We start from the raw sequence: 111,293 nt of genomic DNA on the forward strand, positions 1-111,293 counted from the left end.
GCGGCAGCATCGCGGGCCCCATGGCGTTGAGGGTGCCCTGATCGAGGTCCCGGGTGAGAAAGAGCGCCAAGGCCGCAAGAGCGATCAGCAGGATGCCGCCCGCCATGCCCTGCGGGGCGCGAACCGCGCCACGGCGTCCGGCCATGCCGGAGCCTTCATGAGAAACTGACATATTTGACCTCCCGACGGGCGCTTAACGCGCCCTCCCTGTTCCGCGTGAGTTGTGCCCAAGGCCGAGCCCTGGATCAAGCTTCAGAGGTCGAAGAAAACAAGTTTTCTGAACGGTTTCGCCGGCTTTTCCCGAACGGGCCCCGTGGAACGAAGCCGGATGAAGATCCTTATACGGCACAAGCACCTCATTGAACGCATGGGTGGGACGACTTGATCGGCCCCGTCATGTTGTCTAGATGATTGCCCTTATAGCCAGGCCGGGCCCCTCTGGTCGCTCATACTTTGGGCGGCGATGTCGGACTGGATGAACCAGGGTGGCCTGGATTCGTTCAAGAAGACGGAAGCGCCCGCATCTGAGCCCGAGACCGGTCCAGCCGGTCGCCCTGGTGCGGGACAATCGTCTCCTCGATCGAATCGCATGCGCTGCTCTTCAACCGACAATGAGGCAACGCATGTTCGAACTCTCACAGTATTTCTCCCCCGAGATAGTCGCCTTCCTGATGGTGATCGGCATCGACCTGGCCCTGGCCGGCGACAATGCCATCGTCATCGGCCTTGCGGCGGCGGGCCTTCCGAAGGAGCAGCGCAACAAGGCCATCCTGCTCGGCGTTATCGCCGCCACCGTCCTGCGCATCGTCTTCGCCCTCGTGACGACGCAGCTTCTCCAGATCGTCGGGCTGCTCCTGGCCGGCGGCATCCTGCTGCTGTGGGTCTGCTGGAAGATGTGGCGCGAGCTGCGCACCAGCCACGCGGAGGAAGAGGCCGCGGAAGAGGCTCTGGAAGGGGTCGACATCAACAAGGACGGGACCATCGCCGGCGGCGCGCCGCGCAAGACCTTCGCCCAGGCGGCCTGGCAGATCGTGATCGCCGACGTCTCCATGTCCCTCGACAACGTGCTCGCGGTGGCGGGAGCGGCGCGCGAGCATCCCTACATCCTGGCCTTCGGCCTGCTCCTCTCCATCGCCCTCATGGGCGTTGCGGCCTCCTACATCGCCCGCCTGCTCCAGCGCTATCGCTGGATCGCCTATGTGGGTCTGGCGATCATTCTCTACGTGGCCCTCAAGATGATCTACGAAGGCTTCCACGAGATCTATCCGTACGTGAACGGCGTGGCCGGTTAAGAAACTCCGGACTCGACCTTCGTTACGATTGACGGCGGAGATGCGGGAGGGCAGAGAGCATGTCGCTCATGCCCTCCTCTCTCCGCCCTTTCTTTTCCCAGGCAGGCCTTCGATACGGCGCGCGCGCCGCATTGCCCGCCTTCCCCGGCTTCATCATGTTCGCCGCCGCCTTCGGCACGGCCGCGGCTCAGAAAGGGCTGTCCCTCGCCGAAGCGATGGGCCTCAGCGCCTTCGTGTATGCGGGCGCCTCCCAGATGGTCGGCCTCGAGGTCTGGCAGAAGGCCTGGACGCCCACGACCATTCTCACCATCATGACCGTCACCGCCATCGTGAATTCGCGCATGATCCTGCTCGGCGCGACGGTCCAGCCCTGGCTGCGCCACGAGCCCGTTGCCCGCAACGCGCTCAATCTCTTCCTCATCACGGAAGCCGGCTGGCTCGTCGGCATGCGCTATTACAATGGCGGCGGGCGCGACGTCGGCGTGCTTCTCGGCGCTGCGCTCATCCTCTGGATCGTATGGCAGCTCGCAACGATCGTCGGCTTCTTCGCCGGGGCGCTCGTGCCCGAACCGAGGATGGTCGGGCTCGACTTCGTGATGCCGATTTTCTTCAGCGTCATGCTCGTCCCCCTCTGGAAGGGCGCGCGTCCCGCCCTCCCCTGGCTGGTGGCGGGCGCGGTGTCGTTCATGACCCATTCCCTCCTGCCCGGCTACGGCTACATCGTCACCGGCGCCCTCGCCGGCGTCGTCGCGGGGATGCTGATCGAATGAGCGGGTTCAGCGCCTTCGTCGCGAGTCCCTGGGGCTCGGTTCTCGCCATCGCGGGCATGGCGCTCGTCACGTTTCTGTGCCGCATCGCCGGCGTCGTGCTGATGAGCCGCGTGCGGATCACGCCGCGGGTCGAGCGCGGACTTCGCGCGCTGCCGGGCTCCATCATCATCGCGACGATCCTGCCGGCGGCCCTCGACAACGGATGGCCCGCGCTCGTTGCCTTAAGCGCCGCCGTCGCCGTGATGGCGACGACGCGCATCGACCTTCTCAGCCTCGCCGCAGGCCTAGGCACCCTTTCCGTCATCAGGGCTTTTCTGTGAGCTCCTGAGCCGGGTGCGAATGCGATACATCAACCCGTCGCGAATGTTGCGATAGGCATCGAGCACGTGGTCGCGCGAGCCCTGCGTGATCGCGGGATCCGGCGTCGGCCAGTACTCCACGTCCGCAGCGATGGTGCGCGTCAGTTCGAGCGCGGCGTGATGGGCTTCCGGCGAGAGCGAGATGATGAGGTCGAAATTGAGCCCCTCCCATTCCTCCAGTTCACCCAACGTGCGCGGTCTGTGCTTGGATGCGTCGATGCCGATTTCAGCGAGGGTGGAGACCATGAAGCCATCGGTCTCGCCTTTGCGCACGCCAGCGGACTGCACATAGATGGACCGGCCGAAATAGTGCCGCGCAATCGCCTCGGCCATGGGAGAGCGAACAGCGTTCATCGCGCAGACGAACAGAACCGAATGGATCCGCTTCTGGGGCGTTTCCTCCACGCGTCAGCCCTTCCAGTGAAGCGCGAAGATCAGCGTGAACAGACGGCGTGCGGTGTCGAAATCCACGTCGAGTTTTCCGTTGAGCCGCTGTCGCAGCAGCTCCGCGGCCTCGTTGTGAAGGCCTCGGCGTCCCATGTCGATGGCCTCGATCTGCGCGGGCGATGCGGAGCGAATGGCCTGATAATAGCTCTCGCAGATCATCTCGTAATCGCGAATGACCCGGCGAAACGGCGTCAGCGACAGATGGTGGGACACGAGATGCGCGCCGGCCTGCGCCGAGACCTCGAGGCAGAGCTTCTTCTCGATCAGGGAGATGCGCAGCACATAGGGGCCGCCGTCGTAGTTCGGCAGCGCGAATGAATTCTCTTCGAGAATGTCATAGATGGCGATGGCCCGCTCATGCTCCTGGTCGGGATTGCCGCGGCCGATGGATGCCTCGTCGAGGGTGACCGCCACGAGGCGGCACCTCTCCTTCGTTGTGCTCGACATCCCCCCTCCGCAGGCCTCACAGGTTCAGGCGGATCGCCACGGACCGGGCGTGCCCCTCCAGCCCCTCTGCGCGCCCGAGAGCGATGGCTGCTGGGCCGAGCGCGCGCAAGGCAGCGGGATCGCATTTCAGGATCGAGGATCGCTTCATGAAGTCAAGCACCCCGAGACCGGAGGAGAACCGTGCGGAGCGCGCCGTGGGAAGAACATGGTTGGGGCCGCCCACATAATCGCCGATGGCTTCGGGCGTATAGCTGCCGAGGAAGATCGAGCCCGCGTTGCGCACGCGCCCTGCCAGCTCCTCCGCATTCCCGGTTTCGATTTCCAGATGCTCGGGCGCGAGGCGGTCGACGAGCGGGATCGCGTTCTCGAGGTTGTCGATGAGGATGATGGCTCCGTAATCGCGCCAGCTCGCACCGGCGATCTCCGCCTTCGGCAGGGTCCGGAGCTGATGCTCGACCGCCCGCTCGACGGCGTCGGCCAGGGAGGGGCTGTCCGTCATGAGGATCGATTGCGCGGCGGGATCGTGCTCGGCCTGAGCCAGCAGGTCGGCGGCGACCCAATCGGGATTGGCCTGCCCGTCCGCGAGAATGAGCACCTCGGAGGGCCCCGCGATCATGTCGATGCCGACCTGGCCGAACACGCGGCGCTTGGCGGCGGCCACATAAGCGTTGCCGGGCCCGACGATCTTCGCGACGGGCGTCACGGTTTCCGTGCCGTAGGCCAGCGCTGCGATCGCCTGCGCGCCCCCGATGCGGAACACCTCGTCCACGCCGGCCAGACGGGCCGCCGCCAGCACGAGCGGATTCGTCTCGCCGCGCGGAGTCGGCACCACCATGACGATCCGGGGAACGCCCGCGACCTTCGCGGGCACGGCATTCATCAGGACGGAGGACGGATAGCTCGCGCGGCCGCCCGGCACGTAAAGGCCGACGGACTCGATCGCGGTCCAGCGCCAGCCGAGCGTGACGCCGAGGGCGTCGGTCGTCTGGGAATCCTGAGGGCGCTGGGTGCGGTGAAAGACTTCGATCCGCTCCTTCGCGAGGGCGAGCGCCTCGAGGGTTTCCGGTGAGCACTGGCTCTCGGCCGCGTCGATCTCCTCGTCGGAAACCCGCAGCGTCTCCGGCTGCAGCGCCAGACCGTCGAAACGAAAGGTATAGTCGATGAGCGCCTCGTCACCCTGGGCGACCACGTCCTCGATGATGGCGCGGACCGCCTGGTCCACGTCCTCGGACACCTCGCGCTTGGCCGAAAGCAGGGCCGCGAAATCCTTCGGGAACGACGCGTCCCGCGTATTGAGCCGCAGAGCCATTACAGGCGCTCCGCCTGTGTCAGTTCTTCGTGCTGGGGGCGGCTTTCGGCGGACCAAACCGGACCGATGTCTTTCATCTGCATTTCGATGCACTCCAGGTCCACCTGGATGGCCCCACCGTCGGCAAAGATCAAGGTGGCTGTGCCGGAAGGAGCGTCCCGTTCCTCGAACGCAATCGCAAGAAGGTTAAGAACGGCGTCCTTGTTGGACTGGTCGATCCCGCGCACGCGGACCGCCTTCACATGCTCGAAATGCATGCAGGTCAGCCGACGCTGGGGCGTATCGGCCTCCCAATCGTAGCGGCGCGTCTGAATCGCGAACCGACGCTCCTTGGGCAGATAGACGATATCACCCACCCGCAGCAGCGAATCCTGCAGGTGAGCCGAGATGACGGCCAGATCTTCCGGGTCGAACGCAACGAGTCTCAGGAGGTCCATGGCTCTAAACCTATGTTGAACTTTGATGTTTAGGTAGAGAGCCCCTGCCCTCCGCGCAACCTGTGGTCTGCTGCAATCATTCGGGCTTTCCCCACGGGAGGCGCGCCTGCCCCGTCGAATGGCGGGTCTGATCCTGGATCAGGTGCGGGAGCGGCTATGATGGGAGTGCGGCAATGAGGTGAGAGGCTGAGGCCCCGACACCCTCCCTGTCATCCCCGGCCTTGGGCCGGGGATCCCCGTCTTTATGGCGCGGCGGTTCTCATGACGTGGATGGCCCGGACAGGCCCGGCCATGACGAAGGAGCATGGCGGAAGGAGCGCCAGGACGAAGCAGAGCTGTCAAAGAGCGCAGGGCATGGAGGATCGGCCCCGGGGCTGGTCGGCACCGAGGGGGAGCAGTCGAGGGGTCGCGCGAGGAGCGGTCCGGCTCGATGGAGAATGGTGATGGCTGGGGAACCCGACGGCTCCTCGCGCACGGTTCTTTTAGGCGGACTGTCGACGCAGGCTCCGGGATGCCGTTGGCGAGCGCGCCTGCCGTTGCGCCCTGCGACGCGCCGGAGCAGGCGGGCGGCTGTGCATGCCCGGACCCCTGGGCCGAGCCAGGGCCTCCCGTCAGCTCAGGCTGCGTGGCCTGGAGCGCGGGACCGTGTCCCGGCTCCACAACCTGCGACGCCTCGCGAGCGCGCCCCTCGGTGAGCCGGGACAGGTCACGATATAGCTTAGCTTGCCGAGCCTGTCAAGAACAAAAGTGGAACATGCCACCTCATCCCCATGCGACCACCCTCCCCGTCATCCCCGGCCTTGAGCCGGGGATCCACGTCTTTACGCCGTGGCGGGTCCCAAGACGGGGATGGCCGGGACAAGCCCGGGGATGACGAGAAGAAGACCCAAACGACGGAACGGCCCTAGCGAGAGAAGCCTCAGCCTCGCAGACGCTCGATCTCGGCTCCGCACCGGGCGAGCTTAGCTTCGAGGGCCTCGAAGCCGCGGTCAAGGTGGTAGACCCGGTTGATGGTGGTCTCGCCCTCGGCCACGAGACCAGCGATCACCAGGGACACGGAGGCGCGAAGGTCCGTCGCCATCACAGGGGCCCCCTTCAGGCCCGGGACGCCGTCCACATAGGCGCTGTCGCCGTCGAGACGGATGCGGGCGCCCAGGCGGGCCAGCTCCTGCACATGCATGAATCGGTTCTCGAAAATCGTCTCGCGGATGCGCGACGTGCCGTTGGCGCGGGTCATGAGGGCCATGAACTGGGCCTGCAGGTCCGTCGGGAAGCCGGGGAAGGGATCGGTCGTCACATCCACGGCCTGGATGCCGTTGCCGTTGCGGCGGATGCGGATGCCGCTGTGGGTCGAGGACACCTCGACCCCGGCCTGGCCGAGCACATCGAGGGCAGCCTGGAGATATTCGGGGCGGGTGTTGTCCAGCACGAGGTCGCCCCCGGTCATGGCGACGGCCATGGCATAAGTGCCGGTCTCGATGCGGTCGGGCATCACGTCGTGGGACGCTCCATGGAGGCTGGATACGCCCTCGATCACGATCTCGGAGGTCCCCGCCCCCGTGATCTTGGCGCCCATCTTGACGAGGCAGTCGGCGAGATCCACCACCTCGGGCTCGCGGGCGGCATTGCGGATCACGGTGGTGCCCTTGGCGAGCGTCGCCGCCATCAGGGCCACGTGCGTGCCGCCCACCGTCACCTTCGGGAAAACGATCTCGGCGCCATGGAGGCCCTTGGGCGCGCTGGCGACCACATAGCCGGCCTCGATCTCGATAGCGGCGCCGAGCTTGGCAAGGGCCATGATGAGCAGGTCCACCGGACGGGTGCCGATGGCGCAGCCGCCGGGCATGGAGACCTTGGCATGGCCGAAGCGGGCGACCAGCGGCGCGATGACCCAGAAGCTGGCCCGCATGGTGGAGACCAGCTCGTAGGGCGCGCAGGTGTCGATGATGGTCTTGGCACTCAGGCGGATGGTCTGGCCGGTCTCGGTGGATTGGCCGGGCCGGCGGCCGGCGATGGAATGATCCACGCCGAAATTGCTCAGGATCCGCAGGAGCGAGGAAATATCCGCGAGCCGCGGCACGTTGCCGAGCTCCAGCGTATCCCCCGTGAGAAGGCTCGCGATCATGAGAGGCAGGGCCGCATTCTTGGCGCCGGAGATCGGAATCAACCCGTTGAGAGGCGCGCCGCCCCGGATGCGAATGCGATCCATGAAATCTTATCCCCTTTTGAACTGATGTATGCCCACGCTATGCGCGTCTGGCACAATATAGGCTAGTCGGACGGCTTGTCGCGCTCGTCCGCAATATTGGTACGCCCCGCCTCGTCCGGGGCGGCTTTGGCGGCCTGCTGGCGGCCGCGCGCCTGCGCCTTACGTTTCCTCAGGTTTTCCTTCAAAGCCGCCTTGAGCCGTTCGGCTTTGTCTTGCGATTTTCCGTCAGTCATGGTTCACGCGACCCATCGTCGCCTTGTCCAATAAAGGCTTCGCAAGCGGCCCTCAACCGCAATATCGAAGTTCGACCTTTGACCAGGATCAATGCCATCTGGCATAATACCCGCGCACAATCCCCGGGCATTGCGTTGCCCACCCGGTGAGATGATGGATTACCAGACTTATTTTACGTCAGCCCTCGACCGCCTCCAGGCGGAGCGTCGCTATCGTGTCTTCGCGGAAATCGAGCGGCAGGCCGGCCGCTTTCCCCATGCCACCTGGCACAGCCCCGAGGGCCCGCGCCCCATCACGGTCTGGTGCTCGAATGATTATCTCGGCATGGGCCAGAACCGGGACGTGACCCGCGCGATGGTGGAGACGGCCTGGCGGCTGGGCACCGGGGCCGGCGGCACCCGCAACATTTCCGGCAACAGCCATCCGATCGTCGGGCTCGAGGCTGAGCTCGCCGACCTGCACGGCAAGGAAGCCGCCCTGGTCTTCACCTCGGGCTACGTCTCGAATCAGACCGGCATCTCGACCCTGGCCAAGCTGATTCCCGACTGCCTGATCCTGTCGGATGCCCTCAACCATAATTCCATGATCGAGGGCGTGCGCCAGTCGGGCTGCGACAAGGTGATTTTCCGCCATAACGATCTCGACCACCTGGAGGAGCTTCTCCAGGCCGCCGGCGACCGGCCGAAGCTGATCGTGTTCGAGAGCGTGTATTCCATGGATGGGGACATCTCCCCGATCCACGCCATCTGCGATCTGGCCGAGCGCTACAACGCCATGACCTATCTCGACGAGGTCCATGCGGTGGGCATGTACGGCCCCCGCGGCGGCGGCATCGCGGAACGCGACGGGGCGATGCACCGGGTCGACGTGATCGAGGGCACCCTCGGCAAGGCCTTCGGCGTGATGGGCGGCTATCTGACCGGCACGAAGGCCGTCATGGACGCCGTGCGCAGCTTCGCTCCGGGCTTCATCTTCACCACCGCCCTCCCCCCGGCCGTGGCGGCCGCGGCCACGGCCTCGATTCGGCATCTGAAGGCCTCCTCCAAGGAGCGGCAGATGCAGCAGCGTCAGGTGGCCCGCACGAAGCAGGTCCTCAGCGGCCTCGGCCTGCCGATCATGGACACTGTGACCCACATCGTGCCCGTCATGGTGGGGAAGGCGGAGGCCTGCAAGACCGCCTCGGATCGCCTGCTGGAAAAGCACGGGATCTACATTCAGCCGATCAACTATCCCACCGTGCCGCGCGGCACGGAACGCCTGCGCATCACGCCCGGACCTTTCCACACCGACGCCCATATCAACGCGCTGGGCGCCGCGCTCGTGGAAGTCTGGGGCGCCTTGAGACTCCCCCTCGGCGCAAAAGTGCAGGCGGCTGAATAAAAGATCGATTTCAATCTTGCACAGCGGGCCGCGCTGTGGCACTAAGCGGCCCTCTTCGTTGGCGCGCTGCCGTAGCTCAGTGGTAGAGCACTCCCTTGGTAAGGGAGAGGTCGAGAGTTCGATCCTCTCTGGCAGCACCATCGCCCTCTAAGACGTGAAGGTTCGAGCGCGGCTCACCTCACTCTCACAGGTTCGATGAGGAAGTTTTCGCCGCGACACTCATTCCCGTTTTGGAAATCTGAAACCAGAGCCGAGATCGCGCTGTGCGGGCTTCATCCGCCGCACGCGAAAGAGACGCATTATGGCCCGGCCCAGAAAGCGCCGACCGCGACTTCGAATTCACGCTCGGTGCTTCGGATTGTCCGCGCTCCCTCTTTCAGGTGAAGCCGCGCCCCACGTTTGCGTTCGGTGCTCCAGGGGAGCGGCTCGTCATTTCTTGGCGCAGATTGCCCGGGCGCGCATGCCGTTTTCGCTTTCGCCCACCGAGAAGCAATAGACGCTGTTCTCGTCCATCGCGAACTGGTCACCGCGATTGCAGGTGCCACCGATGGGGAACTCGTCATCGCCGCACTGGGCCGAGCACCGCCCTCCGGTCGCGCATTGCTGAACGAGAACGCGAAGGAGGGATCCGGGATTGCCGGGCTTTCCTTCAGGCCCCGCGGGACCGGGCGGTCCGGCCATTCCGATCGGCCCGGCCGGGCCCGGAGGACCTGCCTGTCCGTCTGCTCCTTGAGGCCCGGGAGGGCCGGGAGGGCCAACCGGCCCGGCAGGCCCAGGCGCTCCGGCCGCGCCGGTGTCTCCCTTGGGACCGGGCGTGCCCTGCGGGCCTTGCGGCCCCTGATGACCGGCGACTCCCTGTGGCCCCTGGGGGCCCGGCGGGCCGGGAGGACCGTCGGGTCCCGCAGGGCCAGAAGGCCCAACGGGCCCAGGCTGTCCGCCCGAGACGGATTGCCCCGGAGGCCCCTGCGGTCCTGGAGGCCCATCGGCTCCAGGCGGGCCGGGAGGACCGGCAGGTCCCTGGGGACCGGGCGCGCCCTGCTGGCCCGGAGGTCCGAGAGGTCCAGGAGGTCCAGCCACCGCAGGTTGCTCGATCGCGGCTTGTTGAGACGCAGCCCCGCTTGACGGCCCTTCAGGCCCCCGCTGACCGCAGAACCCGATCACGGCCTCCCGTCGTTCCTCGTCCGCCTGAAGAGTGACGATGCAGCTAGCCGGATGGTAGACTACCCGGAACGTGAAACGCCCGTTGGCATCGCTTTTCGTCTGATGCTCTTCATCGAGGATCACATTTGTCTGGCGCGGCTTGCTCAATCGCCCGACAACGCGCAATTCACCCGCCGTGATCATCGCCTGATCGACGATGATGTCGGCTATGGCCGGTCCCGCGCTCAAGGCGACCGCAGCCCCGACGAACAGGCGTTTGATCATCGACATTCCCTCCCGCCACGCATGGCTGAGCTTCGCTCCGGGAGTGCCCAAGCGTCAATTCCATGGCCGGGTGCAGCGGCGGTAACCCGCCTGTCTAGAGCATCGGACCCAAAAGTGGACTTGCACTTTTGGGATTGATCCGATGCTCCACCCTCTTGAAGAGCGCATCGTGAGACGTGGAAAACCGGGTCCACTTTTCCGCACGATGCGCTAACGACCTACTCGGACGGATGTGGAGCAGAGAGCTTCATGGTTTCTCCGTTCCATGGAAGAAGCTCCCCACGAGCAGAGCTCACAGAGAAGTACTCCCTGCGGGTTCGACGACCCGAGCGAAATCGCTGATGCCGACGAGTGCCTTTTCAAGCGAAGCCTGCCGCTCTCTTCGGTCGCATGAGAGGCAATGAACTCGGCTCCCTCCGGAAGTCTCTCTGCCCTTGGCCGCGCCGCGAGGATTTCTGCGGCATGATGTCCGGCAGGGGCCAACGGCGGGGCTGAACCCTTCTTAAATCTCTCGATCTAGGTTAAAGTTCTCACGTTCGGCAACAATGAAACAAAGGCCGAGCGCGCTTGGTGGGACAGGCACGATGTGCCTTCACGATGTTCCCGGTTGCTCCCGAGCGATGTGTATCACCCTGAGCCGCTCCTGTCCGGGAGCAGGCCTTCCTCTATCGGCCGAAGTCACGATGCCCTCCACTCTCACGATCACCAGTCCCGGCAGCATCTATGTCAGAGCCCTGCTCGGCGAAGAGAAATGGGGCACCAGCACTTTCACCTACAGCTTTCCAAGGTACGCCTCTTTCTATGAGCCGTCCTATGGCTATGGCGAGCCGTCCTACAATTTCGGAGCGTTCCTGAGCGCTCAGCAGACGGCGGCTCGCGCCGCGCTCAAGCTCTATGCCTCGGTTGCGAACCTGACCTTTCAGGAGATTGCGGAAACGGACTCCCAGCATGCGGACATTCGCTTTGCGCGCTCCGACGTCCCCAGCACGGCCTGGGCCTACTTTCCGACGCCGGCCGAGTCCGGCGGCGATGTCTGGTTGAACAATTCGAGCCGAACCTACGATGCCCCTCGGAAAGGCAACTACGCTTACGCGACCATCGTTCACGAGATCGGCCACGCCCTCGGCCTGGAGCACACCCATGAGGGCACCGCGATGCCCCTCAGCCGGGATTCGATGGAATACTCCATCATGAGCTATCGCTCCTACATCGGAGCCTCCCTGTCGTCCGGCTATACGAACGAGACCTGGGGCTACGCCCAATCGCTGATGATGTACGACATCGCGGCGATTCAGTACCTCTACGGCGCGAACTATTCGACCAACAGCGGCAACACGACATATCTCTGGACGCCGACCGGACGCGCGTATGTCAACGGCGTTCTCCAAACCACCGCCGGCAACAACCGGGTTTTCGAGACGGTCTGGGACGGCGGCGGGACCGATACCTACGATTTCAGGCAATATACGACCGGCCTCAAGATCGATCTCAATCCAGGAGCATGGACGGTCACGTCGAGCACGCAGCTTGCAAGGCTCAACTGGAGCGGCACGAAGCTCGCCGCCGGCAATATCGCCAATGCGCTCTTATACGGCAGCGACATGCGCTCCCTCGTCGAGAACGCGCTGGGCGGTTCAGGGAGCGACGTGATCAAGGGGAATGCCGCCGCCAACTCGCTGCAAGGCGGCCTCGGAAACGACCGGCTCTATGGCAGCCACGGCAACGATCGCCTGTATGGCGGCAGCGGAAACGACAAGCTCTACGGACAGGGCGGAAAAGATATCCTGAGCGGCAGCAGTGGCGCCGATACCTTTGTTTTCCTGTCTCTGAGCGATTCCTCAACGACTTCCAGGGATACGATCACCGACTTCAAGCGCGGGCAGGATCATATCGATCTGCGCGGGATCGACGCCAACACCAAGATCGCGGGCAATCAGGCCTTCACTTTCATCGGCAAATCCGCCTTCGCCGGCAAAGCCGGGCAGCTCAAGTTCGCCAGCGGCGTGCTGTCGGCTGACGTGAATGGCGACAAAGCCGCCGATTTCGCGGTGACCGTGACCGGCCGGACCATGATGTCCAAGGACGACTTCTATCTCTGACGCCAGATTGATCCGATGCTCTAGATTTTCAGCTCGGATCCATCGAGATAGATCTGAACGAGCCGTTCGCATCCCTCCCGGTCTTCGTCATCGAACCGGTTCGGATGTGGGCTGTCGAGATCGAGGACTCCGAGCACCAGACCATTCCTGATGAGCGGCACCACCAGTTCGGAGCGGGAGGCGCTGTCACAGGCGATGTGGCCCGGGAAGGCGTGGACATCCGGCACGACGACCGAGGCCCTGTGCTCCACGGCCGTCCCGCAGACTCCGCGCCCGACCGGGATGCGTACGCAGGCGACCTTGCCCTGGAAGGGCCCCAGGACCAGCTCCTCGCCGCGCATGAAGTAGAACCCCGCCCAGTTCAGGTCGGGCAAAAGCTCGTAAATCAGAGCGGACATATTGGCCGCGTTGGCGATGGCGTCCGGCTCGCCCTCCAGCAGGGCGGCGAGCTGCTGGGCAAGCGAAGCATAAAGATCACGCTTGCTGGCGGAGGAAGAGAGGGATTGAGCTTGGAACATGGGATTCACTTATGGGCCCCGTTTCCGCTTGTCCAGTCCATGTCCCCGCCGGGCATCTCGTGACGGCGGGAAGCTTCCGGAGGCCTGCGTCCAGGATCTCGAACCGGCTAGAGAACCGTCAGATCGATCGTCTCGAAGCCTTTGCTCGCCAGGCGCTGAGCGAGGATGCGCCGGTGGCAGGAGGCGGGATCGCGTTCGAAGCAGAGGAGGCAGATCGGCCTCGAGGCGGCCAGCGCCTCGAGTTCGTGGAAGGCCTTCTGGGCGTCTTCCGTCGCAAGGACTTCGTCGCAATAGATCCGGCGCATCAAGTCGCCGTCGCCTGCTCGCGCCGCCTGGCGGCCTTCCTTGGGCGTTCCGAGCTTGATGAAGTGCTCGTACCCGATGCCGTGCGTCGATAGCGCCTCGCGGAGAGCAGATTTCGAGAACCCGCGTTTCCGGGACAGCGCAACGGCGCGCACGTCCGCGAGCGTTTCGACGCCCGCGTCCTTCAGGGTGGTGAGGAAGCGGTCGACATCCGCTCCCTCATATCCAATGGTAAATACCTTCGGCTTTGCCATGCAGGAATTACATAGACGGCATCGGGTGTTGCGGCAAGTTGGGCTGGGTATAGGGCCTCAGGGCTTCCGGGGTGCGGAAGTCGCGCGGAACCTCGAAGTCGCGCGCGGCGCCGCGCGCTTGTTCGATCCCGCGCGGGAAACCGGTCCGATCCGAGTAATCCTGCATCGGCGGCAGAGGATGCGGGCTCTCGCGGCTCAGGGTCTGCGCGCAATAGACGTCGAGCGCCGTCACGCCGGCGACCGCCGCCATGGCGATGCCGACATTGCCCTTGTTCGGGTTGCGGCCCTCGAGCGCGGTCGCGAGCGTCGCGAGGTCGAGACCGTCTCCGGCAACGCGTCCCCAGATCCACGGCGTAGGGTCCTTCGAGGCGAGGATGCCCACGCCCGTCGCGATTTCCCGCAACCCATAGCCGGCGATCAGCCCCTCCTGCCCCTTCATGCCGAGCGCACGGGCCAGGGCGCGGGGCGCGACGACCTCCGCGATGCCGAGGGCGATCGAGAAGAGGCCGAGGCCGCGGGCGAGGGTATCGGTCGCGGTATCAGCATGACCGCGCCGACGGGTTCTTTCGGTTTCGTAGCGCATGACATCCACCTCTTAAGGCTTGAGAACGACCTTGACGCAGCCGTCCTGCTTGTCCCGGAAGATCTTGTACATCTCGGGCCCCTCTTCGAGGCCGACCGTGTGCGTGATCACGAAGGACGGATCGATCTGCCCGTCCTCGATGCGCCGCAGGAGATCGTCGGTCCAGCGGTTCACGTGGGTTTGGCCAGTGCGGATCGTAAGGCCCTTGTTCATGATCGCGCCGAAGGGGATCTTGTCGAGCAGGCCGCCGTAAACGCCTGGCACGGAGAGCGTTCCGGCCGGGCGGCAGACATAGGCCATCTCGCGCAGCACATGCGGGCGGTCCGTTTCCATCATCGTCGCCTGCTTCACGCGATCATACATGGCGTCGACCGTGCCGGCCGCATGGGCTTCCATGCCGACCGCGTCGATGCACTTTTCAGGCCCCTTACCATTGGTAAGCTCGTTGAGCCGCTCGATGACGCTCTCTTCGTCGAAATTGATGGTGATCGCGCCGCCGGCTTCCGCCATGGCGAGCCGCTCCGGAACGCGATCGATCACGATGACCTGCTTGGCTCCGAGCAGGATGGCGCTGCGGATCGCCATCTGCCCGACCGGGCCCGCGCCCCAGATCGCCACCGTGTCGGTCGGCTGGATGTCGCATTGCACCGCGGCCTGCCAGCCGGTGGGAAAGATATCGCTCAGGAAGAGCAGCTTTTCGTCGGGAATGCCGTCCGGCACCTTGATGTGCGTGGCGTCGGCGAACGGCACGCGCAGATATTCCGCCTGACCGCCCGCATAGCCGCCCGTCAGATGCGTGTAGCCGAACAAGCCCGCGGTCGCATGGCCGAACGCCTTCGCGGCGATGTGGCCGTTGCGGTTGGTGCGCTCGCATACCGAGAAATTGCCGCGTTTGCACTGATCGCATTCGCCGCAGATGATGGTGAAGGGGATTACGACGCGGTCGCCGACCTTCAGCTTGCCCTTCGCTTCCGAGCCCACTTCGACGACTTCGCCCATGGTCTCATGGCCCATGATGTCGCCGCTCTTCATGCCGGGCATGAAATGGTCGTAGAGGTGCAGATCGGAGCCGCAGATGGCACAGCTCGTGACCTTGATGATCGCGTCGCGCGGATGCTCGATTGCCGGATCCGGAACGGAGTCGCAGCGAATGTCCGTCGTGCCGTGCCAAACCAGGGCCCTCATCGATATCTCCTTCCAGCATGCCAATAAACGGCCAAGCTGCGCCGCATGGCCGCTTCGATACGGGAAAGACTTCTGGAGGAGCGTTGCGTTCCCTGACGGGTGGAATTTTCCCGACACTACCTCAAAAGGAGATGCGCGTCAGACATGCTGCGGCAGGCTGCGGATCAGGTCCGCGAGCGCCGGCTCCAGCACCTGCAGAGCCGCCTCCTCGACGTCGAACCATCGCGCGTCGCGCTGGCCCTTCTCGCGCCAGGATTTGAGCTGCTTCGAGACCTCGAGCGGGTACACGTTCACACGGCAGAGATCGAAATGGGCGGCGCGGCGCTTCCAGTAATCGTAGGAGCCCAGAGGCTCCTGCTTGATCTCGCCCTTCACGCCGGCTTCTTCCTCGGCCTCCCGGGCCGCCGCCTTGTAGGGCTTCTTGCCCTTCATCGGCCAGCCCTTCGGGATCAGCCAGCGCTTGGTTTCGCGGGATGTGACGAGGAGCACCTCGATCCGGCCGTCCTTGACGCGGAAAGGGAGCGCTGCGACCTGGCTGAGTTCTTCTTGTGGCGTCCGGGGCATTCGACGAGAGTCTGATTTTACGCGGTTAACATGTAACGTAGTTGATCTGAGCCGGCTAATAAAGGATCAATTTCACAGGCCCGGGACATCTCCTTCCACAAGAGCGTGTTGCCTCCTGCATTTTCACGAACCTTTATGAACCTGTGACAACAAACCGGCCGCCTTTTGGATCCTGAGGAACGCCTGAACGCCATGACGACCCACAGCCTGGACATGAGATTTGCCGCAGCCTGCGCCATTGCCCGCGAGGCGGGCGTGCTGGCCCGCAAACGATTCCTGGAGCGTCCGCGCTCCCAGCGCCCGGATTTCAAGGGCCCTCAGGACTTCCTGACCGCGACCGACGCGGAGGTCGAGGAACTGATCCGGCGGCGCCTGGGAGAGCTGTTTCCCGCCGATTCCTTCTTCGGCGAGGAGGGAGGCGGCTCGTTCGAGCGCGATGTGTGGGTCGTTGATCCCATCGACGGGACTGCCAATTTTGCCCGCGGCATCCCGCATTTCGCCATCTCGATCGCCTTCGTTCGCGACGGCCAGATCGAGATCGGCGTGATCTACGACGTCATGCACGCGGATCTCTACACCGCCCAGCGCGGGCGCGGCGCCATCCTCAACGGCGAGACGATCAAGGTGAGCGGTCTCACAGACATGCGCCAGGCGACGGTGGAGGCGGGCTGGTCCTCCCGCCTGCCGCCGGAGCCCTATGTGGACGTGGTTGCCAAGCTGAAAGCCAGCGGCGCGAATGTGCGCAGGGCGGGATCGGGCACGCTCGGCCTCGCCTACGTGGCGGACGGGCGGATCGACGCCTATTGCGAGCTCCACATCAATTCATGGGACGCCCTGGCCGGCCTTCTCATCATCGAAGAGGCAGGCGGCTGGACCAACAATTTCCTGGCCAAAGATGGCTTACGCAACGGAAATCCCGTCCTAGCCTGCACGCCAGAGCTGGCCGAGAGCCTCATGGTGGCGACTGGAATCGCGCAAGAACCCTGACGCGAGGACATTATTCTAAAGATTCATTTTCACATCGGCGGCAAGGCTCTTGACCGGACACGCCAATGAGGGGAGCTTAGCCGACCAATAAAAAACATGACAATAACCGTAAGGGAGGGAAACGATAATGAGTAAGAATTTCGCCGCCGCCACGATGCTGGCGGGCTCCATGACCGCTCTGTCCTTCTTCTCGGCCGGCGCGGCGCAGGCTCAGGGCGAGCTCGTGATGTATTGCGGCGTTCAGGAAGAATGGTGCCGCGCGATGACGAACGCGTTCGAGCGCGATACCGGCATCAAGGTTTCCATGACGCGCAAGAGCTCGGGCGAGATCTATGCGCAGATCAAGGCGGAATCCGCCAATCCCCGCGCCGATATCTGGTGGGGCGGCACGGGCGATCCGCACATGCAGGCCGCCGAGGAAGGCCTGACCGTCGAGTACAACTCACCGAAGATGGGCGAGCTGCAGGATTGGGCCGTGCGCCAGTGGGAGCAGTCCAAGCACCGCACCGTCGGCATCTATTCCGGCGCGCTCGGCTTCGGCTACAACACGGAGCTCGCCAAGGCCAACAACGTGCCCGAGCTGAAATGCTGGGCCGACCTGCTCAAGCCCGAGCTGAAGGACGAGGTTCAGGTCGCCGATCCGAATTCTTCCGGCACGGCCTATACGCTGCTGGCCACCATCATTCAGATCATGGGCGAGGACAAAGGCTTCGAGTACCTCAAGGCCCTGCACAAGAACATCAACCAGTACACGAAGTCGGGCGCCGCTCCCGCCAAGGCCATGGCGCAGGGCGAGACGACGGCCGGCATCGCCTTCATGCACGACATCGTGACGATGATCGTGGACAAGGCGCCGGTGAAGGTCGTCGCTCCCTGCGAGGGCACGGGCTACGAGATCGGCTCCATGTCGATCGTGAAGGGCGCCAAGAATCTCGACAGCGCCAAGAAGTTCTACGATTGGGCCCTCAGCGCGGATGCGCAGAAGCTCGGCGCAGAAGCCAAGTCCTATCAGGTGCCGTCCAACAAGAGCACGCCGGTTCCGCCTCAGGCTCCGAAGCTCAGCGACATCAAGCTGATCAACTTCGACTTCGCGAAGTACGGCTCCTCGGAAGAGCGCAAGCGCCTCCTGTCCAAGTGGGACAACGAGGTCAAGAATCTGCCCAAATAGGCTGTGTGAACCGTATCGGCGAAGCGCTGCTCTTCGCCGATACGTATTTCTCTATCGTATGGTTTTGATGCCGGGCTTCCACGGAAGCCCGCCTTTATTGTTACGCGAGAACTGATATGTCCCGGGCAACCCTTGGCTGGATCGTTTTGGGCTGGGTCGGCTTTGCCCTCCTGCCCTGGTACGGTTTCGACCGCTCAGCCGCACCGACCATGATCGATTATGTCGTCGGCGGCTCGGCCCTCGTTCATGGCCTCAAGGGATCCTGGTGGCTCCTGCCGATTCTGGCGCCGCTGCTGATGAGCCTGCGCCCTGCTTTTCTCCCCGCGCGGACCGACAACAGCACGTGGCTGATCGCCTCCGGCATCCTGGGGCTCGGGCTGATCGTACTCCAGGGCTTCACCATCGGCCTGCACGGATGGACGACAGACATCCTCAAGGCGCTCACGGCCAGCGCCGGACCGAGCCAGGCCGGCATGGGCTATGGCGCCACCCTCACCTGCGTCGCCTTTCTCATCCTCCTGTGCCACGGGCTTGCGGCGCGCGGATGGTGCCGAGGCGATGCCTTCGTCACCTCCTCCATCGGCGTCGTCATCGCGCTCATTCTCGTCTTCGTCTTCTTTCCCGTCGCGACGATCCTGGCGAGCGCATTCGCCGACAATAACGGCAACTTCGCTCCCCTCGAATTCCTGACCAAATTCATGGACCGGTCGATCTGGGGACTGGACTGCCTGTCGAGCGACCTGCGCTGCGGCGTGGCATGGAACACGCTGTTCCTCGGCCTGCTCGTCGCTTTCGGCACCACGGCCCTGGGCCTTGCCTTCGCGCTCATCGCAACGCGCACGGCCTTCCGCTACAAGAAGCTCCTGCGCGTGATGAGCGTCCTGCCCATCATCACGCCGCCCTTCGTGATCGGTCTCGCGCTGATCCTGATCTTCGGACGCTCCGGTGCCCTCTCCTCCGTTTTATGGGAGTGGTTCGGAATCCCGCGCTCGCGCTGGATCTACGGCCTTCCCGGCGTCTTCATCGCACAGCTTCTCGCCTTCACACCCATCGCCTTCCTCGTGCTCATCGGCGTGGTGCAGGGCATCAGCCCGACACTCGAAGAGGCCTCCCAGACCCTTCGCGCCAAAAGCTGGACGACCTTCCTGACGGTGACGCTGCCGCTGATGCGCCCAGGCTTGGCGAACGCCTTCCTTCTCGGGTTCGTGGAGAGCCTGGCCGATTTCGGAAACCCGCTCGTCCTCGGCGGCAATTTCGAGGTGCTCTCCACCAAGATCTTCTTCGCCGTCGTCGGCGCGCAACAGGATCAGGGGCGGGCCGCCGTGCTCTCGATCATCCTGCTCGCCTTCACCCTCGGCGCGTTCTGGCTGCAGCATGCGTGGCTCGGCAAGAAGGTCTACACCACGGTGACGGGCAAGGGCGATGCCGGAATTCCGCTGCCCTTGCCGCGACGGGTCGCCCTCGCATCCTATTTCACCGCCATTCCCTGGGCCCTGTTCACGGTTGCCGTCTACGTCATCATCCTGGTCGGCGCCTTCGTGCGCTCCATGGGCCGCGACTACACGCCGACCTTCGATCATTTCCTCACGGCCTTCCGCATCGAGCGGGCCGATTGGGGCCTCTACTTCTCCGGCTCGGCCTGGAACTCGTTCTTCGCCACGATCAAGGTCGCGGCCCTCTCCGCGCCGCTGACGGCGGCCATCGGCCTGCTGACCGCCTATCTGCTGACCCGCCAGCGCTTCTCGGGCCAGCGGGCTTTCGAGTTCGGCACCCTGCTCAGCTTCGCGATCCCCGGCACCGTGGTGGGCGTATCCTACATCCTCGCCTTCAACGTGCCTCCCATCGAAATCACCGGCACGGGCTTCGTGCTCGTGATGTGCTTCGTCTTCCGCAACATGCCGGTCGGCGTGCGCTCCGGAATCGCAACGCTCAGCCAGATCGACAAGAGCCTGGACGAAGCCTCCCTGACGCTCGGCGCCCGCTCGGCCACCACCATGCGGCGCGTGGTGCTGCCCCTGCTGCGCCCTGCCATCGTAGCCTCGCTGGTCTATTCCTTCGTTCGCGCGATGACCGCCGTCAGCGCCGTGATCTTCCTGGTGACGGCCGAATACAACATGGCCACGACCTACATCGTCGGCCGCGTCGAAGCGGGCGAGTTCGGCCTCGCCATCGCCTATTCCACCGTGCTCATCGTCGTCATGCTGTTCGCGATCCTCGCGATCCAGCTCGCCGTCGGCGAGCGGCGTCTCGGACGCCGCTCGCAGAGCACTTCAGCCAGCCCCGTTGCCGTCCAAGCGATTCCATGAACCAGATATCCTCCATCAGTTCCCCGTCCCGCTCCCCGGCATCCAAGAAGCAGGCGGCCTCGGTCGAGTTTCGCAATGTGACGAAGCGCTACGGAACCGTCACCGCCGTGGACAGCGTGTCCTTCACCATCGAACCGGGCCAGCTCGTAACGCTGCTCGGCCCTTCGGGCTGCGGGAAGACGACGACGCTGCGCATGATCGCGGGGCTCGAAATGGCGAGCGAAGGCCAGATCCTGATCGGCGGACGCGACGTGACGAACCTTTCCGCCGCCGATCGCGACGTGAGCATGGTGTTCCAGTCCTATGCGCTCTTCCCGCACATGTCGGTTCTGGAGAACGTGGCCTATGGGCCGACCGTGCAGGGCATCTCCAAGAAAGACGCTTACGAATTGGCGATGGAGAAGCTCGCGCTGATCGGCCTGAAAGGTCTCGAGAAGCGCGCGCCCTCCGAACTCTCCGGCGGCCAGCAGCAGCGTGTGGCCGTGGCGCGCGCGCTCGTGCTGGAGCCGCAGGTTCTACTGTTCGACGAACCCCTGTCGAACCTCGATGCCAAATTGCGCCGCCGCGTGCGCGAGGACATCCGCGAATTGCAGCAGAGCCTCAACCTCACCGTGGCCTATGTCACCCACGACCAGGAGGAAGCCCTCGCCGTCTCCGACCGCATCATCGTCATGTCGAACGCCCGGATCGCTCAGACGGGCACGCCGCGCGAACTCTACGAGGAGCCTGCGGATCTGTTCGTCGCCGACTTCATCGGCGACGCCAACATCATCTCCGGCGAGGTGGTCGACGGGTCGGAGGCGACGGCGAATGTGAGGATCGGCGGCGTGAACCTTCAGCTTCCCCGTCGCGGCGTGAACCAGGGCCCCGTGAAGCTCGCCATACGGCCCGATGCGATTGCGCTCGACGACAGCCCGACCATCGCCGGCACGATCATGGGAACTGTCAGGAAAGCGTCCTATCTCGGCACGCAGATGGAATACGAGGTGGAGAGCCCCGTCGGAAACCTGTTCGTCGTTCAATACGGCCGCAAGGATTCCATCCCGCCCGGCACGCCGGTCTCGATCTCCTTCACCCCAGAGCGGGGCATTGCAATCATTCCCGGAGCCTGAAACCTACACGTCGCCTTCGTCCGGGATGTTGAGGATCGTGCCGCAGGCCTTGCAGTGAACCGCATCCCTGTCATGCCGCTGCAATCCGCAGACGGGACAGGGATAGCGCACCTTGTTGGGCCGCAGGAGAACCTGCACGAGGCGCAGGAACAGCGTGACGCCGCAGATCATGATGATGACCGAGAGCAGGTGCCCCAAAGTGCCCGTGAGCGTGATGTCGCCGAATCCCGTCGTGGTGAGCGCCGCGATGGTGAAGTACAGCGCATCCACGTAATTGCCGATCTCACTGTTGGTCCAGCGCTGCGTCTCGTAGACGAACCCCGTCATGATGAAGATGAAGACGCCGAGATTGACGCTCGCGATGATCACTTCCTCGTTGCGTCGGAAGAAGGGGCTGTCGGCGCGCAGCCGCGCCAGGAGCTGATAGGTCCGCAACAGGCGCATGGTGCGCAGGATGCGCAGGAAGCCGACGCCCTCGCCGACCACAGGGGCAAGGAAGGAGACGATCGCCGCGACATCGGCGAAGGTGGTCGGATGAGCGAGGTCCCGCCATCGGTTCCGGCTGATGGCGATCCGGGCCAGAAAATCGGCCAGCACCCCTAACCCGATCACCACATCGACCCACTCCTCGAGCGGGTAGCGCGGCAGGAAGGATGTGATGACGATGAAAAGGATCGTCGTGACGTCGAAGAGAAGGAGGCCGTAGCGAAAGCGATGAGCTTCCGGAGCATCGCTTTCGTAAAGAAACCTGAGCCGCTCGACGAGCTTCCAGCGGGACTTTCCGCCGGCTTTTCGGGAGGACGCATGACTCATCGGACGATCGTGCTTTCTTTCAGAACAGGGACCCCGACACTATCTATATGGCAGACTTGCAATTCTAACAGGGTGTCATTCGAGCCGAAGCGGTTTACTGGTGCCCCATCGACCCATCCGAGATGAACGAATGCTCAAAGCTCTGATTTTCGACATGGATGGCACTCTGGTGCACAGCGATCCCGTCCATCTGCGCGCCTTCGCCGAGGTTCTCAGCTCTGAGGGCGTGACGATCGACGAGCATGTCTATCGCTCCACGATCATCGGCCGCACCAATGAAGCCATCTTCGCCTCTCTCCTCCCCCACCGGCCCGCCGAAGAGCACGTAGCCTTCGCCGATGAGAAGGAGGCGACCTTCCGCCGCCTGGCCCTCGACCTGAAGCCCCTGGATGGCCTCGTCGAACTCCTCGATTGGGCGGATGAGCGGGGGATCGGGGTTGCGCTCGTCACCAATGCCCCCCGGCTCAATGCGGAGCACATGCTGGACGTTCTGGGGGTCAAGGAACGTTTTCCCGTCCAGATCACCATCGATCAGGTGGAGCGTGGGAAACCCGACCCCCTGCCCTATCTGACCGCCCTGGAGCGGCTCGGCGTCCGCGCGGACGAGGCCATCGCCTTCGAGGATTCCCCATCCGGCATGAAGGCCGCCAAGGCTGCAGGGCTCTTCTCCTTCGGCGTGCTCACCGGCCTGACCGCGCAGGAAATGCGGGATGTGGGGGCGGACGCCGCCATCGAGGATTTTCACGCCTCCGCGCTATGGAACGTGCTCAACAGCAAAGCGGCGGCCTGAGCTGCGCCTCAGGCGGCATCCGGCTGGGAAGCGGCGCCCGCCGCTTCATCGAAGCGTCGGCGCGCCTTCAGAATCTGATCCCGGTTCTCGATGGCCCATGAGCCGAGGGCCCTCACAGTCTTGAGCAGGCTGCAACCCAGCTCTGTGAGCCGGTACTCCACCCGGGGCGGGATCGTGGGATAGACCGTGCGCGTGACGAGCCCGTCGCGCTCCAGACCGCGCAAGGTCAGGGTCAGCATCCGCTGCGAAATTCCACCGACGACGCGGCGTAACTCATTGAATCTCTTAGGGCCGCTCCCAAGCTGCACCACGACCTGGACGCTCCACTTGTCGCCGACGCGGGAGAGGATCTCCGTGACCGTATGACAATCGGTGGGCACATGGATGTGACTGGGTGACATGAAAGTGCCTCCTTGCACAAGGCCCACCAAGTTACCTAATGAGCCCTGGTTACGTAAGGGAACTTAAGGTCTGTTCCCGTCTGTTGCAAATTCAGGATTCAAGATGACGCTCAAGCTCCACACCATCGTGGCCAGCACGCGCCCCGGCCGCGTCGGCCCCGGCATCGCGCAATGGTTCAACGAGTTCGCCGCCCAGCATGGCAAGTTCGACCCTGTTCTGGTGGATCTGGCCGATTTCAACCTGCCCGTTTTCGACGAACCCGAGCATCCGCGCCTGAGGAACTATCACCATGCCCACACCAGGGCCTGGAGCGAGAGCGTGGCTTCCGCCGACGCCTTCGTCTTCGTGACGCCCGAATACAATTACGGGCCGCCGCCTTCGCTTCTGAACGCCCTCAACTACCTGGCGCTCGAATGGAACTACACGCCCGCGGGCTTCGTGAGCTATGGCGGCATTTCGGGCGGCATGCGCGCCGTGCAGGTCACCAAGCAGATCCTCACCACGTTCAAGATGATGCCGATCCCGGAAGGCGTGCCGATGCCGATGGTGTTCCAGAACCTGGAAAACGGGCAGTTGAAGCCCGCCGACATCTACAAGACCTCGGCCGCGACGATGCTGGACGAACTGCACAAATGGGCCGAAAGCCTCAAAGCCCTTCGCACGCAGCACAAGGCGTCGCTGCAGGTAAAGGCAAAGGCTGCGTAATCAACCGGTACGCGTTTCAAGCGTGGGAGCGCCGCTATTCATCATAGCGGTGCTCATTCCTTTGAGAGCCGTCTAACAGGAGTGGAGCACTCCCAACGCATGCCGGCATGCAACTTGTCAACATAATGATACTTTATTACAATGTCTGAATGGCGGCTAAACTGAAAGCCTACACGTTAGGAATCTCCCTCTTTCTCTCGGCGGTTGCCGTTCATGGCAAGGAGCGACAGCTTCTGGAGCCGGCGCAAATGCCCGCTGCGGTTGCGCACGCTCCAGGCTACAACCCTGGCATTCATTTGTGCTGGCTGGGCGCTTATTCGACGGACACGGATCCGAAGGGAACGAACATCAGAGCGGCTCCCAGTCGCCATGCTCCTGTTATCGGCACAATTCCGGGCGAGCGCGCAGAGGCTGGCACGAACATCGGCCCTGAGTTTCGGGTGATTGGCTCCGTCAAGGGCTGGCTCCTCATTATCAATGCCTTCTGGGCAGGCTATGACCTCGACGAGAAACAGCTCTTTGAAGGCCCTGGCTGGATCGCGGCAAGCCTCGCGCGCTTTGCACCAGAAGATCCGTGGCTTCGCTCTGCCCCAAAAGCCGATGCACCGACGGTTATGGAGTTGGTGTCAGCCCCAGACGCAGATTCCGCTTGGGGGCCGAGCGAGATCGTCATCAGGCGCATTTATAGCTGCAGTGGCTCCTTCATCGATGTGGATCTGGAAACGCCGGATGGACGTAAGGCGCGAGGTTGGGTGAGCGGCGCGTGCGCGAACCAAGTCACCACATGCAGCGGCGGAAAACCCTACATCGAAGAGCGTCAGGGAAAGCTCATCGAGGTCGAAGCGTCACATACCGCTCAATAAAGCGAGAGCAAAAAGGGAGAGGCAAGCCTCTCCCTTCGCATGCATTCTATCGCTCGATCTCAGAGCCGTCCGGACAGCGCATCCTCGAAGAGCTTGCGGGCGCTCTCCTTGGTGATCGGCACGGGATTGCCGCCAGCGGTGGGATCGTTGAGCGCCATCTCCGACATTTCGTCGAAGCGGGCGCTGTCGACCTTCAAGCCCTCCAGCGTATGCGGCACGCCGAGATCCTTGCGCAGCTGCAGCACCCAATCGAGGAAAGCCTGGAAGGACGGCTGAAGGCCGATATAGGCGGCCAGCCGCTCGATCCTCTTTTCGATGGCCTGGCGATTATAGATCAGCACGTAAGGCATGAAGACCGCGTTGGTCAGGCCGTGATGCGTATCGTAGAGAGCACCGGTCGGATGCGAGAGCGCGTGGATCGCGCCGAGCCCCTTCTGGAAAGCGGTGGCCCCCATGGCGGCGGCGGACATCATCTGCGCGCGGGCTTCGATGTCCTTGCCGTCCCGATAGGCGCGCGGCAGGTATTCCTTCACGAGGCGGATGCCCTCGACAGCGATGCCCTCGGCCATCGGGTGATAGCCCGGCGCGCAATAGGCTTCGATGCAATGGGCGAGCGCATCGAGGCCCGTCCCCGCCGTGATGTGAGGCGGCATGCCGATTGTCAGCTCCGGATCGCAGATCACGATCTTCGGCATCATGAGCGGGTGGAAGATCACCTTCTTGGTGTGGGTCGCCTCCTGAGTGATGACGCCTGCGCGTCCCACTTCCGATCCCGTTCCGGCCGTCGTCGGAACGGCGATGATCGGCAGGATCCCTTTCGGATCCGCGCGGGTCCACCAATCGCCGACATCCTCGAAATCCCACATGGGACGGGTCTGGCCCGCCATGAAGGCGATGACCTTGCCCGCATCGAGCGCCGAGCCGCCGCCGAAAGCAACGACGCCGTCGTGCCTGCCGGAGCGAAGAACCTCGATGCCCCTGTACACGTTCGTCTCGACCGGGTTCGGCTTGACGTCTGAGAAGATCGCAGCCCTCAGGCCTGCGGCGTTGAGCTGGTCAAGCGCAGCCTTCGTCATGGCTTGAGTCGCCAGGAACGGATCCGTGACGATGAGCGGCGCCTGCATGCCCACGGACTTGCAGGCCTCTGCCAGTTCCGAGATACGGCCTGCGCCGAAGCGGATTGCGGTGGGATAGTTCCAGTTGGAGCGCGGAGAAGTGGTCATGATGGCTTCGATCAGATCTGACGGAGGTGGTAGGATTTCGGACGGGTGAGCGACTCGTAGGCAAGGCGCGACAGGCTTGCGCCGCGGCCCGTATCCTTCACGCCGGTCCAGGCGAGAGCGGGATCGAGATAGTCGCAGCGGTTCATGAAGACGGTGCCGGTTTCGAGCTTCTCGCCGATGGCCTCTGCGGCCTCCACATCGGAGGTCCAGATGGCGGCGGAGAGGCCGTAAGGTGAATCGTTCATGAGGCGGATCGCCTCCTCGTCGCCGTTCACCTTCATGATGCCGACGGTGGGGCCGAAACTCTCCTCGCGCATGACGCTCATGCTGTGGTCGACGTTCGTCAGAACCTGGGGCGCGAGATAGGCGGTATTGCCGATATCCGCAGGGAAGTTCTTCGCGTCGATATGCGCCTTCGCGCCCTTCGCCACAGCTTCCACATTGTGCTCGCGCACGAGATCCGCGAAGCGCTTGTGCGCCATCGGGCCGAGCGTGGTCGCATCCTCCAGCGGGTTGCCGAGCACATACTTGTTCACCAGATCGACCGCGCCTTCAACGAAGCGATCATAGTGCCTCTCGTGCACGTAGATCCGCTCGATGCCGCAGCAGCATTGGCCCGAGTTGAAGAACGCACCGTCGACCAGGTTCTCGATGGCATGGTCGAGATTCGCATCCTCGCGCACATAGGCGGGATCCTTGCCGCCGAGTTCCAGGCCGAGCGACGTGAAGGTGCCCGCCGCCGCGCGCTCGATGGCGCGCCCGCCGGTCACCGAGCCCGTGAAGTTGCAATGATCCACGAGGCCGCCGCTCAAGATCCGGCTCGTCTGGTCGTGGCTGAGATGCATGTTCTGGAACAGGCCTTTCGGCATGCCCGCGCGATCCATCGCCATCTGGAAGCGCTCGCCCGCGAGCACCGTCTGGGACGCGTGCTTCAGAAGCACCGCGTTGCCGGCCATGAGCGCCGGCACGATGGTGTTGATGGCCGTGAGATAGGGATAATTCCACGGAGCGACGACCAGCACGAGACCGACCGGCTCGCGCTTGATCATGCGGCGGAAGCCCGGCTTCTCGTCATCGGCGGGAATATCCCGAAGGCTCTTCTCCGCGATGCGGATCATATGGCGCGCGCGCTCTTCGACGCCGCGGAACTCGCCGCCGTAGCGCACCGGGCGGCCCATCATCTGGGCGATCTCCGGCACGACCTCCTGGTTCATGGCGAGCAGCGCATCGAGAAACGCCGAGACTTTGCTCGCGCGCTCGGCCAGCGGCACGTGACGCCATGCTTTCTGCGCGTCGCGGGCAGCGGTGATCGCCGCGTCGATGGCCGCATCGGACATGATGGGGCGGCGGACCAGCTCGCGCCCATCGATCGGTGAAATGCAGACGATATCGGTCTCGGCCATCTGGCCGTCTCCTTCAGAATAGGCCCCCTCCCCTTTAGGGGAGGACAAGGCGCATGACGGCGATGAAAGTTTTACAGGATTCCTAGATGATTTCGAAGTAGCGGGCGAGCTGCCAGTCGGTAATGGCCTTTCGGGCCTCCCTCTCCTCCCATTCGCGCGTCGCCGCGTAATGATCGACGAAGGTGTCGCCGAAAAGCTGGCGCGCGGCCTGTGAATTCTTCAGCCTCTCAGCGGCCTCACCCAAGGAACGCGGCAGAGCGCGCTCCTTGGGGTGCTCCACCGCATAGGCGTTCCCTTCGATCGGCTCGCCCGGATCGACGCGGTTCTCGATGCCCCAGAGGCCGGAGCCGATGGCGGCGGCGAGGGCGATATAGGGGTTGATGTCCGCGGCGGCGACCCGGTACTCCACGCGCTGGGACTTCTCCGAGCCTGGGATGACGCGCAGCGCCGTGGTGCGGTTCTCCACGCCCCAGGCGGAATCGGTGGGCGCCCAGAAACCCGGAATGAGGCGGGTATAGCTGTTCACCGTCGACGCCACCATGGCGAGGATCTCGGGCATCAGCTTCTGCTGACCGCCCACATACCAGCGCATGATGTCCGACATGCCGTGCTTGCCGCCCGCATCGTAAAAGGCGCCCTTGCCCGTGCCGAGGTCGCGCAGGGACGAATGCAGATGGCCCGACTGACCGGGCCAGTCGCGGGACCATTTGGCCATGAAGGTGGCCATCCAGCCGCGGTGCTGCGCGAGGATCTTCGTGTAGGTCTTGAACAGGGCCGCCTTGTCGGCCGCGCGCAATGCGTCGTCCACACGGATCGCAGCTTCCAGAACGCCCGGACCGGTTTCCGTGTGCAGGCCCTCGATCTCGAAATCCATCCTGTTCGCGAGGTCGAGAAGCTCGTGATAGAAATCCGCGTGGACGCCGGAGCGCAGCACGGAATAGCCGAAGAAACCCGGCGTGATGTTCTTCAGATTGCGATAATCCTTTTCGCGGACGGAATGAGGCGTTTCCTCGAAGAGGAAGAACTCGAATTCGGCGGCGGCGGAGACGGAAAAGCCCATATCCTCTGCCTTCTTCAGCACCCGCCGCAGGACGCCACGCGGGCAGGCCGGCTCCGCGTATCCCTCGAACTCGGCCAGGAAGAACGGCAGGTCGTTCTCGAAGGGGATGAGGCGCATGGTCTCGGGCAGCACCCGCGCCGTCGCATCCGGGTAGGCCGTGTGCCAGCCGGTCAGGGTCGTGTTGTCGTAAAGTTGATCGTTGGAGTCCCAGCCGAGCACCACGTCGCAGAAGCCGAACCCTTTCTCGAGCGCGGATTCGAACTTGTCGCGGGCCATGTACTTGCCGCGCATGATGCCGTCGACATCGGTCAGGCCGATCTTCACGAAAGGCAAGTCGCGGCTGCGCACGTATTCCATGGCATCGGCGGCGTTCTTAACTCTGGGAGCGGTCATGCTCGAAACCCCATCGAGACGGATGAAGGGAGCGCACATCATGCGCGCTCCCGGACTGCAATCAATAGGACTTGTACTCGGCCTCGCCCTTGGAGACGGCGAACTCTTCTTCCGGCGAGAGGATGAGCTTGTGCCGCCCGTGGATCAGGAAGTATCCCATCATGACCGCGTAGTAGATCGCAACGCCCATGACCGCCGTGCGGAACGCCGCATCGGAAAACTGGAAGACGAGCGTCACGGCGGCGATGATCATGCAGATCACGGCGCCGGCGATACCGAACGGGCTCGAATACGGCCTGTGCAGATGCGGGAACTTCTTCTTGAGCACGATATAGGACATGCCCTGCATGAAGTAGGCCAGCATCGCGCCCGCCACCGCCATGTTGAGGAGCGTGCCGCCGATCAGGGCTCCGCCCGCATCCGCTCCCAGGGAGAACCAGATGATCATCATCACCAAGAGGCCGACGACCGCGCCCGTGATCAGGGCGATGTGCGGCGTCTTTCGTGCGCCATGGGTTACCGACAGGACGCTCGGAAAGTACCCTGCCCGCGAGAGCGAGTAGATCTGACGCCCGAAGGCGAAGATGATGGTGTGAAACGAGGCGATGAGGCCGATCACGGCGATCGCTGCGAGGATCTTCGCAATATCCGTCCCGAACAGGGTGCGGAACCCGTCGAGCAACGGCTCGCCCGACTTGCCGAGGCCCGCAGCGCCCGGCGCAATGCTCGTGTTCAGGAAGAGCACGAGGAACGCGGAGGCGATGAGGGTCAGGATGCCGGCGATGATGCCTTTCGGCATGTCGGCCTGCGGATCGTGCGACTCCTCGGCCGCGAGCGGCAGCTGCTCGATGGCGAGGAACAGCCAGACTGCGAACGGCAGCGAGGCCAGAATGCCGATGACGCCATGGGGGAGGAACGGACCGCCGCCGCTCGGCAGCTCAGCGCCGTCGGCTCCGATGTTCAGGGCCCAGCGCGAGAAGTCGATCTGGCCGGAGAGCAGGACCGACCCGTAAAAGAATGCCAGCACGGCGAGCGCCATCAGGGTGACGGTCACCGTCACTCTGAAGGACAGCTCGACGCCGACGATATTGAGCCCCACGAACAGGGCATAACAGAGGATCCAGTAGACCGGCTGGAAGGCGGGCGCCGTCTCGAAGATCGCCGAGAGGTACGAGCTGATGAAGAACACGATGACGGCCGGCGTCAGCACGAACTCGATGTTCTCCGCGATGCCCGTGATGTATCCCGCCCACGGCCCCATGGAGGTGCGCGCGAAGGAATAGGCGCCGCCCGTATGCGGCAGGGCCGGCGACATCTCCGCGATGGAGAAGGTCAGGCCCAGATACATGACGGCGATGATGATGGTGGCGAAGAACATGGAGCCGAAGCCGTTGGCGAGGCCCAGATTCCAGCCTGAGTAATGGCCTGAGATCACCGCCCCCACGCCGAGCGCCCAAAGCGACCACACGCGCGCATGGCGCTTGAGGCGCCGCGCCTCGAAATAGGTATCATCGACGGTGGTATAGGTGATGCCGGCGCTCTGCGCTCCGGCCGGTGGGGCGTGAACCCCGGAACTTCCCTGTCCGACTGACATAGACTCTTCCTCCACGAATAGTCTGCCTCTCGAACCATGGCGCCTCATGCGCCACGGCAGTCCGTTACAGCGTCCGCGCCCCCTCCCTCAAAAGCGGCGCAAGACGTTGAGCCCACGACGCCTGTCCGTCTTTCGTGCGGATCAGATCATTGCGGATTTCGATCATCAGCGGCGCGAGCCCTCGCCTCTCGGCATGGCGCTCGAGGGTGTGGAACACCCGGTCCGCTGGCGAATAGGGTTCGTTCATGCCCACGACGAGGGCCGGATCGCTGCGCAACCCAGCCTCGACGCTGCGCGCGAAGCGTTCGTCTCGGTTGAAGATGAGGCCGACATGCCATGGGCGCGAGACGCCCCGGTAAACCGGCGTGAACGAGTGAATGGTGACGATGCTGCTCGTCTGCCCTGCGGCGATGCGGGCTTCGACGAAGCGGCTCACCGTGCCATGGAACACGTCGTAGACTTCGCGGACGCGGTAGGCCCGTTCATCCGGATCGAAATTCAGGTTGCCGGGAATGGTCGTGCATTCGCTGAGCGTCGCGATGGAATCGGGCGCCGAGGGATCGCGGTTGAGATCAAGCACCAGGCGCGAGATGCCCGCATGGATCAGCGGCGCATCGAGCCGCTGGGACAGCAACTTCGCCACCCCGATGGCTCCGGGGTCCCAGGCGATATGGCTCTCGAGCTGCTCTGGGGTCAGGCCGAGCGTCCCATAACGGTCAGGAAGGTGCCTCGAAGCGTGCTCGCAGATGAGCAGGATCGGGGAGCGCCCCTGGGGATTCTCCACGAGAGCAACCGGATCCGCGACCGAAACGGCCGCCTTCTTGCCGGTTGTCATCCGACGCGCATGGACCATGCGGCCTCCGTTTGCCCTGCCGGGACAGGTTGGGACCCCTCTTTGAACGTTTAGTACGTTTCTTTCAGGTTTTTCTTGTCTGAAATTTTTGGTACAGCTTTGGCAGGCCGTCAAGGAGGGATTCGTAACATTCCATCATGAAAAGCGACAGCAGCGTCCCTCCCCTGAACCCTCCGAGCCTCGCCGAGCGCGTTCGCCTCGAGATGGATTCCTTTACGCTCAGCGAGAAGCGGGCAGCGCATTTGCTGCTGAGCCATTATCCCTTCGCCGGACTGGACACCGTGGCGGAGTTCGCCACCCGCGCCGGGATTTCCGCGCCGTCCGTCCTGCGATTCGTGAACCGGCTGGGGTTCGGTGGCTTTCCGGAGTTCCAGAAGCACCTGCGAGAGGAACTGGAGGCCCAGCTCCTCTCGCCTCTCGCCAAGGCCGGCCCCTCCGACAGGGCCCAGGGTGCCCCGGCGCTGGCCTCTTTCGCCGAGACCGTGATCGGCAATCTGCGGTCTACGGTGGAGAACATCGCTCCCGCCGAATTCGACGCGGTGGTGGAACTGTTGAGCGATGAGCGGCGCCCGACCCACTTCACGGGCGGGCGCTTCACAGGCGCATTGGCGCGCTATGCGGCGAGTCATTTCCGCATCGTGCGCAGCCATGTGGATTTCGTCGAAGGTCAGTCAGCGATCTGGCGCGACCGGATGATCGAGATCGGCAAGAAGGACGTGATCGTGGCCTTCGACATCCGCCGATACCAGGAGGATGTCACCGCCCTGTGCGAGACGGCCGCGAAGCAGGGCGCGACGGTCGTCCTGCTCACGGATCCCTGGCTCTCGCCGATCGCTCGCGTCGCCCGCCACGTGCTGCCGGCCCATATCGTGGCCCCATCCAACTGGGATTCGTCGGCGGGCCTGCTGCTCATCACGGAGGCGCTCGTGGCCGCCGTGACGAAGCGCCTCTGGAAAACCGCGAAGCCGCGGATGGAGGCGGTCGAGCGGCTGCGAAACGAGCGGCCCTGAATCAGTTCGGGATCAGACGCCTCTTCGCTGCAGCCAGCCGATCAGGACCGGCAGAATCAGCCCGATGCTGAGAAAGCGCACGAGATGGTGGACGCCCACGTAGAGCGGATCGAGGCCGAGAATGAGCGCGAGCACGGTCATGGCCTCCAAGCCGCCGGGCGCAAAGGCGACAAGGCTGTTGGCGAAGCTGACGTCCGCCGCCCAGGCCGCGAGCGCGGAGAAGATCACGGCAACGCCCATGCCGACGGAGAAGGAGCCTAATGCCGCGACGATCGCGCGCCTCAAGGTCGAACGCTGAATATGGCGGAAACGCTCCGCGATGAAGAGGCCGATCAGCACGAGACCGCCGGTTGCGATCTCGGGCGGAATGACGCCGGTGACGAGTTCGGTGCCGTGACTGGCCGAGCTGACGACCATCGAGCCCAGCAGGATCGGAGCGGCGACCTTCAGCCACTTGAAGACAAGACCGAGGGCAAGCCCGCCGAACAGGATGACTGCCAGACCGCCTGGGCTTTCGATGGGCATGCCCTGCCCGATCAGCGCATTCGTGTTGCCCCCTCCCCCGGTCACCACGACGATGCTCGGCAACAGTGCGATCAGCACGAACAGGCGCAGGTTCTGCACGATGGCGACGGAAGGCACATCCGCCTTGCGGTCCGCAGCGACGGCAAGCACCGTCGAGAGTGCGCCGGGCACGGAGGCCAACACGGCATCGGCCGTGCGCCAGCCCGAGACCCGCGTCAGCCAGAGCGTGGACATCCATGAGATGGCCGCGACGCCAAGGACCAGAAGCGCGAGACTGCCCGGATAGCGCCCCATGGCGGCGATGGCGGCTGGGGTGACCCCCGCGCCCATCGCGGCCCCCGAGATGAGCATCGCCGCATCGGAGAGCGCCCGCGGCATGGGGACGGAGTATCCCGACAAGCCCCACAGGGCCGCCGCGATGGCGGCGCCGGACAGCCATGCGGCCGGAACGCCGAGCCAGTAAAAGACAAGGCCGCCGAGACCGGCGATCAGGATCTGAGCGAGGTGAGCAAGAATGAGGGGCATATCGAGAATGAACGGAAGCCTTGAAAGGCCCGTGCGCTCAATGAAGCCCCCCGGCGCTCAGGTCAACCGCCGGATTCGCGGGCGTGGCATGCAAGAACGTGTGACGACAGGTCTTCGCCCTCAGGCGACGAGCTTCGGCAGGGCCGCGCCGATGCGGCTCACCGCCTCCTCCAGATCCTCAGCCTTCCGAAGATAGCAGAGGCGCAGGTATCCCTCGCCCGCATCGCCGAAGGCGTTTCCTGGAGCAAGGCCCACATTCGCCTCGTCGATGAGCCGGAAGGCGATGTCCTTGGAGTTCGTCGCACCCTTGATCTTGAGGAAGGCGTAGAAGGCGCCATTGGGGGGCGGCAGCTCGACGAGACCCGTCTCCGCGAGCCGGCTGACGATGTCGCGGCCCCGCTTGGCCCGCGCGATCTGGTCGGCGAGGAACGCTTCCCCCTGCTCGATGGCGGCAACGCCCGCGCGCTGGATGAAGGTCGGCGTGCCGGAAGTCTGGTACTGGACCAGGTTTTCGACCACCTGTCCCAACTCGGGCGGGGCCTCCAGCCAACCGAGGCGCCACCCGGTCATCGCCCAGTTCTTCGAAAAGGTCTGAACGAAAAGGATGCGGTCCTCCGGCGCCATTACGTCACGGAAGGAAGGCGCTCGCCCGTCAATGTCGAGCGCGGGATCATGGATGAAGCGACCGTAGATCTCATCCGCCACGATCCACAATCCGTGACGGCGCGCCATGTCGAGCACCGTGCGCAGGTCGTCATGGCTTGCCATCCAGCCGGTGGGATTGGACGGGGAGTTCAGGACGACGACGCGGGTGCGCGGTGTGATGGATCGCTCCAGCCGCTCGAAATCGAGGTGCCAGCCCTTCGCGTCGATGGTCATGGGGACAGGAACGGGACGGGCGCCGGCAACCGTGATGGCGCCCGCGAAATTCGGCCATGCGGGGGTCGGGATCAGCACCTCGTCACCCGTGCCGCACACCATGCGGAAAGCGATCTGCATGGCGGGCATGCCGCCGGACGTCACGAAGAAGCGCTCCGGGTCGAAGGCCCTGCGATAGACCTTTTCATGATACTGCGCGATGGCCTGGCGCAGCTCGGGGATGCCGCGCTGATATGTGTAAAAGGTCTCGCCGTCCCGCAGGGAACGGGACGCCGCATCGCAGATGAAGGCCGGCGTCGCGAGATCGCCTTCGCCGACCCAGAGTGGAATGATCCCGGGTCGCCCGCGCCCGTAGGAGAACACGTCCACGATGCCGCTGGTGGGAGCCTGCTGCGCTTCCGGCCGCAGGTTGAAGATCGAGGGAACCGAGACGGATGCGTTCATCTAAGACCGTTCCTTGCCAAACAGGTAACAGGGATACCTGTCCCCCCGCGGAAGGCAAGCCCTCGATTCACACTCATGACAAGAAGCGAAGGGTCCCATCGCGATCTTTGATGAATCAGAGAGTACGGCCGGTCTTCATCAGATCGCGGATTTCCGTGAGCAGCTTCACGTCGGCCGGGATTTCCGGCGGCTTGTCCGCCGTGCCGGTCTTGGCGTCCTCTGCGCGCTGCAGGCGATTCATGCCCTTGACGAGCAGGAACAGGATCCAGGCGATGATGATGAAATTGATGGCGACGGTGACGAAATTGCCCCAGGCGAGCACCGCGCCCTGGTTCTTGGCTTCGTTCAATGCCGTTGCGGTGACATTGCCGGACAGAGGCGTGAAATAGTTCGAGAAATCGAGTCCGCCGGTGACGGCCCCGACGATCGGCATGAAGATGTCGCCGACGAGGGAATCGACGATCTTGCTGAAGGCGGCACCGATGATGATGCCGATCGCCAGATCGACCACGTTGCCCCGCAAGGCAAATTGCTTGAACTCGTTCCACATGGCCGGACCCTCCTTTGGCTTTCCTGCCAAGGTCAGAAGGTGTCCGGCCATGCCAGGGCCGTCAAGACTCCCGAGCGGCCAGGAGATCCTGCAGGTTCAGGCGCTGGGTGACCATCTGAAGCTCTCCGTCCGCATTTCGCGGCCACTGATCCTCCGGGCGGTCCACATAAAGTTCGATGCCGTTGCCGTCCGGATCGCTCAGGTAAAGCGCCTCGCTCACACCATGATCGCTCGCTCCCTGGAGCGGAATGCCCGCCTCGGCCAGACGGTAGAGGGCGTCCGCCAAGGCGGCTCTCGTGGGATAGAGGATAGCCACGTGGTAAAGGCCGGTGGTCCCCGGAGGGGGCGGCGAGCCTCCCTCGCTCTCCCAGGTGTTCAGGCCAATATGGTGGTGGTAGCCGCCTGCCGAAACGAAGGCGGCCTGGGTGCCGTAGCGCTGGATCAGCTCGAAGCCGAGCACGCCGCAATAGAAGGCGAGCGAGCGCTCGAGATTTGCAACCTTCAGATGGACATGGCCGATTCGGACGCCCGGATGGATGGGGCGGGCAGTCCGAACTCCGGCTTTCTCATTCGACATAGGTTTGATCATGGCGACCTGCCTCAGACCGAACGAACGGATAACGCGGGGGCAGCCCTCACCGATCCGGACCTGAGCGCAAAGGCCCCATCCCCGAGCAGGGCCTGTGCGACAAGCGCCAGGATCCAGAACGCCAGGAATTCCCAGCCGCCGTTCGGGTTGGAGAAGAAGAAGCCGGCCGAACCATGCACCGTAACGATGGCCCCGACGAGGATCGGGATGAGGGCGAGCGCCACCCAACGGGCATGGAACCCGGCGATCAGGGCCAGGCCGCCGACGAGCTCGGCGAGGATGACCACATAGGCGAGGAGCCCTGGCAGACCGAGGCTCTGGAAGAACTGGACCGTTCCGGCCGGCGTGAAGACGACGATCTTGAGGCCTGCATGGGCCAGAAACAGAATGCCGAGGGTGACGCGCAGAACAAGCGCGGCATAGGGGGCGGTACGTGCGTCGATCATGAGGATCTCCTGGAATGCGATGATCCTCATATGAGCTCATTCCAGAGATCCGATAATACGTTGGACAGAATATCAATTCACACCAAGAGAGTGAGATCGCTACCTGCCTGCGCTGTCCTGCTAGTGGCGCTCGGCCCTTGACGAGGGTAAAGCTGATGGCAGCTTCCTCGTAAGGGTTCAAAGCATATGGTCGCCACCTGGGCGGTAGTTTTATCGGCGCTGGTTTATCTCTGCTTTCTGTTCACGGTCGCCTATTGGGGCGACAACGGAGGCAGGCGCTTCGTCCAGGGGCCCTACCGCTCCACCATCTCCGCGCTGGCTCTTGCCGTCTATTGCACCTCCTGGACCTTCTTCGGGTCCGTGGGGCTCGCAAGCCGCTCCGGGCTCGACTTCCTGGCGATCTATATCGGCCCCATCCTGGTGATCACCTTCGGGCACGCCCTCGTCGGGCGCGTGATCCGGGTGGCCAAGATGCAGAACATCTCCTCCATCGCCGACTTTGTGGCCGCCCGCTACGGCAAGAGCGAACGCGTCGCCGCCATCGTCAGCCTGATCGCGCTTGTCGGCTCCGTTCCCTATATCGCGCTTCAACTGAAGGCGGTCTCGGCCTCCCTCGACGTCTTCATCACCAAAGCCGACGGAATGCCGCCCCCGAACCTGCCCTTCATCGGGGATCTCGCGCTCATCGTCGCTCTCGTGCTCGCGGGCTTCGCCGTCGCCTTCGGCACACGCCACCCCGATGCGACGGAGCATCAGGACGGCCTCATCATGGCGATCTCGGTCGAGTCCATTGTGAAGCTCGTCGCGTTCCTGATCGTCGGCGGCTACGTGACTTTCGTGATGTTCGACGGCTATGCTGGGATCAAGGAGCGCCTCGTCTCTCTCGGCACGACGGACAGCCTGATGGAGAGAACCTCGGGCTTCGGCAGCTATATCACCCTCGTTCTTCTCTCGAGCTGCGCCGCCCTGCTGCTGCCGCGCCAATTCCATGTGACCGTGGTGGAGAACCATTCCATCCGGGACCTGAAGCGGGCCGCCTGGATGTTCCCGCTCTATCTCGTTCTCATCAATCTTTTCGTGATTCCGATCGCGCTGGCGGGCCTTGCGATGTTCCCGACGGACGGGATCGACCGCGACATGACCGTGCTGGCGCTGCCCCTCGCCGATCAGGCTGGCACGATCGCCGTTCTGACGTTCCTCGGCGGGTTCTCGGCGGCGACCGCCATGGTGATCGTGGATTCCGTGGCCGTGGCCGTGATGATCTCCAACCACCTCGTCATGCCCGTCGTCCTGCGCAGGCGCGCCTTCGCCGGGGTCGACCCGGGCGGTTTCGTCATCGCCGTGCGGCGTATCTCGATCGTGCTCGTCATCCTGCTGGGCTATGCCTATTACCGCGCATCCGGCGAGGCGGCGCTCGCGGCCATCGGCCTTCTGTCCTTCGCCGCCATCGCGCAGGTGGCCCCTGCCTTTCTCGGCGGCCTGATCTGGTCACGCGGCACGGCGCTCGGCGCGAGCGTGGGCCTGATCGTGGGATTTCTCACATGGCTCTACACGCTCCTGCTGCCGAGCCTCGTCTGGGACGGCGTGTTCTGGTCCGACGTAGTGGTTTCCGGGCCGTTCGGCATCGAGGCCCTGAAACCGACCGCCCTCTTCGGCGTGGATCTGCCCCAGCTCACCCATGGCGTCGTCTGGAGCCTGACGCTCAACATCCTCTGCTATATCGGGTTCTCGCTGTGGCGGCCCGTGACGGCGATGGAGCAGATTCAGGCGAATGTCTTCGTCGGCGAGCCGCATACCTCCGCGACACCGAGCTTCCGCCTCTTTCGCGCCAGCGTGACCGTCGACGAGTTGCGCGCGACGGTTTCACGCTATCTCGGCGAAGAGCGCACCACACGCTCCTTTGAAGGCTTCAGCCACAGCCGGGGCCAGACGCTCGAGCCGCGGGCAGAGGCCGACATCCATCTCCTGCGCTATGCGGAACACCTGCTGGCCTCCGCCATCGGCACGGCGTCCTCACGCCTGGCGCTGTCGCTTCTCCTGCGGCGCCGCACCGTCTCGACCGAGGCCGCGCTCAAGCTGCTCGATGATGCCTCCGCCGCGATCCAGCACAGCCGCGACCTTCTTCAGCATGCCCTCAACTACGCCAAGCAGGGCATCACGGTCATCGACCGAGACCTGCGGCTTCTGGCCTGGAACCAGGCCTTCATCGATCTTTACGATATGCCGCCCAACTTCGTTCAGGTCGGAATCGGCATGGAGCGGATCGTCCGCTACAACGCCGCGCGCGGCTCCTATGGCCCCGGCAAGATCGACGAACAGGTGGCTGCGCGCCTGCACTCGTTTCAGCATGACGTGGAACCCGTGCGCCTCAAGCTCTTTCCATCCGGAAAAGTCATCGAGATCCGCTCGAACCTCCTGCCGGACGGCGGGCATGTCACGACCTATACGGATGTCACCGAGGCGGTTCTCGCGGAGGAGGAAAGCCGTCGCGCCAACGAGACGCTCGAGCAGCGCGTGCGCGAGCGGACCGAGGAGCTGACGCGCCTCAACGAAGCCTTGCGCAGCGCGAAAGCGGAAGCCGACGAGGCGAATATTTCCAAGACGCGGTTCCTGGCCGCAGCCTCGCACGACATTCTGCAGCCGCTCAACGCGGCGCGCCTTTACGCGACTTCGCTCGTGGAGCGTGATCGCGAAGCCGGCGATGCCACGCTCGCCGAGAACATCGACGCGTCACTGGACGCCGTCGAGGAGATCCTCACCGCCATCCTCGACATTTCCCGTCTCGATACCGGCGCCATGAAGCCGCAATGGTCGAGCTTCCGCATGGACGAACTCTTCCGTCAGCTTCAGCGCGAATTCGACCCCATCGCGAAGGAAAAGGGCCTGACGCTCACCTTCGTGCCCCCCTCGCTCACCGTGCGCTCGGACCGGCGCCTGCTGCGCCGATTGCTGCAGAACCTCGTCTCCAACGCCATCAAGTACACGCCGACGGGCCGCGTCCTCGTCGGCGCAAGGCGGCATGGCACCCATCTCGTTCTGGAGGTTTGGGATACCGGCCTCGGCATTCCGCCCTCGAAACAGCGGATCGTCTTCCGCGAATTCCAGCGCCTCGATCAGGGAGCGAAAGCGGCGCGCGGCCTAGGACTCGGTCTCTCCATCGTGGAGCGCATCGGGCGAGTGCTCAAACATCCGATCACCCTCAAGTCGGAGGTGGGACGCGGATCGGTGTTCCGCGTCGAGGTCCCGGTCGTCGCGGCGCTGCCGGAGACCGTTGCGGCGCCCGAGCCTCCCAAGGCTCCGACGACCGTTCTTTCAGGCCTGCATGTTCTGGTGATCGACAACGAACCTGCCATCCTGGAAGGAATGCGGCTGCTGCTGTCGGGCTGGGGCTGCGACGTGTGGACGGCCTCGGACCTCGAAACGGCCCACAATGTCCTCCGGAGCAACAAGGCCCTGCCCGAAGTCATCATCGCGGATTACCATCTCGACGACACGGATGGCCTTGAACTCATCAAGGCCCTGCGCTGGAAAACGCAGGTCGACACGCCCGCCGTTCTCGTGACCGCGGACCGCACGCCGACCGTGCGCGACGCCGCCGCCGCCATGCATGTGCATGTGCTCAACAAGCCGCTGAAGCCCGCAGCCCTCCGCGCCTTGCTGACCCAATGGCGCGCCACCCGCGTAGCCGCGGAGTGACGCGACGAGCGAATGATCACGCGCCGAGCGCGTGATCGACGGCCGCGATCGCGTGGATCGTCGTGGTGTCGAAGAGCGGCACCGCGCTGTCCTCGTCAGAAACCAGCAGCATGATTTCGGTGCAGCCGAGAATGACCGCCTCCGCGCCGTTCTCGATCAGGCGCGCGATGACGGCACGATAGGCCTCCCGGGACCGGGGATCGATCCGGCCGAGCACGAGTTCCTTGTAGATGATGTCATGCACCACCTGCCGGTCGGCGGCGTCGGGAACGATCACGTCGAGATTGTGGAGGGATTGCAGGCGGCCCTTGTAGAAATCCTGCTCCATGGTGAAGGCCGTTCCGAGCAGACCGACGCGCCGGATGCCGGCTGCCTTGATCTTCTCCGCGGTGGGATCGGCGATATGCAGCAGCGGAATGCGCACGGACGACGTGATTGCGTCCGCGAGACGATGCATCGTGTTGGTGCACAACACGATGAAGTCCGCGCCCGCCCGCTCCAGGCGAAGAGCCGCATCCTTCATCGTCTCGGCGAGCCTGTCCCAGTCGCCGGCGTGCTGAAGCTGCTTGATCTCGTCGAAATCGACGGACAGCATGAGGCTGCGCGCCGAATGCACGCCGCCCAGGCGCCTCTGCACGTCCTCGTTGATGATGCGGTAATACTCGGCCGAGCTTTCCCAACTCATCCCGCCGATGAGCCCGATGGTCCTCTGCTGCATGAAGGCCTCAGGCGGTAGGCTTATAGGGAGCACGGCCACTGGCGAGGGCGTCATCGAGCAGGTCGAGACGGTCCTGTCCCCAGAACACCTCGCCATCGAGCACATAGGCCGGCGACCCGAAGACGTCGTTCGCCACGGCATTCTCGAGGTTGAGCGCGTAGATCGCCTCGGTCGTGCTGCCGGTGGCGATGTCCATCAACGCGGACGAATCCAGCCCCGCCTGCTCGGCAAGCTCCGAGAGCACGAGCGGATCGGCAAGGTTGCGCTCTTCTTCCCAAATGGCGGAGAAGGCGCGGCGCAGGAAAGCATCGGGGCTCTTGCCCGTCGTCGAGATCGCAATCACATAGCGGTCGGCCAAGTTCACATCGAAGGGCCAGTGCTTCGGATTGATGTTGAAGGACAGGTTGCGCTTCTCGCGCCAGCGCTGCAGCTCCACGAGGCGATAGCGCTGGCGGACCGGGTGACGCTGGCTCAGCGGCAATCCGCCCGTCTCGGAAAAGACGCGGCCCAGGAAAACGGGCTTGTAGTTCACCTCTACCCCGTGCCGCTGCACGATGTCCATGAAGGGCGCATGGCCGATATAGGCCCAGGGGCTCACGAGCGAAAAGTAGTAATCGATGACACGGGGCATGAGTCTCAAGCTTCGCAGTTCAGGCTGAAGGAACCAGACCAACCTTGGACCATCACGCCGCTCTCTTCAACGTCTCTTCTGCATGAAGGAACGCCTCGACCTCGGGACCAGCGTCCGGAGGCGCGGTCCCGATTCCGATTTCGCCCAACAGCCGCGCCATGGGAACGTAGCCTTTCACGGCCCGGTCATAGAGCCCGGCCCGGACCAGGGCGATGGCATTGAGGATCGGATTACCGTCGCCGCCCTGCGAGATCACCCGATGCTCGATGACCACATGGGTTTCGGACCAGGTGAGAATGCGGGTTTCCAAGGTAAAGGCCTGGAACAGCCGCATCTCGCGGCGATACCGGATCTGGCCTGCGCTCACGACCGGCACCCAGCCATGCGCGAGGATGGGCCGCCAGAGACCGGAACGGATCATGATATCGGTACGGCCGAGATCCATGAGGGTCCAGTAGCGCCCATTGTTCATGTGGAGCGACGTGTCGAGATCGTGCAGCCACACGCGGAATTTCAGGCGAGAGACATCCGTTGCCGGGTCGATCCTCGGCCTGAGGAACGAGGCGATGACGAGGGACAGCAGGCGCAGCCAGAGATTCATGCCATTCCCATGCCGCTCGATCGCTGGAAGGCGACGAGATCGAGGACCGGCGCGTCGAGACCGAAGCCGGTGAGGAGACAATGGACCTGGCCGCGGTGATGTGTCTGATGATTGAAGAAATGCGCGAGAACGGGAGCAAGCGGCTGCTCGATCTCGGTGGGATTCGTGAGGCTCCGGTAACGGATCCTCCCGGCAAGATCCACCTCGGACAGGCCTTCGACATAGGCGATGATCCGCTCGTCCTCGCTCCGGCGCGCCGACCAGAGATCGGACAGGTCGTCGAACAGGACCGCATCGAGCCGGTCCGGGGCCTCGCCTTTGCCCGTGAAGCGCTTGAGCCAGATGCGGTCGGTGGCGAGAAGATGGTTCAATGTGCCGCTCACCGACTTGAAGAACGCCCCCCGGTCCGCGTGATAATCCGTCTCCGGCAACCGCGCGGCCGCTTCGTAGATGCGCTCGTTGCACCATGCGTTATAGGCCGCCATCATGGCGAAATGCGACTTCATGGCGATGGCTCCGTCGTGTCCGTCCTCATGTCTTGAGACGCCGCGGAGGGTTGGTCAAGATTTCCTCTTCCTCCCTTCGGGGGGCTGTCCCGGACCTCCCGCTCGAAGCCCCGGGCCGTGCCGATCGTCCTCACAGGCCGGGCGCCGGTGAGGACGATGGACGCTGAGGCTCAGGCCGCCTTCTTCGCCGAGGCACGGCCATAGAAGGTGTCCCCGGAGGCTGCCATGTCGAGAAGGATGCGCGGCGGGGCGAAGCGGTCGCCGTGCTTTTCCTGCAGCTTCTGGCACAGAGCCACGAAGGCCTTCGTGCCCATGAAGTCGATGTAGGACAGAGCGCCACCCGTATAGGGCGCGAAGCCGAAGCCCAGGATGGACCCGACATCCGCCTCGCGGGGATCGGTGATCACGCCCTCCTCGAAGGTCCGCGCGGCCTCCAGTGCCTGCGTGACCAGCAGACGCTGCTTCAGCTCCTGCATGTCGACGAGTTCGGGCTCCACGCGCTTCGACTGCAGGTCCTTGAGGCCGGGCCAGAGACGCTTCTGTCCCGCCTCCGGATAATCGTAGAAGCCTTTCCGGTTCTTGCGGCCGAGGCGCCCCTCCTTCTCCACGAGACGGGTGAGCAGCTCCTCCTGCTGCGGAATGATCGCCGCCTCCCCGAGCTGCGCTTTCGTGGCTTTCAGGATCTTGAGGCCCAGGTCCACGCCGACCTCGTCGTTGAGCGAGAGCGGGCCCACGGGCATGCCGGCCTGCTTGCCGGCCTGCTCGATCATGGGCGCCGGAAGCCCTTCCGTGAACATGAGGTGGCCTTCGAGGATATAGGCCAGCACGCAGCGGTTGGCGAAGAAGCCGCGGGAGTCGTTGACGACGATCGGCGTCTTCTTGATGAGGCGCACATAATCGAGCGCGGTGGCGAGCGCCTTGTCGCCCGTCTCCTTGCCCATGATGATCTCCACCAGCATCATCTTCTCGACCGGCGAGAAGAAGTGGATGCCGATGAACTGGGCTGCGTTCTTCGCGGTCTTGGCGAGGCCTGTGATCGGCAATGTCGAGGTGTTGGAGGCGAAGATGCAATCCGGACGGATGGCGGCCTCGACCTTCTGAATCACCTCGGCCTTGACCGAGGGATCTTCGAACACCGCTTCGATCACGAGGTCGCAATCGGAGAGATCGCCGTAATCGGCCGAGGCCTTGATGCGTTCGAGCAGCGCATCGCGATCCGCGGTTTTGGCGCGTCCCTTCATGATCTGGTCGGACATGAGCTTGTGGGAATGAGCCTTGCCCTTCTCCGCCGCCTCGACGTCGCGGTCGATCAGCACGACCTCAAGCCCCGCATTCGCCGTGACATAGGCGACGCTCGCCCCCATGAACCCGGCCCCGACGACTCCGACCTTCCGGATGGACGACGGCGGCACGTCCTTCGGGCGGCGCGCGCCCTTGTTGAGGTCCTGCATGGAGATGAAGAGCGTGCGGATCATCGCCGCCGCCTCCTTCGAACGCAGGATCTTGGCGAACCAGCGCGACTCGACCCTGAGGGCCAGATCCATCGGAAGCTGAAGGCCCTGGTAGACGGATTCCAGGATCGCGCGGATGGCCGGGTAATTGTCCTGCGTCTCGCGGCGGTAGATGGCATTGGCCGGGGGCCAGATCTGCATCCCGGCGGCGGAATAGACCTTGTTCGAAGGGAGCTTGTAGCCCTTCTGATCCCAGGGGGCCACCGCCGAGCCGCCGTTCCTGATCCAGTCCTTCGCCGTCTGCACGATCTGGTCACGCGGCGCGACCGCATGGGCGAGACCCATATTGCGCGCCATGAGCGCGCGGATCTGCTCGCCCTTGAAAAGCATCTGCAAGGCATCGCCGGTCTGCATCAGGCGCGCGACGCGCTGCGTCCCGCCCGCGCCCGGGAAGAGCCCGACCTTCACCTCCGGCAGGCCCACGCGCGTGGAATCCGCATCGGACAGAACGCGGAAGTGACAGGCGAGCGCCAGCTCGAAGGCGCCGCCGAGGCACACCCCGTGGATCGCGGCCGCAAAGGGCTTTCCGCACGTCTCGAGACGCCGGTAAAGCAATGAGAGCTTGCGCGATTCCTCGAAAAGGAAGGAGTTTGCCGCCTCCTCGCCCTTCTCTTGGGCCAGACGCATATACTCGGCGTTCGAGGCCTGGAGCCTGGTGAGATCGGCACCGCCCGAGAAGGATTCCTTGCCCGACGTGAAGACGCAGCCCTTGATGCTCTCGTCGGACGCCACCGTCTCGACGATCCGGGACAGTTCGTCCATCACCTGGGTGGTGATGACGTTCATGGACCGGTCCTTCATGTCCCAGGTGGCGAGCGCAATGCCGTCGGCATCGACCTCGAAGCGGAAATTGGTGAAGTTCGTCATGGTTTCTCTCCCGTCCCCGCCGTTTCTTAGACCCGCTCGATGATCGCCGCCGTGCCCATGCCGGCGGCGACGCACAGTGTGATCAGCGCCGTCTGCTTATCGGTGCGTTCCAACTCGTCGAGAACCGTGCCGAGGATCATCGCGCCGGTGGCTCCGAGCGGATGGCCCATGGCGATAGCGCCGCCATTCACGTTGACCTTCGCCGGGTCGAGATCGAGCGCCTGGATGTAGCGCAGCACCACCGCCGAGAACGCCTCGTTGATCTCGAACAGATCGATGTCGTCCTTCGTCATGCCGGCCTTCCTGAGAGCAAGCTCGGACACGTCGATGGGGCCCGTGAGCATGAGGGCGAGATCCGACCCGATGGACGCGAACCCCTTGATGCGCGCGCGGGGCTTCGCCCCGATTCTCGCGCCGCCCTCCTTCGAGCCGACGAGGACGGCGGCGGCTCCGTCCACGATGCCGGACGAGTTGCCCGCGTGGTGCACGTGGTCGATGAGTTCCACATCCGGATGTGCCGCGATCGCCACCGCATCGAAGCCGCCCATCTCGCCCATCTGCACGAAGGCGGCCTTGAGCTGACCCAGCGACTGCATGTCGGTGCCCGGGCGCATGTGCTCGTCCTTGGCCAGGATGGTGAGACCGTTCACGTCCTTCACCGGGACCACGGACCTGGCGAAGCGACCCTCGTCCCAGGCCTTCGCCGCGCGTTTCTGCGACTCGACTGCATAGGCATCGACGTCGTCGCGGGTGAAGCCGTATTTGGTCGCAATCAGATCCGCCGAGATGCCCTGCGGCAGGAAGTAATTGGGAATTGCGATGCCCGGATCGACCGGCCATGCGCCGCCGGAGGCGCCCATGCCGACCCGGCTCATGGATTCGACGCCGCCGCCGATGGTGATGTCCTTCATGCCGGACATCACCTGCGCGGCGGCGAAATTCACCGCATCGAGGCCCGAAGCGCAGAAGCGGTTGATCTGAACGCCCGGCACTTCCTTGCCGAAGCCTGCCTTCAGAGCCGCGGCGCGCGCGACGTCGCCGCCTGCCTCGCCAACGGGGTCGACGCAGCCGAGCACGACGTCCTCCACGAGCATCGGGTCGAGATCGTTGCGCTGACGGATTGCGTCGAGCGCCGTGACGGCGAGATCGACCGTGGGAACCTCGTGAAGCGAGCCGTCCGGCTTGCCACGCCCGCGAGGCGTGCGGACGGCGTCGTAGATAAATGCATCGGCCATGGGGGCCTCCCCGATTGATGTGGCATCATCCCGGGCAAGCGAAGCGCCACCCGGGATCGTTTCAGAAGTTCAGTGCTATACTCGTCGCGCGATCCCGGCTCTTCGCTGCGCTCCGCGCCGGGATAACGCCGGTCAATCAGAATGCGTCCACCGGCATTGCCATGGTGACATCCGCACCGGACGAGATGCGGGCTAGGCGCATGCCGGTTTCCGGCATCATGCGTTCCATGAAGAAACGTCCCGTCAGCAGTTTGGCATCCATTGTCTCGGCAACGCCATTTCCTTCGGCTTTCTTGGCTTGGGCAACCTTCGCCATCTTGGCCCACATATAGCCCATGGCGACCGTACCGAAGAGGTGCATGTAATCAGTTGCACCAGCCCCGGCGTTGTCGGGTTTCGCCATGGCATTCTGCATGAACCACATGGTCGCCTGCTGCAGGTGGCCTAATCCCTGCTGCAAGGGAGTGACGAAGCCCTTCAGGTTCTCGTCGCTGGCGTTCTCCTGGCAGAAGGCTCCGACCTCGTTGAAGAAGCTCATGATGGCGCGGCCGCCGTCTTTTCCGAGCTTGCGGCCGACGAGGTCCATCGCCTGGATGCCGTTCGCGCCCTCGTAGATCATGGCGATGCGGGCGTCGCGCACGAACTGCGACATGCCCCATTCCTCGATATAGCCATGCCCGCCGAACATCTGCTGCGCCTTCACGGCATTCTCGAAGCCGAGATCGGTGAGAACGCCCTTCACGACCGGAGTCATGAGGCCCATGTGGTCGTCCGCCGACTGGCGCTCGGTGGCGTCGGTCGAGCGATGCGCGATATCGCTCTTCAGCGCCGTCCAGACCAGGAGGGCGCGCGCGGCCTCGTTGAAGGACTTGATGGACAGAAGCGTGCGGCGCACGTCCGGGTGCACGATGATCGGGTCGGCCGGCTTGTCGGGGAACTTCGGACCGGTGAGAGCACGGCCCTGCAGGCGATCCTTCGCATAGGCGACCGCGTTCTGGTAGGCGACCTCGGATTGCGACAGGCCCTGCACGCCGACCGCGAGGCGTGCCTCATTCATCATCACGAACATGGCGTTGAGGCCGCGGTTCTCCTGACCCACGAGCCAGCCCTTGGCACCGTCGTAGTTCATGACGCAGGTGGCGTTGCCGTGAATGCCCATCTTGTGTTCGAGCGAGCCGCAGGACACGCCGTTCCTCTCTCCCAGCGAGCCGTCCTCGCCGACGAGGAACTTCGGCACGACGAAGAGCGAGATCCCCTTGGTTCCCGCCGGCGCACCTTCGATGCGGGCCAGGACCAGATGCACGATGTTCTCCGCCATGTCGTGCTCACCGGCGGAGATGAAGATCTTGGTGCCGGAAATGGCGTAGGAGCCGTCACCGTTCGGAACGGCCTTGGTCTTGAGCAACCCCAGATCCGTGCCGCAATGGGGCTCGGTGAGATTCATCGTGCCGGTCCAGGCGCCCTCCACCATCTTCGGCACGAAGGTCTTCTTCTGTTGCTCGGTGCCATGAACCAGAAGGGCCGCGATAGCGCCCTGGGTCAGGCCCGGATACATGCCGAGCGACAGGTTCGCCGAGGAGACGAATTCCTGCATGATGGTGTTCAGCGTCGAGGGCAGCCCCTGCCCGCCGTATTCCTCCGGCATGGACAGGCCCATCCAGCCGCCGGCCGCATAAGCCTCGTAGGCATCCTTGAAGCCCTTCGGAGTGCTCACCGAGCCGTCCGGATTGCGGGTGCAGCCTTCGAGGTCACCCGGACGGTTCAGGGGGGCGAAAACCTCCTCGCAGAGCTTGGCCCCCTCGGCGAGGATCGCCTCCACCACATCCGGCGTGGCATCCGCAAAGCCCGGCAGATTGTTGTGACGCTCGATCTGGAAGACGTCGTTCAAGAGGAACATGACGTCTTCGACGGGGGCCTTGTAAACCGGCATTCGCTCTTCCTCCAGGATCGCCGGCTGGCATCGGCTCGCCATGCGAACGAGCCAGCCCATGGGATAGTTTACATATAAACCATCCAGTTCTTTTGGAAAGAGGTAGGGCGCAAAATCTCCTGGAACACGGACAGGGGTTCAGGTCCGGCGGCGCTTGACGCAAATGACGGGCCAAACCTTGCCAAACCTTCCTGAACGGTACCGGCGGCCGAGAGCCGACGCCTTCAAGCAGATGAGCCCAGACGGCGCCGGATGAAAATCATCCTCGGCCGTCCAGGCTCATCAATAAGGCTCGAAAATGACTGGTCTTATGCGGCGATTGCGAGGCTGGCGCGGCGCGCCCTGAGCTCCTCGAGGGCCTTCTCGATCTCCGCCTTCTGCTGCTCCAGGTGGCGGATTTGATCCTCGACCTGATCCAGCGACAGCTTGAGATTCATGGCGGGTCCGTTGGCGGACCGCTCCTCGGCCAGCATGGCGCGGATCTCGGTGAGGGTGAAGCCAAGCTGCTTGCCCTTCAGAATCACGGAGAGACGCTCACGATCGCGCGCGTCATAGATGCGGGCAGTGCCGTCCCGACGCGGAGAAAGAAGACCACGGTCCTCGTAAAAGCGCAGAGTCCGCAACGTCACTCCGAACTCGCGCGCCAAATCTCCGATCGTGTAGAACTTGGCCCCTTCCTCCATCTCGTGGTGACTGGAACCCGTTACGGTTTGGTTCATCGAATGCCCCGTCAGTTATTGTTGATATGATCAGCACTTTGTCCGTAACGTTATGATAGTACAACAGCTCTGTTGATAGCAAGTGCTTTAAGGAAATGCCGGCTTCGAGCCTTTCAGCCCGCTTCTGCGTGCAATCTGCCCAAGCGGAAACTGCCCGTTCAGAGGGGAACATTCCGCGCTAAAGCCTGATCCTTTAACGGCTTTTTTACGACGTTGACCGAAAGTTGCATCGTCGCTCGGGTGCCCATGAGGCCATGTGATTCGCCTCGATCTCAGATCTCGCGAGCGTCGCGGCCGGCATATGCAGGGGGCTTAGAGCCGGCCAGGAGTTCCAGTATCCCCCCGCGAGCGCGGCTATGAGACACCACGTCCTTCCTCACCTCGACGAGCTGGATCTCGATGCCCGGGAACGGGCCAAAGACGCCGCCCGCCGGGCAGGACTGAGCCTTGAGGAATGGACGGCCGCCATTCTGGCGAACAGGGAGGACAAACGAGCGTCCTCCGTGCAAGGGCGCAAGCCGGAAGCCCCGGCGCCGGGCCGCCCTACCCTTCATCCATCAAGGTCGGCGCGACCGGAGCTGGAGCGCACCTTCGAAACTCTCATGGCGGCCGTCGCGGCCCAAAGCGAGCGCCAGGCGCAGGACCATGCGTCCCGCACCGCGATTGCGCTGGAATCCATGGCGGGCTGGATCGAACAGACAGAGGAGCGCTTGAACGAAACCGCCCGCGCCTCCGCCGACCACCAGGACCGCATGGCAACCGCTCTCTCGCAGGCCCTTTCCACCTTGAGGGACCGTCTCGACTCCGTCGAGCGTCAGACCGCGGCCGAACGGCAGGCGCAGCCTCACACGCAATGGATGCCCGCCATCGGTGCGATCCGGAGCGAGATGGAGCGTCTCCGCGCAAGCGTGGACAATCTGGCGACGCAGGAGGAAATCGCCTCTCTCGGCCATATCCTGAAGGATCTCGCCAAGGAGATCGCCGGCGGTCCAGCCAACAAGGATCTCCTGATCCTCGCGCAATCGACGGCGGCCATGTATCGCCAGATCCAGGCCCTTTCGGAGAACGTCGGCGGCGCATTGCACGAGCGCATCGGCGGCGAGATCGATGAGCTGAAAGCCAAGATCGACCGGATTGCCGCAACCGGCATCGATCGCAGCGTGATCGACTTCCTCAGCAGTCAGATCGTGGACATGCGTCACGATCTCTCCCAGCGCGCGGAGCCGCGCCAGATCGAAAAGCTATCGCAGGACGTGACCGCCCTCGCCCACCAGGTGGCGGACCTTCGCAGCAACCAGGTGGAGCGCAGCGACCTCTCTAAGCTTAGGGCTTCGCTCGAAAACGTGTGCGCGGCTCTGAACCGCACCGTTGCTGTGCAGGAAGCGGCTGATGTGCCGTCGCAGCTGGAAAACATGAGCCGCAATCTCGCCGCTCTGGCGAGCCGTCCGGCGCCGGAGACGAAGGATCTCGATCCGATCACCGATCAGCTGGCGCTCCTAACCGACCGAATGGCCGAGCTGTCCGAAAACCGGTTCCGCCAGAACGATGCGCTCAATGCCGTGATCGAACGCCTGTCCGTTCAGGTTCAAGCCGCTGCCGATAAGGAGCCTCTCTCGCAGGAGCCGCTGATGCAGCGGTTCGACACGATCGAAGAGGAACTTCGCCAGATCGGCCGGCAGGCGGACACCTCGTCGGTGAGGGACATGCTGCGCAACATCGACGAGAAGCTCGATCGCGCTCCGTCCGTGCCGTTGAGCCTCGATGCCCTCGAGCAGCAGATCGCCTCTCTCGCGGAACGGCTCGCGCAGAAATCGGGAGAGCCCCTGCAGAAGATCCTCGACGAAACCACGCATTGTCTCCGCAATTTCCAGGCGGATGCGGCCGGAATTGCAGAGCGGGCCGCGAAGGCCGCGTTGAAGGATCTTCAGCCGAACCTACTCGCTGCGGCCGATGTCGACAGCCTGAAGCAGGGGTTTGTCGAGTTGAAGGCCTTGCAGAGCCGTACCGACAAGAACACACACGAGACCCTGCGCGCGATCCACGGCGCCCTGGAGACCCTCATCACCCGCTTCCCGGACCGGGTCGCAGGCAAGCCCCGATCCCCCCTGCCCGGCCACGCCAGCCCCGACGCATCGTCTGAGCCTATCCCCCAGGCGGATCGTCTGGAGGCGGCTGTGCGCCGTCTTCATGCGGTCACCCTGTCACAGATCGAAGAGGTCGCAACGACGCGTCCCGAAGCGTACGCCGATCGGACCGGCTCCGAGGCCACGACACATCAGCCGGCGGACGAAGACCTCGGCACGGTGCGCGCGAGCTTCATCGCGGCTGCGCGCCGCGCCGCACAGGCCGACAAGGCGGATCAATCCGCTGACACGCATGACACCGAGGAAGAACTGACCGTGGAGGAGTTCGGAGGCCCGGAGTCATACGAAGCCTCCTCCGGCTCCCCGATCTCCCTCATGGAGCGCATCCGCCGAAGCCTCGACGCGCACCGCCGCTCGCTTCTCCTGGGGCTGGGCCTTGTCGTTCTGGCAACAGGCACGGCGCAGGTCATCTCGAGCGGGCTCGTTCCCTCTCCGCTCTCGCTGATCGCATCGGACAGCGCTCTTCGGCCGGCCTCGGCTCCCGAGGCGCAGCCTTTCGATAAAACCACCGAGACGGGGAGCATCGCCACACCGGCTGAGAAGACGAACCTCTTCCAGCCATCGAGTCTGGCTGCGGCCATGGAGCCGGCAGCCGCCACGCCCCCCGTCAGCGCGGCGCCGAAATTCCTCGTCGACCCCGCAACGGTGGGGAACATTCCCGCCGCCGTCCCCCCCGCGCTCCGCGAGGCCGCTCTGACCGGCGACGCGGCGGCCCTTTACGAGATCGCCTCCCGCGCCGCCGAAGGGCGCGACCTCCCGCAGGACATGTCCCTGGCCCTTCGTCTTTACGAGCGCGCAGCCCAAGCCGGGCTCCCTCCGGCTCAGGAAAGGCTCGCCATGCTGATGGAAAAAGGCATCGGTCGCGAACGCGATCCGAAGCAGGCGGCGATCTGGTACGAACGGGCGGCGCAGGGCGGCAACATCCGCGCCATGCACAACCTCGCGACGCTTCTTGTGTCGGGCCTCAACGGCAAGCCCGATTACGGGACGGCATTCCGCTGGTACAGCGAGGCCGCCGAAGCCGGTCTCAAGGACAGCCAGTTCAACATGGGCGTTCTCCTCGCCCGCGGCATCGGGGCCAAACAGGATATTGCGAAAGCCTACATGTGGCTTGCCCTCGCCGCCGCTCAGGGCGATGCCGATGCCGCCAAGAAACGCGACGAACTCGCTGGACGGCTCAGCGCCTCCGAGAGAAAAGCCGCGGAATCTTCGATCGAACGATGGCAGCCCCGGCCCGTCGATCCTTTCGCGAACAGAGACCCCGCTGCCTCAGGAGGACGGACGGCAGCGTTGGAAGGCACCTGGAATAAGAGAAGTTGAGGCCGAACCCGATGCGGTCAGCTTACGTTCATCCCTCGTCCTTTAAACCGCCCAACGCATCATTGTAACCAAGCCGTGACTGCACCGGCCAAGGGGATCCGGAGTGCAAATTTATCTGCCGATCGCTGAAATGCCCGTAAGCGTTCTTCTCATCCTCGGGATGGGTGCAGCGGTGGGTTTCATCTCCGGGCTGTTCGGCATCGGCGGCGGGTTCCTGATGACCCCGCTCCTGATCTTCCTCGGCATTCCCCCCGCCGTGGCCGTGGCCACCCAATCGGCCCAGATCGTCGCCTCCTCCACCACCAGCGTGCTCGGCGCGCTGCGCCGCAACGCGCTGGATCACAAGCTCGGCGCCATCCTGGTGGCCGGCGGCTTCGTCGGCTCGGCGCTCGGCGTCTGGTTCTTCGCCGCCGCCCGCCGGGCCGGCCAGCTCGATCTGGTCATCGTCGTCTCCTACGTGACCCTGTTCACGGTGGTCGGCAGCCTGATGCTGAAAGAGAGCATCCGCGAGTTCTGGCACAAGCGCAAAGGCGGCAGCGTGCGCCTGCGGCGCCAGGCCGGCGAGCATGCGGCCTATCTCGGCTGGCCGCTGCGGATGCGCTTTTACCGCTCCAAGCTCTATGTCAGCGTGATCCCGATCCTGCTGCTGTCGCTGTTCATCGGCTTTGCCGGCGCGCTGCTCGGCATCGGCGGCGGCTTCATCGTGGTGCCGGCGCTGCTCTACATCTTCCGCGTGCCCACCAACGTGGTCGTGGGCACCTCCCAGTTCCAGATCGTCTGCACCACCCTCGTCGCCCTCATTCTGCACGCGGTGATGAACCAGGCGGTCGACATGGTGCTGGCGATCCTGCTCATCGTCGGCGGCGTGTTCGGAGCGCAGTTCGGCGCGCGCATGGGGCGCCACCTGCGCGCGGACATGTTCCGTTTCCTCCTCGCCATCCTGCTGCTCGCCGTAGGCCTGCGCTTTGCCCTGGAACTCGTCGTCGAGCCCCGCGAGCCGTTCTCGCTCACGGTGCAGGAGCGTCGTCAGTGAGAGTCCTCTACATCCTCTCGATCACGCTCGCCTTCCTGAGCTCGGCCTCGGCGGAAACGCTGATCACGTCCCTGTCGAGCCATCGGGTCCTCATCAACTCGAACTACACGGGGACATCCATTGCCGTCTTCGGCGCCATCGAGCGGGATGCGCAAACCATCGCGCGCGCCACGGGCTACGACGTGGTCGTCACGGCCCGCGGACCGCGGCAGTTTCTCACCGTGCGTGAGAAGCAGAAACTGGGCCCTGTCTGGATCAATCAGGACCAGCAGAAGTTCCCGCAGGCCCCCGCTTATCTGAGCGTCCTGAGCTCGAAGCCGATCGAGGAGATCACGAGCGATCAGTTGCGCCAGAGGCAGAAGATCGGCCTGAGAGCGATCATCAGCGCCCCGGATATCACCAATGAGCGCGGAGATGGCGAGGACAAGGAGTTTCGCGACGCGCTCTATCGCCTCAAGGCACGGGAAGGGCTTTATCTGGAGGAAGAACGCGGGGTGACGTTTCTCACGCCCGACATCTTCCGGGCCAGCATCCCGTTGCCTGCGACCGCACCGCCCGGCGAATACGACGTGCAGGTCGTCCTGTTCGCCGACACGGTGATCCTGGCGAGCACCGTCACCCACTTCGAGCTGGTGAAGACCGGGTTCGAGGAGCAGGTCGGCGCCGTGGCACGGGATTGGTCGCTGCTCTACGGCCTCGCCACCGCCCTGCTTGCCATCGCGTTCGGCTGGCTCGCCAGCGTGATCTTCCGGCGCGATTGAGCGGGTTCGTTCAGTCCCGGCAGAGCATCGCCTTCGCGATGGCGAAGATGCGTTCGGTTCCGATGAGATGGGCCGTGAACCCTTTCGGGAAGAGCGGCTTGAAGGCGGCATCGCAGGCGTTGAGGCCACCGGCATAGGCGCCGAGCGCGGGCATGATGCAGCGGGTGCCGTCCGTCAGGAAGCAGCGCCGGCGCGTCGCGCGCCCGCGCATCACCACCTTGCCGACCGGATGCAGGTGCCCTGCAATCTCCGCTTCCTCTCCCGCAACCGGCTCGTGCCGCAGTGTCAGGGAGCCGAACGTCGTTGCCTCCACGACCTGACCGCCGATGCTTTCGGGCAGGATGCGATCGTGATTGCCCGTGACCCAGATCCAGTCGCGACCGGCTTGGACGCTGTTCAAAGCAGAGCGCTCTTCGTCGCCGAGCCGCTCGGGCCCGCCGATGTCGTGGAAGCTGTCCCCCAACGCGACCACGACGCGCGGATTGAAGCGCGCCACCACGTCGACCAGGGTGCCCAGGGTCTCGCGCGTATCATAGGGCGGAAGCATCATGCCGCGGCGCGCGAAGGACGAGCCCTTCTCGAAATGCAGGTCGGCCACCAGCAGCGCATCATGGGCCGGCAGATACAGGCCGCCGCTCAGGTCCAGAAGGGCCAGCTGCCCCGCCAGCTCGATCTCGTGGGTTGTCTGTTTGTTCTTTCGCAATGCCGTCACGCCAAAGCCTCGTCGAGAAGCGCCGCTTCCGCCTCGGCCAGAATCTCGTCCGCGTTGTCGCTATAGACGCGCTCACGGCCGATCTCCAGCATGACGGACACGCTCAAGGGAGAAACCCGGTCGAGCGGTTTGTGGATGATTCGCCCCCGGATGCGCTGAAGCATCATGCCGAGGCGCCTCACGTCCAGGAGTCCCGTTGCCGCATCCGCCCGGGCGGCGCGCAGCAGCACGTGATCGGGCTCGTGCTTGCGCAGCACATCGTAGACGAGGTCGGTCGAAACCGTGACCTGCCGCCCGGTCTTGTGTTCGCCGGGGAAGCGGCGCTCGATCAATCCGGCGATCACGGCGCATTGGCGGAAGGTGCGCTTCATCAGCGCGGATTCCGCCAGCCAATCCTCCAGGTCGTCGCCCAGCATGTCCTCGGAGAACAGCTCGTCCAGGAAGGCGGGTTCCCGCGCCGCCCGTGCGGCGATATCGCCGGAGGCGTAAACGGCGATGCCGTAATCGTTCGCGACGAAGCCGAGAGGTTTCAGCCGCGCACGCTCCAGGCGCCGGGTGAGCAGCATGCCGAGGGTCTGGTGCGCAAGGCGCCCCTCGAAAGGAAAGCAGGTCATGTAGAAGCGGTTGCCGCGCGGAAAGGTCTCCACGAGAAGATCGCGCGGGCCGGGCAGAAGCGAGCGGCGGCGCTGCTGCAGAAGCCACTCGGTCATCTGCGGAGGCAGGCGATCCCATTCGAAGGGATCTGCCAGGATTTCGCGCACGCGGGCCGCGAGAAACGTCGACAGGGGGAACTTGCCGCCCTCGTAGGAGGGGATCATCGGATCCGTTCCGGACGCGGCGCGGGTGACCAGCACCTCGTCCTCGGCGATCCCCTCGAAGCGCAGCACCTCGCCGGCGAAGAGAAAGGTGTCGCCGGGCGTCAGGGTCTCGGCGAAGTATTCCTCGATCTCCCCGAGAATGCGCCCGCGCGGCAGCACGGTCCCGGGTCTTGCCCGCGACGTCTTGCCGAGGCGGACCTTGATCATGGTGGCTTCGACGATGGTGCCGACATTCAAGCGGTATTGCTGCGCGATCTTGCCGTCGCGCACGCGCCAGAGGCCGTCATTGCCCTTCACGATCTTGGCGAAGCGCTCGTAGGCGCGAAGGGCATAGCCGCCAGTAGCGACAAAAGCGACGCAAGCCTCGAAATCCTCCCAGGTGAGGCCCGCATAGGGCGCTGCCGAACGCACCTCTTCGTAAAGCTCCTCGAGCCTGAACGGATCGGCGCAGGCCATGCCGAGGATATGCTGACAGAGCACGTCGAGCGCGCCGGTCCGGGCGTCGGGCGTATCCTGCGCGGCCTCGTGCACGGCGTCCAACGCAGCGCGGCATTCGAGGATCTCGAAGCGGTTGGCCGGTACGAGATAGGCCTGCGACGGCTCGTCCATGCGATGGTTCGACCGGCCGATACGCTGCATGATGCGCGATGCGCCCTTCGGCGCCCCCACATTCACGACGAGATCCACATCCCCCCAATCGATGCCGAGATCGAGGGTCGCGGTGCACACCACCGCCTTGAGCAGTCCCGCCGCCATCGCCTCCTCGACCCGGCGGCGTTGCGCCACATCGAGCGACCCGTGATGAAGCGCGATCGCGAGACCATCATCATTGAGCTTCCAGAGTTCCTGGAACGTGTATTCCGCCTGCAGGCGCGTGTTGACGAAGACCAGCGTCGTCCGATGCTCCCTGATGAGCTGATAGATCGAGGGCATCGACAGAGAGGCCGTGTGACCGGCCAGCGGCAGGCGCTCTTCGAGCTCCAGCATGCGGATATCGGGCTGCGCCCCGCCCTTCACCACGACGAGATCGGCGAGGCTCGCCTCCTGCTGCCGCTGCGGCACCAGACAGCGCCGCAGATCGTCCGGCTCGCGCACGGTCGCGGAGAGCCCAACGGCTGTTGCCTGCGGGGCGATGCTCATGAGCCGCGCGAGCCCGAGCGACAGGAGATCCCCGCGCTTCGAGGTCACGAGGGAATGCAGCTCGTCCAGGACGACACGGCGCAGGTCCTTGAAGAACTCCCCCGCCTCGCGATGGGCGAGAAGCAGCGCCAACTGCTCAGGGGTCGTCAGCAGAATATCCGGGGGACGCTCGATCTGGCGCGCCCGCTTGTGGGATGGGGTGTCGCCCGTGCGGGTCTCGATCCGGATGGGAAGGCCCATCTCCTGGACCGGCGCTTCGAGGTTGCGGGCGATATCGGTGGCGAGCGCCTTCAGGGGCGAAATGTAGAGGGTATGGAGTCCGCGCCTGTCCTTCGCCGTGCCCCGACCGGGTTCCCGCTCCGCAAGTTCGACGAGGCTGGGCAGGAAGCCGGCAAGGGTCTTGCCCGCTCCCGTCGGCGCCACGAGCAGCACGGAGCGGCCCTCCTTCGCCTTGGCGAGAAGTTCCAGCTGATGCTCGCGGGGCTCCCAGCCACGGCCTTTGAACCAGTCTCGGAAGATTTGGGGGAGAAGGGGTGAGGACGCCTTTGACATACCCTGACAAGATAGGCGCTGGAGAAGAGTTTCGCCACGGCAGGCAAACTTCCCATGTGAACCCCGGTCCCGACCGCTTGCTATCCGTCACGGGATGCCCTCACCCTGGGCCAGCGAAAAACCATAACAGGAAGCGCCATGACCAGTTCAAGCCAGTTCAAGAATGCCGTCGCCGTCGTGACCGGAGGGACCCAGGGCGTCGGGGAAACCATCGCGCGGACGCTCGCCGAGCGCGGCGCCGCTGGTCTCGTCATCTGTGGCCGCAACGCGGAGCGGGGCGAAGCCGTGGCGCGGGAGATCACGGCGCAAGGCTGCCGCACGGAGTTCGTGAAGGCGGACCTTGCCAGCGTCGACGAAGCCCGTGCCGTGACCGCGCGGGCGGACAGCGTCTTCGGCAGGGTGGACGTTCTGGTGAATGCGGCCGGCATGACCGACCGCGGCACGATCTTCGACACGAGCCCGGAACTGTTCGACCGCATGTTCGCCGTGAACGTGCGCGCGCCCTTCTTCCTCATGCAGGAGGCGGCCAAGATCATGCGCCGCGAGGCGATCGAGGGCGCGATGGTCAACATCCTCTCCATGTCGGCCCATGGCGGCCAGCCCTTCATCTCCGCTTATTGCGGCTCGAAGGGAGCGCTCGCGACCCTCACCAAGAACGCCGCCTTCAGCCTCATGCCCTGGCGCATCCGGGTGAACGGCCTCAACATCGGCTGGATGAACACCCCCGGCGAAGACCGCATCATGCGCACCTATCACGGCGCTCAGGACGGCTGGCTGGAAAAGGCCGCAATGGAACAGCCCTTCGGGCGTCTGCTCGACCCCGCGGAAGTGGCGCGTGCGGTCGCGTTCCTCGTCAGCGCCGAATCCGGCCTGATGACCGGCTCGATCATCGATTTCGATCAATCGGTTCTGGGCTGCTGGGAATCCGCGCCGCACCCGTTGATGCCCACGGCCTGATCGCTCAGCGCTGCATCACCACCAGAAACCCGGGAACCGGCACGCCGCGATCCTCCCGGGTCGAGACCCGTTCGAGGATGACGGTCGTGAACCCGCTCTCGTCCGCCAAGCCGCGCAGATAGCTCTCGCTGTGCGCATAGCGCGCATCGGCGCCGAGAACGAAGCCGTCGCCTTCATGCGCCTGGGCCGTGAAGGCGAACAGCCCCTCACGTTTCAGCACGCGATGCGCTTCGCGAAAGACCTCGTCCAGCGCCGCCATGTAGACGAACACGTCCGCCGACACGACGAGATCGGCTTCCGCATCCGCGCGCGCTCTCAGGAACGAGGCGAGTTCGCCCTCGTGAAGGGCGTCATAGAGCTTCGTTTTCTCCGCCTTCTCGAGCATGCGCGGTGAGAGATCGACCCCCGCCAGGGACGCGCACGCACCGTCGAGCGCCTGCCCCATAAGCCCCGTCCCGCAGCCGAGATCGATGCCTCGTCCGAACCTGTATTCCCGGAGCTGCTTGGAGCAGGCCCGGCGCAGCGCGTCGACGATGAGCGCCGGCCCGCGATAGGCCAGGCTTTTGGTGAGATGCCGCTCGAACTTGGGGGCGTATTCGTCGAACAGCGCCCGCACATAGCCGTCCGTCATCGCCGCATCGGCCGGCACTGCACCCAAACGAGCAAGGTCGAGGCGTACGCCCAGGACGTCCTGCGGCTCGAGTTCCAGCGCGCGCTGCAAGGCTGCGACGGCCTCGTCTTTCGCGCCGGTCTCGGCCAGCGCGCGGCCCAGAAGGGCATGGGCCGGAGCAAAGCCGGGGGTGAGTTCCAGCACCTGCCGGGCCAGATCCGCGGCAGCCTCGAAATCGCGGTCCTCGAAGGACGCGCTGGCATATTCGTAGCGCCGGTCGGCAAGGACATCGCCCGAGGAGCGGAAAGAGTGAGGCAACAGCATTGCCTTGCCATGAGGCAGAGCCGAAGGGCTGTCAATGCCGAAGCACGCCCCTTGCGCCGCCAGCAGCTTCAGTTTCCGACGCGCAGGATCACCTTGCCCCGGCCATGCCCCGAATCCAGCCGCTCATGGGCCTTGGACACCTCCTCGAGCGGCAGGACGGAGTCGACGATGACCTTGGCCTGCCTGCGCTCGAAGAGCGGCGCCATCTCCCGCAGTCGCGCGCCCTCGCGGGTCAGGAAGGTGCCGAAGAGGGTCTGGTTCTTGGTGTAGAGAGCACTCAAGTCGCCGTCCGGCGGAAGAATGGTGGCGATCCGCCCGAAGGGGCGGGTGACGAGCGTGCTCATCGACACATTGCCGCCCGCGGTGTCGAAGGCGGCATCGACGCTGCCGCCTGCTTGCCCCATGATCTGGTCGGCCACATCGGCGTCGCGGTAGTCGATCGCCACGTCCGCTCCCAGCTCACGCAGAAGCGGATGGTTGGCTTTGCTCGCCGTCGCGATCACACGAGCACCGGCAGCCTTGGCGAACTGGATCGCGAAGGACCCGACGCCGCCGGCGCCGCCATGGATGAGAACGGTCTCGCCCGGCCTGACGTTCAGGCGGCGGATGATCGCCTCCCAGGCTGTCCCGCCGGCCAGCGGGATTCCGGCAGCCTCCACATGGCTCAGGTTTGCGGGCTTGTGCGCCACGATACCGGCGGAGGCGACGGTATATTCCGCATAGCTGCCCAGCGGATTGCCGAAGATCTCGGGCGTATAGAACACCTCGTCGCCGGCCTTGAACGCGGTCACGCCGGGACCGGCCTCCTCGACGACGCCCGACACGTCGTAGCCGAGCACGGCGGGGAATGGGATCTGCGCCCAGGAGCCCGCCTGCCGGATCTTGGCGTCGACGGGATTGGTTCCGGAAGCGACGACCCGCACGAGAACCTGGCCCGGCCCGGGCTTGGGGCGCTCCAGGTCCCGAAGCTCGAAGACATCGGGGCCGCCAAACCGTGTGATCACCATCGCGCGCATGCCGTCGCTCCTCTTGCACCGCCTGCCATGTGGGCTTCCGCGAGGCCCGGATCAAGGCAAGCTCGACCGTCACGCGCCGGTTGAACGGAGGATTGCCGCGTGACCTGACATCGCCGGTCGGCACACTATATTCCCATCCATGGCGTTGCGCTCGACCGATATCCTCACCCAAACCCCGCAAGGGCTCTACTGCCCCCTCGGCGATTTCCATATCGACCCGGTCCGGCCCGTGAAGCGGGCGCTCATCACCCATGGCCATTCCGACCATGCGCGCTCCGGCCACAGGGCGGTCCTGGCCACCCGGGAGACGTTGCTCATCATGGGCGTGCGCTACGGCGAAGACTTTGCCGGAAGCACGCAGGAAGCGCCGCTCGGCGAGAGCCTGCGGCTCGGCGACGTGACCGTGCGCTTCACGCCCGCCGGGCACGTGCTGGGCTCGGCTCAAATTTCCATCGAAGCGGGCAGCACCCGCGTCGTCGTCTCGGGCGACTACAAGCGCGCCGAGGATCCGACCTGCATGCCCTACGAACTCGTCCCCTGCGACGTCTTCATCACGGAAGCCACCTTTGGACTTCCCGTCTTCAGCCACCCCGATACGCGGGAAGAGGTGCGCAAGCTCCTCGATTCCGTCGCGCTCTTTCCCGAGCGCACCCACATCGTCGGCGCCTATGCCCTCGGCAAGGCGCAACGGGTCATGGCGCTGCTGCGGGAAGAGGGCTACGGCAGCCCCATCTACCTGCACGGAGCCATGGAGCGCCTGACGGAGTTCTACAAATCCGAAGGCGTCCCTCTTGGAGACACGCCGAAGGTCGTGGCGTCCGAACGTTCGAAGCTCGCGGGAGCCATCGTCGTCTGCCCGCCCTCTTCGATCCAGGATCTCTGGTCGCGCCGCTTCCCCGACCCGGTGACGTGCTTCGCCTCCGGCTGGATGCGTGTGCGGGCCCGGGCGCGCCAGAAGGGCGTGGAGCTGCCGCTCGTGATCTCCGATCATTCCGATTGGGACGATCTGTGCCGCACGATCCGGGAAACCGGCGCGGGCGAGGTCTGGGTCACCCACGGCCAGGAGGATGCGCTGGTGCATTGGTGCGGCACCCACGGCATCAAGGCGCGACCGCTGCACATGCTGGGCTATGGCGACGAAGGCGAAGGAGAGGAAGCGCCGCAGGCCGGAGGCGAAGCATGAACCGCTTTGCCGCCCTCCTCGACCGCCTGGCCTACGAGCCGCGCCGCAACGCGAAGCTGCGGCTCATCACGGATTACTTCCGCCACACGCCCGACCCGGAGCGCGGCTATGCGCTGGCCGCCCTGACCAATTCGCTGATGTTCAAGGAGGCGAAGCCCGGCGTGATCCGGGGGCTCGCCGAGGAGCGGGTCGATCCTGTCCTGTTTCGCATGTCGCACGATTATGTGGGCGATCTGGCGGAAACGGTGGCGCTGATCTGGCCTTCGCCCGGGCATCAAGAAGCGGCGAGAATCCGAACCGGCGCCGACGCGCCCTCTCCTCCGTTGCGAGAGGGGGAGAAAGCCGCTCATGCCATCGGCCACAACAACCCGCCTCCGCACGTTCCTACCCTCACCGAAGTGGTCGAGGCCCTGGCGACGACGGGCAAGAGCGACCTGCCCGCGAAAGTCGCAGGCTGGCTCAATGCCCTGGACGAAACCGGGCGCTGGGCGCTCCTGAAGCTGATCACGCGGGAGCTGCGCGTGGGCGTTTCGGCCCGGCTGGCGAAAACGGCGGTCGCGCAGCTCGGCGAGATCGAGCCCGATGAGGTCGAGCTGATCTGGCACGGGCTGGAAGCGCCTTACGAAGACCTTTTCGCCTGGGTCGAGGGTCGCGGGCCCAAGCCGGAATCCGGCAATCCGGCGCCGTTTCGCCCGCCGATGCTCTCCCATCCGCTGGAGGACGAGGATTTCGAGAAGCTCGACGCTACCGATTTTCTCGCCGAGTGGAAATGGGACGGCATCCGCCTGCAGGCGGTCGCAGGCCATGACAGCCATGGACGCCCGGTGCGGCGCATCTATTCGCGCACGGGCGAGGATGTCTCGCGCGCCTTTCCCGATCTGGTGGAGGCCTTGGATTTCGAGGGAGCCATCGACGGCGAGCTGCTGATCGTGCGGGACGGGCGGGTGCAGAGCTTCAACGTGCTTCAGCAGCGTCTCAACCGGAAGGCGGTCACGCCCAAGCTCGTCGCGGAGTTTCCGGCCCATCTCCGGGTCTACGACATCCTCACGGAGGGCGATGAGGATCTGCGCGATCTTCCCTTCATCGAGCGGCGCCGACGCCTCGAGGCGCTCGTGGCCCGCATCGGCGATCCGCGCATCGACCTCTCTCCCGTGGTGCGGTTCGAGACCTGGGAGGATCTGGCGGCCGCCCGCACCGATCCGGCCTCCATCGGCGCAGGCCCCGACGCGGACGCGATCGAGGGCTGCATGATCAAGCGGGCGAACAGCCCATATCTTCCCGGCCGTCCCAAGGGGTATTGGTACAAGTGGAAGCGCGACCCGTATCTCGTCGATGCGGTGATGATGTATGGGCAGCGGGGCCACGGGAAACGCTCGTCGTTCTATTCCGACTACACCTTCGGCGTCTGGCGAGACGGCGCGCACGGCGAGGAGCTGGTGCCCGTCGGCAAGGCCTATCACGGCTTCACCGACGAGGAGCTCGTGAAGCTCGACCGCTATGTCCGCAACCACACGGTCAACCGCTTCGGTCCGGTGCGGGAGGTCGAATACGGCAAGGATCGCGGGCTCGTCCTGGAGGTTGCCTTCGAGGGCCTCCAGCGCTCGACCCGGCACAAGTCGGGAGTCGCCATGCGCTTTCCCCGCATCAACCGTATCCGCTGGGACAAGCCCGCCGCGGAAGCGGACCGGATCGAGACGCTGGAAAAGATCCTCGAACGGGGCGAGAAGGAAATTCACCCCCTCAAAAGTCAGGAGTCCTGACGATGCTGAACGTGGAAACCCTTTCCGAAGGCAGCGTGACCCAGCAGGCCAATGGGCGGCTCCTCGTCGATACCGAAGGCCAGGGGCTCGTGGACATCAGCGACGCGGTTTCCCGCTGGGTCTTCGGCACAGGCATTCTCCATGGCCTGCTGACGGTCTTCTGCCGCCATACCTCCGCCTCCCTGCTCATCCAGGAAAACGCCGACCCCGATGTGCGCCTCGACCTGATGGCGGCGTTCGACCGGCTGGCGCCCCGGGACGCGGCCTATATCCATTCCATCGAGGGCCCGGACGACATGCCCGCCCATATCCGCACCGTCCTGTCGGGCGTCTCCTTGAGCATTCCCGTCATGGAAGGGCAGATGGCTCTCGGCACCTGGCAGGGCCTTTACCTCGCCGAGCACCGGGACAGTCCTCATCAACGGGACATTATCCTCCACCTCATCGGCGCATAACTCTCATGCCCATATGTTTCCATATATTATTCGCCGATCTTTCCCAGTAGAATGGATGCGGCCTTCGATTGCCGCCTTGCCATTTCATGGAAGATGCGGCTAAGGCTCACAAAAGCTCTCGTGGGAGAAGGCAGCAGTGCAAGGTCAGAACACCACGATCATCATTGCCGATGACCACCCGCTGTTTCGCGGCGCGCTGAGACAGTCCGTCGCCTCCATCATGCCCGAGGCCAGGGTCATCGAGGCCAGCGGCATGGATGACCTCAACGCATCCCTGGCCCAGGAACGGGACGTCGACCTGATCCTGCTGGACCTGACGATGCCGGGCGTTCAGGGCTTTTCCGGGCTCATGTCCTTGAGAGCGCAGTATCCCGAACTGCCGGTCGTCATCGTCTCCGCCACGGAGGAGCCCAACGTGATCCGCCGGGCCATGGATTTCGGTGCCTCGGGCTTCATCCCGAAATCCATCGACATCGACAATATCGGCGGCGCCATCCAGGCGGTGCTGGCGGGTGACACCTGGACCCCGCCGGATGTGGACCTCTCAGCCGCCGAGGACGTGGAAACCGCCGACCTGGTCCGCCGCCTCGGCACCCTCACCCCCCAGCAGGTCCGCGTGCTGACCATGCTCTCCGAGGGGCTCCTCAACAAGCAGATCGCCTACGAGCTCGGCGTCTCCGAGGCGACGGTGAAGGCCCACGTCTCCGCCATTCTCGACAAGCTCGGCGTCGACAGCCGCACCCAGGCCGTGATCGCGGCCTCCAAGATCGGCGTGACCCAGCGCCCCTCCCCCGCCGGGGCGGATTAAAGCCTCCGGGCTCCATACCACAGATCGTCAACCCTCATTTCGAGCATCGGAATGAGGGTTTTGTTTTATGGCGACGGCTCAGAGCGCCTCGATGAAATCATCGATCCGTGACAGGGCCTGTTCGCTCATGGCGCTGTCGAAGCGGATGAACACGTGGCATCCGCCCGGCCAGAGGGCGAGGTCCGCCCGGTTGCCCGCCGCCGCCCAGCGCGAGGCCATGAAGAGGGTGTCGTCGAGCAGCATGTCCTTCGTGCCGACCGAAAACAGCGCCGGCGGAAGACCCTTCAGGTCCGCGAAAAGGGGCGAAATGTCCGGATCGGTCCGGTCCCCTACATGACCGCAGAAATTGTCGGCGAAAACCCGGACATCGTTCGTGTTCAGGATCAGCCGCTCCGGCCCCCATTGCCGCACGCTCGGGGTCAGGTTCAGGTCGTAGCAGCCCGCGAAGAGGTTCGCGCCCCGGAACGGCGTGAGGCCGTGCCTGTCGCGAAGCCGCAGGAGGGTCACGGCCGAGAGATGGGCACCGGCCGATTCGCCGCCGATGAACAGGCGGGAGGTGCCGAAGCGGCTTTCGGCCTCGCGGATGACCCAAAGGGCGGCCGCCTCGCAATCGTCCGGACCGGCAGGATACGGGTTCTCGGGCGCGAGCCGGTATTCCACGGACACGACGGCCAAGCCGCAGCGATCGGCAAATCGGTCGAGCCATGGATCCTGTTCGGCCGCGGTGCCCCAGGTCCAGCCGCCGCCGTGGATATGGAAATAGACGCCCCGCGGCGTCTCGGGGGCGATGATCCGCAGCGGAAGCGGCCCGGCAGGCCCGTCGATCTCAATGACCTCGGCCCTGGGGCTCAATGCCATCAGGGGAAACGGCCCAAGGCCCTGCGCACGGCGTTCCCGCACGAGGGACGGCGGCACGGACATGGGGTCTGGAAGGGCAGCGAGCTTGGCCACGATATCCGCGTTCTGGGCGCGGATTTCCTCGCTGACGGCGGCGGGGTCGAAGAGTGCAGGATCGATCATGAGGAGCTCGACAGGGTTGCGTTCATCATCGGCCCTTGCGATGAAGCACACGCCACTTCCCGCGTCCAGTGACGCTTTCTGACGAGATTGACGACATGTCCAACCTGACCCGGTTTCTCGGCGGCTCGCCTGGCTCTGTGCTGGCCAAGCTCATCTTCCTGTCGCTCCTCGTCGGCGCCTTCATGCATTACCTCGACATCACGCCGATCGGCCTCATCCAGGGGCTGTTCGACTGGATCAGCTCCGTTCTCGACCTGAGCCTCGACACGGTGAAGGAGGTCGGCCTCTGGGTCGTCTACGGAGCCGTCATCGTGGTGCCGCTCTGGCTCCTGACCCGGATTTTCGGCCAGCGCTGATCGGACACCCCATCCATGGACGGCTCCCTGAACACCCGTCGCCCGGAAGTCTCCCACCGACGCCTCCTCGCCCTCGCCCTTCCGATGACCCTGTCGCACGTGACGACGCCTCTGCTGGGGCTCGTGGACGCGACGGTGATCGGACGGCTCGGCGAAGCCCATCTCCTCGGAGCCGTGGCCTTGGGCGCCGTAATCTTCGATTTCGTGTTCTGGAGCTTCGGCTCCCTGCGCATGGCGACGGTGGGCCTGACGGCGCAGGCGACCGGCGCGGGAAACCGGCACGAGGTCGACCTGACGCTCGCCCGGGCTTTCCTGGTGGCCGGGATCACGGGCCTTCTGCTGATCCTGCTGCAATGGCCCATCGCGGCCGTCGCCTTTTCCTTCGCCGGCGCGAGCGAAGCGGTGACGGGCGCCCTCTCGACCTATTTCTTCATCCGCATCTGGTCGGCACCGTTCACGCTGGCGAACTATGTGATCCTCGGCTCGACCCTCGGGCGCGGCCGGACGGATCTCGGCCTGTTCCTCCAGGTCGCGATCAACGTCGCCAACATCGCGCTGACAGCCGTCCTGGTGCTGGTCTTTCATCTTGGCATCGCGGGCGCCGCGATCGGAACGGCAGTTGCGGAGGTGCTGGGTACCGGCCTCGGCATCCTGGTGCTGCGCCGCCTCGGCTCGAACCCATTCGCCGTGACATGGGCGGAAGTGTTGAACCGAGCGGCGATCCTGCAGACGCTCGCCATGAACCGGGACATCATGATCCGCAACGTGGCGCTGATCCTGGCCTTTTCGATCTTCAGCGCTCTGGGTGCCCGTGCCGGCGACGTGACGCTCGCCGCCAATGCCGTGCTCTACAACATGTTCATGATCGGCGGGTATTTTCTCGACGGCTTCGGGACCGCCGCCGAGACCCTCTGCGGCCAGAGCATCGGCGCCCGCAACGAGCGCGGCTTCCGGCGCGCCATCCATCTCAGCCTCGGCTGGAGCCTCGGATTCGGCCTTGCCGTTTCGGCCATCTTTCTGATTGGCGGCGGATGGTTCATCGATTTCGTGTCGACGAACCCCGACGTGCGTGCCTATGCCCGCGATTATCTGGTCTTCGCGGCCCTGACGCCCCTGGCCGGCGCCGCCGCGTTCGCGTTCGACGGCATCTATACCGGAGCGACCTGGACCAAGGCCATGCGCGACCTCATGGTCGTGGCGTTCGCCCTTTACGGGGGCATCCTGCTCGCAGCAGGAAGCATCGGCAACTCGGCGCTATGGATCGCGCTGCTCATGTTCCTGGGCGCACGCGGGATCGGCCAGGCCCTGCTTTATCCGAGACTGGCGAGGAAGACCTTCGCCAGTCTCCGGTAGTCCGGTCAGAACCGTCCCTGCGCGATGGCCGACGCATCCCGGCCGACGGCCTGCGTCAGCGATGTCTTTTCCTGCTCGAGCTTCTGAACGAGCCCGCGCTTGATGTCGCCGATCAGGCCCGGCCCTTTGTAGACCATGGCCGAGTACAGCTGAACGAGGCTCGCGCCCGCGCGGATCTTGGCCCAGGCGGCCTCCGCCGAATCCACGCCTCCGACCCCGACGAGCGGGATCCTCCGCTCCACGCGCAGGAAGGTCTCCGCCAGGATCCTGGTGGATGGGACGAAGAGCGGCTTGCCTGACAGGCCGCCGGTCTCTGCGGCCAACGCCTTTTCCTTCAGGGTCTCGGGCCGCGCGATCGTGGTGTTGGAAACGGTGAGCCCGTCGATCCCGCGCTTGAGCGCCGTCGCCACGATGGCGTCGAGGGTTTCGAGCGAGATGTCCGGCGCGATCTTCAGGAGGATCGTCGTCTTCTTGCGCCCCTCATCGGCCCGGTTGCGCGCATCGATGCTGCGGGCGAGCAGATCGTCGAGAAACGCTTTCCCCTGCAGGTCGCGAAGACCGGGGGTGTTGGGCGAGGACACGTTGATCGTGAGAAAGTCGACGAGGCCGCTCAGCGCCTGGATGCAGGTGACGTAATCGGCGATGCGATCGTTCGAGTCCTTGTTCGCGCCGATATTCACGCCCACCACGCCAGGACGGCCGTGACGGCGGGAGAGACGGTCGCGCGCAACCTCCAGCCCGTCGCTGTTGAGCCCGAAGCGGTTGATGACGGCCTCGTCCCGCGTCAGCCGGAAAACGCGTGGACGCGGATTGCCTTCCTGACGTTTCGGCACGACGCCACCGAGCTCCACGAAGCCGAAGCCCAGGGACAAGAGCTGATCCGGCACCTCGCATTGCTTGTCGAAGCCCGCGGCGAGCCCCACCGGATTGGGAAAATGATGTCCGAAGACATCGCTGGCCAATCGCGCATCGTCTTTCGGCGCAGGCGCCGCCGGCATGAGAGCCAGACCGCGGATCGTCAGCTGATGCGCCGTCTCCGCATCGAGTGCATGCAATGCGGGTTTTGCCAGAGAGAAAAGCGCGCCAATCATGAATCGAGGTCCGGGAAAACATGGCGGCCATCCTGGCCGATCGGCAGCGGCTTTACCCACAGGACCGCGGACAATGCAAGCGGCGCGTAAAGATGGGGGAAGAGATCGCCGCCCCGTGACGATTCGTATCGCAGAGCCGAACCCAATTTGTCGGCATCGATCGCGATGAGCATAAGATCGCGCTGTCCCGTGAAGTGCCTATCCGCAGTTTCCTTCACTTGTTTTGCCGTGGAAAAATGGAGGTATCCATCCTGTATATCGATGGGCGCTCCTTTAAAGGAATTGGCCGCTTCCGCTTCACGCCAAAGGCTTTCGGGACAAATTTTGTAGATGATGTGCATGGAAATCCAATCCCTCGACCCTGCTTAGGGAGCAACCCTTACTCGCCAATGTGCCTCAGCGATTTTTCGCAGGTTGCAAGAGCCACAGAACAACCTTAATTCCTAGGCATAAGTTCGCTTTCAGTTTTATTTTTCGCTCCTTTGCGAAGGTTTGTACAATGTTATCCCACGAGCGCGTTTGGGCCGCTATTGATGCACTCGCTGCCCGCCATGGAATGACCGCATCCGGGCTGGCACGCAAAGCTGGTCTCGATGCCACCAGTTTCAACAAGTCGAAGCGCGTGAGCCCCGAAGGCCGGGAACGCTGGCCCTCGACGGAATCCATCTCGAAAATCCTTCGCGCGACCGGCGCGACCCTGGAGGACTTCCTGCGCCTCGTCGAGCCCTCGGGCTCTCTGCGCCGTTCCATGATTCCGATGATCGGCATGACGCAGGCCAGTTCCGGCAAGATCCTCACCGATGAAGGCCTCCCGGCGGGCGGCCCGGGTTGGGACGAGATCGAGTTTCCCGATTTCGGACAGGAGAAGGTCTTTGCCCTGGAGGTGACCGGCGACTCGATGGCGCCCCTCTATCGGGATGGCGACGTGCTCATCGTGTCCCCGACCGCGAGCCCCCGCAAGGGTGATCGCGTGGTCGTCTGCACGACGGGGGGCGAGATTCTCGCACAGGAACTGAAGCGCCGCTCGGCCAAGACCCTGGAGCTGGCGGCCCTGACCAGGGAGAGCGAAGGCCGGGCGATTCCCGCTGAGGAAATCGCCTGGATCGCTCGCATCATGTGGGCGCGGCAATAGGGTCCGGCCAGAGATCGGATGGATCCCGAAAGTGGATCCGGTTCTCCGCACCAACGATGCGCTGATCTAAAGAGTGGAGCATCGAATGGATCCCAAAAGTGGAAACCACTTTTGGGTCCGATGCTCTAGGTCGCGCGCGATTTCAGGAAGGCCTCATGCTCGCGCACGAGGTCTCCGGCCAGCGCCTTCGCGATGAGCGCACGGGTTTCCTTCACCCCATAGAGCGCGACGAACGAGCCGAAGCGGGGACCGCGGGGCTCGCCGAGCAGGACCTGATAGATCGTATTGAACCACTCGATGGAGACGCCCGGACGCTCGGGTGTCGCGCCCTTGGCCTTGAGATCCTGGTAGCGCGGCTCCGCACGGCCGACGTTGTAGATTTCCTCCTGGATCGCCTCTGCGGTCGCAGGGCGCTCGCCGCTCTCGAACGAAGCCAGCACGTCGCTCAGACACTGCAGTGAAGCAGCCTCCACCTCGTCCGCCAGGCGATAGGCCTTCTGCGGCTTCACGAAATCCTCGAAATAGCGCACGGCGCGCTTCACGAGGCTGTCGAGGCGCGGATGCGTCTCGGGCGACACGCCCGGTGCATAGCGGCGGATGAAGCCCCAGAGCACCAACGGGTCTTCCGAATTCGCGACCGCAACGAGGTTGAGCAGCATGGAGAACGAGATCGTCGTGCCGGGCTGATTGCCCCCACCGGACGAAACGAGCTCCGGCGCAGGCGGCTCGCCCGCATGGAGGTGCCAGACGGGATTCATCAGGCGTGCCTTGGCATCCTGCCCCGGATACTTCTCCAGGAAGGTCAGATAATCGTCCACCTGGCGCGGGATGACGTCGAAATAGAGCTTCTTCGCCTCGCGCGGCTTGTTGAACATGAAGAGCGCGAGAGAATCCGGCGTACCATAGGTCAACCACTCGTCGATGGTGAGGCCATTGCCCTTGGACTTCGAGATCTTCTGGCCCTTCTCATCGAGGAAGAGCTCGTAGTTGAACCCCTCCGGCGGCAGGCCGCCGAGCGCCTTGGCGATCTCGCCCGAGAGCTTCACGCTGTCGATGAGATCCTTGCCGGCCATCTCGTAATCGACGCCGAGCGCCACCCAGCGCATGGCCCAATCGGGCTTCCACTGCAGCTTGGCGTGTCCGCCGGTGACCGGCGTCTCGAAACGCTCGCCCGTCTCCGGATCGCGCCAGACGATGGTACCGGCGTCGAGCTTGCGCTCGTCGATCGCCACCTGCATCACGATGCCGGTTTTCGGATGGATCGGCAGGAACGGCGAATAGGACTGCTGACGTTCTTCCCGCAGCGACGGCAGCATGATCGCCATCACCGCGTCGTAGCGTTCGAGCACCGTGAGCAGCGTCTTGTCGAAAACGCCCGCCTTGTAGCATTCGGTCGCCGACTTGAACTCATAGTCGAAACCGAAGGCGTCGAGGAATTCGCGCAGACGCGCGTTGTTGTGATGAGCGAAGCTCTCGTGCGTGCCGAACGGGTCCGGCACCTGGGTCAGTGGCTTCCCGAGGGCGGAGGCCACCAGCTCCTTGTTCGGAATGTTGTCCGGCACCTTGCGCAGGCCGTCCATGTCGTCCGAGAACGCGACCAGACGGGTGGGAACGGCGTCCTCCGTCAGCACACGGAAGGCATGGCGCACCATGCTGGTGCGGGCCACTTCACCGAATGTGCCGATATGCGGCAGACCCGATGGGCCATAGCCGGTCTCGAACAGAGCCTCCTTCTTGCCCGTCCGTTTAAGACGCTCCACGAGCTTGCGGGCCTCCTCGAAAGGCCAGGCGGTCGCGGTCTGAGCGGCTTCAATAAGGGCGGGAGCGAGATTGATGGGTCGAGACATGGTCCTGTGCTTCGGGAAAGATGCTTCCGGAAGCGCGGCACACTAGGGGCGAGGCTCTTACGGGTCAATGCGGCTTGACGCGGTTTGCCGCCTCCCGGCGCGCCGAACGGACGCTATCGAGCCCTCAAAACGGGCTGATCGGGAAGAACCGCAGGTAAAGCTCGGCGTATTTGCCCTCTTTCCAGAGCTGCTGCAGCGCAAAGTCGAGAGCACGGCGCACATTGTCGTCCTCGTTGCGCAGCACGAATCCGATCCCCTCCCCGAAGAACCGGCTCTCGAGATAAGGCCCACCCGCAAAGACGCAGCATCCGCCCGCATCCTCGCCGCCGATCCAGAGGGCGAGGCCGAGCCCATCCGCAAAGACGTAATCGATCGTACCGGCCTTGAGCTCCGCCTCGGCCGCCGTGAGCTCCGGAAAGGGCTTGAGGGTGGAGGCCTGCATGAAGGACCTGGCGAACGCCTCATGCGCCGTGCCCTCGACGACACCGATGGTCTTGCCCTGGAGGACCTTGGGCGAGAACGCCGGGAGATCCTTGATCCGGCCAGCCTTCGTGACGAGCCGTGCGGGAATCTTGAAATAAGGGGCCGTGACCGCGAAGCGCCGGCGCAGGTCGGTGGTGACCGGAATCGCCGCGGCGACCACATCCCCCTGCTTCTCGGCCAAGGCATCGAGAAGGGTGTCGAAGCGGCGGACCTGCACGGTGCATGTCAGGCCCAGCCTCTCGCAGGCCGCCCGGGCGAGCTCGACCGAAAAGCCCGTGGGCGTGCCGTCGAGACCGGGGAAATGCAGGGGCGGGAAATCGTCGTCGACGAGGAAGCGGATTGTGCGCGTCGCGGGAATGTCCGGGCGTTCGAGCTGCGACTTCGGATCCCAGAAATTGGGCACTACGACCGCCTGAGCCTGAACCGCGCCGCTCCACGCCAGAAGGGCGACTGCCCCCCATACCGAAGCGGAAGGCTTGATCTTGCGTGCAAAGCAGGCGACCAATGACACAATATAACTCATCTTGAAGACGGTACTCTCTTGCCGGTTGCTCTGCATTGTCCACACACACGCCCCGGGAGCGTGCCGGGCCCATGAGGCAGGGTCTAGCGGAGCAAGCCCGACAGTCAACCGCACTTCCGGTCGAGATCGGCTTCTTGGCCCATCACGGCTTACGGCCGGAGACCCTGCGCGACGCGGCCATGATCGCCGAACTGACCGGGGTGACGGCCGACGAAGCGCTTCTCAAGCATGGCTTGATCGAGGAGGTCTATTTCTATCGGGCGCTCGCCGCCGAGCTGCGCCTGCCCTTCCTCTCCTCCCCTCGGGTGTCTCCTGGCACCCGCTACCCTGAGAGCGTTCTGACCGGGCTTGCTCCCCTGGCCGGAGGCGGCTTCGTGATCGCCCCGCAGGGCCGAATGCTCGCCCGGCTCCTAGGCACACCCCGGCCCGGACGCGGCCTGGCCATCACGACGCCGTCGCGGCTGAGGAGAGCCGTCCTGCGCACTCACAGCCGCCTGATTGCATATCGGGCAGCCCTCGCCCTGCCCCATGCCGCACCCGGCCTGTCGAGCTACAGCGGCGCGGGCATTCTCCAGATCGCGGCGATCGCCTTCGTCGCATGGCTTGCGTCGTTCTGGATCGTCGTCAGTCCCGGCCCGACGATCGCCCTGGTCTCCGCCCTTGCGAGCCCGTTGTTTCTCTGCGTCATTGTGCTGCGATTGGCGTCTGCGCTTCTGAGCAATCCCCCGACGCCGCCGGAGACCCACCGTCGGGCCGATGATGCGTCCCTCCCGGTCTACACGATCATCGCCGCGCTTTATCGGGAAGAACATGTCGTCTCGCGCCTGATCGTAGCCCTCGACCGGATCGATTATCCGGCCTTATGGAGCAAATGCACCAAAAGGGTGTGAATCCTCCAAAGGCCGGATAGGAGACTATTCGGTGAAGACTACACAAAATCCAGGCAATAGTGTTAGCTGGCAAGCATGGCTCGCTGGCGCTTCTTCCACAAAACTGATCGTTCCGTTGACCGTATCGGCTATTGGGCCGGAGTATTCGGTCCAGGCGGCTTGGTGGCTACGCTCATGACTTGGGCTGCAAGCGCATTCGAGCCTATAGCCCGCTATGGCTGGGGAGGTATTGTTATCGCAGGCGTTGTTCTTGGCTGCTTCGTGGTCCTGACCATAGCGGCAGGGTTGATTGCGTGGAGGCAATTCAACCCGCTCCCTGCCTCGCCTTTCGGCCTCAATGCCCCTTCTAAGGAAGCGTCTCTCTTTGAAGGGCAGGCTGGCATTTCCGGCCAGATAGAGGAATTCCAGAAACGGCTCGACGGGCTATCCCAGGCCCTGGATGCGTCCGAGTGGACAAAGAACCAGGCTTTCGAGGATTTAAGGGCAGAATTTTTAGTTCTAAAGGACCGCTTGGCGAAGATCGATGAAAGTCTTCGGCCCAAAGCTGTCGGTACTTTGTCTGGCGGGAAGACGTTTGAAACCCGCCTGGATGCCATCGAAGCGATGATTGATGCTGCGCAAGGTTCGATAAAGAGTGCAGTTGACGGCCTTACCCATACAATGGATCAGCGCAAGCTAAGCCAAGATCAGTTCAACGAGGCTATGCTGACCTCTCTACGTGCCCGCGATGCCTTAGAAATCTTGCAGAAAGCGGATTCCGAGGCGATGAAGTTGGGCGACAAGTTAATCTCAGCACTGGCTTATGAGAATGGTGCCACTTGGTCGACCGATCATAACTTGTGGGGGCACTATCTCAGCGAGATTAATGGACTTATGGCGATGTGGTGGAAGAACGAGCACCAGGACCTGATTGAGGTTAAGCACTACCAATATGAATCAGAGAAGCGCACTGCACCACCCCATATCCTCGCAGACGACGGCGAGAACTATAGGCGCTACAAGCACGTATGTATCTCACACGACAGATACCTTAATGTACGCAGAGATGTGTTCGCCTATTTTAAGCATAAGGCGCACGACCTTCCCCGCTAATCCAAGCGTACTTCCTTCGCGCCAATAGCGGAGAGCACCTGCAGTAAGAACACGGCGGTAAACTTGCCCCGTGCCAGCTTGTTGCGGATGTTCGGCTCTGTTTCCTTCACGCCAATCGCGGCCAGCTTCTCGACCAACTGGCCGTAGGTGACGTTCCGGCGCTTCAACTCCGCCTTGAGCAATCCCTTAGCCTTGGCGTCCCACGCCTCTTCCGCTTCTGCCACTGTCATTGCTCCTGATGCTTTATGTCATCATATGCGATGCAATTGCCATTGACAACGATGTTGATATGCCATTAAATACGATGCAGACGTATCGGAAATGATGGCAATGGCCCAACACTTCCTCCTCTCGGCAAAGGCCCGCACCCTCTCCCTGAAGGAGATCTACAAGGGTGGCGAGGAGAAGGCTTACGCCACGTTCTGCCGGATGCGCTGGCCGGAAACCAATGGCGAGCCTGTCTGCCCCCGTTGCGGCTGCGTTGAGGCTTACGACATTGCTACCCGCCGCCGCTTCAAGTGTAAGGCTTGCTATCACCAGTTCTCGGTGACGAGCGGGACGATCTTTGCCTCGCGCAAGATGGCTTTCACCGATCTGCTTGGCGCGATTGCCATCTTCGTGAATGCCGTGAAGGGCCTTTCCGCCCTCCAGCTTTCCCGCGATCTGCGCTGCCAGTACAAGACGGCCTTTGTTCTGGCCCACAAGCTGCGGGAGGCCCTTGCGGCTGAAATGCGGGGGATCGGCCTCCGTGGCGAGGTGGAGATCGACGGCGCTTACTTTGGCGGCCACGTTCGCCCTGAGAACCGCAAGGAAGACCGCCGTGACCGCCGCCTGTCTGAGAACCAGACCGGCAAGCGTCGTGTCGTGGTCGCCCTTCGGGAGCGCAGAGGGCGCACCCTGACCTTCGTGGTCAAGCGTGAGGCCGAAGGGGTGGAGATTGCCCGTAGGCATGTCGCGCCGGATGCATCAGTGTTCGCAGACGAGGCCACTCATTGGGACGAGTTGGAGGCCATCTTCCCCAATACGGGCCGGATCAATCACTCAATGTCCTATGCCGAAGGGGACGATCACACGAACTGGGTGGAAAGCTACTTCGCCCGCCTTCGCCGGATGGTAAGCGGGCAGCATCACCACGTCTCCCCGCGCTACCTGTACCAGTACGCGAATGAGGCGGCTTGGAAGGAAGATCACCGCCGCAACTCCAACGGCACAGCCTTCTCTCAGACGCTGCTTCTGGCGCTTGCCAGCCCTGTCAGTCGGACTTGGAAGGGTTATTGGCAGCGGTAAAACGACTGTTCTGAGTTTGTTCAAAGATCGATTTTAAGGGCTGCTGACGAGCAGATTGTAGCTTGCAAGGGGGGTACACTTTGTACCCCTTAAATGCCTCTGTACGAGCCTCCTAAGCCAAAATCGGGCGTAACCATAGCGTAACCATATTGACTTGGCGGCTGACTTCGTTAGTTTACACGCCGGAGACAAGATTCTTGCCTCCAGAAATGGAAAAAGCCGAGGCTGGAACCCTCGGCTTTCCAAAACCGCAAATGCCCTAAGAAGCTTGCGGAATGTCGTGTTGACACTCGCGAAGATACGCGAGCGCGGCTTTCTGTCAAGTCTTCTTAGGGTCCACATAAAGGATCCTTTATATGACGGATAAAGCCTACGGACGTTCTCGCCAACTGACCTTTGATGATGCCGTCGAAATATGGCTGCGCCGCTGGAAGGGCGAGTTCCAGCACCGCATTGCAGCCAGCTTCGACGTCAATCCGGGACGGGTGAACGAAGTTCTTAAGGGACAAAGGCACCCTGGAAGTCGTGAGGCTGCTCTCCAGCGGAGGGCTGCCTAATGGGTACGAGTACCGTGAAAGTCCTTTGCGGCTCGTGCAAGGTCCCGCTTGAAGGCCCCGCTAATGCGAAGGACAACGACGTGTGCGCCTGCCCCCGCTGCGGGCGCAGTGACACACTCAAAAACATCATGCGGGAAGTCGCGGATCATGTGCAGGAAACGACTGCGCGCCACCTTCAGGAAAGCATGAGCCGAGTGGCCCGAGGGAGCAAATTCTTGAAGGTCAGCGGCAAGCCGATCCCAAAGAAGACCTATCGCTTCATCTCCGACTTCAAACTTTGACATGGTGGTTCGGCCTCTTCATGGGGCCGGACTCCACACCCGCACCCCTGCTCGCATCCCAACACTCTGAATCCGATTGCGCTTCGCCTGTAATCTAAGCGCCTGCACAATGCGATAGGCGATAGCGGAACGCAGGACCTTGTCCTCCTGATCCCATCCCTTGGCCTTTACCACGTAGGCGGCTAGTTCTCGCGTCGTCAGGGGCTCTGCGGAGGCCGCCAGCGCCTCTTTGCACAGCGCGACCATCTCACCCCGCTTGAACAGCCTGTTCAGGTCCACATGGGCCGGAAACTGCAATTTGGGGTCGGGACCGATCTCGAACAGCCGCAGGGTGGCGTTCACATGGATCAGGTCGAGACGAGCCTCCTTCAGTTTCTCTTCAAGGTGCGCGATCACGCGCTCGATCTGCTCGCGTTTGGTCCGCAGTGTGTTGACGATCTGTGGGTCTGCCATTTGTCTATTCTAACGCAGACAGATGCCATCATCTACGATGCGCCTTGGTGCGCTTGATACATAAGGCCGCGATTATCCCGCCGCCAAGCTCGACATCAAGCTCGTGCTCGAGGCAGACGATCACGAGACCATGGCGGCCCTCGGCTCCGTCGCCCGGCCCGGGAACGTCGAAATCATCGTGGCGCCGCCTGGCGAGCCTCGCACGAAGCCGCGGGCGCTCAATGTGGCCCTGCCGCTCGCCCGCGGTCGCTTCACAGTCGTTTACGATGCGGAAGATATACCCGATCGCGATCAGTTGCGGCTGGCCGTTTCGACCTTCTCGCGGATGCCGGCCGATGTGGCATGCCTTCAGGCGCGGCTGACCATCGACAACACGGACGATTCATGGCTGACGCGCCTTTTCACGATCGAATACGCCGCTTTGTTCGACGTGTTGAATCCGGGGCTGGCGGAGATCGGGAGCCCAATCCCGCTTGGCGGCACCTCCAACCACTTTCGCACGGCAATTCTCAAGCGCGTTCAGGGATGGGACGCCTGGAACGTCACGGAAGACGCCGATCTGGGCCTCCGCCTGGCGCGGCTGGGATATCGCGTCGCCGACCTCCCCTCCTCGACCCTCGAAGAGGCGCCGATCACCCTGCCCGCCTGGCTTCGGCAGCGCACCCGCTGGATGAAAGGCTTTCTGCAGACCGCGATTACCCATTCCCGCAGTCCCGCCTCAGGCTGTTTCCAGTTCGGCTTCTGGCGTTTCTACGCCGGCATGGCGCTGACCGCCGGGGCGGTGCTGAGCGCTCTCGCCTATCCCTTCTGCACGGGGCTCTTCATCGTTTTGTGGCTGTCTGACGGGCCGCATTCGCCCTGGGAGGGAATCTGGCATGCCGGAAGCCTGACCCTGTTCGTCTCAGGGCTGGCCTCGATTGTCATTCCGGCCCTCGTGGCGCTGCACCGACGCGGCCTGTGGCGGCTTCTGCCCTGGGTCGCTCTGCTGCCGGTCTATTACGGCCTTGTCAGCCTCGCCGCCTGGCGCGGCCTATGGGAACTCGTCACGGCGCCCTTCCGGTGGAACAAGACGAGCCACGGCCTCGCCCGCACGTCGCGCTCCGGTGCGCTTCAGAAGCACCAAGCCAGGGCAGACGAGACCATGTCGTTGAAGATGGCGCCGCCATAACGCCACCAGAGCAGGCCACCGGACGCGGCGAGGCACAGGATCGCCGCCGCAACGAGCGCGAGGCCCGTACGCCGCTCGGAGGTGGTGGGTTGCTCAGTGCCGATGCTCATGCGGGCTCCGCCCTCTCTCGTCAGGACGGCGCATCATAGGAAGGATTCGCACAAAAAACGAGGCGGTTGATGCCGCCTCGCCGAAATGGGACTTTTTAAGCCGCTGCCGCCTTCTTGGTCGGCCAGCCGAGTTCCACGAGGCGCGCCTTGGCGAAATCGCGGATCTCGTCGCGAATGCCTTCCGGCAGGGCCGTGAGCAGCTTCTGCGTGTCGGCATGGAGCATGAGATCCGTGACGGCGTTGATGGTCTTCGCCTTTTTGATCTTCTGCTTCAGCTCCTCTTCGCTGCGGCCATCGGCCGTCACCTCGACCTTCGTCTTCTCGGTCTCGGTGCGCTCGACCTCGACGGGCTGCTCGGCATAGCCGGGACGGCTCTGCTTGAACTCGTCGGCCTCTTCCTCAGAATAGACGAAGCCGTGAAGCTCGATGAGCTTGAGGATGACGCGGTCCTTCGCGCGCTTCTCGGCCATGGCGTAGACATAGGCCGCCTGCTTGCCGGAGACGCGATAGTTCACGCCGACCAAGGCCTCGCCGATCGACCATTCCACACGTTCGCCCATGCGGCCCGTCACCTGGATGACGGCCTCGTCGCGCTCGGCGCGGATGATCTTCGGCTCGTCGAAGTTGATCTTGGCCTGAGCGGCGATGCGCTCGAGGGTCTTGTGATAGATCACCGCCGTGCCCTGGACGCGCCAGACGTTGCCGGCCATCGGCTCATCGAATTTTGCAAGCACCTCGGCAATTTTCTTGTCTGCTGTATTCATCTCGATCCTATCTCTCACTGCCCGCAAAATCGGTTCCACGCTCTTCGGCGGCTCTCTCCGAAAGCCCGGCGAGTTCTTTGTTTGTTCTATAGCAAATTCCGCTCGTCAGGTCCACTTTTCCAGCCCTGATCCGGGCATAAATATGCATATTTAGCAGTTACTTAACGCCAGCGTCATTGTGTCTCAACCGTTCTTTGGAGCGCGGGCTTCGTTGATGGTCTTCGAGGATCTTTGCCGCACCCTTGTCGTTTGACATGCACACGCATGTTCACTATTTGTTCATTCTTTGAGAGCGGGCATCGTTCCGACCAACGGTTCACCGTCGCCCCTGCCCCATCTCTCGTTCCTGGAGGCTCCGAATGTCCGCGCCAGCGCTTCTCGACCTGTCCGACCGCCGCTCGGAGCGGCGCCAGGGATCCCGCCGCGCCGCCAGGAAGCCTTCGGTCCCGCTCACCCGCAGCAGCCTCATCGCCGATTTTCTCGCGATCTGCGAACTCGACCCGGACATTGAAACCTTGCGCGCGCCGGCCGATTCCGCGGAGTTCACGATCGGGGACCGCACCATCGAGCACATTGCCGATTTCGAGATCGTGCGCGACGGTCAGGCCTGTCTCGTCGACGTGCTGACCGATGAGGACCTGCTCACGCATCCTTTGCGGACAGCGGCGATCCACGGGCTCGCGGCCGAGGACGGCCGTCACTTTTCCATCGAGACCGCGGCGAGCATCCGCGCCGAGCCGCGCTTCACGACGGTGCGTCTCGTCACGGCCTGCAGGCGCACGCCCGTGACCGCGGGAGACCGGGTCCGGATTCTGCATCAGCTCGACGAGGTCGGCACGATGCGGCTGGTGGATTGCGCGGGCGCCGTCATGAACACCCAGGACGGCGTCGCCGCCGTCCTGGCGCTGGCCTGCGAAGGCCTGATCGCCGTCGACATCAGCCGCCCGATCCTGCCCGAGACGCCGGTCCGCAGGCGACGCCTGCCTTATGCGGATCCGTTCGCGTTTTAAGAGCCCGCGTGCCGCTCCACGGCCTCGCCCAGGAGCGAGCGCACGATGGCGCGCACGGCGTCCGGCGTCTCGTCTTCCGCGAACTTCGCCTCGATCTCGTCGCGTACGATGGAGCCGTCGCCGCTGCGTTTCAGTTCGGTCGCGGATTCGGCCTGCAGCAGCGTGACGAAGGCGCTCTCCACCGCGCGCGCCACCAGGCCGCCATCGGCCGCGTCCACGATGCGTCCCGTGAGATCGAACACGTTGCGCTCATGGGGCAGTTCGTGCGCCTCGAGCTCACCACTCGCATCCAGGATCCAGGCGCGCGGAACGTGGTCCGCCAGATCCACCGACTGCCGATTGATGTTGCCGGGATTGAGCCAGCGCGTGCGTCCGGCCATCACGGCCTTCTGGGTCTTGTGGATGTGCCCGTTGACGAGCACGTCGCAGCCTTCGACCGCGAAGGGCGGCACCGCGCCCGGATAGCCGCCGTCGAAGGCGATGTCGTGATGCGTGAACCAGGCATGCAGATCGACGCCCGAGAAGGAGCCGCGCACATCCTCAGGAATCGCCTGCCCGTAAGGCGTCATGCCGACGCCGACCCTCCGCGTTCCGATGTGAAACTCCGCCACCGGCGCGGAGGCCGACACCACGTCCACCACGTCGCAGATGCCGAGCAACGCCAGCGTGTCGCCGTCGGTGAGCGTCGTGTGCTGAATGTCGTGGTTGCCGACATTCACCAGAGGACGATGGCGAAAGCTCTTGAGCGTGCGGATGAGCTGGTTCTTCAGCGCCTCGTCGGGCTCCACGGGCCGGTCGAACAGATCGCCGAGGATCACCGGCGCGAGGCCGCGCTCGTTGGCGATGGCGACGCAGCGCTCGAGCTTGGCGAGCACCGCCTGTGGCCAGACCGCATCCTTGCGCCGACCCGGGCGCCGCGATCCCACGTGAGGATCGCCGATCACGAGAAGGCCGTTGCAGGAAAGAGGCGAAAGACGGGTTCCGGACAGGATCATGCGGTCAGCCGCTCCGACGGCGAGGAATGAGACGAATGGGCGTGGTGGTCCAGAAGGTTCTCCGCGCTCACGGGAGACCCGCAGGTCGGGCAGAGCCCACCGGTCTCCTCGACGAAGCGCGCCATCTCGGCCTCGACGGATTTCAGCCCCTCGTCGATCTGCGCCACGCGGCTCTTGGCGATCATTGCGGCGCTGCGAAGATCGGCGATGCGCTTCACCATGTCTTGTGCATGAGACGTGCTTTCAAGAGCCGGCGTCGCATCCGGCAGAGAGCGGAGCGTATGAAGGCGCTCCCTGCCCGCCGCAAGCTCTCCGCCGAGATGAAGAACCTGCCGGCCGATGCGCTCGCGCTCACGCGCATGCTCGACCCGCCGCGTCAGATCGGCGACCAGTTCCGGCCGCGGCAGCGCATCGGTCGCCGCCTGACGCGCCCGAGCGACTTGGAGCTGCCGTGCAAGGCCAACCAGCCGTGCGGCGTGTTCCTGCTGCCTGCGAAGAGCCTCGGACGCGGACGCGATCTCCCGCGCCCGCTCGCGAAGGACGCTCAGCCGATTCTTCAGAGCGCCGATCTCGTCGAGGCGTTCATGGCTCTCCTGCAGCGAGGCCAGTTCCCGCTCGCCGTTGCGGACGAGCGCGTTGTCGCGGGTGCAGCGCTCGCGATGGATCATCAGCATGTCGCGGATATAGCTCGCCTCCTGCCCGATGGAGAGAACGGCGGAACGGCGGGAGGCGCTTTCGCCCAGCAGGAACACCGGAAATTTCTGGTGCGCGATATGGACGTCGAGATCCTCCACCTTGGTGATGCGCATGAGATCGCCCACCCAGTCCGGCACGTTGCGCCCGCCGGTCTCGTAGCGCATGCCCTTCTCCTCCACGACCGATCCGTCCGCTTCGTGCAGGGACCAGACGTTCACCGGAGAACGACGCGGCTGGCGGGTGAAGCGCAGCATGCGCCCGCCCGCGACGCCGATCTCGACGGTTGCCGATCTCGCGCCGGCGCGGACGAGGCTGTCGCGGGCTTCGCCGTAGAACACGGCGCGCAGAGCGCGGATGAAAGTGGACTTGCCGCGGTTGTTCGGCCCGATCAGCGCATTGACGCCGGGGCTCAAGTGGAGCGTCGCATCCTTGTAGGCCTGAACGTTGACGAGGCGGATGAAGCGAAGCCCCGGCTGCGCGTCGTCCCAGGCCGCGCTGCAATCGGCCGATTGCACCTCGACGCCGCCGATCGGCTCCCCGACGATGCGCGCGATATGAAACGAGCCGGAGAACTGGGACAGATCGTGGTGGGACACGGCGAAACACTGCACGCCCAGACGCGCCGCCCCGTCCTCCAGAACCTTGTAGAACGAGGCCACGCGATCGGGCGCGATCCAGCAATCCGCCTCGTCGAGGGCGAGGAAGCGCGCCACGTCCGCCTTCACCACGGCGATGAGCCGCAGCGCCATGCCGACCACATTGGTGAGCGCGCCGCCATTGTCCTCGAGCACGTCCTCGAGCGTTCCGTCCGGGCGGCGGACGCAGATGTCGAGGGAGGCTAAGCCACGCTCGGTCGAAAGCTCCAGGGCCACGGGTTTTTCGCCCGGCAGCACCTCCTGCACGAGCGCGGTCAAGAGGGTCTCGAAGGCCGCGAGATTGCGGCGGCTGGCATTGCCGTGCACCGCCTCGATGAAGGCCTCCACCTCGTCCTTCACCGCGAGCCGCCCCTTGGCCAGCTCGATCTCGCGCGTCAGCTCGGCGAGGCGCAGCGCCATCGCGTCGCGCCGCCCTTCGAGCCGCGCGAGGGACGACTCGGCACGGCTCAGATCGTGATCGACGGAGCGCTCCATCAACGCTCTTCTCCGAGCTCATGCAGACGCGTCTCGACTTCGCGCAGGGCCGCGCCGAACTCCTCGACGAGCTTCGCATTGTGCGCGGCGGCGGCTTCGATGAGCGCCCGTATTTCGGCCTCGTCGTCGGTGCCCAGCTCGGCCTTGGCGAGCGCCTTCGCCTCGTCGAGATCGCGCGCCAGACGCTCGACCTCGCCTTCCGCGCGGATGCGCTCCGCGCGAAGCTTGTCGAAGGTCTTGCGCAGGTCTTCGAGACGCCTGAGGCTGTCCGATTCCAGGCGTGTCAGGCTCGTCATGGAAGAATGGCTCCGTTGCAGGTGAATGGTCTAGCTTCAGTTTAGAACGGCGATATTTCGTCGCAACTTCTTCGCCTTATTTCGCTCTGGATTAAGGACCATCTCTTCAATCCTGCCGTCCAGACCTCCACATAATGTCGGTTACTCCAAGATTACAGTCTCACACAACGAAGTTTGCTTGACACCCTGTCGGCCGGCATTATGTTCTTGGTTTGTTCGCGCATCAACCCGAGAGTGATTCCCGAGCGGGATGCTTGAGCGGGTCTCCTGCGCGATGCCCGGGCGCCGAAATGCCCGGGAGCCGAGCGGCTCCGCGCCGGAAGGATGATGGTATGACCGCCATGACGGATGTTCGCCCGATCTTCGAGAACCAGGAATGGCTCGTGACGGAGGATGGGCTCGAGCACAAGACGACCGGCTATTTCATCGAGCGCGAGAGCCTCGGCCAGCGGCGCGAGGACGGCCTGTGGACATGGCCGCTGCACATGGCCGAAAAGACGTGGTGCGCGATGACGCCTTTCGCCGAGGCGTTCTCCCGTGCAGCCTCCGTCTACCATGTGGAGACGGACGCCACGCTCGCGCAGACGTTCAAGGTCGCGCGCCGCGAGATTTCAGCTTGGCCGCAGGTGGAGCGTGAGCCGCGAATTCCTGCCCCGGCGATGGCTCCAATCTTGCGAAATAACGATCGAATTCCCATCTACTGGGAGTCGGGTTTTTCCGAAAACGCCTTGCAGGACACGGGTTTTCGCAAACCTGACGATAGTTGGCGCATGCGCGATCAAACAGGCGCGCGCCCCTTTTCGACAACAATGCGTATCCGATCCGCACGCTACACCATGGAGAAAGCTCCGGCTCTCGCATGGCAGGCGCCGTACCGAATCCGAAGGACCGGAACGAAACTCGTTCGGCTGCTTCAGGCAGCCTGGAACCTACGGTGACGTGAATGCCAGATTTAGGGCACGATGAGAGATCCTTCTTCGGCTGGAGCGCTGCGCAGAGCGGCGCGTCCGGCCTGGATGTCTCTGCGCCCGAGACGGCGGAAGACTTCGCCGAAAGCGTGATCGCCGCCATCTGCCATGCGAGCGTCACGCCGGGCGTCGGCCGCCGCACGTTCGAGCGCTGCATGCATGCGCTCTCCTGCGGCTCGACCTCCCGTGTCGCCTTCCGCCACCCGACCAAGGCCGCCGCCATCGACCGGATCTGGCACGACCGCGACCGGCTCTTTCGAGACTATGCCGAAAGCCCGGACAAGCTGCGCTTCTTGAGCACGCTTCCAGGGATCGGGCCGGTGACGAAACACTCCCTGGCGCGCCGCCTCGGCCTTTACGGCGAGTTCCGCGGCAAGGCCGTTGCTTGAGAAAGAAACAACAACAAGAAGAGGTTCAGCCCATGTCCAAGGTCCGTGCAAGCGATGTCGGCTTCTGCGTTGTCGACGGCAACGCGAACGTCATCGCCGACACTCTCGTCCACCGCATCCGCGAAGCCGCCGTCGATCTGGAAAGCCAGGTCAACCGCCTCTATCGCGGCCGCCAGGCTTACGATCTCAGCCAAGGCACGAAGGCCGATCTCGACAAGGCCATCGAGCAGCTGACCTATATGGCCCGCACCCTTCGCGAGGTGCAGAGCGAGCAGTCCAATGTGGTCTATCTTCAGGCCGCAGAGTAAGACGCATTTCCCAAGAGCGGCGCCCCCCCATCGCCGCTCGTTTCGCATGGGCGCGTAGCTGTTCCCGCTACGCGCCGTCAGAATCGTTGCTTTCGATGGGCGCTGGCGCCCGCTCTCCTGTCACGGCCGCACGTGTTGCAGCCATCCACGTCTTGAGATCCTCACCGGGCCGAGACATGAATGCCCGGTACGAGACCGGCCATGGTGTCTCACCTCATCACCCCATTCTCGTCATGGCCGGGCTTGTCCCGGCCATCTCCCCAGGAAGAGCACTGAGTTATTCAGGATCGGGATCACCGGCAGAAGGCCGGTGATGACCGAGGAGGTTATCGAGGCCGACGCCGTTACCGTCATGGCCGTGCTTGTCACGGCCATCCACGTCTTGGGAACCTCACTGGGTCAAGACATGGATGCCCGGCACAAGGCCGGGCCTGACGATGAGGGTGCCGAGGCATCAGATCAATCGTCTGGCCGCACATACAGTCAATCGGCCCCTCCTCCCCAGGGTCGGCCCTCCCCCGTCACCGTCGCAAACTTCGGCCTTGAACTTTGAGCGGAACAAAGATAGAACATTCAGTGATGCCCCTCATGGGCAGGAGAGTGCAGCAGACCCGGACCGTGTTCGGGAGAGAGACAGGAGAGTGCCCGATGGCAGGCAGTGTGAACAAGGTGATCTTGGTGGGCAATCTGGGGCGTGACCCGGAGGTGCGGCGGCTGAACAACGGCGAGCCGGTGGTGAACCTGCGCCTGGCGACCTCGGAAACCTGGAAGGACAAGGCCACCGGCGAGCGCAAGGAAAAGACCGAGTGGCACTCGGTGGTGATCTTCAACGAGAACCTGGCGCGCGTGGCCGAGCAGTATCTCAAGAAGGGCTCCAAGGTCTATGTCGAGGGCCAGCTCCAGACCCGCAAATGGACCGACCAGTCGGGCCAGGAGAAGTACACCACCGAGGTGGTGCTGCAGCGCTTCCGCGGCGAGCTGACGATCCTGGACGGGCGTTCGGGCGGCGGCGGCGCGTCGGAATATGGCGACGAGGAGCCGGGCCAGATCAGCCGTGGTGGCGATTTCGGCCGCTCCTCCCCCATGGAACGCCGCCCCGAGCCGGCAGGCTCCCGCCGCAGCGATTTCGACGACGACATCCCGTTCTGATCGAACGGCTTCTTCGGACCCAGGCCGTCAGCACCCGAGCTGCGATGGGAGACATCGAAGGAGCGGCAAGTCGAAGCGCCACGCAGCATCCGTGAAGCGCATGTTTCCCTCCCCCTTGTGGGGAGGGATTAAGGGTGGGGGTGTGAGCGCCACGTTCTGAGGTCTTGGCACTCACACCCCCACCTCCCACTCCTCCCCACAAGGGGGAGGAGAGTTCGCATGGCGCTTCCCCCGACGAGCGAAGAACAGCCGAACCATCATCACCCCTTGGGACCGGCGGCATCGTTGTGCCCCGCATGGCGGGCGCGCTGCGCGCGCTCGATCTGCCTGAGCTGGCGCGCCCGTTCCTGAAGCTCGTCCCGGCTCGGCCACCACCAACCCCTGCTCTCCCGCAAGGAATGCTCCTCCGTCTCGCGGGCGGGCCGCGCCCGGTAGACCTCCTGCAGGGCAGGCATCCTCCAATGCGCCCAGACATGGCGCCCCGGATCCGCCGCCGCGCGGGGATAGACGCTGGCGTCCAGCGCTTCCCCGATCACATGGTCGTCGATCTCCTCGAACACCACCAGGCCCCAGGGGATCGTCATGAGGGGCGTTTCGACGGGCGGGAGATCGTCCCCCGGAACCGGCAGGCGCCTGCGGCGGCGTTCCGCCTGGACGGGGCTGACCTGGGCCGCGCCGCTCTGCCTCTGCTCCGCGCGTCGCCGTTGCCTCTCGGCCGGTTCGTTACGCCGGGCCGCCTCCTCGATCACGGGCCATTTCAGCCGCAGATCCTCGTAGGAGCGGAACGGCACGTGCCAGATCTTGTCCTCCGGGTTCCAATGGGCCCAGGGAATGGAGCGCAGCGTCTCGACGACGGTCCGCGAGTACGGCGTCCGGATCCGCAGATCCTCGCCGATGGTCAGGTATGGGCTCTCCAGGGGATCGAAGAGATAGGCGTCGCGCCCCTTCGCGTCCGCGTGGCGGTCGAGATTCGCGAGTTCCTGGGCCATCCAGGCATTGAGCCGCTGCACGGCCGTGGTGCCCGGCACGAACCAGCCCTGCTCCTCCCCCCGCCAGCGCGCGCGGGGAAACGCCTCGCGAAACCGGCGCACGAGATCGCGGTCATAGGGAAACGCGGCGAAGGCGCCGGGGCGCTCGCCCTCCGCTGGGTTGATCTGAAAGCCGGATACGAACTCCATCGCGTGTCCCTGCGGAGATCCCTGAATGGAGCCCCGCAGGAACAACAGACGATGGGCGGAATGGATCCTGTCGCGCCCCTCAGGCCGGCGCGGAGGCCGTCTGCGCGCGGGCTTTGAGAAGCTGGGACGCGAGGACCGGGCTGGCGATCACGAGACCGGCAAGGGTGGTTTTCAGATCGGGCGCGATGATCGGCAGGGAGGCGAAGCCGATGAGCCAGCGCTCCCAGGCCCGCATCTCCGTCAGCGCGTAGCCGGCGAAGGCTGCCGACAGGCACAGGATGCCGACCATGGCGCCCGCGGTCACCATGAAGAAGCTCGCCCAGGTGAAGTCGGGCGTCACCAGCAGCATGGCCGGGCCGTAGACGAACACGAATGGCACCAGGGCCTTGCCGAGGCCGAGGCGGAACGCGGTGTTGCCGGTCTTGAACGGATCCGCGCCCGCCATGCTCGCGCCCGCATAGGCCGCGAGCGCCACGGGCGGCGTGATGTCGGCGAGCACTCCGTAATAGAACACGAAGAAATGCGCCACGATCGGAATCACGCCGAGCAGGCCGAGAGCGGGAGCCGCCACCGTCACCATGATGATGTAGTTCGCCGTCGTCGGAACGCCGCAGCCGAGAAGGATGCAGACGACCGCCGTCATCAGCAGCGTGAAGAACAGCGTCATGCTCTTCACGTCCATGAGCCACACGGGCAGGATCTCGCTCATGGTCTGCGCCATCTGCGCGGCGAACGAGGTCACGATGAACGAGATCTTGAAGCCCACGCCGGTGAGCGTCACGATGCCCACGATGATGCCGACGGTGGCCGCCGCGGTGCCCACGCTGATGGCGTATTTCGCGCCGACCACGAAGGCGTCGATGAGATCGATCACCTTCGCCTTGCCCGCGTCGCTCGTGACATAGGCGTAGATCATCAGGCCCAGGACCAGCAGAAGAACCGGGAGCACGAAGACGAGCTGGGTGATGAGCCCGGACGCGATGCCGATCGCGACGGCCGCGAGGAAGCCGAGCGTCACGGCGGGAATGCGGCTGACGCCGACCACGATGCAGGCGGTGATGCCCCAGAACGCGGCGAGATAGGGCGTGAAGCCCGAGAACAGCACCATCAGCAGAACGGCGAGCGGCATGATCGTCTGCCAGCCCTCGCGGATCACCTTGGCGGCGTTCGGAAGCTCCTCCGCCGGCAGCCCGCGCAGGCCCGCGCGCTTCGCCTCCAGGTGCACCTGCATGAAGACGCCGAAGAAGTGCATGCAGGCGGGAACGAGCGCCGCGAGAATGACGGTCTGATACGAGACGTTCAGGAACTCGACCATGAGGAAGGCGGCCGCGCCCATGATTGGCGGCGTGATCTGCCCGCCCGTCGATGCGGCGGACTCGACCGCCGCCGCGAAATGGCGCTTGTAGCCGACGCGGATCATGGCGGGGATCGTCAGCGAGCCGACGGTCACCGTGTTGGCGATGGACGAGCCCGAGATCATGCCGAACAGGGCCGAACCGAAGATCGACACCTTCGCGGGGCCGCCCGCATAGCGGCCCGCGAGGCAGGTTGCGAGATCGATGAAGAGCTTTCCGAGACCCACGCGCGTCGCCAGCACGCCGAAGAGCACGTAATGGAACACATAGGTCGCCACCACGCCGAGCGCGATGCCGTAGATGCCCTGGCTCGTGAGGTACAGGTGGTTGACGATGTTCGACCACGACGCCCCGGGATGCTGCAGGATACCGGGCATGGACGGCCCGAAATAGGCGTAGAGCATCATGCCGATGCCGATGACGGGAAGCGGCCAGCCGACCGAGCGGCGCGTCGCTTCGAGCAGCAGAACGATCAGGATCGTCCCCATCGCGACATCCGTCGTCGAGGGATTGCCGATGCGGAAGGCAAGCTCGCTGAAGATCCACGGGACGTAGAGGCTCGCCACCGCGACGGCGGCGGCAAAGGCCCAGTCGATGAGAGCGATGCCCCCCGGCCGCCACAGGCTCGACGGAACGAGCCGGTCCTGATCGGTCTTGAAGGCGGTGAACACGAGGAAGATGAGGCCCAGCACGAAGGCCATGTGAACGCCGCGATGAGTCGCCTCGCGCAGCAGGCCGAATCCCGCCGTGTAGTAGTGGAACAGGGAGAGCGTCAGCAGGAGCCCCGCCACCAGCCAGGCGGTTCCCGGCAGCAAAGGACGGAAACGCATCTCGGGATCGAATTTCTCCTCGAGGCTGCGGTTCTCGATCAGGGCGGACGTGTCTGGTGCGGACATGGCGGTTCCCATATGCAGGCGGCCTTCGCGTCATCACGGGCGCCGCTCTTCAGAACTGACGGTAGGTTCGAGCGCCTCTTGGCCGAAACGGCCGCGGCGCGCAAGCGTCTTGAAACAAGATCTCCCGAAACAAGACCTCCCGCGCCTCGCGACGCGGGAGGTCCTTTTCGAAAGCCTTGTGGGCTTTAGCCCTTGAGCAGGCCGGCTTCCTTGTAGAAGCGCTCCGCGCCGGCGTGAACCGGAAGGCCGGCACCGGCCAGGGCGTTCTCCTTGCGGATCATCTTGCCCTTGGCATGGCCCGCATCGAGAGCCGCGCGGGCCTTGTCGCTCCAGAGGCCTTTCGTGATCTCGTAGACGACCGCATCCGGCACCTTCGCCGAGGTGACCCACTGCGCGCCGACGGCGAGCGTCTTCACGGCGCCGACATCCTTGTAGGTCCCGGCCGGGATCTCGTCGGCGGCGAAGAAGCTGTATTGCTTGCGAATGGCGTCGGCCTCAGGCCCGGACAGAGGCACGATCTCGATGCCGCCGCCGGTGGCCGCGAGTTCCGTGATCGCGCTGGTCGGATAGCCGCCGACGAAGAAGAAGGCGTCGAGGCCGCCGTCGCGCATGCGCTCGGCCGCCTGGTTCGGCTTCAGGAAGTCCGCCTTCACGTCGCTTTCCTTGATGCCCCAGCCGTTCATGATGATGCGGGCGTCGACCAGGGTTCCCGAGCCCGGCTCGTCGAGCGAGACGCGCTTGCCCTTCAGGTCCGACACGGACTTGATGTTGGCGGACTTGGCGGCGACCAGGTGGATGCTCTCGGGATACAGGGTGGCGATGAGGCGCAGATCCTCCATCTTCCCCTTGCCCTCGAACAGGCCCGTGCCCGAATAGGCCCAGGCGGCCACGTCGGCTTGGCTGAAGCCGGACTCGAGAGCGCCCGAGACGATGGAATTGATGTTGGCCACGGAGCCGTTCGCGGCCTGAGCCGTCACGACGAGCTGCGGCGGGTTCGAAACGGCGTTCGCGATCAGGCCGCCGATGGGATAATAGGTCCCAGCGGTGCCGCCAGTGCCGATACGAAAGAAGGCCGGGGCCTGCGCAAAGGCGTTGCGGCCCAGAGCGGCGGCGGCGCCGACGCCAAGACCGAGCTTGGCCAGATCGCGACGGGTCAGTTTCATGGACATCTTTTCCCTTCTGAAGCACAACCGCAGCAATACGGTTCGGCGCCACTCTAGAGCATCGTGCGGAAAAGTGGATCCGGTTTTCCGTGTCGAACGATGCTCTCTCCCAAGGAGAATGCATCGGATCTGCCCCAAAAGTGCAAATCCACTTTTGGGGCCGATGCTTTAGCGAATATCTTTGGGGCGTCTACGCGGGGGAGACGGCAAGGTTCTGGATAAGTCCATGCCTGGCCGACGGAAACGGGCGTCGCGGTCGAAGCGGTTCCGCGGCAGATCGCTCCGGGCCCGTCCCGGCTCTTGCCAGACCGAAAGACTGTATGCGACGGGCTAAGGTGATGGATGGCTGAAGCAACGGCCGGCACCAAAGGATCTCTTCGTTCGTGACCTCGTCCCCTCATGTCATTCTCGATCAGGTGAGCTTCGCTCATGGCGAACGGGTCGTCATGTCCGATCTGTCGCTGACGCTGAAGGAGCGGCGCGTGGGCCTGATCGGCTCGAACGGGTCGGGAAAGAGCACCCTGCTGCGGCTGATCCATGGATTGGCGCAACCCGCGAAAGGGACCGTGACCACATTGGGCCTCAGCACCGGGTCCGACCGAAAGAAGATCCCGTCCCGCGTCGGATTTCTGTTTCAGGATCCCGACCGGCAGATCATCTTTCCGACCGTTGGCGAGGAAATCGCGTTCGGCTTCGAGCAGCAGGGACGCACGCGCCGGGACGCGCGGCGCGAGGCGCTCTCCTGGCTGTCCCGCTATGGAAAGGACGACTGGCTGGAACGGGGAATCCAGGAGCTGTCTGAAGGGCAGAAGCAGCTGGTCTGCCTGATCTCCGTCATCGCCATGGAGCCCGGCCTGATCCTGCTCGACGAGCCCTTCGCCAGCCTGGACCTGCGCACGCGCCTTGCCTTCGCGGACCAGCTCGACGCCCTGCCTCAGCCTCTCGTCATGGCGAGCCACGACTTCGACTTCCTGGCGCGGTTCGACCGCATCCTCTGGCTCGAAGGCGGCCAGATCCACGCGGACGGTCCGCCGGATGAGATCCTGCCCGCCTATGAGGCGGCTGCGCGCGCACGGCCGGAGGTCATGTCGTGATCTCCACCTATGTCTCCCGCCGCACTTGGCTGCATCGCGCGCCCGCAGGGCTCAAGCTCGTTGCGATCGCCATTTTAAGCCTCGCGGTCCTCCCCGTATCCGATTGGCGCTGGCTTGCTCTTAGCTTCGGAGCCCTGCTGCTGGTTTACGCAAGTCTCGGGCGGGAGGTCTTCAGGCGCCTCGCCCTGCTCAAGCCGCTGCTCCCGTTCCTGATCGTGATCGCGCTGATCCAGGGCTGGGTGGAGACCTGGCCGAGCGCCGCGGCGGCCGTTCTCCGCATCCTCCTCATGGTCGCGGCGGCCAATCTCGTCACGCTCACCACGACGATGCAGGATCTGATGGCGGCGGTTGAACCGGCGTTCAAGCCTCTGGCATACGGGGGCGTCAGTCCCCGGGCCCCCGCCCTGGCCATCGCCCTCCTCCTGCGGTTCGTTCCGGTCCTGCTGGAAGCGTGGAGCCAGCGGGAGGAGGCCTGGCGCGCAAGGACGAGCCGGCCGGTGTCCATCCGCCTGCTCGCGCCGTTCGTCGGAGAGGCCATGCGCATGGCCGACCAAATCGCCGAAGCCCTCGAAGCCAGGGGCTTCGACCCATCCACGTCCCCGGACAGGAAACCAGGAAAGCATACATGACCACCCGCAGCCTCGTTCGCATCGCTTTGTTCGCCGCCATCATCGCGGCCCTCGGCCTGCTGCCGAAATTCGACCTTCCCTTCGCGGGCGGCGTCCCCATCACGGCGCAGACGCTCGGCGTCATGCTGGCCGGCGTGCTCCTCGGGCCCCGGCAGGGCACGGCCGCCGTTCTGCTCGTCATCTTCGTCGTCGCTCTCGGGGCCCCTCTTCTGGCGGGCGGGCGCGGAGGCCTGGGCGTTTTCGTCGGTCCCACGGTCGGTTTTCTTCTCGGATGGCTCCCCGGCGCCTACGTCACGGGCCTGATCTTCCAGTCGCTTCCACGGGCATGGCCGACCGGCCTGACGGCCACGCTGGCGGCCTTCATCGGCGGCGTGGTCGTGATCTATGCCTTCGGAATCGTCGGCCTGTCGCTGATCTCGGGAATGCCTCTGACGCAAGCAGCCGTCGCCAGCCTGGTCTTCCTCCCCGGAGATATCGTCAAAGCCGTTGCGACGGGCGTCGTCACGGCAGCAACCCCGGCGAATATCCGCATCGGCCGCGCCGTCTCGTCCACGTGATCCGGGGTGCGCAAGCGCGTGGCTCCGGCCGTTCCAGTGCCACGCTCCGCACCGCTGCGCTTCGGTCACTCGTCACGCACATCTCTCGTCATGGCCGTCCCCGGACTTGATCCGGGGATCAGATCCGGCCGTCCACGTCTTGGGAAACACCGCGCCCAAAGACGTGGATCCCCGGGACAAGCCCGGGGATGACGGCGCGGGGATCATGACATCTGCATGCATCGCCATGCACGCATCCTCACGGCAGCCGTTACAGCCAATGGTTCCACACGCTGCGCCATGGCGGCGCAGAGCAGCGGTGCTACCCCGAAGTTGTTACACCCGGAGAGATTCAGGGGGATTTTGGCCCCAAACCGCCTGATCTAGGTACCGGCAAGGACGCCTCCATACGTTCCGTTGGAGACCATGATGCCGAGTGCCGAGACGAGAGGTGAGACGCAGGCTTCCGCGCCAGGGGAGCTGCTGGAGCGGCTGCGCCGCCGCCAGGCCAGGCTGGGCATCATCGGCCTGGGCTATGTCGGCCTGCCACTCGCGCTCACCGCCGCCCGCGCCGGCTTCGAGGTGCTCGGCTTCGACATCAACCCGGCCTATGTCGCGCGCCTCAACCGCGGCGACAGCTACATCCAGCACATTCCCGCCGCCGCCGTCGCCGATGCCGTCGCCGCGGGCCGGCTTGCCGCCACCGCCGATTTCAGCCGCCTGGACGAGCCCGACGCCCTGCTCATCTGCGTGCCGACCCCGCTCACCCGCCACCGCGAGCCCGACCTGTCCTATGTCGAGGCCACCGGCCGCGCCATCGCCGCGCGGCTGCGCCCCGGCCAGCTCGTCGTGCTCGAATCGACCACCTATCCCGGCACCACCGATGAGGTGCTCAAGCCGCTCCTGGAGGCAAGCGGCCTGACCAGCGGACGCGACTTCTTCCTGGCGTTCTCGCCCGAGCGCGAGGATCCGGGCAATCCGGCGTTTGCCACCGCGGCGATCCCGAAGGTGGTGGGCGGCGACGGCCCGGCCGCGCTGGCGCTGGCGCAGGCGCTCTACGGCCAGCTCGTGGTCGCGACCGTGCCGGTGTCCTCGACGGCGGCGGCCGAGGCGGTCAAGCTGACCGAGAACATCTTCCGGGCGGTCAACATCGCACTGGTGAACGAGCTCAAGGTGGTCTACGCGGCGATGGGCATCGACGTGTGGGAGGTGATCGAGGCGGCCAAGACCAAGCCGTTCGGGTTCATGCCGTTCTACCCCGGGCCGGGCCTGGGCGGGCACTGCATTCCGGTGGATCCGTTCTACCTGACCTGGAAGGCACGCGAATACGACATCACCACGCGCTTCATCGAGCTGGCCGGGCAGGTCAACGCGCACATGCCGTATTACGTGGTCGAGCGCCTGGCGGAAGCGGTCGACCGGAGCGGGCGGCCGCTGAGCGGCGCGCGCGTTCTGGTGCTGGGGGTGGCGTACAAGAAGAACGTGGACGACTTGCGCGAGAGCCCGTCGCTGAAGCTGATCGAGCTGATCGAGGCGCGCGGCGCACGCGTCGACTACCACGATCCCCACATTCCCCAACTCCCCACAACGCGAAAACACGGCGTCCTCGCAGGACAGCGCTCCATCGCCCTGACGCCGGACACCATCAATGCATATGACGCCATCCTGATCGCCACCGACCACGACAATGTGGACTACCATCTGGTCGCCGAATGCGCGCGGCTTGTGGTCGATACACGCAATGTCTTCGTGAAGGCCGGCATCGTGAGCGATCGCATCATCAAGGCCTGAAACCAGCCCGGAGCCAGCGATGAGCACCCCTCGCCCGAACACCTATCAGACGCTGCGGCACAAACTGATGGCGGCTCCCAGGCGATGGCTCGTGACAGGAGTTGCGGGCTTCATCGGAAGCAATCTCCTGGAGACGCTCCTCGAGCTGGACCAGAACGTCATCGGCCTCGATAATTTCGCGACGGGACACCGGCGCAATCTGGAAGAGGTGCGCGCTCTGGTCTCGCCGGAGCAATGGAACCGGTTTCGGTTCATCGAAGGCGACATTCGCGATCTGGAGACCTGCCGGGGCGCCGTGCAGGCGGACCAGGGCGAAACCATCCGCGACCGCGCCTCCCCGGCGGTCGATTACGTTCTTCACCAGGCGGCGATCGGCAGCGTTCCGCGTTCGATCAAGGACCCTCTCTACACGAATGCGAACAATGTCGACGGCTTTCTCAACATGCTCGTCGCGGCGCGGGATGCCGGCGTCCGGCGTTTCGTCTATGCGGCCAGCAGCTCGACCTATGGCGACCATCCGGGCCTTCCGAAAGTCGAGGACGTGATCGGCAGGCCTCTGTCCCCCTATGCGATCACCAAATACGTCAACGAGCTCTATGCCGACGTCTTCGCGCGGACCTACGGAATGAGCTGCATCGGGCTCAGGTATTTCAACGTGTTCGGCAAGCGACAGGACCCCGAAGGCGCCTACGCCGCCGTGATCCCGAAATGGATCGCCGCGATGATCGGCGGAGACGACGTCTGCATCTACGGCGACGGCGCGACGAGCCGCGATTTCTGTTTCGTCGATAACACCGTCCAGGCCAATCTTCTCGCGGCGACGACGGAGGCGGAGAACGCCGCCAATCAGGTCTACAATGTCGCCTGCGGCGGCCGAACGACATTGAACGAACTCTACGATCTCATCCGTGAGCTTCTCGAAGACCGGCATGTGAGAGTCGAGCAGAGGGCGCCCCTCTACCGCGAATTCAGGACGGGAGACGTTCCCCACTCGCAGGCCGATATCGGCAAGGCCCGCCGGCTCCTCGGCTACGAGCCTCTTCACGATGTGCGCCAGGGTCTCGATGCCGCCATGGAATGGTATCTCGCCTTCGTTCGCGAGGAGGCGCCGTCGAGCCCGACGCAAGAGACGGCTCTTCGCGCAACCTCATAGCCGATGTGGAAGCCGTGGCGGCGAATGGCATGGCGTGATGCGTCGGCAGCGGCTCAGGAAGGTGCTCCTCTATGACCCTCACGGAGAATCTATACCGGACCACCCACGCCCTGCAGCGACGGATCGCACCTGAGCTGAAATATTCTCAATCCTCGTATGAAGACGCGCTGCGCCTCTATCTCCCGCGCGCCCGGGCATGGCTCGATGTCGGGTGCGGGCATCGTCTGCTGCCCGAATGGCGTTCGCAGGCGGAAACGGATCTGCTCGCGACCGTCCCGTTCACGGTCGGCATCGATCGCGATTACGACGCCCTGCGCAGGCACAGGACGATCCGGAACGTCCTTCAGGCGGATATCGGGATGCTGCCTTTTCAGGAGCGCAGCTTCGATCTGGTGACCGCAAACATGGTCATCGAACACCTGGACGATCCCTTGCAGCAGTTCCGGGAGATCGCCCGCGTCCTGCGGCCGGGAGGCGTGTTCCTGTTCCACACTCCGAACATGAAAAGCTACGTGATCCGGATCGCGAAGCTCCTCCCCGACAGCGTGAAGAAGGCCCTGGCGCGCGTGCTCGAAGGGCGCAAGGAGGAAGACGTCTATCCGACGCATTACCGCGCCAACACCGCCGACGCGGTCAGGTCTGTCGCCCGTCAGGCAGGGCTCGAAGTCCTGTCGATCACGTTCACGGTGTCGACGCCCGTCTTCTCTCTCGTTCCGCCGCTCGCTATCGTCGAATTGTTCTATCTCCGGCAGGTGATGCGCCGCCCGCGCCTCGCATCGCATGGGCAAACGCTCATCTGCGCGCTGCGCCGCCCGGTCGAATAGGCAGAGGACGGCCTTCTCCGTTCAGCCTGCCGCTGCTCGTCTCGCGTCGGGTTTCCGGATCTTGACGTTGCGCCTGCCGACCGTCTCGTCCTTGTCCGGCACCATGGCCAGAACGGGAAGGCCGGTAGCCTCAGACGCCTCGTCCGCATGCCGGATGCGCTGGTCGAGCCTCTCGGCCACGAAGGCCAGGCCGAGGCCGAGAAGCCCGCCTGCGGTGATGCCCGAAAGGACATAGACGAATCGCGAGCGGCTGGGGCTCGCCGGGTCGCGCGGCGGATCGACGATCCGGATCAGCTCCGGCGCCTTGAGGATGCCGATGCTCCGCACGGCAGTCGTGCCCGAGAAGCGCTTCTGGTAGCTCTCGTAGCTCTCCCGCGCGGCCGCGATATCCTTGTCCAGGGTGGCGATGCGATCCTGGAGGTCGCGGAAGCGGGTCATCCGCCCGCTGAGCGCCGCCGCATTCGAACCGAGCCCCTGCGTCTGGGAGGTGAGGTCTTGTCGGAGAGAAAAAAGCGACTTGAGGGCGAGCAGATTCCGCGTCCGCTCGTCGTCCTGCGTGCTCCCCTCCGCGGGCAGGGCCGCCATGTCCTTCTCCAGCTGCTCGTCACTCGGATTGCCGAGAGCGCCGCGCAGGCGGGCGATCTCCGCCTCGGTCTGAGCCAGCGAATCCCCTTTGTCGCGCCGGTCGGCCTCGATCGCGGCGAGCTGGCGCGCGGCGTCCTCCGAGCCGCTGGGCAGAAGGCCCGCGAGCTCCTGCTTCACCTCGTCCCGCGTCCGCACCAAGGCGTCGAGTTCCTGGCGGCGCGCGTTCACCATGAGCTGCGCGGCCGTTGCGCCTCCCTGCTCGGGAACGAGCGCTTCCAGGAAGCTCGCCATCACCGCTTCGAGCGTCTTGCCGAGCCCTTCGGGTTTCGCGCCCGCGAGCTTCACCTCGATGAAATCGCTTCCGATGAGATCGAGCGATAGCGCCTGACGCAGGTCGCCGATCCTTCCCTCCCGTTCTGCCGGCGGAAGGCCGTTCTCCCCCTCGCCGATCGCCTTGGCCAGAACGCTGTCGCTCAGGAAGAGCGCCCGCAGGCCTTCGAAACGCTCCTGCACGCGATAGACGTTGGCGCCGTCGCCTTCGCGGGAGAACGGGTTGTCGCGCCCGGCTTCCTGCAGCTGCATGAGGGATCTCGCCATGTAGGCCTTGGGCAGGACGAGGGCCGCGGCGATGCCGACGGGCAACATCAGGAGGATGGGAAGCAGGATCAGCAGGCGACGCCGCCACGCGCCCTGCACGATGTCGCGGACGATGCGCGTGATACGCTTGGGCCCTTCCATTCCCGTTGGCCCCTCGGCGAACGGGTGCATCCTGCTGTCGGATCGTCCACCATGAACGCGCGTCACTGAGTGCATGCTTCATCCTCGCTGCGGAACCATGCCGCCGAAAACGCCTCCGCGATGCGGCGCCTGCGCCGGCGCCCGAACCGTCTCATCCACGTATCGCCCCACCGCCGCGGCGAGGGCGACGAGCACATAGATGGACCAGGTGAAGCCCTGCGACAGGAAGAGACCCGATGTGCAATATCCCGCAAGGGCGGCGGCCAGTCCAAACGCCACCGGCTGGACGGGAGAGCGGATCGCCGTTGCGCTCAGGAGGCGGTGCGCCCTCAGGCTCGTGCGGAACGCGCTGCCGATCATGAGTACGAACAGGACGAGCCCTGGAATGCCGACCTCCGCCAGAACCTGCAGCCACGTGTTGTGCGTGGTCATGTATTGGCCGGTCTCGATGTAGTTGAACCACGAGAAGTTCGCGAGCCCGACCCCCGTGACCGGGCGCAGAAGCGCGGCCTTGAGAGCCGTTACCCAGAAGTCGAGCCGGCCCGCGGCCGAAGGATCCAGCCCGTCGCCCGGGGCTGCGCGCGACATGCGTTCGGAGATATCCATCGCAAGATAGAGAACGGCGACCCCGACGGTTCCGGCGGCGATGAGAGCCGTTTTCGAGCGCACGAAGCGAAGTCCGTAGACGGCGAAAATCGCAAGAACGCCGAGGACCGCGCCACGGCTCTGGGTGTAGACGATCGCGACGAGAACCGCCGGCACGCAGGCCGCGCCGATGATCCTGTTCGTCCAGCCGGTTCCGCCCGTCAGAAGAGCCATGGAAAAGCTCAGGCTCGTCAGCATCAGGAATGCGAGGTCGTTCGGGTCCGACAGACCCGACTGGATCTTCAGGCCGATGGTCACGCGGGTGCCCTCGACGAGATCGATGCCGTTGAGCTTGTTGCTGATCGCGACGGCGGCCACCAGCAATCCGCTGATGGCGATCACGCGTGCGACAAGGTTGAAGTCATCCTTCATGCGCGTGAGCCATGTCAGCGCGAGCGTCGCCAATCCGATCTTGACATAGACCTCGTTCCAGAATTCGAAGGATAAGCGGGGATTGAGCGCGAAGACGCTGCTGATGGTGGCGAGGGCGAAGAACGCGAGGAAGAGCCGGAGCTCGGCGGGCCACACGGCCTCGATGCGTCCGGCAAGGGCGTTGCAGATCAGGGCGATTGCCGTGAGCGCCGCCAGACCGAGCGGCAATTGCAGCGGCAGCAGGACCGGATAAGCCTCGTGGAGGCGGAACAGGGAGAAGGCGACGAACCCGATACAGACGAGCAGCGGCCGGTGAATGGCGGCCAGCAAGGCGATGACGCCGACGGCGATCGCGAGAGGCGCGAAGGGCGACGACGTGACAAGCCACGGCAGCGACGCCGCCGCGCAGGCCAGGATGGCGGCAGGGATCTGCCAGAAGCGAGCGATCAGCGACATCCGCGCTCCACGGAATGGAATGCCGCGCTTGATTTTCCGCGGGAGCATTCAAGGTAATTCCACACAGCGTCACCGCTTTCCGGCTGGATGGATGCCCGATGGCATATAAGGGAAACGATTTCGCCGCCAAGATCGAGGCGATTATTGGTCTTAACCGCAGATCCAGAATAGGTATGCGCCCAAGCGGAATCCTGACCTTGGCCGTGACGGCCCTCTGGTGCGCCGCAGCCGCGCCGGTCGCGGCCGGGAGCACGCGCCCTACGGTTGCCGGAGGCGCCGCTCCGGCCCCGCAGAACGACGCATCCTCCCGGCAGGCCGCCGAATTGCGGGACACGGTTCTTCGCACGGCCGGTCCCGCTCTTCCCGTCCGGGAGACAATGGCTCTCGGCGAGTCGTTTCAGCGATACGAGAACCGTTTCCGCGCCTTCGCGGAACGCCACTGGCGCTCCGACGGGCCCGCCTGGGATGCGGCGAATTATTACGACAGGGCGAAAATCTTCTATGTCTGGTGGGCGCGAACGGGGGACGATACGTTCCTGAAGCGCGCAGGCGATCTCGCGGTTGATTACCGGAAGAACTATCTTGAGGCGAACGACTACGGCACCTCGGCGCACTGGTCGCAGATCGCCGGGGTGGCGCTGCATTATCTCGCCACCGGCGATCAGGCCAGCCGCACCGCGGTCGGGCGCGTCGCCGACACCTTCGCCCTGCCCTTCTACGCCGACAATGTCGGCAACGTGAAAGCCGAAATGGACCAGCGCATCCAGGCCCGCACCCTGGAGGCGTTCCTCTACGCCAAGAAGATCGACGCCCCCAGCGCCGCCGGCCACAACTGGGACCAGCTGCTCACCGGCACCCTCGACAAGATCCTCTCGGCACAATCCGCCGACGGCGCCTGGCACTTCTCGAACTCGAACGGCGCGGTGGTGCCGTTCATGGCCGGCCTGCTCAACGACACCCTGATCGACTACTACACCACCTACAAGGCCGATGCGCGCATTCCCACCGCGATCAAGAAGTCGCTCGACTATCTCTGGAGCCATACCTGGGACGAGAAGAGCCAGTCGTTCAACTACGTCGAGTTCGACGCCAAGGGCGAGGTCAAGGAGCCGGCGCCGGACCTCAACAACATGATCGTGGCCGGGTTCGGCTTCGTCTACAAGATGACCGGTGACACCACCTACAAGGAGCGCGGCGACAAGGTCTTCGCCGGCGGCGTCAACGGCGCATGGCTCGAAGGTTCCAAGCAGTTCAACGAGCAATATGCGTCGTCCTACAAGTACATCGCCTTCCGCGAGCAGGGCGATGGAAAGCGCTGAGGTCAACCGAGAATCCCACTCGCCGCCGCCTTGCGGCCGATCCTCTTCGCAAGCCATGGGGCAAAGAAGAACAGCTTGCGCACCGTGCGGGCCATCTCTTCCCCGACAGGCACATAACCGCCCTGCGTCATGACGATGCCGAACGGCCTGCCGCCCGTCGCGCGCGTCATGTCCACCGCATTCCTGAGCCGCTCTTTCGTGACGCCTCCTCTCCGGCAGACAAGAACGAGAGCATCGCAGGCCGCCGCCACGGCGAAAGGATTCACCGTGTCCGCCGGCCTGTCGAACAGGGGAGCGAGGTCGAGAACGATGGAGTGGTGGGATGCCAGATCGTTGTCGAGCACCCTTCTGAACCATGCCGTATTGTCGAAGAGGAAACGGACGTTCGGGCCCGCCTGCACGGTCAGCCGCGCGTAGTCCGCCTGCGGAGCCGCGACGTTGATTCTCGCCTGTTCCTGCCCCGGCACCCAGGCTCCTTCGACGGGTGATTCCTGCACGGCCTTCGAGACGTCGATCAGCAGCGTCGGCTGTCCGGATCGCGCCAGAACGCTTGCGACAAGAGCGGCGAAACCACTGGTGCCGGTGTCAGGTTCGGGAGCGGCGAAGGCGATCGTGCGCGCCTCCGCCCGTTTCAGCGCGAGGATCGTCTCCTCGGCGGCTCTGATGCGGGAACCGTCCATGCTGTCTCCTCGCGGGGGCGTCCCCTTCGTCATTCACCATCCTTGAAGTTCTGAGAAACGACCAGCACGTCGCCGGGCCTCAGCGGCGTAGATTGCCCTGCCTTCTCGGTCGTCTCTCCCTTCTCCTCGTGGCGCACCACCGCGTAGACGATCTCGGTTCTGTCGCCACGCTCCGCCTCAAGGGAGGCGCCCGCGATCGTGTTGTAGGACTGGCGCGCCGCCGCTGCCTCTTCCGCGAGCTGAGCCGCCTCCTTCTGAAGGCGGTCGATGTCGGTCTCGATGGAGGACTTGCGATCTTCGGTGAGGGCGACGGAGTCCCGCTGCATAGCGGCGATCGTCGCCTGCACGCGCGCGGTCGCCACCGCGACATTCGCTGTTTTTTCCTCCAGCTCGGAGACCTTCATGTCCTCCTCGAAGGCGCGCTGCGCGATCACGATTCCACGCTGCTGCAACTCACCGAGCTTTTCGCGCGCATCGCGCCGCATCTGAAGCTGTTCGGCGACGCGCTTGCTTTGCTCGCGCAGGCCATTCAGTTCCTGCGCCGCGAGCTCCATGCCGCGATTGAGGGTCGCCAGCTGGTTCGACAATGACTTCTGCCGGCTGAGCAGCAGGTTCTTTTGCCCGGCAATCAGATCCTGCGCCTCGCGCTGCCCCGCGATCGCGGCGAGGGCCTGAGGGATTTGAATATCCGTCGAACCCTCGCGCTCCGCCTGCAGCCGCGCAAGAGCCGCGAGGGCCTGCTTGCGGCCCTCGACAGCGCGGCGATACCGCGCCATCTCGGCGTCTCCCGCCACGGGCCCGGCGACATTGGGGCTGGTGGCGCGGAACAGGCCGCCCGAGAGGGCAACCGCCTGAAGCACGGTCATGCCGGGATACCATGGAACTGCGCCCGAGCGCGTCACGAGGCCGGTCACGAAGACGGGCCTGTAGGCGGCGACCTCGACGGTGACGGAATTCGGCCGTCCTGTCATCTGCTCCAGACGCTTGGAGAGAGCATCCTCGAGCTGCGCCGAGGACATGCCCCTGACCGGGATGCGGCCCAGAAGCGGGATCGAGATCGTGCCATCGACACCGATCCGGTAATCGCCGCTCATCTCCGGATTTCCGGGAAACCTCAAGGCAAGTTTCTCGGCATTCGCCACATCGACGCTATCCTGCTCGGATACGGGCGGCGCTGACGGCGACTGAGCCCATGCGGAAGCCGAGAGGCACAACAGAACGGTGAAGAGGGGCAGGCAACGCATGCGGTCACTCATCTCGCGTTTCTTCCAAGACGTCATCGTCGTCCAGATCAGTTCGTGATGTCCGAGCCCTCACGCCTTGGCCTTGGCTGCAGCGGACACCTTCCATGCCTGATCCTGCAGGCCGCAGAGCAGGATCAGCGCTCCGATGAATCCCGCCGCATGCCCCTGTAGAAAATAGCCCGCCCATCCAACCTGGCGAGGCATCGTCCTGGGTACTCCGAAATAGCCGGCGAGAGCAGCTCCGACGAGCACGGCCTCGCCCGCGCAGGCAATGAGATAGAAGCCTCCCTTCTGCGCCGCGAGAACCGGAAGCGCGGCGGCGGCGATCACGAGAAGGAACGGCATGAAGGCGCGCAAGGCCTTGCCGGACAGAAACGTGAAGGCGATGCCGGGGCGGCGTGGATCGGCAAGGCCGGGAAGACACAGAACCTGCTGGAGATTGCCCGCGCCGATGCGGATCCGCCGTCGAAAGTCCTGGCGTGCGGTGCTGGTCTCCAGTTCCGTCGCGACGATGCCTGCGTCGTAGACCGCATCGCATCCGCGCAGCACGATCTTCATCGGCAGAACGAAGTCGTCGTTGATCGTGTCCGGCGGGAGCGGCTCCCACAGGTCCCGACGGAAGAGATAGAAGGCGCCATGCGCTCCCATCGGAGCGCCGACCGCGCCTTCGGCCGCCTTCACGCGCGTCTGATAGGACCAATACGCCCGCTCTCCCTCGCTGCCGGGACGGACGAGCGCGTAGGTCGGGCAGACGACGCCCACGGAGGGCCTCGCGAAGTGACGCACGGCCTGGGCAAGGGCCTGCGGTTCGAGAAGCGCGGAGGCATCGCTGAGCGCGACGAGATCGGAATGGGCCTTGCCGATCTGATCGTTGAGCACGGCCACCTTGCCGATGTTGCTCGCATATTCGACGATGCGCAGATCGAGGTTTCCGACCGTCTCCAGAAGGCCGCGCGCAATGGCTGCGGTCGCATCGGTGCAGCCATCGAGGGCCAGCACGATCGTCAACCGGTCGCGCGGATAGTCGAGCTGCGAAAGGTTGCGGATCTTGTCGGCGATCACGGCCTCTTCGTTGTGGGCCGGAACGATGATCGTGACCGAAGGGGGAACGCCGGGGTCGTTCGTGACGACAGGCGCCCTCCGGCCGCACCATGCTGCGAGCGCGCGGACAGCGATCGGATACCCGACGTGGTGATAGAGGATCAGGGCGATGGACGTCCAGAAGATCAGCTCGATCATGGCTTCCCCGACAATGGTCGAGCCAGATAGGTTCTCTCGCGGGAACAGCAAGATACCTCGCAATTGCCGGCCCTGCGCCTTGCGAGGCCATCCCGCGCGCAACATCATTGACGGCGACATGCTGAACATCGACGCACCGACACGCCGCCGACACGCATTCCGCCCCGGCCCTGAGCATCCCTGCCGATGCAGCCCTCGCTGCCCTCGCCATTGAGACAGTCGAGGAGGACATTGACGATGGCCCATGAGACATCCACTTTTCCTGCTCCGGCAGAACCGGTGTCTTCCCGCCTGCGCGTCGCCGCCGTCATGGACACGTGGATCGTGTCGGGTCCCGGGCGTCAGCTCGCGGCGCTTTCCCAGGCTCTGCGGAACCATGGCGTCGATCTCAGGGTGTTCATGTTCCAGCGCACGGGACGTCCGCCCTCTCCCTTCATCGGCTATCTCGAGCGGGCGGGCGTTTCGCACGTGGTGATCCCCGATGGCGGCCCTCTGGACGCCGCGCTTCCCGGCCGCCTCCGGCGCGCCCTCGGCGAGTGGCAGCCAGACATCGTGCAGACCCATGGCTATCGCCTGACCGCCCTTCTGTTCCTGCTGCGTCTGTCCGGCCTGAGGCTGCCCTGGATCGCCTTCTTCCACGGCGCCACGGAGGAGAACTGGAAGATGCGGCTCTACAACCAGCTCGACGGCGTGCTGCTGCGCCAGGCGGACCGGCTCGTCGTTCTGTCCGAGGAGAATCGCCGCGTGTTCGCGGATGCCGGAGGACGGCTCAGGCTGATCCACAACGCGTCCTTCCCGATCCCGCCCGATGGCGAGCCCGTATCGGTCGCCCCCTTGCGTCGAGAGGGCGAGCCTCTCATCGCCGCCGTGTCCCGGCTCAGCCCCGAGAAGGGGCTCGATCTCCTGATCGAGGCCGTGGCCCGCCTGCGCGCGCGGGGAAGACCCGTGTCCCTTGTCATCGCCGGCGACGGACAGGAACGGACGGCGCTCGAAAAGCAGGCGGCCGCCCTCGGCATCGGAGACCACGTCCACTTCCTCGGCATGGTGGCGAACGTGACCTCGCTCTATTCCCAGGTCGATGCCGTCGTGCTGCCATCCCGCCCCGGACGGGAGGGATTGCCGAACGTTCTGCTCGAGGCGATGCGGGCGGATGCGCCCGTGGTCGCCACCGCGGCAGGATCCGTGCCGGAGGTGCTCGCCGTTCCCGGCTCCGGCGAGCTGGTCCGGCCCGGAGATGTCGACGCGCTGGCCGAGGGGATCGAGGCCGCCCTCACCCATGGCCGTTCGCCCGCCGCCGTCGCCGCCCGGGCCGAGGCGATCGGCCGGTTTTCGCTGGAACGGCGGGTCGCCGCTCATCTGTCGCTGTACGCGGAGATGCGGCCCGATCTGCTCGCCTGGGCCCCTGTCGGCCCTCCTCTCACGGCCGCCTCATGACGGCGGGCGCTCCCCTCGCCGTGGAGATGGTCCTGCCCTCCCTGGCGACCGGAGGAATGGAAATGATGGCGGCCGCCCTCGCCCGGGCCCTGGCGCGGCGGGGGCACCGGGTCGGCGTCACGTGCCTCGAAACCGAGGGGGAGCTCGCAGGTGACCTGCGGCGGACCGGGATCCCGGTCTCGCTCGTCCCCTGCCCCGGCAAGGCTCCACTGCTGCGCCCCCATCCGGGGCTGCGGGAGCATTTCGCCGCGCGCGCGCTCGACGTCGTCCACGCGCATAACGGGGTGTGGGTCAAATCGGCTCTGGCGGCCAGGGCGGCGGGCGTCCCGGCGGTCGTTCACACGGCTCACGGCTTCGCGTTCGACGAACCGTGGTTCGAGGATGCGCTGCGCTGGTGGGCCGGCCTGCGCACGGACATGGTGGCGGCGGTATCGGCCCCTCTGCGGGAGCACCTGGTCCATAAGGCGCGGATACCCGCTTCCCGCGTGGTCACGGTCGTCAACGGCATCGACACGTCTCGCTTTGCGCCGCAGGGGCCGAGCGGGATCCTGCGGGAGGTCCTCGGCATCGGGCCCGAGGTCCCTCTCGTCGGCTGCGTGGCCCGGCTCGACCCGGTGAAGAACCCCGCTCTGCTCATCGAAGCGACGGCGCTGCTGCTGGACGAACTTCCCGAGGCCCGGCTCGTTCTCGTGGGCGATGGCCCGTTGCGCGAGACTCTGCGGGAGCAGGTGGAGGCCATGGGGCTGGGCGGCAGCGTCCTGTTCGCGGGGACCTTCGCCGACACGGCCCACGTCTACCGCGACCTCGACGTCTTCGTCCTGCCGTCCGTTTCCGAGGGAACGTCGATCAGCGTCCTGGAAGCCATGGCGAGCGGGACTCCCGTGGTGGCAACCGCCGTGGGGGGAACCCCGCAACTGCTCGCCGGCGGCTGCGGAGCGCTCGTGCCCTCCGGAGACGCCCGGGCACTGGCAGAGGCGATCGGCCGCCTCCTCGCCGATCCCGTCGCTCGGGCGCGCATGGCCCGGGCGGCGCGACAGCGGGTCCTGGCGGAGTTCAGCCAGGCGGAGATGGTGCGGGCCTATGAGAGGCTCTACCGGCAGGTTGCCGGAACGGGCGCCGACCTGATGCGAAGGAAAGCCTGACATGTGCGGCATCGCAGGAGGGATCGCCCTTTCGAACGACAAGCGACCGGATCCGGACAAGGTGAGGACGATGGCCGGGCTCCTCGCCCATCGGGGGCCCGACGGCGAGGGATTCTGGATCTCGCCTTCGGGACGCGCCTGCCTCGCCCACCGGCGGCTCTCCGTCATCGACATCGCCGGGGGCGGCCAGCCCATGGTCGACGTCTCGGGACACCGCGGCATCGTCTTCAACGGCGAGATCTACAACTACGTGGAGCTCCGCGACGCCCTGGTGCGGGACGGCGAAACCTTTCGCACGTCCTCCGACACCGAGGTTCTCCTGCGCCTCGTCGCCCGTGAGGGCGAAGGATGCGTGGATGCGCTCAGGGGCATGTTCGCCTTCGTCGCCTGGGACGACGAGCAGGGCGTTCTCATCGCTGCGCGGGACCGCATCGGCAAGAAGCCGCTGTTCTTCGTAGTCGAGGACGGCTGCCTCTACTTCGCCTCGTCTCTCGGAGCCCTGCGCGCGGGCGTGGGCGGAACGCGCGCCATCGACGCGCAGGCGCTCGATCAATACCTCACCCTCGGCTATATCCCCGCGCCGCGCACGATCTATCAGGGCATCCGCAAGCTGCCCGCCGCGACCGTCATGATATCGGATCGGGACTCGGTCGCGCTGCGGCGCTATTGGGACATCGCCGAGGAGCACGAGCCTTTCGAGGGCTCCTATGAACAGGCCGCCGACAGGCTCGAAGAGCTTCTGGAGACGGCGGTGAGGATCCGCCTTCGCAGCGACGTGCCGCTCGGAATCCTGCTCAGCGGCGGCATCGATTCCAGCCTCGTGACGGCGCTCGCCGTCAAACAAAGCGCGAGTCCGGTGGACACGTTCTCCATCGGCTTCGGGGAGCGCAGCTACGATGAAAGCGCCCAGGCCGCCGACGTCGCCCGCCATCTTGGCGCACGCCATCACGTACTGCGCCTCGAAAGCGACCTGACCGACCTGATCCCGCTCGCCGTGTCGCATTTCGGCGAACCCTATGCCGACTCCTCGGCGCTGCCGTCCTGGGCGCTCGCCGGGCTGGCCCGGCGGCATGTGACCGTGGCACTCGGCGGCGACGGCGGCGACGAAGGGTTCGCCGGCTACGAATGGTACGCGACGGCGTCCCGCCTGGGAGGCCTCGCGGACAAGATCCCGCGCGGAGCCGTACGAGCCGCCGCCGCCGCGTCCGCGGGCCTGCTCGGAAACGCACGGGGGCTCGGGCGCGTCGCACGCGGCCTCGGCTTCCTGGCCGCAGAGGATTTCGGCGCGCGCTTCGCCGCCCTGCGGTGCTGCCTCGGAGCGGGGGAAGCGGCCTTCCTCTATCGCCGCGATCGCCAGGGCCGGATGGAACCACGCCGGCAGACCCCGGAGGAGCTGATCCGCAGCGCCTTCGCGCGGGCCTCGGGCACGTTCTTGCGCAGGATGCGCTACGCGGACCTCGAGACCTATCTGGCGGACGACCTCATGCCCAAGATCGACGTGGCCTCCATGGCGCATGGGCTCGAGGTCCGCGCCCCCCTCCTCGACCATGAGATCGTCCGTTTCGGGCTGTCGCTGCCGGACGAGTATCTGGTCGATGCGCGCGGCGGCAAGCGCATCCTGCGCGACCTCCTGCTGCGATACCTGCCGCGCGAGCTGGTCGAGCGGCCGAAGAGAGGTTTCTCCGTCCCCCTGGCGCCCTGGTTCCGCAGCGCGTTGCGCCCGCGCATCGAAGGTCTTGCCGGCAGCGAAGCTCTGCGCAGCATCGGCCTGCTCGACCCGAACGGCATTCGCAGACTCGCGGACGAGCATGTCGCCGGAGCCCGCGATCACAGCCAGCGGCTGTACGCCCTGCTCGTCCTCGACCAATGGCTGACGTCCTCGACGACAGGTGCGGCTGCCCCCAACCTCGCGAGGGAAGCAGCGGAGTGACGGCCAGAGCCTCGCCTACGAGATCCTCAGGCGGTGGATGAGGCTCTTGGCGGGGCCGAGGGCCTCGCGGCCGAGGAGGAGAAAGGCGCAGGCGGGCAGATAAATCGCTGCGTACAGCGCCCCGTATCCGATCAGGGACCCCCATCCGCGAACCGGCCACTCGGCCGTCGCCATCGCGATGAGGAGGATCGCGCCGCCCCAGCAGACGGCGACCAGCGCGATGGCGTCGCGGATATAGGCCCAGGGTGTCACATCGAGCAGCCTGCACGCGAGAAGCCAGGGGCAGAAACCCCGGAACACGGTCGACGAAACCGCAATGGCGCAGCAGACGCCGAGCACGCCGAACGGCCTCACCAGGAGAGCTGCGAGGCCGAGCGTGCACACGCCCTCCATGATGGCGAACCGCGCCAGCGTCCGATGCCGACCCATTGCGGTCAGGATGCTGTAGGTCACGCCCTGGGCCATGGGAAAGGCCTCGCCCAGCATGAGCACCACGAGCGGTGCGAAGGCCGCGTCCTGACGCCCGCCCTGCCAGATGGAGATGAACGGGGCGCCCAGGCTCAGGAAGCCTCCGGCGAAGAAGAGCGCCAGGGCCACCGCGGCCCGTCCGCCTCCGACGAACAGGATCTTCTGCTCGTCTCCGTGCCGCCCGAAAAACAGGACCGCCGCTCGCGGCGCCGCGATCTGGGTCAGGGACTGCATCACCAAGGCGCAGTAGGTGGTGAGCTGCCGCGCGATGGAGAAGGTCGCCACGGCGCGGTTGCCGAGACTGTGGCCGACGAGGGTCGGCCCGATCTGCTGGGTAATGGACCGCGCCATGGAGAGCGCGGAGAACCAGACGCCGATCGGGTAAAGCTCCTTGAGCGCCGTGCGGTTCAGGACGCCGGGCTTCGGCCTCAGGCGAGGCTCGACCCACCATGCGCACGCGGCCTGCAGGGAGACCATCGTCACGTTCGCCGTCAGCCCGATGGCGGCCAGATGCGACAGCGGAGACCCCTCGTGGATCAGGAGCAGGATCAGACTGAGGCGCAGCCCGATGATCGGCATCTCGATGAGGCTGCTGAGATCGAAACGTTCATGGCTCCACAGGACGACGTCGAAGACCGACGTAGGGAAGTAGAGAGCGGCCCACACGCCCGCGATGATGAGCGCCGTCTGGACATCGGCAAGCTGGTGGTCGGGGACATGAAAGATCAGCGGGAAGATCTCGGCCAAGCCGACGGCGGCGAGCAGCGTGACCGCCCCGGCCCCCGTGAGAAGCGTCACGGCGGTCGACAGGGTTCTGTTGAATCCCTCGATGTCGCCGGCGCCCCGATGGCCCGCGAGGAGGCGGCCGAGAGCGCCGACGATGCCGAGATCGAGGACCATGAGATAGGCGGCCATCGTCGAGATCAGCGCCCAGATTCCGAAATTCTCCGCTCCCAGAACCTTGAGCAGATAGGCGACCGTGATGAGGCCCTCGCCCGCCCGGAGGACGGCGACGCTCCCCGTCATCCCCACATTGACGATGGATCTGTGACGTGACCCGCTCATGATCCTCCCTTGCCGTCGCGGCTCCTAGACCGTGCGCCTGCCGTTCCTCGTCAGCGAACCATTCTGGGATCGCATAGAACCGAGAAGGTGAGCGCGGCGATCCAGAGATCCAGGGAAGGACTCTGGTTCATCAGGTAGAAGAGATCATATTCCAGTTTATGGCGGGTATCGTGAACCGTTTCCGCATAGCCATAGCGAACCTGCGCCCACCCGGTGAGCCCAGGTCGCACGAGATGCCTCAGGTCGTAGCAAGGAAGGCTGCGGCGGTAGATCTCAACGAGGGGAACCTGTTCCGGCCTCGGGCCGATCAGGGTCATATCGCCGCACAGGATGTTCCAGAACTGCGGCAGCTCATCGAGATGGGTACTTCTTAAGAATCGTCCGAGCGGCGTGATCCTGTTGTCGTTGACCGCCGTCGCGATCCCGGCCTGCTCCGGTGCCGACTTCATCGTCCGCAACTTCCAGATCCGGAAGATGCGTCCTTTGTATCCGACCCGCTCCTGAACATAGAAGACAGGCCCTCCCATGCTGCACAGGATAGCCAGCGCAGCGATGGCGATCACGACCAGAACCGCTGGTCCTGCAAGCAGGACGAACGCGATGTCGATTCCTCTTTTGACATGACAGTAGATGCGCTTCGAAGCGACGGCCTGCGAGACCTGCGCTGCTGTCGCTTTCGTGAGAGAAACCCTTTCGGGAGTGGCATATTCCTGCTTGGTATCTGCGGAGAAATTCGTAAGCACTCGACTTACCTCAAAGTTTCAGTGTTCCCCGTTCATTCCCTGGTTTATATTCTCAATTTGTGTTCGGTTGTTCGTTGCACCGTCCGGTCTCCGTTTCCCCGCATGAGCGCGCTCTGTGGAGGCGCACCCCTATTTTCCGCAAACCGGCCTTGAGTACCGAGAATTACAAAGTGCGCCCGCTGCAGGGTCAACGGGAATAAAGAGACAGCGGTGCATTGGGAGAGAGGCGGAACTTTTTACGCGTAACCGTCTCGGACATGCCTCGTCCAACAGGCACAGCCGCATTCGCCGTCTGACGGAAGAAAAAACACGGCTAGGAATAAGGACTTCGGCGATCCGCTCCAGCGCGAGCCGCGATCAGTCACTCCGGCCATGGCCTCTATGTTGCCTTATTTCCCTTCTCTAAAGCCCTGCCATGAGCATGAGCTTGGGCGTTTGGCGCGAGTGATGTCCTCATATCGGGAGATGACGCGCACCAAGCCGCAAGTACGGCATGAGCCCCTTTTCCTGAAGCCAGCCGGTTCTGGTTGGTTCTAATAGAACGATACATTTCACGCCCACGTGCCCGGTTTCCGCACGGGACCGTGTCGGTTTAACTCGGCGTATTTCGAGTACCGGATTGCATTTAGTCAGCTTCAGACGGAAAGGAGCTATCGACGCAAGCAAATCAAGTTTCGGCAAAATTAATAAATCTTCGCAAAGATAAATTAATTCACACACCAAAAACAATTTATTGTGGGCAGACCTAATGACGACATCTTCTCCTACATTTCAGTCCCTTCTTGCGCCCAAGATCTCTGTCAG

The 111,293-nt window shown here is 64.6% G+C and carries 103 protein-coding genes, 1 tRNA gene and 1 pseudogene; 47 read left to right on the forward strand and 58 right to left on the reverse strand.

What is annotated here, in order from left to right:
* The first annotated feature begins 623 nt into the window (after positions 1–623).
* From ACS5Q0_RS14345 to ACS5Q0_RS14355, 3 genes are all read left to right on the forward strand, one after another.
* The gene (locus tag ACS5Q0_RS14345) at positions 624–1,292 is read left to right on the forward strand and encodes a TerC family protein (RefSeq protein ID WP_473127328.1); all 669 of its coding nucleotides are present in this window, start codon (positions 624–626) and stop codon (positions 1,290–1,292) included.
* Positions 1,293–1,360: 68 nt separating this feature from the next.
* On the forward strand, positions 1,361–2,062 hold the full coding sequence (locus ACS5Q0_RS14350; RefSeq protein WP_473127329.1) for an AzlC family ABC transporter permease: 702 nt from the start codon (positions 1,361–1,363) through the stop codon (positions 2,060–2,062).
* On the forward strand, positions 2,059–2,382 hold the full coding sequence (locus ACS5Q0_RS14355; protein ID WP_473127330.1) for an AzlD family protein: 324 nt from the start codon (positions 2,059–2,061) through the stop codon (positions 2,380–2,382). Before ACS5Q0_RS14350 ends, ACS5Q0_RS14355 begins: the two co-directional genes overlap by 4 nt.
* On the opposite strand, the gene ACS5Q0_RS14360 is transcribed toward ACS5Q0_RS14355, so the two are convergent.
* The 6 genes from ACS5Q0_RS14360 to ACS5Q0_RS14385 form a co-directional block, all read right to left on the reverse strand.
* Positions 2,347–2,826 carry an arsenate-mycothiol transferase ArsC gene (locus ACS5Q0_RS14360; protein WP_473127331.1) on the reverse strand — a complete coding sequence of 160 codons (480 nt, stop codon included), beginning with the start codon at positions 2,824–2,826 and terminating at the stop codon, positions 2,347–2,349. The two genes, ACS5Q0_RS14355 and ACS5Q0_RS14360, sit on opposite strands and share 36 nt — an antisense overlap.
* Positions 2,827–2,829: 3 nt before the next feature.
* Entirely contained in the window at positions 2,830–3,315 is a 486-nt protein-coding gene (locus ACS5Q0_RS14365) for a UPF0262 family protein (protein WP_473127332.1), read from the reverse strand.
* 16 nt (positions 3,316–3,331) lie between these two features.
* Positions 3,332–4,624, reverse strand: a complete 1,293-nt coding sequence (hisD, locus tag ACS5Q0_RS14370) for a histidinol dehydrogenase (RefSeq protein WP_473127333.1) — start codon at positions 4,622–4,624, stop codon at positions 3,332–3,334.
* Positions 4,624–5,061, reverse strand: a complete 438-nt coding sequence (locus ACS5Q0_RS14375; RefSeq protein ID WP_473127334.1) for a DUF2948 family protein — start codon at positions 5,059–5,061, stop codon at positions 4,624–4,626. Before ACS5Q0_RS14375 ends, hisD begins: the two co-directional genes overlap by 1 nt.
* Before the next feature lie 919 nt (positions 5,062–5,980).
* Positions 5,981–7,270, reverse strand: coding sequence for a UDP-N-acetylglucosamine 1-carboxyvinyltransferase (gene murA, locus ACS5Q0_RS14380; RefSeq protein WP_473127335.1), 1,290 nt, complete (start codon positions 7,268–7,270; stop codon positions 5,981–5,983).
* A gap of 62 nt (positions 7,271–7,332) precedes the next feature.
* Entirely contained in the window at positions 7,333–7,503 is a 171-nt protein-coding gene (locus tag ACS5Q0_RS14385) for a hypothetical protein (RefSeq protein ID WP_473127336.1), read from the reverse strand.
* A 154-nt stretch (positions 7,504–7,657) separates the two neighbouring features.
* Here ACS5Q0_RS14385 and hemA point away from each other — a divergent pair, with 154 nt between their 5' ends.
* A complete protein-coding gene (gene hemA, locus ACS5Q0_RS14390; protein WP_473127337.1) occupies positions 7,658–8,884 on the forward strand; it encodes a 5-aminolevulinate synthase in 1,227 nt (408 codons plus the stop codon).
* Positions 8,885–8,949: 65 nt separating this feature from the next.
* Positions 8,950–9,024, forward strand: a tRNA-Thr gene (locus ACS5Q0_RS14395).
* A 289-nt stretch (positions 9,025–9,313) separates the two neighbouring features.
* Here the strand turns inward: ACS5Q0_RS14395 and ACS5Q0_RS14400 are convergent.
* The gene (locus ACS5Q0_RS14400) at positions 9,314–10,309 is read right to left on the reverse strand and encodes a hypothetical protein (RefSeq protein WP_473127338.1); all 996 of its coding nucleotides are present in this window, start codon (positions 10,307–10,309) and stop codon (positions 9,314–9,316) included.
* 683 nt (positions 10,310–10,992) lie between these two features.
* On the opposite strand from ACS5Q0_RS14400, the gene ACS5Q0_RS14405 reads away from it, so the two are divergent.
* A complete protein-coding gene (locus ACS5Q0_RS14405) occupies positions 10,993–12,408 on the forward strand; it encodes a M10 family metallopeptidase (RefSeq protein ID WP_473127339.1) in 1,416 nt (471 codons plus the stop codon).
* Positions 12,409–12,428: 20 nt separating this feature from the next.
* Here the strand turns inward: ACS5Q0_RS14405 and ACS5Q0_RS14410 are convergent, their stop codons facing one another.
* The 5 genes from ACS5Q0_RS14410 to ACS5Q0_RS14430 form a co-directional block, all read right to left on the reverse strand.
* Entirely contained in the window at positions 12,429–12,926 is a 498-nt protein-coding gene (locus ACS5Q0_RS14410) for a GAF domain-containing protein (protein ID WP_473127340.1), read from the reverse strand.
* A 107-nt stretch (positions 12,927–13,033) separates the two neighbouring features.
* Positions 13,034–13,483, reverse strand: a complete 450-nt coding sequence (locus ACS5Q0_RS14415; RefSeq protein WP_473127341.1) for a DUF488 domain-containing protein — start codon at positions 13,481–13,483, stop codon at positions 13,034–13,036.
* A 7-nt stretch (positions 13,484–13,490) separates the two neighbouring features.
* Complete coding sequence (locus tag ACS5Q0_RS14420; protein WP_473127342.1) at positions 13,491–14,066, reverse strand: cyclase dehydrase; 576 nt, start codon at positions 14,064–14,066, stop codon at positions 13,491–13,493.
* Between the two features lie 12 nt (positions 14,067–14,078).
* Positions 14,079–15,251 carry a zinc-dependent alcohol dehydrogenase gene (locus ACS5Q0_RS14425; RefSeq protein ID WP_473127343.1) on the reverse strand — a complete coding sequence of 391 codons (1,173 nt, stop codon included), beginning with the start codon at positions 15,249–15,251 and terminating at the stop codon, positions 14,079–14,081.
* 138 nt (positions 15,252–15,389) lie between these two features.
* Positions 15,390–15,815 carry an NUDIX hydrolase gene (locus ACS5Q0_RS14430; protein WP_473127344.1) on the reverse strand — a complete coding sequence of 142 codons (426 nt, stop codon included), beginning with the start codon at positions 15,813–15,815 and terminating at the stop codon, positions 15,390–15,392.
* Positions 15,816–16,007: 192 nt separating this feature from the next.
* On the opposite strand from ACS5Q0_RS14430, the gene ACS5Q0_RS14435 reads away from it, so the two are divergent.
* The 4 genes from ACS5Q0_RS14435 to ACS5Q0_RS14450 all read left to right on the forward strand — a co-directional run bounded on the left by ACS5Q0_RS14435 (position 16,008) and on the right by ACS5Q0_RS14450 (position 21,388).
* The gene (locus ACS5Q0_RS14435; RefSeq protein ID WP_473127345.1) at positions 16,008–16,802 is read left to right on the forward strand and encodes an inositol monophosphatase family protein; all 795 of its coding nucleotides are present in this window, start codon (positions 16,008–16,010) and stop codon (positions 16,800–16,802) included.
* 127 nt (positions 16,803–16,929) lie between these two features.
* On the forward strand, positions 16,930–17,970 hold the full coding sequence (locus ACS5Q0_RS14440; RefSeq protein ID WP_473127346.1) for an ABC transporter substrate-binding protein: 1,041 nt from the start codon (positions 16,930–16,932) through the stop codon (positions 17,968–17,970).
* 116 nt (positions 17,971–18,086) lie between these two features.
* On the forward strand, positions 18,087–20,276 hold the full coding sequence (locus tag ACS5Q0_RS14445; RefSeq protein ID WP_473127347.1) for an ABC transporter permease: 2,190 nt from the start codon (positions 18,087–18,089) through the stop codon (positions 20,274–20,276).
* The gene (locus ACS5Q0_RS14450) at positions 20,273–21,388 is read left to right on the forward strand and encodes an ABC transporter ATP-binding protein (protein ID WP_473127348.1); all 1,116 of its coding nucleotides are present in this window, start codon (positions 20,273–20,275) and stop codon (positions 21,386–21,388) included. Before ACS5Q0_RS14445 ends, ACS5Q0_RS14450 begins: the two co-directional genes overlap by 4 nt.
* 3 nt (positions 21,389–21,391) lie before the next feature.
* On the opposite strand, the gene ACS5Q0_RS14455 is transcribed toward ACS5Q0_RS14450, so the two are convergent.
* On the reverse strand, positions 21,392–22,201 hold the full coding sequence (locus ACS5Q0_RS14455; RefSeq protein WP_473127349.1) for an ion channel: 810 nt from the start codon (positions 22,199–22,201) through the stop codon (positions 21,392–21,394).
* Between the two features lie 130 nt (positions 22,202–22,331).
* Here ACS5Q0_RS14455 and ACS5Q0_RS14460 point away from each other — a divergent pair, with 130 nt between their 5' ends.
* Positions 22,332–22,991 (forward strand): HAD family hydrolase, encoded by a 660-nt coding sequence (locus ACS5Q0_RS14460; RefSeq protein ID WP_473127350.1) that lies wholly within the window; start codon positions 22,332–22,334, stop codon positions 22,989–22,991.
* Between the two features lie 8 nt (positions 22,992–22,999).
* On the opposite strand, the gene ACS5Q0_RS14465 is transcribed toward ACS5Q0_RS14460, so the two are convergent.
* Positions 23,000–23,392, reverse strand: coding sequence for a winged helix-turn-helix transcriptional regulator (locus tag ACS5Q0_RS14465; RefSeq protein WP_473127351.1), 393 nt, complete (start codon positions 23,390–23,392; stop codon positions 23,000–23,002).
* Positions 23,393–23,495: 103 nt separating this feature from the next.
* Here ACS5Q0_RS14465 and ACS5Q0_RS14470 point away from each other — a divergent pair, with 103 nt between their 5' ends.
* Both ACS5Q0_RS14470 and ACS5Q0_RS14475 read left to right on the forward strand, forming a co-directional pair.
* Positions 23,496–24,098: an NADPH-dependent FMN reductase gene (locus tag ACS5Q0_RS14470; protein WP_473127352.1), complete on the forward strand. Its 603-nt coding sequence runs from the start codon at positions 23,496–23,498 to the stop codon at positions 24,096–24,098.
* 149 nt (positions 24,099–24,247) lie between these two features.
* Positions 24,248–24,961: an SH3 domain-containing protein gene (locus tag ACS5Q0_RS14475; RefSeq protein WP_473127353.1), complete on the forward strand. Its 714-nt coding sequence runs from the start codon at positions 24,248–24,250 to the stop codon at positions 24,959–24,961.
* A 59-nt stretch (positions 24,962–25,020) separates the two neighbouring features.
* Here ACS5Q0_RS14475 and ACS5Q0_RS14480 read toward each other — a convergent pair whose 3' ends face one another.
* The 5 genes from ACS5Q0_RS14480 to ACS5Q0_RS14500 all read right to left on the reverse strand — a co-directional run bounded on the left by ACS5Q0_RS14480 (position 25,021) and on the right by ACS5Q0_RS14500 (position 31,487).
* Positions 25,021–26,184: an iron-containing alcohol dehydrogenase gene (locus ACS5Q0_RS14480; RefSeq protein ID WP_473127354.1), complete on the reverse strand. Its 1,164-nt coding sequence runs from the start codon at positions 26,182–26,184 to the stop codon at positions 25,021–25,023.
* A gap of 11 nt (positions 26,185–26,195) precedes the next feature.
* Positions 26,196–27,587 (reverse strand): aldehyde dehydrogenase family protein, encoded by a 1,392-nt coding sequence (locus tag ACS5Q0_RS14485; RefSeq protein ID WP_473127355.1) that lies wholly within the window; start codon positions 27,585–27,587, stop codon positions 26,196–26,198.
* 82 nt (positions 27,588–27,669) lie between these two features.
* Complete coding sequence (locus tag ACS5Q0_RS14490; RefSeq protein ID WP_473127356.1) at positions 27,670–29,082, reverse strand: glutamine synthetase family protein; 1,413 nt, start codon at positions 29,080–29,082, stop codon at positions 27,670–27,672.
* A 19-nt stretch (positions 29,083–29,101) separates the two neighbouring features.
* Complete coding sequence (locus tag ACS5Q0_RS14495; RefSeq protein WP_473127357.1) at positions 29,102–30,634, reverse strand: amino acid permease; 1,533 nt, start codon at positions 30,632–30,634, stop codon at positions 29,102–29,104.
* A 64-nt stretch (positions 30,635–30,698) separates the two neighbouring features.
* The gene (locus ACS5Q0_RS14500) at positions 30,699–31,487 is read right to left on the reverse strand and encodes an N-formylglutamate amidohydrolase (protein WP_473127358.1); all 789 of its coding nucleotides are present in this window, start codon (positions 31,485–31,487) and stop codon (positions 30,699–30,701) included.
* A gap of 137 nt (positions 31,488–31,624) precedes the next feature.
* Between ACS5Q0_RS14500 and ACS5Q0_RS14505 the strand changes: the two genes are divergently transcribed.
* The gene (locus ACS5Q0_RS14505; RefSeq protein WP_473127359.1) at positions 31,625–32,497 is read left to right on the forward strand and encodes a MurR/RpiR family transcriptional regulator; all 873 of its coding nucleotides are present in this window, start codon (positions 31,625–31,627) and stop codon (positions 32,495–32,497) included.
* Positions 32,498–32,509: 12 nt separating this feature from the next.
* On the opposite strand, the gene ACS5Q0_RS14510 is transcribed toward ACS5Q0_RS14505, so the two are convergent.
* From ACS5Q0_RS14510 to ACS5Q0_RS14530, 5 genes are all read right to left on the reverse strand, one after another.
* On the reverse strand, positions 32,510–33,547 hold the full coding sequence (locus tag ACS5Q0_RS14510) for an AbrB family transcriptional regulator (RefSeq protein WP_473127360.1): 1,038 nt from the start codon (positions 33,545–33,547) through the stop codon (positions 32,510–32,512).
* Positions 33,548–33,667: 120 nt separating this feature from the next.
* Positions 33,668–34,870, reverse strand: a complete 1,203-nt coding sequence (locus tag ACS5Q0_RS14515) for a pyridoxal phosphate-dependent aminotransferase (protein WP_473127361.1) — start codon at positions 34,868–34,870, stop codon at positions 33,668–33,670.
* A 115-nt stretch (positions 34,871–34,985) separates the two neighbouring features.
* Positions 34,986–35,420 (reverse strand): large conductance mechanosensitive channel protein MscL, encoded by a 435-nt coding sequence (mscL, locus tag ACS5Q0_RS14520; RefSeq protein WP_473127362.1) that lies wholly within the window; start codon positions 35,418–35,420, stop codon positions 34,986–34,988.
* Between the two features lie 61 nt (positions 35,421–35,481).
* Entirely contained in the window at positions 35,482–35,997 is a 516-nt protein-coding gene (locus ACS5Q0_RS14525) for a VOC family protein (RefSeq protein WP_473127363.1), read from the reverse strand.
* Between the two features lie 23 nt (positions 35,998–36,020).
* Entirely contained in the window at positions 36,021–36,455 is a 435-nt protein-coding gene (locus ACS5Q0_RS14530; protein WP_473127364.1) for a DoxX family protein, read from the reverse strand.
* A gap of 186 nt (positions 36,456–36,641) precedes the next feature.
* Between ACS5Q0_RS14530 and ACS5Q0_RS14535 the strand changes: the two genes are divergently transcribed.
* Entirely contained in the window at positions 36,642–40,151 is a 3,510-nt protein-coding gene (locus ACS5Q0_RS14535; RefSeq protein ID WP_473127365.1) for a PAS domain-containing hybrid sensor histidine kinase/response regulator, read from the forward strand.
* A 16-nt stretch (positions 40,152–40,167) separates the two neighbouring features.
* Here ACS5Q0_RS14535 and ACS5Q0_RS14540 read toward each other — a convergent pair whose 3' ends face one another.
* From ACS5Q0_RS14540 to ACS5Q0_RS14575, 8 genes are all read right to left on the reverse strand, one after another.
* Positions 40,168–40,869, reverse strand: a complete 702-nt coding sequence (locus tag ACS5Q0_RS14540) for an aspartate/glutamate racemase family protein (protein WP_473127366.1) — start codon at positions 40,867–40,869, stop codon at positions 40,168–40,170.
* Positions 40,870–40,876: 7 nt separating this feature from the next.
* Positions 40,877–41,500, reverse strand: a complete 624-nt coding sequence (locus ACS5Q0_RS14545) for a DsbA family protein (protein WP_473127367.1) — start codon at positions 41,498–41,500, stop codon at positions 40,877–40,879.
* 52 nt (positions 41,501–41,552) lie between these two features.
* Positions 41,553–42,101, reverse strand: coding sequence for an acyl-CoA thioesterase (locus ACS5Q0_RS14550; protein ID WP_473127368.1), 549 nt, complete (start codon positions 42,099–42,101; stop codon positions 41,553–41,555).
* On the reverse strand, positions 42,098–42,607 hold the full coding sequence (locus ACS5Q0_RS14555; protein WP_473127369.1) for a DinB family protein: 510 nt from the start codon (positions 42,605–42,607) through the stop codon (positions 42,098–42,100). Before ACS5Q0_RS14555 ends, ACS5Q0_RS14550 begins: the two co-directional genes overlap by 4 nt.
* A 170-nt stretch (positions 42,608–42,777) precedes the next feature.
* Entirely contained in the window at positions 42,778–44,985 is a 2,208-nt protein-coding gene (locus tag ACS5Q0_RS14560; protein WP_473127370.1) for an FAD-dependent oxidoreductase, read from the reverse strand.
* Between the two features lie 26 nt (positions 44,986–45,011).
* On the reverse strand, positions 45,012–46,220 hold the full coding sequence (locus ACS5Q0_RS14565) for an acetyl-CoA C-acetyltransferase (protein ID WP_473127371.1): 1,209 nt from the start codon (positions 46,218–46,220) through the stop codon (positions 45,012–45,014).
* A 136-nt stretch (positions 46,221–46,356) separates the two neighbouring features.
* A complete protein-coding gene (locus ACS5Q0_RS14570) occupies positions 46,357–48,150 on the reverse strand; it encodes an acyl-CoA dehydrogenase C-terminal domain-containing protein (protein WP_473127372.1) in 1,794 nt (597 codons plus the stop codon).
* Positions 48,151–48,458: 308 nt separating this feature from the next.
* Positions 48,459–48,869, reverse strand: a complete 411-nt coding sequence (locus ACS5Q0_RS14575) for a MerR family transcriptional regulator (protein WP_473127373.1) — start codon at positions 48,867–48,869, stop codon at positions 48,459–48,461.
* A gap of 356 nt (positions 48,870–49,225) precedes the next feature.
* Between ACS5Q0_RS14575 and ACS5Q0_RS14580 the strand changes: the two genes are divergently transcribed.
* From ACS5Q0_RS14580 to ACS5Q0_RS14590, 3 genes are all read left to right on the forward strand, one after another.
* On the forward strand, positions 49,226–52,333 hold the full coding sequence (locus tag ACS5Q0_RS14580) for a hypothetical protein (RefSeq protein ID WP_473127374.1): 3,108 nt from the start codon (positions 49,226–49,228) through the stop codon (positions 52,331–52,333).
* A 103-nt stretch (positions 52,334–52,436) separates the two neighbouring features.
* Complete coding sequence (locus ACS5Q0_RS14585) at positions 52,437–53,366, forward strand: sulfite exporter TauE/SafE family protein (protein WP_473127375.1); 930 nt, start codon at positions 52,437–52,439, stop codon at positions 53,364–53,366.
* The gene (locus ACS5Q0_RS14590) at positions 53,363–54,127 is read left to right on the forward strand and encodes a TIGR02186 family protein (protein WP_473127376.1); all 765 of its coding nucleotides are present in this window, start codon (positions 53,363–53,365) and stop codon (positions 54,125–54,127) included. Before ACS5Q0_RS14585 ends, ACS5Q0_RS14590 begins: the two co-directional genes overlap by 4 nt.
* A 10-nt stretch (positions 54,128–54,137) precedes the next feature.
* On the opposite strand, the gene pdeM is transcribed toward ACS5Q0_RS14590, so the two are convergent.
* Entirely contained in the window at positions 54,138–54,839 is a 702-nt protein-coding gene (pdeM, locus tag ACS5Q0_RS14595; protein WP_473127377.1) for a ligase-associated DNA damage response endonuclease PdeM, read from the reverse strand.
* Positions 54,836–57,349, reverse strand: coding sequence for a ligase-associated DNA damage response DEXH box helicase (locus tag ACS5Q0_RS14600; RefSeq protein ID WP_473127378.1), 2,514 nt, complete (start codon positions 57,347–57,349; stop codon positions 54,836–54,838). Before ACS5Q0_RS14600 ends, pdeM begins: the two co-directional genes overlap by 4 nt.
* A 138-nt stretch (positions 57,350–57,487) precedes the next feature.
* Here ACS5Q0_RS14600 and ACS5Q0_RS14605 point away from each other — a divergent pair, with 138 nt between their 5' ends.
* Positions 57,488–58,306 (forward strand): SDR family oxidoreductase, encoded by an 819-nt coding sequence (locus ACS5Q0_RS14605; protein WP_473127379.1) that lies wholly within the window; start codon positions 57,488–57,490, stop codon positions 58,304–58,306.
* Between the two features lie 4 nt (positions 58,307–58,310).
* On the opposite strand, the gene ACS5Q0_RS14610 is transcribed toward ACS5Q0_RS14605, so the two are convergent.
* The gene (locus tag ACS5Q0_RS14610) at positions 58,311–59,240 is read right to left on the reverse strand and encodes a class I SAM-dependent DNA methyltransferase (protein WP_473127380.1); all 930 of its coding nucleotides are present in this window, start codon (positions 59,238–59,240) and stop codon (positions 58,311–58,313) included.
* A 68-nt stretch (positions 59,241–59,308) separates the two neighbouring features.
* Positions 59,309–60,256, reverse strand: coding sequence for a zinc-dependent alcohol dehydrogenase family protein (locus ACS5Q0_RS14615; RefSeq protein WP_473127381.1), 948 nt, complete (start codon positions 60,254–60,256; stop codon positions 59,309–59,311).
* A gap of 139 nt (positions 60,257–60,395) precedes the next feature.
* Between ACS5Q0_RS14615 and ACS5Q0_RS14620 the strand changes: the two genes are divergently transcribed.
* The 4 genes from ACS5Q0_RS14620 to ACS5Q0_RS14635 all read left to right on the forward strand — a co-directional run bounded on the left by ACS5Q0_RS14620 (position 60,396) and on the right by ACS5Q0_RS14635 (position 64,462).
* Positions 60,396–61,439, forward strand: a complete 1,044-nt coding sequence (locus tag ACS5Q0_RS14620; protein ID WP_473127382.1) for a ligase-associated DNA damage response exonuclease — start codon at positions 60,396–60,398, stop codon at positions 61,437–61,439.
* Entirely contained in the window at positions 61,436–63,199 is a 1,764-nt protein-coding gene (locus ACS5Q0_RS14625) for a cisplatin damage response ATP-dependent DNA ligase (RefSeq protein ID WP_473127383.1), read from the forward strand. Before ACS5Q0_RS14620 ends, ACS5Q0_RS14625 begins: the two co-directional genes overlap by 4 nt.
* A 2-nt stretch (positions 63,200–63,201) precedes the next feature.
* Entirely contained in the window at positions 63,202–63,654 is a 453-nt protein-coding gene (locus ACS5Q0_RS14630; RefSeq protein WP_473127384.1) for a secondary thiamine-phosphate synthase enzyme YjbQ, read from the forward strand.
* 136 nt (positions 63,655–63,790) lie between these two features.
* Positions 63,791–64,462: a response regulator gene (locus ACS5Q0_RS14635; protein ID WP_473127385.1), complete on the forward strand. Its 672-nt coding sequence runs from the start codon at positions 63,791–63,793 to the stop codon at positions 64,460–64,462.
* Between the two features lie 78 nt (positions 64,463–64,540).
* On the opposite strand, the gene ACS5Q0_RS14640 is transcribed toward ACS5Q0_RS14635, so the two are convergent.
* A complete protein-coding gene (locus ACS5Q0_RS14640; RefSeq protein WP_473127386.1) occupies positions 64,541–65,482 on the reverse strand; it encodes an alpha/beta hydrolase in 942 nt (313 codons plus the stop codon).
* 95 nt (positions 65,483–65,577) lie between these two features.
* On the opposite strand from ACS5Q0_RS14640, the gene ACS5Q0_RS14645 reads away from it, so the two are divergent.
* On the forward strand, positions 65,578–65,838 hold the full coding sequence (locus ACS5Q0_RS14645; protein WP_370433957.1) for a DUF6460 domain-containing protein: 261 nt from the start codon (positions 65,578–65,580) through the stop codon (positions 65,836–65,838).
* A 15-nt stretch (positions 65,839–65,853) separates the two neighbouring features.
* Positions 65,854–67,191 carry an MATE family efflux transporter gene (locus tag ACS5Q0_RS14650; RefSeq protein WP_473127387.1) on the forward strand — a complete coding sequence of 446 codons (1,338 nt, stop codon included), beginning with the start codon at positions 65,854–65,856 and terminating at the stop codon, positions 67,189–67,191.
* 5 nt (positions 67,192–67,196) lie between these two features.
* Here ACS5Q0_RS14650 and ACS5Q0_RS14655 read toward each other — a convergent pair whose 3' ends face one another.
* Together ACS5Q0_RS14655 and ACS5Q0_RS14660 are read right to left on the reverse strand one after the other, a co-directional pair.
* Positions 67,197–68,282 (reverse strand): quinone-dependent dihydroorotate dehydrogenase, encoded by a 1,086-nt coding sequence (locus ACS5Q0_RS14655; RefSeq protein ID WP_473127388.1) that lies wholly within the window; start codon positions 68,280–68,282, stop codon positions 67,197–67,199.
* Positions 68,279–68,623, reverse strand: a complete 345-nt coding sequence (locus ACS5Q0_RS14660; RefSeq protein ID WP_473127389.1) for a DUF952 domain-containing protein — start codon at positions 68,621–68,623, stop codon at positions 68,279–68,281. The genes ACS5Q0_RS14655 and ACS5Q0_RS14660 overlap by 4 nt, the downstream gene beginning before the upstream one ends.
* 158 nt (positions 68,624–68,781) lie before the next feature.
* Here ACS5Q0_RS14660 and ACS5Q0_RS14665 point away from each other — a divergent pair, with 158 nt between their 5' ends.
* Positions 68,782–69,414, forward strand: coding sequence for a S24 family peptidase (locus ACS5Q0_RS14665; RefSeq protein ID WP_473127390.1), 633 nt, complete (start codon positions 68,782–68,784; stop codon positions 69,412–69,414).
* Positions 69,415–69,539: 125 nt separating this feature from the next.
* Here the strand turns inward: ACS5Q0_RS14665 and ACS5Q0_RS14670 are convergent, their stop codons facing one another.
* Positions 69,540–71,261 carry a lysine--tRNA ligase gene (locus ACS5Q0_RS14670; RefSeq protein ID WP_473127391.1) on the reverse strand — a complete coding sequence of 574 codons (1,722 nt, stop codon included), beginning with the start codon at positions 71,259–71,261 and terminating at the stop codon, positions 69,540–69,542.
* Positions 71,262–71,385: 124 nt separating this feature from the next.
* Positions 71,386–72,267, reverse strand: coding sequence for a transporter substrate-binding domain-containing protein (locus ACS5Q0_RS14675; protein ID WP_473127392.1), 882 nt, complete (start codon positions 72,265–72,267; stop codon positions 71,386–71,388).
* A 71-nt stretch (positions 72,268–72,338) separates the two neighbouring features.
* Here ACS5Q0_RS14675 and ACS5Q0_RS14680 point away from each other — a divergent pair, with 71 nt between their 5' ends.
* Positions 72,339–73,157 carry a hypothetical protein gene (locus ACS5Q0_RS14680; RefSeq protein WP_473127393.1) on the forward strand — a complete coding sequence of 273 codons (819 nt, stop codon included), beginning with the start codon at positions 72,339–72,341 and terminating at the stop codon, positions 73,155–73,157.
* 75 nt (positions 73,158–73,232) lie between these two features.
* Positions 73,233–74,249 (forward strand): hypothetical protein, encoded by a 1,017-nt coding sequence (locus ACS5Q0_RS14685; RefSeq protein ID WP_473127394.1) that lies wholly within the window; start codon positions 73,233–73,235, stop codon positions 74,247–74,249.
* Here ACS5Q0_RS14685 and ACS5Q0_RS14690 read toward each other — a convergent pair.
* Complete coding sequence (locus tag ACS5Q0_RS14690) at positions 74,246–74,473, reverse strand: DUF6471 domain-containing protein (protein ID WP_473127395.1); 228 nt, start codon at positions 74,471–74,473, stop codon at positions 74,246–74,248. The genes ACS5Q0_RS14685 and ACS5Q0_RS14690 overlap by 4 nt on opposite strands.
* A gap of 106 nt (positions 74,474–74,579) precedes the next feature.
* Here ACS5Q0_RS14690 and ACS5Q0_RS14695 point away from each other — a divergent pair, with 106 nt between their 5' ends.
* From ACS5Q0_RS14695 to ACS5Q0_RS14705, 3 genes are all read left to right on the forward strand, one after another.
* Positions 74,580–75,536 carry an IS1595 family transposase gene (locus tag ACS5Q0_RS14695; RefSeq protein WP_473127396.1) on the forward strand — a complete coding sequence of 319 codons (957 nt, stop codon included), beginning with the start codon at positions 74,580–74,582 and terminating at the stop codon, positions 75,534–75,536.
* Between the two features lie 356 nt (positions 75,537–75,892).
* Positions 75,893–76,093, forward strand: coding sequence for a hypothetical protein (locus ACS5Q0_RS14700; protein WP_473127397.1), 201 nt, complete (start codon positions 75,893–75,895; stop codon positions 76,091–76,093).
* On the forward strand, positions 76,093–76,374 hold the full coding sequence (locus ACS5Q0_RS14705; RefSeq protein ID WP_473127398.1) for a hypothetical protein: 282 nt from the start codon (positions 76,093–76,095) through the stop codon (positions 76,372–76,374). Before ACS5Q0_RS14700 ends, ACS5Q0_RS14705 begins: the two co-directional genes overlap by 1 nt.
* Before the next feature lie 18 nt (positions 76,375–76,392).
* Here the strand turns inward: ACS5Q0_RS14705 and ACS5Q0_RS14710 are convergent, their stop codons facing one another.
* Positions 76,393–76,827, reverse strand: coding sequence for a hypothetical protein (locus tag ACS5Q0_RS14710; protein WP_473127399.1), 435 nt, complete (start codon positions 76,825–76,827; stop codon positions 76,393–76,395).
* A 91-nt stretch (positions 76,828–76,918) separates the two neighbouring features.
* On the opposite strand from ACS5Q0_RS14710, the pseudogene ACS5Q0_RS14715 reads away from it, so the two are divergent.
* Positions 76,919–77,995, forward strand: a pseudogene (locus ACS5Q0_RS14715) (glycosyltransferase family 2 protein); the annotation flags it as partial.
* Here the strand turns inward: ACS5Q0_RS14715 and ACS5Q0_RS14720 are convergent.
* Together ACS5Q0_RS14720 and ACS5Q0_RS14725 are read right to left on the reverse strand one after the other, a co-directional pair.
* Positions 77,938–78,105, reverse strand: a complete 168-nt coding sequence (locus tag ACS5Q0_RS14720; RefSeq protein ID WP_473127400.1) for a hypothetical protein — start codon at positions 78,103–78,105, stop codon at positions 77,938–77,940. The pseudogene ACS5Q0_RS14715 and the gene ACS5Q0_RS14720 overlap by 58 nt on opposite strands.
* Before the next feature lie 95 nt (positions 78,106–78,200).
* A complete protein-coding gene (locus ACS5Q0_RS14725) occupies positions 78,201–78,869 on the reverse strand; it encodes a trna delta -isopentenylpyrophosphate transferase (protein WP_473127401.1) in 669 nt (222 codons plus the stop codon).
* 359 nt (positions 78,870–79,228) lie between these two features.
* Between ACS5Q0_RS14725 and ACS5Q0_RS14730 the strand changes: the two genes are divergently transcribed.
* A complete protein-coding gene (locus ACS5Q0_RS14730; RefSeq protein WP_473127402.1) occupies positions 79,229–79,879 on the forward strand; it encodes a hypothetical protein in 651 nt (216 codons plus the stop codon).
* On the opposite strand, the gene ACS5Q0_RS14735 is transcribed toward ACS5Q0_RS14730, so the two are convergent.
* From ACS5Q0_RS14735 to ACS5Q0_RS14745, 3 genes are read right to left on the reverse strand one after another with little or no spacing between them, the layout of a single operon-like run.
* Complete coding sequence (locus ACS5Q0_RS14735; RefSeq protein ID WP_473127403.1) at positions 79,876–80,874, reverse strand: metallophosphoesterase; 999 nt, start codon at positions 80,872–80,874, stop codon at positions 79,876–79,878. The two genes, ACS5Q0_RS14730 and ACS5Q0_RS14735, sit on opposite strands and share 4 nt — an antisense overlap.
* On the reverse strand, positions 80,871–82,700 hold the full coding sequence (locus ACS5Q0_RS14740) for an AAA family ATPase (RefSeq protein WP_473127404.1): 1,830 nt from the start codon (positions 82,698–82,700) through the stop codon (positions 80,871–80,873). Before ACS5Q0_RS14740 ends, ACS5Q0_RS14735 begins: the two co-directional genes overlap by 4 nt.
* Positions 82,700–82,996 carry a hypothetical protein gene (locus ACS5Q0_RS14745; RefSeq protein WP_473127405.1) on the reverse strand — a complete coding sequence of 99 codons (297 nt, stop codon included), beginning with the start codon at positions 82,994–82,996 and terminating at the stop codon, positions 82,700–82,702. The genes ACS5Q0_RS14740 and ACS5Q0_RS14745 overlap by 1 nt, the downstream gene beginning before the upstream one ends.
* A 332-nt stretch (positions 82,997–83,328) precedes the next feature.
* Between ACS5Q0_RS14745 and ACS5Q0_RS14750 the strand changes: the two genes are divergently transcribed.
* The 4 genes from ACS5Q0_RS14750 to ACS5Q0_RS14765 all read left to right on the forward strand — a co-directional run bounded on the left by ACS5Q0_RS14750 (position 83,329) and on the right by ACS5Q0_RS14765 (position 85,810).
* Complete coding sequence (locus ACS5Q0_RS14750) at positions 83,329–83,934, forward strand: hypothetical protein (RefSeq protein WP_473127406.1); 606 nt, start codon at positions 83,329–83,331, stop codon at positions 83,932–83,934.
* 5 nt (positions 83,935–83,939) lie between these two features.
* Positions 83,940–84,353, forward strand: a complete 414-nt coding sequence (locus tag ACS5Q0_RS14755; RefSeq protein ID WP_473127407.1) for a hypothetical protein — start codon at positions 83,940–83,942, stop codon at positions 84,351–84,353.
* 32 nt (positions 84,354–84,385) lie between these two features.
* Complete coding sequence (locus ACS5Q0_RS14760; RefSeq protein WP_473127408.1) at positions 84,386–84,661, forward strand: hypothetical protein; 276 nt, start codon at positions 84,386–84,388, stop codon at positions 84,659–84,661.
* A gap of 648 nt (positions 84,662–85,309) precedes the next feature.
* Complete coding sequence (locus ACS5Q0_RS14765) at positions 85,310–85,810, forward strand: single-stranded DNA-binding protein (protein ID WP_473127409.1); 501 nt, start codon at positions 85,310–85,312, stop codon at positions 85,808–85,810.
* A 260-nt stretch (positions 85,811–86,070) separates the two neighbouring features.
* Here ACS5Q0_RS14765 and ACS5Q0_RS14770 read toward each other — a convergent pair whose 3' ends face one another.
* From ACS5Q0_RS14770 to ACS5Q0_RS14780, 3 genes are all read right to left on the reverse strand, one after another.
* Positions 86,071–86,988, reverse strand: coding sequence for a hypothetical protein (locus tag ACS5Q0_RS14770; protein WP_473127410.1), 918 nt, complete (start codon positions 86,986–86,988; stop codon positions 86,071–86,073).
* A 79-nt stretch (positions 86,989–87,067) separates the two neighbouring features.
* Positions 87,068–89,251: a TRAP transporter permease gene (locus ACS5Q0_RS14775; RefSeq protein ID WP_473127411.1), complete on the reverse strand. Its 2,184-nt coding sequence runs from the start codon at positions 89,249–89,251 to the stop codon at positions 87,068–87,070.
* A 173-nt stretch (positions 89,252–89,424) separates the two neighbouring features.
* Positions 89,425–90,402 (reverse strand): TAXI family TRAP transporter solute-binding subunit, encoded by a 978-nt coding sequence (locus tag ACS5Q0_RS14780; RefSeq protein WP_473127412.1) that lies wholly within the window; start codon positions 90,400–90,402, stop codon positions 89,425–89,427.
* 383 nt (positions 90,403–90,785) lie between these two features.
* Between ACS5Q0_RS14780 and ACS5Q0_RS14785 the strand changes: the two genes are divergently transcribed.
* From ACS5Q0_RS14785 to ACS5Q0_RS14810, 6 genes are all read left to right on the forward strand, one after another.
* Complete coding sequence (locus ACS5Q0_RS14785) at positions 90,786–91,496, forward strand: energy-coupling factor ABC transporter ATP-binding protein (protein ID WP_473127413.1); 711 nt, start codon at positions 90,786–90,788, stop codon at positions 91,494–91,496.
* Positions 91,493–92,125: an energy-coupling factor transporter transmembrane component T family protein gene (locus ACS5Q0_RS14790; protein WP_473127414.1), complete on the forward strand. Its 633-nt coding sequence runs from the start codon at positions 91,493–91,495 to the stop codon at positions 92,123–92,125. Before ACS5Q0_RS14785 ends, ACS5Q0_RS14790 begins: the two co-directional genes overlap by 4 nt.
* Complete coding sequence (locus ACS5Q0_RS14795) at positions 92,122–92,682, forward strand: biotin transporter BioY (RefSeq protein WP_473127415.1); 561 nt, start codon at positions 92,122–92,124, stop codon at positions 92,680–92,682. Before ACS5Q0_RS14790 ends, ACS5Q0_RS14795 begins: the two co-directional genes overlap by 4 nt.
* A gap of 405 nt (positions 92,683–93,087) precedes the next feature.
* Positions 93,088–94,452: a nucleotide sugar dehydrogenase gene (locus ACS5Q0_RS14800; RefSeq protein WP_473127416.1), complete on the forward strand. Its 1,365-nt coding sequence runs from the start codon at positions 93,088–93,090 to the stop codon at positions 94,450–94,452.
* A 19-nt stretch (positions 94,453–94,471) separates the two neighbouring features.
* A complete protein-coding gene (locus tag ACS5Q0_RS14805) occupies positions 94,472–95,605 on the forward strand; it encodes an SDR family oxidoreductase (protein ID WP_473127417.1) in 1,134 nt (377 codons plus the stop codon).
* Between the two features lie 71 nt (positions 95,606–95,676).
* A complete protein-coding gene (locus ACS5Q0_RS14810) occupies positions 95,677–96,429 on the forward strand; it encodes a class I SAM-dependent methyltransferase (RefSeq protein ID WP_473127418.1) in 753 nt (250 codons plus the stop codon).
* A 21-nt stretch (positions 96,430–96,450) separates the two neighbouring features.
* Here the strand turns inward: ACS5Q0_RS14810 and ACS5Q0_RS14815 are convergent, their stop codons facing one another.
* The gene (locus ACS5Q0_RS14815) at positions 96,451–97,827 is read right to left on the reverse strand and encodes a GumC domain-containing protein (protein ID WP_473127419.1); all 1,377 of its coding nucleotides are present in this window, start codon (positions 97,825–97,827) and stop codon (positions 96,451–96,453) included.
* A 3-nt stretch (positions 97,828–97,830) separates the two neighbouring features.
* On the reverse strand, positions 97,831–99,225 hold the full coding sequence (locus tag ACS5Q0_RS14820) for an O-antigen ligase family protein (RefSeq protein ID WP_473127420.1): 1,395 nt from the start codon (positions 99,223–99,225) through the stop codon (positions 97,831–97,833).
* Between the two features lie 98 nt (positions 99,226–99,323).
* On the opposite strand from ACS5Q0_RS14820, the gene ACS5Q0_RS14825 reads away from it, so the two are divergent.
* Entirely contained in the window at positions 99,324–100,544 is a 1,221-nt protein-coding gene (locus ACS5Q0_RS14825; RefSeq protein WP_473127421.1) for a hypothetical protein, read from the forward strand.
* Between the two features lie 2 nt (positions 100,545–100,546).
* Here the strand turns inward: ACS5Q0_RS14825 and ACS5Q0_RS14830 are convergent, their stop codons facing one another.
* From ACS5Q0_RS14830 to ACS5Q0_RS14840, 3 genes are read right to left on the reverse strand one after another with little or no spacing between them, the layout of a single operon-like run.
* Entirely contained in the window at positions 100,547–101,224 is a 678-nt protein-coding gene (locus ACS5Q0_RS14830; protein ID WP_473127422.1) for a P-loop NTPase family protein, read from the reverse strand.
* Positions 101,225–101,253: 29 nt separating this feature from the next.
* Positions 101,254–102,480, reverse strand: coding sequence for a polysaccharide biosynthesis/export family protein (locus ACS5Q0_RS14835; RefSeq protein ID WP_473127423.1), 1,227 nt, complete (start codon positions 102,478–102,480; stop codon positions 101,254–101,256).
* A gap of 57 nt (positions 102,481–102,537) precedes the next feature.
* On the reverse strand, positions 102,538–103,707 hold the full coding sequence (locus ACS5Q0_RS14840; RefSeq protein WP_473127424.1) for a glycosyltransferase family 2 protein: 1,170 nt from the start codon (positions 103,705–103,707) through the stop codon (positions 102,538–102,540).
* A gap of 237 nt (positions 103,708–103,944) precedes the next feature.
* Between ACS5Q0_RS14840 and ACS5Q0_RS14845 the strand changes: the two genes are divergently transcribed.
* Genes ACS5Q0_RS14845 through asnB form a run of 3 tightly spaced genes read left to right on the forward strand, consistent with a single transcriptional unit; the run spans position 103,945 to position 108,213 of the window.
* Positions 103,945–105,141: a glycosyltransferase gene (locus ACS5Q0_RS14845; RefSeq protein ID WP_473127425.1), complete on the forward strand. Its 1,197-nt coding sequence runs from the start codon at positions 103,945–103,947 to the stop codon at positions 105,139–105,141.
* Positions 105,138–106,283, forward strand: coding sequence for a glycosyltransferase (locus ACS5Q0_RS14850; protein WP_473127426.1), 1,146 nt, complete (start codon positions 105,138–105,140; stop codon positions 106,281–106,283). The genes ACS5Q0_RS14845 and ACS5Q0_RS14850 overlap by 4 nt, the downstream gene beginning before the upstream one ends.
* Before the next feature lies 1 nt (position 106,284).
* A complete protein-coding gene (gene asnB / locus ACS5Q0_RS14855; protein ID WP_473127427.1) occupies positions 106,285–108,213 on the forward strand; it encodes an asparagine synthase (glutamine-hydrolyzing) in 1,929 nt (642 codons plus the stop codon).
* A 15-nt stretch (positions 108,214–108,228) separates the two neighbouring features.
* Here asnB and ACS5Q0_RS14860 read toward each other — a convergent pair whose 3' ends face one another.
* Positions 108,229–109,746 carry a lipopolysaccharide biosynthesis protein gene (locus ACS5Q0_RS14860; protein WP_473127428.1) on the reverse strand — a complete coding sequence of 506 codons (1,518 nt, stop codon included), beginning with the start codon at positions 109,744–109,746 and terminating at the stop codon, positions 108,229–108,231.
* A 50-nt stretch (positions 109,747–109,796) separates the two neighbouring features.
* Positions 109,797–110,489 (reverse strand): sugar transferase, encoded by a 693-nt coding sequence (locus ACS5Q0_RS14865; protein ID WP_473127429.1) that lies wholly within the window; start codon positions 110,487–110,489, stop codon positions 109,797–109,799.
* Positions 110,490–111,293: the final 804 nt, after the last annotated feature.

The sequence above is a fragment of the Microvirga sp. HS2 genome, assembly GCF_055792805.1.

What these genes read in the sequence shown, in the direction of transcription:
- ACS5Q0_RS14425 (WP_473127343.1), bottom strand. Translation starts at nt 15,251, where the DNA reads ATGAGGGCCCTGGTTTGGCACGGCACGACGGACATTCGCTGCGACTCC.
- ACS5Q0_RS14570 (WP_473127372.1), bottom strand. Translation starts at nt 48,150, where the DNA reads ATGCCGGTTTACAAGGCCCCCGTCGAAGACGTCATGTTCCTCTTGAAC.
- ACS5Q0_RS14750 (WP_473127406.1), top strand. Translation starts at nt 83,329, where the DNA reads ATGACCGCCATGACGGATGTTCGCCCGATCTTCGAGAACCAGGAATGG.
- ACS5Q0_RS14665 (WP_473127390.1), top strand. Translation starts at nt 68,782, where the DNA reads ATGTTATCCCACGAGCGCGTTTGGGCCGCTATTGATGCACTCGCTGCC.
- ACS5Q0_RS14435 (WP_473127345.1), top strand. Translation starts at nt 16,008, where the DNA reads ATGACGACCCACAGCCTGGACATGAGATTTGCCGCAGCCTGCGCCATT.
- ACS5Q0_RS14675 (WP_473127392.1), bottom strand. Translation starts at nt 72,267, where the DNA reads ATGAGTTATATTGTGTCATTGGTCGCCTGCTTTGCACGCAAGATCAAG.
- ACS5Q0_RS14625 (WP_473127383.1), top strand. Translation starts at nt 61,436, where the DNA reads ATGAACCGCTTTGCCGCCCTCCTCGACCGCCTGGCCTACGAGCCGCGC.
- ACS5Q0_RS14550 (WP_473127368.1), bottom strand. Translation starts at nt 42,101, where the DNA reads ATGAATCTCTGGCTGCGCCTGCTGTCCCTCGTCATCGCCTCGTTCCTC.
- mscL (WP_473127362.1), bottom strand. Translation starts at nt 35,420, where the DNA reads ATGTGGAACGAGTTCAAGCAATTTGCCTTGCGGGGCAACGTGGTCGAT.
- ACS5Q0_RS14555 (WP_473127369.1), bottom strand. Translation starts at nt 42,607, where the DNA reads ATGAAGTCGCATTTCGCCATGATGGCGGCCTATAACGCATGGTGCAAC.
- ACS5Q0_RS14820 (WP_473127420.1), bottom strand. Translation starts at nt 99,225, where the DNA reads ATGTCGCTGATCGCTCGCTTCTGGCAGATCCCTGCCGCCATCCTGGCC.
- ACS5Q0_RS14805 (WP_473127417.1), top strand. Translation starts at nt 94,472, where the DNA reads ATGAGCACCCCTCGCCCGAACACCTATCAGACGCTGCGGCACAAACTG.
- ACS5Q0_RS14800 (WP_473127416.1), top strand. Translation starts at nt 93,088, where the DNA reads ATGATGCCGAGTGCCGAGACGAGAGGTGAGACGCAGGCTTCCGCGCCA.
- ACS5Q0_RS14535 (WP_473127365.1), top strand. Translation starts at nt 36,642, where the DNA reads ATGGTCGCCACCTGGGCGGTAGTTTTATCGGCGCTGGTTTATCTCTGC.
- ACS5Q0_RS14815 (WP_473127419.1), bottom strand. Translation starts at nt 97,827, where the DNA reads ATGCACTCAGTGACGCGCGTTCATGGTGGACGATCCGACAGCAGGATG.
- ACS5Q0_RS14605 (WP_473127379.1), top strand. Translation starts at nt 57,488, where the DNA reads ATGACCAGTTCAAGCCAGTTCAAGAATGCCGTCGCCGTCGTGACCGGA.
- ACS5Q0_RS14695 (WP_473127396.1), top strand. Translation starts at nt 74,580, where the DNA reads ATGGCCCAACACTTCCTCCTCTCGGCAAAGGCCCGCACCCTCTCCCTG.
- ACS5Q0_RS14470 (WP_473127352.1), top strand. Translation starts at nt 23,496, where the DNA reads ATGACGCTCAAGCTCCACACCATCGTGGCCAGCACGCGCCCCGGCCGC.
- ACS5Q0_RS14640 (WP_473127386.1), bottom strand. Translation starts at nt 65,482, where the DNA reads ATGATCGATCCTGCACTCTTCGACCCCGCCGCCGTCAGCGAGGAAATC.
- ACS5Q0_RS14835 (WP_473127423.1), bottom strand. Translation starts at nt 102,480, where the DNA reads ATGAGTGACCGCATGCGTTGCCTGCCCCTCTTCACCGTTCTGTTGTGC.
- ACS5Q0_RS14660 (WP_473127389.1), bottom strand. Translation starts at nt 68,623, where the DNA reads ATGCACATCATCTACAAAATTTGTCCCGAAAGCCTTTGGCGTGAAGCG.
- ACS5Q0_RS14615 (WP_473127381.1), bottom strand. Translation starts at nt 60,256, where the DNA reads ATGCGCGCGATGGTGATCACACGGTTTGGCGGCCCCGATGTCTTCGAG.
- ACS5Q0_RS14760 (WP_473127408.1), top strand. Translation starts at nt 84,386, where the DNA reads ATGTCCAAGGTCCGTGCAAGCGATGTCGGCTTCTGCGTTGTCGACGGC.
- ACS5Q0_RS14745 (WP_473127405.1), bottom strand. Translation starts at nt 82,996, where the DNA reads ATGACGAGCCTGACACGCCTGGAATCGGACAGCCTCAGGCGTCTCGAA.
- ACS5Q0_RS14780 (WP_473127412.1), bottom strand. Translation starts at nt 90,402, where the DNA reads ATGAAACTGACCCGTCGCGATCTGGCCAAGCTCGGTCTTGGCGTCGGC.
- ACS5Q0_RS14610 (WP_473127380.1), bottom strand. Translation starts at nt 59,240, where the DNA reads ATGCTGTTGCCTCACTCTTTCCGCTCCTCGGGCGATGTCCTTGCCGAC.
- ACS5Q0_RS14680 (WP_473127393.1), top strand. Translation starts at nt 72,339, where the DNA reads ATGAGGCAGGGTCTAGCGGAGCAAGCCCGACAGTCAACCGCACTTCCG.
- ACS5Q0_RS14420 (WP_473127342.1), bottom strand. Translation starts at nt 14,066, where the DNA reads ATGCGCTACGAAACCGAAAGAACCCGTCGGCGCGGTCATGCTGATACC.
- ACS5Q0_RS14845 (WP_473127425.1), top strand. Translation starts at nt 103,945, where the DNA reads ATGGCCCATGAGACATCCACTTTTCCTGCTCCGGCAGAACCGGTGTCT.
- ACS5Q0_RS14685 (WP_473127394.1), top strand. Translation starts at nt 73,233, where the DNA reads ATGGCTCGCTGGCGCTTCTTCCACAAAACTGATCGTTCCGTTGACCGT.
- ACS5Q0_RS14810 (WP_473127418.1), top strand. Translation starts at nt 95,677, where the DNA reads ATGACCCTCACGGAGAATCTATACCGGACCACCCACGCCCTGCAGCGA.
- ACS5Q0_RS14575 (WP_473127373.1), bottom strand. Translation starts at nt 48,869, where the DNA reads ATGAACCAAACCGTAACGGGTTCCAGTCACCACGAGATGGAGGAAGGG.
- ACS5Q0_RS14770 (WP_473127410.1), bottom strand. Translation starts at nt 86,988, where the DNA reads ATGGAGTTCGTATCCGGCTTTCAGATCAACCCAGCGGAGGGCGAGCGC.
- ACS5Q0_RS14580 (WP_473127374.1), top strand. Translation starts at nt 49,226, where the DNA reads ATGAGACACCACGTCCTTCCTCACCTCGACGAGCTGGATCTCGATGCC.
- ACS5Q0_RS14545 (WP_473127367.1), bottom strand. Translation starts at nt 41,500, where the DNA reads ATGCCCCGTGTCATCGATTACTACTTTTCGCTCGTGAGCCCCTGGGCC.
- ACS5Q0_RS14765 (WP_473127409.1), top strand. Translation starts at nt 85,310, where the DNA reads ATGGCAGGCAGTGTGAACAAGGTGATCTTGGTGGGCAATCTGGGGCGT.
- ACS5Q0_RS14415 (WP_473127341.1), bottom strand. Translation starts at nt 13,483, where the DNA reads ATGGCAAAGCCGAAGGTATTTACCATTGGATATGAGGGAGCGGATGTC.
- ACS5Q0_RS14720 (WP_473127400.1), bottom strand. Translation starts at nt 78,105, where the DNA reads ATGAGCATCGGCACTGAGCAACCCACCACCTCCGAGCGGCGTACGGGC.
- ACS5Q0_RS14500 (WP_473127358.1), bottom strand. Translation starts at nt 31,487, where the DNA reads ATGGTCCATGCGCGTCGGATGACAACCGGCAAGAAGGCGGCCGTTTCG.
- ACS5Q0_RS14525 (WP_473127363.1), bottom strand. Translation starts at nt 35,997, where the DNA reads ATGTCGAATGAGAAAGCCGGAGTTCGGACTGCCCGCCCCATCCATCCG.
- ACS5Q0_RS14480 (WP_473127354.1), bottom strand. Translation starts at nt 26,184, where the DNA reads ATGACCACTTCTCCGCGCTCCAACTGGAACTATCCCACCGCAATCCGC.
- ACS5Q0_RS14365 (WP_473127332.1), bottom strand. Translation starts at nt 3,315, where the DNA reads ATGTCGAGCACAACGAAGGAGAGGTGCCGCCTCGTGGCGGTCACCCTC.
- ACS5Q0_RS14465 (WP_473127351.1), bottom strand. Translation starts at nt 23,392, where the DNA reads ATGTCACCCAGTCACATCCATGTGCCCACCGATTGTCATACGGTCACG.
- ACS5Q0_RS14475 (WP_473127353.1), top strand. Translation starts at nt 24,248, where the DNA reads ATGGCGGCTAAACTGAAAGCCTACACGTTAGGAATCTCCCTCTTTCTC.
- ACS5Q0_RS14825 (WP_473127421.1), top strand. Translation starts at nt 99,324, where the DNA reads ATGGCATATAAGGGAAACGATTTCGCCGCCAAGATCGAGGCGATTATT.
- ACS5Q0_RS14510 (WP_473127360.1), bottom strand. Translation starts at nt 33,547, where the DNA reads ATGCCCCTCATTCTTGCTCACCTCGCTCAGATCCTGATCGCCGGTCTC.
- ACS5Q0_RS14725 (WP_473127401.1), bottom strand. Translation starts at nt 78,869, where the DNA reads ATGAATACAGCAGACAAGAAAATTGCCGAGGTGCTTGCAAAATTCGAT.
- ACS5Q0_RS14775 (WP_473127411.1), bottom strand. Translation starts at nt 89,251, where the DNA reads ATGGGAACCGCCATGTCCGCACCAGACACGTCCGCCCTGATCGAGAAC.
- ACS5Q0_RS14655 (WP_473127388.1), bottom strand. Translation starts at nt 68,282, where the DNA reads ATGATTGGCGCGCTTTTCTCTCTGGCAAAACCCGCATTGCATGCACTC.
- ACS5Q0_RS14440 (WP_473127346.1), top strand. Translation starts at nt 16,930, where the DNA reads ATGAGTAAGAATTTCGCCGCCGCCACGATGCTGGCGGGCTCCATGACC.
- ACS5Q0_RS14840 (WP_473127424.1), bottom strand. Translation starts at nt 103,707, where the DNA reads ATGATCGAGCTGATCTTCTGGACGTCCATCGCCCTGATCCTCTATCAC.
- ACS5Q0_RS14485 (WP_473127355.1), bottom strand. Translation starts at nt 27,587, where the DNA reads ATGGCCGAGACCGATATCGTCTGCATTTCACCGATCGATGGGCGCGAG.
- ACS5Q0_RS14540 (WP_473127366.1), bottom strand. Translation starts at nt 40,869, where the DNA reads ATGCAGCAGAGGACCATCGGGCTCATCGGCGGGATGAGTTGGGAAAGC.
- ACS5Q0_RS14460 (WP_473127350.1), top strand. Translation starts at nt 22,332, where the DNA reads ATGCTCAAAGCTCTGATTTTCGACATGGATGGCACTCTGGTGCACAGC.
- ACS5Q0_RS14515 (WP_473127361.1), bottom strand. Translation starts at nt 34,870, where the DNA reads ATGAACGCATCCGTCTCGGTTCCCTCGATCTTCAACCTGCGGCCGGAA.
- ACS5Q0_RS14350 (WP_473127329.1), top strand. Translation starts at nt 1,361, where the DNA reads ATGCCCTCCTCTCTCCGCCCTTTCTTTTCCCAGGCAGGCCTTCGATAC.
- ACS5Q0_RS14505 (WP_473127359.1), top strand. Translation starts at nt 31,625, where the DNA reads ATGAAAAGCGACAGCAGCGTCCCTCCCCTGAACCCTCCGAGCCTCGCC.
- asnB (WP_473127427.1), top strand. Translation starts at nt 106,285, where the DNA reads ATGTGCGGCATCGCAGGAGGGATCGCCCTTTCGAACGACAAGCGACCG.
- ACS5Q0_RS14710 (WP_473127399.1), bottom strand. Translation starts at nt 76,827, where the DNA reads ATGGCAGACCCACAGATCGTCAACACACTGCGGACCAAACGCGAGCAG.
- ACS5Q0_RS14450 (WP_473127348.1), top strand. Translation starts at nt 20,273, where the DNA reads ATGAACCAGATATCCTCCATCAGTTCCCCGTCCCGCTCCCCGGCATCC.
- ACS5Q0_RS14645 (WP_370433957.1), top strand. Translation starts at nt 65,578, where the DNA reads ATGTCCAACCTGACCCGGTTTCTCGGCGGCTCGCCTGGCTCTGTGCTG.
- ACS5Q0_RS14385 (WP_473127336.1), bottom strand. Translation starts at nt 7,503, where the DNA reads ATGACTGACGGAAAATCGCAAGACAAAGCCGAACGGCTCAAGGCGGCT.
- ACS5Q0_RS14530 (WP_473127364.1), bottom strand. Translation starts at nt 36,455, where the DNA reads ATGATCGACGCACGTACCGCCCCCTATGCCGCGCTTGTTCTGCGCGTC.
- ACS5Q0_RS14860 (WP_473127428.1), bottom strand. Translation starts at nt 109,746, where the DNA reads ATGAGCGGGTCACGTCACAGATCCATCGTCAATGTGGGGATGACGGGG.
- hisD (WP_473127333.1), bottom strand. Translation starts at nt 4,624, where the DNA reads ATGGCTCTGCGGCTCAATACGCGGGACGCGTCGTTCCCGAAGGATTTC.
- ACS5Q0_RS14495 (WP_473127357.1), bottom strand. Translation starts at nt 30,634, where the DNA reads ATGTCAGTCGGACAGGGAAGTTCCGGGGTTCACGCCCCACCGGCCGGA.
- ACS5Q0_RS14830 (WP_473127422.1), bottom strand. Translation starts at nt 101,224, where the DNA reads ATGGACGGTTCCCGCATCAGAGCCGCCGAGGAGACGATCCTCGCGCTG.
- ACS5Q0_RS14740 (WP_473127404.1), bottom strand. Translation starts at nt 82,700, where the DNA reads ATGGAGCGCTCCGTCGATCACGATCTGAGCCGTGCCGAGTCGTCCCTC.
- ACS5Q0_RS14755 (WP_473127407.1), top strand. Translation starts at nt 83,940, where the DNA reads ATGCCAGATTTAGGGCACGATGAGAGATCCTTCTTCGGCTGGAGCGCT.
- ACS5Q0_RS14705 (WP_473127398.1), top strand. Translation starts at nt 76,093, where the DNA reads ATGGGTACGAGTACCGTGAAAGTCCTTTGCGGCTCGTGCAAGGTCCCG.
- ACS5Q0_RS14620 (WP_473127382.1), top strand. Translation starts at nt 60,396, where the DNA reads ATGGCGTTGCGCTCGACCGATATCCTCACCCAAACCCCGCAAGGGCTC.
- murA (WP_473127335.1), bottom strand. Translation starts at nt 7,270, where the DNA reads ATGGATCGCATTCGCATCCGGGGCGGCGCGCCTCTCAACGGGTTGATT.
- ACS5Q0_RS14355 (WP_473127330.1), top strand. Translation starts at nt 2,059, where the DNA reads ATGAGCGGGTTCAGCGCCTTCGTCGCGAGTCCCTGGGGCTCGGTTCTC.
- ACS5Q0_RS14400 (WP_473127338.1), bottom strand. Translation starts at nt 10,309, where the DNA reads ATGATCAAACGCCTGTTCGTCGGGGCTGCGGTCGCCTTGAGCGCGGGA.
- hemA (WP_473127337.1), top strand. Translation starts at nt 7,658, where the DNA reads ATGGATTACCAGACTTATTTTACGTCAGCCCTCGACCGCCTCCAGGCG.
- ACS5Q0_RS14455 (WP_473127349.1), bottom strand. Translation starts at nt 22,201, where the DNA reads ATGAGTCATGCGTCCTCCCGAAAAGCCGGCGGAAAGTCCCGCTGGAAG.
- ACS5Q0_RS14795 (WP_473127415.1), top strand. Translation starts at nt 92,122, where the DNA reads ATGACCACCCGCAGCCTCGTTCGCATCGCTTTGTTCGCCGCCATCATC.
- ACS5Q0_RS14735 (WP_473127403.1), bottom strand. Translation starts at nt 80,874, where the DNA reads ATGATCCTGTCCGGAACCCGTCTTTCGCCTCTTTCCTGCAACGGCCTT.
- ACS5Q0_RS14600 (WP_473127378.1), bottom strand. Translation starts at nt 57,349, where the DNA reads ATGTCAAAGGCGTCCTCACCCCTTCTCCCCCAAATCTTCCGAGACTGG.
- ACS5Q0_RS14630 (WP_473127384.1), top strand. Translation starts at nt 63,202, where the DNA reads ATGCTGAACGTGGAAACCCTTTCCGAAGGCAGCGTGACCCAGCAGGCC.
- ACS5Q0_RS14565 (WP_473127371.1), bottom strand. Translation starts at nt 46,220, where the DNA reads ATGGCCGATGCATTTATCTACGACGCCGTCCGCACGCCTCGCGGGCGT.
- ACS5Q0_RS14445 (WP_473127347.1), top strand. Translation starts at nt 18,087, where the DNA reads ATGTCCCGGGCAACCCTTGGCTGGATCGTTTTGGGCTGGGTCGGCTTT.
- ACS5Q0_RS14850 (WP_473127426.1), top strand. Translation starts at nt 105,138, where the DNA reads ATGACGGCGGGCGCTCCCCTCGCCGTGGAGATGGTCCTGCCCTCCCTG.
- ACS5Q0_RS14410 (WP_473127340.1), bottom strand. Translation starts at nt 12,926, where the DNA reads ATGTTCCAAGCTCAATCCCTCTCTTCCTCCGCCAGCAAGCGTGATCTT.
- ACS5Q0_RS14560 (WP_473127370.1), bottom strand. Translation starts at nt 44,985, where the DNA reads ATGACGAACTTCACCAATTTCCGCTTCGAGGTCGATGCCGACGGCATT.
- ACS5Q0_RS14490 (WP_473127356.1), bottom strand. Translation starts at nt 29,082, where the DNA reads ATGATGTGCGCTCCCTTCATCCGTCTCGATGGGGTTTCGAGCATGACC.
- ACS5Q0_RS14730 (WP_473127402.1), top strand. Translation starts at nt 79,229, where the DNA reads ATGTCCGCGCCAGCGCTTCTCGACCTGTCCGACCGCCGCTCGGAGCGG.
- ACS5Q0_RS14345 (WP_473127328.1), top strand. Translation starts at nt 624, where the DNA reads ATGTTCGAACTCTCACAGTATTTCTCCCCCGAGATAGTCGCCTTCCTG.
- ACS5Q0_RS14650 (WP_473127387.1), top strand. Translation starts at nt 65,854, where the DNA reads ATGGACGGCTCCCTGAACACCCGTCGCCCGGAAGTCTCCCACCGACGC.
- ACS5Q0_RS14430 (WP_473127344.1), bottom strand. Translation starts at nt 15,815, where the DNA reads ATGCCCCGGACGCCACAAGAAGAACTCAGCCAGGTCGCAGCGCTCCCT.
- ACS5Q0_RS14700 (WP_473127397.1), top strand. Translation starts at nt 75,893, where the DNA reads ATGACGGATAAAGCCTACGGACGTTCTCGCCAACTGACCTTTGATGAT.
- ACS5Q0_RS14405 (WP_473127339.1), top strand. Translation starts at nt 10,993, where the DNA reads ATGCCCTCCACTCTCACGATCACCAGTCCCGGCAGCATCTATGTCAGA.
- ACS5Q0_RS14670 (WP_473127391.1), bottom strand. Translation starts at nt 71,261, where the DNA reads ATGTCTCGACCCATCAATCTCGCTCCCGCCCTTATTGAAGCCGCTCAG.
- ACS5Q0_RS14375 (WP_473127334.1), bottom strand. Translation starts at nt 5,061, where the DNA reads ATGGACCTCCTGAGACTCGTTGCGTTCGACCCGGAAGATCTGGCCGTC.